General features: G+C 71.7%; 86 protein-coding genes and 4 pseudogenes (1 of these 90 cut by a window edge). 39 read left to right on the top strand and 51 right to left on the bottom strand.

Going from position 1 to position 94218, the window contains the following annotated elements; genetic code table 11:
- Positions 1-213 precede the first annotated feature (213 nt).
- Positions 214-795, top strand: coding sequence for a dihydrofolate reductase family protein (locus ACGFQ9_RS24625; protein WP_393576524.1), 582 nt, complete (start codon positions 214-216; stop codon positions 793-795).
- A 353-nt stretch (positions 796-1148) separates the two neighbouring features.
- Here the strand turns inward: ACGFQ9_RS24625 and ACGFQ9_RS24620 are convergent, their stop codons facing one another.
- Positions 1149-1739 (bottom strand): TetR/AcrR family transcriptional regulator, encoded by a 591-nt coding sequence (locus ACGFQ9_RS24620; RefSeq protein ID WP_393576522.1) that lies wholly within the window; start codon positions 1737-1739, stop codon positions 1149-1151.
- A gap of 120 nt (positions 1740-1859) precedes the next feature.
- Between ACGFQ9_RS24620 and ACGFQ9_RS24615 the strand changes: the two genes are divergently transcribed.
- Positions 1860-2786 carry an NmrA/HSCARG family protein gene (locus ACGFQ9_RS24615; RefSeq protein ID WP_393576520.1) on the top strand — a complete coding sequence of 309 codons (927 nt, stop codon included), beginning with the start codon at positions 1860-1862 and terminating at the stop codon, positions 2784-2786.
- Between the two features lie 67 nt (positions 2787-2853).
- Here ACGFQ9_RS24615 and ACGFQ9_RS24610 read toward each other — a convergent pair whose 3' ends face one another.
- Both ACGFQ9_RS24610 and ACGFQ9_RS24605 read right to left on the bottom strand, forming a co-directional pair.
- Positions 2854-4140 carry an MFS transporter gene (locus ACGFQ9_RS24610; RefSeq protein WP_393576519.1) on the bottom strand — a complete coding sequence of 429 codons (1287 nt, stop codon included), beginning with the start codon at positions 4138-4140 and terminating at the stop codon, positions 2854-2856.
- A complete protein-coding gene (locus tag ACGFQ9_RS24605) occupies positions 4137-4676 on the bottom strand; it encodes an ArsR/SmtB family transcription factor (RefSeq protein WP_393576518.1) in 540 nt (179 codons plus the stop codon). Before ACGFQ9_RS24605 ends, ACGFQ9_RS24610 begins: the two co-directional genes overlap by 4 nt.
- A 49-nt stretch (positions 4677-4725) precedes the next feature.
- On the opposite strand from ACGFQ9_RS24605, the gene ACGFQ9_RS24600 reads away from it, so the two are divergent.
- Positions 4726-4950, top strand: a complete 225-nt coding sequence (locus ACGFQ9_RS24600; RefSeq protein WP_393576551.1) for a recombinase family protein — start codon at positions 4726-4728, stop codon at positions 4948-4950.
- A gap of 185 nt (positions 4951-5135) precedes the next feature.
- Positions 5136-6452: a M1 family metallopeptidase gene (locus tag ACGFQ9_RS24595; protein ID WP_393576549.1), complete on the top strand. Its 1317-nt coding sequence runs from the start codon at positions 5136-5138 to the stop codon at positions 6450-6452.
- Positions 6453-6468: 16 nt separating this feature from the next.
- On the opposite strand, the gene ACGFQ9_RS24590 is transcribed toward ACGFQ9_RS24595, so the two are convergent.
- The 3 genes from ACGFQ9_RS24590 to ACGFQ9_RS24580 all read right to left on the bottom strand — a co-directional run bounded on the left by ACGFQ9_RS24590 (position 6469) and on the right by ACGFQ9_RS24580 (position 9503).
- Positions 6469-7161, bottom strand: a complete 693-nt coding sequence (locus tag ACGFQ9_RS24590) for an N-acetylmuramoyl-L-alanine amidase (protein ID WP_393576516.1) — start codon at positions 7159-7161, stop codon at positions 6469-6471.
- 403 nt (positions 7162-7564) lie between these two features.
- Positions 7565-8926, bottom strand: coding sequence for a lipase family protein (locus ACGFQ9_RS24585; protein WP_393576515.1), 1362 nt, complete (start codon positions 8924-8926; stop codon positions 7565-7567).
- A 253-nt stretch (positions 8927-9179) separates the two neighbouring features.
- Entirely contained in the window at positions 9180-9503 is a 324-nt protein-coding gene (locus ACGFQ9_RS24580) for a hypothetical protein (RefSeq protein WP_393576514.1), read from the bottom strand.
- Positions 9504-9896: 393 nt separating this feature from the next.
- On the opposite strand from ACGFQ9_RS24580, the gene ACGFQ9_RS24575 reads away from it, so the two are divergent.
- Positions 9897-10643 carry a helix-turn-helix domain-containing protein gene (locus ACGFQ9_RS24575; protein ID WP_393576513.1) on the top strand — a complete coding sequence of 249 codons (747 nt, stop codon included), beginning with the start codon at positions 9897-9899 and terminating at the stop codon, positions 10641-10643.
- Positions 10644-10861: 218 nt separating this feature from the next.
- On the opposite strand, the gene ACGFQ9_RS24570 is transcribed toward ACGFQ9_RS24575, so the two are convergent.
- Positions 10862-12634: a nucleobase:cation symporter-2 family protein gene (locus ACGFQ9_RS24570; protein ID WP_393576511.1), complete on the bottom strand. Its 1773-nt coding sequence runs from the start codon at positions 12632-12634 to the stop codon at positions 10862-10864.
- 494 nt (positions 12635-13128) lie between these two features.
- On the opposite strand from ACGFQ9_RS24570, the gene ACGFQ9_RS24565 reads away from it, so the two are divergent.
- Positions 13129-13845 carry a helix-turn-helix domain-containing protein gene (locus ACGFQ9_RS24565; RefSeq protein ID WP_393576510.1) on the top strand — a complete coding sequence of 239 codons (717 nt, stop codon included), beginning with the start codon at positions 13129-13131 and terminating at the stop codon, positions 13843-13845.
- Positions 13846-13858: 13 nt separating this feature from the next.
- Here the strand turns inward: ACGFQ9_RS24565 and ACGFQ9_RS24560 are convergent, their stop codons facing one another.
- Together ACGFQ9_RS24560 and ACGFQ9_RS24555 are read right to left on the bottom strand one after the other, a co-directional pair.
- A complete protein-coding gene (locus ACGFQ9_RS24560; RefSeq protein ID WP_393576509.1) occupies positions 13859-14098 on the bottom strand; it encodes a YdeI/OmpD-associated family protein in 240 nt (79 codons plus the stop codon).
- The gene (locus ACGFQ9_RS24555) at positions 14043-14762 is read right to left on the bottom strand and encodes a glyoxalase (RefSeq protein WP_393576508.1); all 720 of its coding nucleotides are present in this window, start codon (positions 14760-14762) and stop codon (positions 14043-14045) included. The genes ACGFQ9_RS24560 and ACGFQ9_RS24555 overlap by 56 nt, the downstream gene beginning before the upstream one ends.
- A 493-nt stretch (positions 14763-15255) precedes the next feature.
- Between ACGFQ9_RS24555 and ACGFQ9_RS24550 the strand changes: the two genes are divergently transcribed.
- A complete protein-coding gene (locus ACGFQ9_RS24550; RefSeq protein ID WP_393576506.1) occupies positions 15256-15603 on the top strand; it encodes a hypothetical protein in 348 nt (115 codons plus the stop codon).
- A 488-nt stretch (positions 15604-16091) separates the two neighbouring features.
- Here ACGFQ9_RS24550 and ACGFQ9_RS24545 read toward each other — a convergent pair whose 3' ends face one another.
- The gene (locus ACGFQ9_RS24545; protein WP_393576505.1) at positions 16092-16652 is read right to left on the bottom strand and encodes a DUF6817 domain-containing protein; all 561 of its coding nucleotides are present in this window, start codon (positions 16650-16652) and stop codon (positions 16092-16094) included.
- Between the two features lie 492 nt (positions 16653-17144).
- Between ACGFQ9_RS24545 and ACGFQ9_RS24540 the strand changes: the two genes are divergently transcribed.
- Genes ACGFQ9_RS24540 through ACGFQ9_RS24525 form a run of 4 tightly spaced genes read left to right on the top strand, consistent with a single transcriptional unit; the run spans position 17145 to position 20366 of the window.
- Positions 17145-18158: an SPFH domain-containing protein gene (locus tag ACGFQ9_RS24540; RefSeq protein WP_393576504.1), complete on the top strand. Its 1014-nt coding sequence runs from the start codon at positions 17145-17147 to the stop codon at positions 18156-18158.
- Positions 18155-19051, top strand: coding sequence for a hypothetical protein (locus ACGFQ9_RS24535; RefSeq protein ID WP_393576503.1), 897 nt, complete (start codon positions 18155-18157; stop codon positions 19049-19051). The genes ACGFQ9_RS24540 and ACGFQ9_RS24535 overlap by 4 nt, the downstream gene beginning before the upstream one ends.
- Before the next feature lie 58 nt (positions 19052-19109).
- Entirely contained in the window at positions 19110-19838 is a 729-nt protein-coding gene (locus tag ACGFQ9_RS24530; RefSeq protein WP_393576501.1) for a helix-turn-helix transcriptional regulator, read from the top strand.
- Between the two features lie 39 nt (positions 19839-19877).
- Complete coding sequence (locus ACGFQ9_RS24525; protein ID WP_393576499.1) at positions 19878-20366, top strand: nuclear transport factor 2 family protein; 489 nt, start codon at positions 19878-19880, stop codon at positions 20364-20366.
- 74 nt (positions 20367-20440) lie between these two features.
- Here the strand turns inward: ACGFQ9_RS24525 and ACGFQ9_RS24520 are convergent, their stop codons facing one another.
- Positions 20441-21040 (bottom strand): TetR/AcrR family transcriptional regulator, encoded by a 600-nt coding sequence (locus ACGFQ9_RS24520; RefSeq protein ID WP_393576498.1) that lies wholly within the window; start codon positions 21038-21040, stop codon positions 20441-20443.
- Between the two features lie 76 nt (positions 21041-21116).
- Between ACGFQ9_RS24520 and ACGFQ9_RS24515 the strand changes: the two are divergent.
- Positions 21117-21563, top strand: a pseudogene (locus tag ACGFQ9_RS24515) (VOC family protein); the annotation flags it as partial.
- 157 nt (positions 21564-21720) lie between these two features.
- On the opposite strand, the gene ACGFQ9_RS24510 reads toward ACGFQ9_RS24515, so the two are convergent.
- The 3 genes from ACGFQ9_RS24510 to ACGFQ9_RS24500 all read right to left on the bottom strand — a co-directional run bounded on the left by ACGFQ9_RS24510 (position 21721) and on the right by ACGFQ9_RS24500 (position 24575).
- Positions 21721-22203 carry a DedA family protein gene (locus ACGFQ9_RS24510; protein WP_393576497.1) on the bottom strand — a complete coding sequence of 161 codons (483 nt, stop codon included), beginning with the start codon at positions 22201-22203 and terminating at the stop codon, positions 21721-21723.
- A gap of 327 nt (positions 22204-22530) precedes the next feature.
- A complete protein-coding gene (locus ACGFQ9_RS24505) occupies positions 22531-23142 on the bottom strand; it encodes a hypothetical protein (protein WP_393576496.1) in 612 nt (203 codons plus the stop codon).
- Between the two features lie 191 nt (positions 23143-23333).
- A complete protein-coding gene (locus ACGFQ9_RS24500; protein WP_393576495.1) occupies positions 23334-24575 on the bottom strand; it encodes a hypothetical protein in 1242 nt (413 codons plus the stop codon).
- 124 nt (positions 24576-24699) lie between these two features.
- Here ACGFQ9_RS24500 and ACGFQ9_RS24495 point away from each other — a divergent pair.
- Positions 24700-25218, top strand: a pseudogene (locus ACGFQ9_RS24495) (hypothetical protein); the annotation flags it as partial.
- A 49-nt stretch (positions 25219-25267) separates the two neighbouring features.
- On the opposite strand, the pseudogene ACGFQ9_RS24490 reads toward ACGFQ9_RS24495, so the two are convergent.
- Positions 25268-25472, bottom strand: a pseudogene (locus ACGFQ9_RS24490) (transposase); the annotation flags it as partial.
- Positions 25473-25512: 40 nt separating this feature from the next.
- Positions 25513-25920, bottom strand: coding sequence for a DUF3224 domain-containing protein (locus ACGFQ9_RS24485; protein WP_393576494.1), 408 nt, complete (start codon positions 25918-25920; stop codon positions 25513-25515).
- Positions 25921-26285: 365 nt separating this feature from the next.
- Here ACGFQ9_RS24485 and ACGFQ9_RS24480 point away from each other — a divergent pair, with 365 nt between their 5' ends.
- The gene (locus ACGFQ9_RS24480; protein ID WP_393576492.1) at positions 26286-27128 is read left to right on the top strand and encodes an RICIN domain-containing protein; all 843 of its coding nucleotides are present in this window, start codon (positions 26286-26288) and stop codon (positions 27126-27128) included.
- Between the two features lie 63 nt (positions 27129-27191).
- On the opposite strand, the gene ACGFQ9_RS24475 is transcribed toward ACGFQ9_RS24480, so the two are convergent.
- Positions 27192-27800 (bottom strand): TetR/AcrR family transcriptional regulator, encoded by a 609-nt coding sequence (locus tag ACGFQ9_RS24475; protein ID WP_393576491.1) that lies wholly within the window; start codon positions 27798-27800, stop codon positions 27192-27194.
- A gap of 162 nt (positions 27801-27962) precedes the next feature.
- Between ACGFQ9_RS24475 and ACGFQ9_RS24470 the strand changes: the two genes are divergently transcribed.
- The 5 genes from ACGFQ9_RS24470 (at position 27963) to ACGFQ9_RS24450 (ending at position 31806) form a co-directional block, all read left to right on the top strand.
- On the top strand, positions 27963-28868 hold the full coding sequence (locus tag ACGFQ9_RS24470; RefSeq protein ID WP_393576490.1) for a phosphatase PAP2 family protein: 906 nt from the start codon (positions 27963-27965) through the stop codon (positions 28866-28868).
- Positions 28865-29788 carry a hypothetical protein gene (locus ACGFQ9_RS24465; protein WP_393576489.1) on the top strand — a complete coding sequence of 308 codons (924 nt, stop codon included), beginning with the start codon at positions 28865-28867 and terminating at the stop codon, positions 29786-29788. Before ACGFQ9_RS24470 ends, ACGFQ9_RS24465 begins: the two co-directional genes overlap by 4 nt.
- A gap of 253 nt (positions 29789-30041) precedes the next feature.
- The gene (locus ACGFQ9_RS24460) at positions 30042-30887 is read left to right on the top strand and encodes a hypothetical protein (RefSeq protein WP_393576487.1); all 846 of its coding nucleotides are present in this window, start codon (positions 30042-30044) and stop codon (positions 30885-30887) included.
- A 135-nt stretch (positions 30888-31022) separates the two neighbouring features.
- Complete coding sequence (locus tag ACGFQ9_RS24455) at positions 31023-31163, top strand: hypothetical protein (RefSeq protein WP_393576486.1); 141 nt, start codon at positions 31023-31025, stop codon at positions 31161-31163.
- Between the two features lie 112 nt (positions 31164-31275).
- Positions 31276-31806 (top strand): hypothetical protein, encoded by a 531-nt coding sequence (locus tag ACGFQ9_RS24450; RefSeq protein WP_393576484.1) that lies wholly within the window; start codon positions 31276-31278, stop codon positions 31804-31806.
- Positions 31807-31846: 40 nt separating this feature from the next.
- On the opposite strand, the gene ACGFQ9_RS24445 is transcribed toward ACGFQ9_RS24450, so the two are convergent.
- A complete protein-coding gene (locus tag ACGFQ9_RS24445; protein ID WP_393576483.1) occupies positions 31847-32233 on the bottom strand; it encodes a hypothetical protein in 387 nt (128 codons plus the stop codon).
- A 182-nt stretch (positions 32234-32415) separates the two neighbouring features.
- On the opposite strand from ACGFQ9_RS24445, the gene ACGFQ9_RS24440 reads away from it, so the two are divergent.
- Both ACGFQ9_RS24440 and ACGFQ9_RS24435 read left to right on the top strand, forming a co-directional pair.
- Positions 32416-33129, top strand: coding sequence for a class I SAM-dependent methyltransferase (locus ACGFQ9_RS24440; protein WP_393576482.1), 714 nt, complete (start codon positions 32416-32418; stop codon positions 33127-33129).
- A 160-nt stretch (positions 33130-33289) separates the two neighbouring features.
- Positions 33290-34093 (top strand): hypothetical protein, encoded by an 804-nt coding sequence (locus tag ACGFQ9_RS24435; protein ID WP_393576480.1) that lies wholly within the window; start codon positions 33290-33292, stop codon positions 34091-34093.
- Between the two features lie 100 nt (positions 34094-34193).
- Here ACGFQ9_RS24435 and ACGFQ9_RS24430 read toward each other — a convergent pair whose 3' ends face one another.
- Both ACGFQ9_RS24430 and ACGFQ9_RS24425 read right to left on the bottom strand, forming a co-directional pair.
- Positions 34194-35147 (bottom strand): hypothetical protein, encoded by a 954-nt coding sequence (locus tag ACGFQ9_RS24430; protein ID WP_393576479.1) that lies wholly within the window; start codon positions 35145-35147, stop codon positions 34194-34196.
- Complete coding sequence (locus tag ACGFQ9_RS24425) at positions 35144-35482, bottom strand: PadR family transcriptional regulator (RefSeq protein ID WP_393576478.1); 339 nt, start codon at positions 35480-35482, stop codon at positions 35144-35146. The genes ACGFQ9_RS24430 and ACGFQ9_RS24425 overlap by 4 nt, the downstream gene beginning before the upstream one ends.
- Before the next feature lie 119 nt (positions 35483-35601).
- On the opposite strand from ACGFQ9_RS24425, the gene ACGFQ9_RS24420 reads away from it, so the two are divergent.
- Positions 35602-35979: a hypothetical protein gene (locus ACGFQ9_RS24420; protein ID WP_393576476.1), complete on the top strand. Its 378-nt coding sequence runs from the start codon at positions 35602-35604 to the stop codon at positions 35977-35979.
- Positions 35980-36121: 142 nt separating this feature from the next.
- Here the strand turns inward: ACGFQ9_RS24420 and ACGFQ9_RS24415 are convergent, their stop codons facing one another.
- Both ACGFQ9_RS24415 and ACGFQ9_RS24410 read right to left on the bottom strand, forming a co-directional pair.
- Positions 36122-36730, bottom strand: a complete 609-nt coding sequence (locus ACGFQ9_RS24415) for an ester cyclase (protein WP_393576474.1) — start codon at positions 36728-36730, stop codon at positions 36122-36124.
- A 47-nt stretch (positions 36731-36777) separates the two neighbouring features.
- A complete protein-coding gene (locus ACGFQ9_RS24410; RefSeq protein ID WP_393576472.1) occupies positions 36778-37167 on the bottom strand; it encodes a DoxX family protein in 390 nt (129 codons plus the stop codon).
- A 101-nt stretch (positions 37168-37268) separates the two neighbouring features.
- On the opposite strand from ACGFQ9_RS24410, the gene ACGFQ9_RS24405 reads away from it, so the two are divergent.
- The 4 genes from ACGFQ9_RS24405 to ACGFQ9_RS24390 all read left to right on the top strand — a co-directional run bounded on the left by ACGFQ9_RS24405 (position 37269) and on the right by ACGFQ9_RS24390 (position 40414).
- Positions 37269-37748: a MarR family winged helix-turn-helix transcriptional regulator gene (locus tag ACGFQ9_RS24405; protein WP_393576471.1), complete on the top strand. Its 480-nt coding sequence runs from the start codon at positions 37269-37271 to the stop codon at positions 37746-37748.
- A gap of 132 nt (positions 37749-37880) precedes the next feature.
- On the top strand, positions 37881-38588 hold the full coding sequence (locus ACGFQ9_RS24400) for a hypothetical protein (RefSeq protein ID WP_393576470.1): 708 nt from the start codon (positions 37881-37883) through the stop codon (positions 38586-38588).
- Positions 38589-38696: 108 nt separating this feature from the next.
- Positions 38697-39383, top strand: coding sequence for a hemerythrin domain-containing protein (locus tag ACGFQ9_RS24395; protein WP_393576469.1), 687 nt, complete (start codon positions 38697-38699; stop codon positions 39381-39383).
- A gap of 104 nt (positions 39384-39487) precedes the next feature.
- Positions 39488-40414 carry a TIGR03619 family F420-dependent LLM class oxidoreductase gene (locus ACGFQ9_RS24390; protein ID WP_393576468.1) on the top strand — a complete coding sequence of 309 codons (927 nt, stop codon included), beginning with the start codon at positions 39488-39490 and terminating at the stop codon, positions 40412-40414.
- A gap of 26 nt (positions 40415-40440) precedes the next feature.
- Here the strand turns inward: ACGFQ9_RS24390 and ACGFQ9_RS24385 are convergent, their stop codons facing one another.
- The 5 genes from ACGFQ9_RS24385 to ACGFQ9_RS24365 form a co-directional block, all read right to left on the bottom strand.
- Positions 40441-43842, bottom strand: coding sequence for a BTAD domain-containing putative transcriptional regulator (locus ACGFQ9_RS24385; RefSeq protein WP_393576466.1), 3402 nt, complete (start codon positions 43840-43842; stop codon positions 40441-40443).
- Positions 43843-43937: 95 nt separating this feature from the next.
- Positions 43938-44939, bottom strand: a complete 1002-nt coding sequence (locus tag ACGFQ9_RS24380; protein WP_393576465.1) for a GNAT family N-acetyltransferase — start codon at positions 44937-44939, stop codon at positions 43938-43940.
- Positions 44936-46279, bottom strand: a complete 1344-nt coding sequence (locus ACGFQ9_RS24375) for an MFS transporter (RefSeq protein WP_393576547.1) — start codon at positions 46277-46279, stop codon at positions 44936-44938. The genes ACGFQ9_RS24380 and ACGFQ9_RS24375 overlap by 4 nt, the downstream gene beginning before the upstream one ends.
- Before the next feature lie 2 nt (positions 46280-46281).
- Positions 46282-47646 (bottom strand): acetyl-CoA carboxylase biotin carboxylase subunit family protein, encoded by a 1365-nt coding sequence (locus ACGFQ9_RS24370; RefSeq protein ID WP_393576463.1) that lies wholly within the window; start codon positions 47644-47646, stop codon positions 46282-46284.
- Positions 47647-47677: 31 nt separating this feature from the next.
- On the bottom strand, positions 47678-48964 hold the full coding sequence (locus ACGFQ9_RS24365; protein WP_393576461.1) for an ATP-grasp domain-containing protein: 1287 nt from the start codon (positions 48962-48964) through the stop codon (positions 47678-47680).
- Positions 48965-49183: 219 nt separating this feature from the next.
- Between ACGFQ9_RS24365 and ACGFQ9_RS24360 the strand changes: the two genes are divergently transcribed.
- Positions 49184-50623 carry a coproporphyrinogen-III oxidase family protein gene (locus ACGFQ9_RS24360; protein WP_393576459.1) on the top strand — a complete coding sequence of 480 codons (1440 nt, stop codon included), beginning with the start codon at positions 49184-49186 and terminating at the stop codon, positions 50621-50623.
- Positions 50620-51795, top strand: a complete 1176-nt coding sequence (locus ACGFQ9_RS24355; protein ID WP_393576458.1) for a DUF1152 domain-containing protein — start codon at positions 50620-50622, stop codon at positions 51793-51795. Before ACGFQ9_RS24360 ends, ACGFQ9_RS24355 begins: the two co-directional genes overlap by 4 nt.
- 120 nt (positions 51796-51915) lie before the next feature.
- Here the strand turns inward: ACGFQ9_RS24355 and ACGFQ9_RS24350 are convergent, their stop codons facing one another.
- The 4 genes from ACGFQ9_RS24350 to ACGFQ9_RS24335 form a co-directional block, all read right to left on the bottom strand.
- The gene (locus tag ACGFQ9_RS24350; RefSeq protein ID WP_393576457.1) at positions 51916-52218 is read right to left on the bottom strand and encodes a hypothetical protein; all 303 of its coding nucleotides are present in this window, start codon (positions 52216-52218) and stop codon (positions 51916-51918) included.
- Between the two features lie 142 nt (positions 52219-52360).
- Positions 52361-53194, bottom strand: a complete 834-nt coding sequence (locus ACGFQ9_RS24345) for an SDR family NAD(P)-dependent oxidoreductase (RefSeq protein WP_393576455.1) — start codon at positions 53192-53194, stop codon at positions 52361-52363.
- 431 nt (positions 53195-53625) lie between these two features.
- Positions 53626-54549, bottom strand: a complete 924-nt coding sequence (locus ACGFQ9_RS24340; protein WP_393576454.1) for a VOC family protein — start codon at positions 54547-54549, stop codon at positions 53626-53628.
- Positions 54550-54677: 128 nt separating this feature from the next.
- Entirely contained in the window at positions 54678-55931 is a 1254-nt protein-coding gene (locus ACGFQ9_RS24335; RefSeq protein ID WP_393576453.1) for an NAD(P)/FAD-dependent oxidoreductase, read from the bottom strand.
- Positions 55932-56549: 618 nt separating this feature from the next.
- On the opposite strand from ACGFQ9_RS24335, the gene ACGFQ9_RS24330 reads away from it, so the two are divergent.
- The 5 genes from ACGFQ9_RS24330 (at position 56550) to ACGFQ9_RS24310 (ending at position 60688) form a co-directional block, all read left to right on the top strand.
- Complete coding sequence (locus tag ACGFQ9_RS24330; protein ID WP_393576452.1) at positions 56550-57092, top strand: hypothetical protein; 543 nt, start codon at positions 56550-56552, stop codon at positions 57090-57092.
- The gene (locus ACGFQ9_RS24325) at positions 57089-57394 is read left to right on the top strand and encodes a hypothetical protein (protein ID WP_393576451.1); all 306 of its coding nucleotides are present in this window, start codon (positions 57089-57091) and stop codon (positions 57392-57394) included. Before ACGFQ9_RS24330 ends, ACGFQ9_RS24325 begins: the two co-directional genes overlap by 4 nt.
- A complete protein-coding gene (locus tag ACGFQ9_RS24320) occupies positions 57391-58899 on the top strand; it encodes a zeta toxin family protein (protein ID WP_393576449.1) in 1509 nt (502 codons plus the stop codon). Before ACGFQ9_RS24325 ends, ACGFQ9_RS24320 begins: the two co-directional genes overlap by 4 nt.
- A gap of 403 nt (positions 58900-59302) precedes the next feature.
- Complete coding sequence (locus ACGFQ9_RS24315) at positions 59303-60349, top strand: hypothetical protein (protein WP_393576448.1); 1047 nt, start codon at positions 59303-59305, stop codon at positions 60347-60349.
- Between the two features lie 108 nt (positions 60350-60457).
- On the top strand, positions 60458-60688 hold the full coding sequence (locus ACGFQ9_RS24310; RefSeq protein ID WP_393576447.1) for a hypothetical protein: 231 nt from the start codon (positions 60458-60460) through the stop codon (positions 60686-60688).
- Positions 60689-60754: 66 nt separating this feature from the next.
- Here ACGFQ9_RS24310 and ACGFQ9_RS24305 read toward each other — a convergent pair whose 3' ends face one another.
- A complete protein-coding gene (locus ACGFQ9_RS24305; protein WP_393576446.1) occupies positions 60755-61492 on the bottom strand; it encodes a recombinase family protein in 738 nt (245 codons plus the stop codon).
- Between the two features lie 239 nt (positions 61493-61731).
- Between ACGFQ9_RS24305 and ACGFQ9_RS24300 the strand changes: the two are divergent.
- Positions 61732-62154: pseudogene (locus tag ACGFQ9_RS24300) on the top strand (dienelactone hydrolase family protein); the annotation flags it as partial.
- A gap of 215 nt (positions 62155-62369) precedes the next feature.
- On the opposite strand, the gene ACGFQ9_RS24295 reads toward ACGFQ9_RS24300, so the two are convergent.
- From ACGFQ9_RS24295 to ACGFQ9_RS24240, 12 genes are all read right to left on the bottom strand, one after another.
- The gene (locus ACGFQ9_RS24295; protein ID WP_393576445.1) at positions 62370-63164 is read right to left on the bottom strand and encodes a Crp/Fnr family transcriptional regulator; all 795 of its coding nucleotides are present in this window, start codon (positions 63162-63164) and stop codon (positions 62370-62372) included.
- Entirely contained in the window at positions 63161-63436 is a 276-nt protein-coding gene (locus tag ACGFQ9_RS24290; protein ID WP_393576444.1) for a hypothetical protein, read from the bottom strand. The genes ACGFQ9_RS24295 and ACGFQ9_RS24290 overlap by 4 nt, the downstream gene beginning before the upstream one ends.
- Before the next feature lie 1210 nt (positions 63437-64646).
- Positions 64647-69455, bottom strand: a complete 4809-nt coding sequence (locus ACGFQ9_RS24285) for a hypothetical protein (RefSeq protein ID WP_393576546.1) — start codon at positions 69453-69455, stop codon at positions 64647-64649.
- An 82-nt stretch (positions 69456-69537) separates the two neighbouring features.
- Positions 69538-74238 carry a hypothetical protein gene (locus ACGFQ9_RS24280; RefSeq protein WP_393576443.1) on the bottom strand — a complete coding sequence of 1567 codons (4701 nt, stop codon included), beginning with the start codon at positions 74236-74238 and terminating at the stop codon, positions 69538-69540.
- A gap of 110 nt (positions 74239-74348) precedes the next feature.
- Complete coding sequence (locus tag ACGFQ9_RS24275; protein WP_393576442.1) at positions 74349-74861, bottom strand: hypothetical protein; 513 nt, start codon at positions 74859-74861, stop codon at positions 74349-74351.
- A gap of 19 nt (positions 74862-74880) precedes the next feature.
- The gene (locus ACGFQ9_RS24270) at positions 74881-76560 is read right to left on the bottom strand and encodes a type IV secretory system conjugative DNA transfer family protein (RefSeq protein WP_393576441.1); all 1680 of its coding nucleotides are present in this window, start codon (positions 76558-76560) and stop codon (positions 74881-74883) included.
- Positions 76560-78107: a type VI secretion protein gene (locus tag ACGFQ9_RS24265; RefSeq protein ID WP_393576439.1), complete on the bottom strand. Its 1548-nt coding sequence runs from the start codon at positions 78105-78107 to the stop codon at positions 76560-76562. The genes ACGFQ9_RS24270 and ACGFQ9_RS24265 overlap by 1 nt, the downstream gene beginning before the upstream one ends.
- Entirely contained in the window at positions 78107-79636 is a 1530-nt protein-coding gene (locus ACGFQ9_RS24260; protein WP_393576438.1) for an SCO6880 family protein, read from the bottom strand. The genes ACGFQ9_RS24265 and ACGFQ9_RS24260 overlap by 1 nt, the downstream gene beginning before the upstream one ends.
- Before the next feature lie 3 nt (positions 79637-79639).
- Positions 79640-81502 (bottom strand): hypothetical protein, encoded by a 1863-nt coding sequence (locus ACGFQ9_RS24255; protein WP_393576437.1) that lies wholly within the window; start codon positions 81500-81502, stop codon positions 79640-79642.
- A 34-nt stretch (positions 81503-81536) separates the two neighbouring features.
- Entirely contained in the window at positions 81537-82304 is a 768-nt protein-coding gene (locus ACGFQ9_RS24250) for a hypothetical protein (RefSeq protein WP_393576436.1), read from the bottom strand.
- A 5-nt stretch (positions 82305-82309) separates the two neighbouring features.
- Positions 82310-82636, bottom strand: coding sequence for a hypothetical protein (locus tag ACGFQ9_RS24245; protein ID WP_393576435.1), 327 nt, complete (start codon positions 82634-82636; stop codon positions 82310-82312).
- Positions 82633-83319 carry a hypothetical protein gene (locus ACGFQ9_RS24240; RefSeq protein WP_393576433.1) on the bottom strand — a complete coding sequence of 229 codons (687 nt, stop codon included), beginning with the start codon at positions 83317-83319 and terminating at the stop codon, positions 82633-82635. Before ACGFQ9_RS24240 ends, ACGFQ9_RS24245 begins: the two co-directional genes overlap by 4 nt.
- A 587-nt stretch (positions 83320-83906) precedes the next feature.
- On the opposite strand from ACGFQ9_RS24240, the gene ACGFQ9_RS24235 reads away from it, so the two are divergent.
- Both ACGFQ9_RS24235 and ACGFQ9_RS24230 read left to right on the top strand, forming a co-directional pair.
- Positions 83907-84986 carry a peptidoglycan DD-metalloendopeptidase family protein gene (locus ACGFQ9_RS24235; RefSeq protein ID WP_393576432.1) on the top strand — a complete coding sequence of 360 codons (1080 nt, stop codon included), beginning with the start codon at positions 83907-83909 and terminating at the stop codon, positions 84984-84986.
- A 29-nt stretch (positions 84987-85015) separates the two neighbouring features.
- Positions 85016-85705, top strand: coding sequence for a hypothetical protein (locus ACGFQ9_RS24230; RefSeq protein WP_393576430.1), 690 nt, complete (start codon positions 85016-85018; stop codon positions 85703-85705).
- On the opposite strand, the gene ACGFQ9_RS24225 is transcribed toward ACGFQ9_RS24230, so the two are convergent.
- Complete coding sequence (locus ACGFQ9_RS24225) at positions 85706-85915, bottom strand: hypothetical protein (RefSeq protein WP_393576429.1); 210 nt, start codon at positions 85913-85915, stop codon at positions 85706-85708. It lies immediately after the preceding gene.
- Between the two features lie 612 nt (positions 85916-86527).
- Between ACGFQ9_RS24225 and ACGFQ9_RS24220 the strand changes: the two genes are divergently transcribed.
- Positions 86528-87529 (top strand): DUF389 domain-containing protein, encoded by a 1002-nt coding sequence (locus ACGFQ9_RS24220; RefSeq protein ID WP_393576427.1) that lies wholly within the window; start codon positions 86528-86530, stop codon positions 87527-87529.
- A 428-nt stretch (positions 87530-87957) separates the two neighbouring features.
- Positions 87958-88629 (top strand): GNAT family N-acetyltransferase, encoded by a 672-nt coding sequence (locus ACGFQ9_RS24215; RefSeq protein WP_393576426.1) that lies wholly within the window; start codon positions 87958-87960, stop codon positions 88627-88629.
- A 95-nt stretch (positions 88630-88724) separates the two neighbouring features.
- Here ACGFQ9_RS24215 and ACGFQ9_RS24210 read toward each other — a convergent pair whose 3' ends face one another.
- Positions 88725-89381: an NADPH-dependent F420 reductase gene (locus ACGFQ9_RS24210; protein WP_393576424.1), complete on the bottom strand. Its 657-nt coding sequence runs from the start codon at positions 89379-89381 to the stop codon at positions 88725-88727.
- A 91-nt stretch (positions 89382-89472) separates the two neighbouring features.
- On the opposite strand from ACGFQ9_RS24210, the gene ACGFQ9_RS24205 reads away from it, so the two are divergent.
- Positions 89473-89865, top strand: a complete 393-nt coding sequence (locus ACGFQ9_RS24205) for a winged helix-turn-helix transcriptional regulator (RefSeq protein WP_393576423.1) — start codon at positions 89473-89475, stop codon at positions 89863-89865.
- 178 nt (positions 89866-90043) lie between these two features.
- Here the strand turns inward: ACGFQ9_RS24205 and ACGFQ9_RS24200 are convergent, their stop codons facing one another.
- The 5 genes from ACGFQ9_RS24200 to ACGFQ9_RS24180 form a co-directional block, all read right to left on the bottom strand.
- The gene (locus ACGFQ9_RS24200; protein ID WP_393576422.1) at positions 90044-90661 is read right to left on the bottom strand and encodes a hypothetical protein; all 618 of its coding nucleotides are present in this window, start codon (positions 90659-90661) and stop codon (positions 90044-90046) included.
- Positions 90658-90948 carry a hypothetical protein gene (locus ACGFQ9_RS24195; protein WP_393576421.1) on the bottom strand — a complete coding sequence of 97 codons (291 nt, stop codon included), beginning with the start codon at positions 90946-90948 and terminating at the stop codon, positions 90658-90660. Before ACGFQ9_RS24195 ends, ACGFQ9_RS24200 begins: the two co-directional genes overlap by 4 nt.
- Positions 90949-90971: 23 nt before the next feature.
- Positions 90972-91286: a hypothetical protein gene (locus tag ACGFQ9_RS24190; protein WP_393576419.1), complete on the bottom strand. Its 315-nt coding sequence runs from the start codon at positions 91284-91286 to the stop codon at positions 90972-90974.
- Complete coding sequence (locus tag ACGFQ9_RS24185) at positions 91286-91846, bottom strand: RNA polymerase sigma factor (RefSeq protein ID WP_393576418.1); 561 nt, start codon at positions 91844-91846, stop codon at positions 91286-91288. Before ACGFQ9_RS24185 ends, ACGFQ9_RS24190 begins: the two co-directional genes overlap by 1 nt.
- A gap of 169 nt (positions 91847-92015) precedes the next feature.
- Positions 92016-94218 carry the 3' portion of an MMPL family transporter gene (locus ACGFQ9_RS24180; RefSeq protein ID WP_393576416.1) on the bottom strand. It continues 17 nt past the right edge of the window, so 2203 of the gene's 2220 nt are visible here — the last part of the coding sequence; its start codon lies beyond the right edge, outside the window; it ends in the stop codon at positions 92016-92018.

Below are 94218 nucleotides of genomic sequence, written 5' to 3'. Positions count from 1 at the left end.
CCGGCATCTACGACCTGACGCTCCTCAACAAGGTACTCAAGGCCGCCGGCAAGCCCGAGGTCTCCGACGCCGGCCTCGGCGCCAAGTAAGTCCCCGCAACGAACTCCCAGGACGCCTCCCTGACGGCGTGGCCGCCGCGATGTTCCGACAGCGCCGGCGGCCACCCCAGGACGAGCGGCTAATTTGGGGCACCCCAAGGCAGAGGAGAGCCCCGTGGGCAAGGTGGTCCTGTACAGCTCGGTGTCAGTGGACGGCTTCATCGCGGACGAGAATGACCAGCCCGGACCTCTGTTCGACTGGTTGTCCAGCGGTGACGTCCCGTTGGACGAGAGCGGCGAGGTGAAGGTGTCGCAGACTTCCTACGACTACACCCGGCCGTACTGGGACCAGATCGGGGCGACGATCGTCGGCCGCCACGTCTTCGACATGACGGACGGCTGGGACGGGAAGCCTCCGGGCGGTATCGACCACGTGGTCGTCGTGACACACCGGCCGGAGCCCGAGGGCTGGGACCCCGGGGCGCCGTTTCACTTCGTCGACGGCATCGAGGCAGCCGTGGCCAAGGCACAGGAGCTTGCGGGTGACCGCATCGTCGAGGTCGCCGCCGGCGACGTCGGTGGCCAGGTGCTTGCCGCGGGCCTGATCGACGAGGTGCGCATGGACGTCGTACCCGTCGTGTTCGGGTCTGGCAAGCGCTACTTCGGGTCGGTCCACGCGCAGCACCAGTTGGAGGATCCTGACGTGGTGATTCAGGGCGACCGGGTGCTTCACCTGCGCTATCGGGTGCGCCGTTGACCGATCCGAGCGGTACACCCAGAGCTCGGAATTCTCCGATGAACGGCGGCCGGCCGCCATGCTTGCCCTTGCGGGCCGCAGTGTCGAGCCCTTCGAGCGCCGACTCCCGGATGTTCTCCCGCTCGGTCCCCGCCATCGCCGCGAAGAACGCGAACAGCGGCTTGCCGGGAACGGTGGGGTCGTAGATGCCGGGCAGGGGGCCCGGCGAGCATCTCCAGGACCAGGCCGTGGGCGGTGAGGTGGTCGGCGAGCGCGGTGAGCTCGGCGGCGTCGCGGCCGAGTCCGGGATCGGCAGGGCCCGGCAGGCCATGATTGATCTTGCTCGCGCAAAGGAATGTTTGTGAGAGACCGGGTCAGCGCGCGCGTACGCCGTCGATGGCGATCACAAGCAGGAGGTCGGCCTCGGCCGGGCCGTCGACGTCCTGCTCGGTGGCCTGTGCGATGGCGCCGACGAGTTTCAGCAGCTGGGTGATGGTGATCCCGGGGCGCACGGCGTCTGCTTCTCGGGCGCGCGCGAGGAGGGCGTCTCCGGCGCTGGTGATCATGTCGTGGCAGGTCTCCCCCAGTGCCGGGTCTGCCTCGCGCATCAGGGAGGCCCCCAGTCCACGGTTGGCCACGGCGTGTGCGCCGACGGCACGAAGCCAGGTGGACAGGGCCTGGCCCGGGTCGGGCTCGGCGAGCAGATCGCCGGCCTTCGCGCACAGGGCCTCCACCCGGTCCTTGAAAACCGCCTCCAGGAGCGCCTGCCGGGACGGGAAGTGACGGTGCAGGGTGGCAGAGCCGACTCCGGCGAGGCGCGCGACGCCCTCCAGGGAGGCGTCGGCGCCGTGCTCGGCGATCAAGGTTCCGGCGGCGGCCACGATCTTCTCGACGTTGCGGCGGGCGTCGGCGCGCATCGGGCGGCGCGGCGGGGTGGCGGCGTCCCTGGGCACGGGCACGGGCACGGGCACTCCTGACGGCTTGAAAAGTGGGGTGGTCCTCCATATCGTAGCGAACAAGAAACGGAGGGCCACCCCACTTATGGGATGGCTCTCCTTCCGCACGCACGCGATGGAGAAGACTTCGTGAAGCTGACGCAGAAGACCGTCGTGGTTGCGGGTGCGACCGGCCTGCAGGGCAGGGCCGTGACGCATCACCTGCTCCGGGACGGCTGGCAGGTGCGCGCACTGACGCGCGACCCGCACGGGGGCCAGGCCACAGCGCTGGCGCGGGCCGGAGCACAGGTGGTGCGGGCACAGATGGAGGACGTCGACTCCCTGACCGCCGCGGCCGAGGGTGCCTGGGGCCTGTTCAGCGTCCAGCCCACCGTCGGCTCGCCCGGCACCGCGCCGGACTTCAGCGCCGAGGACGAGGTGCGCTGGGGCGTGAACGTCGCCGAGGCCGCGCACGCCGCCGGCATCGGGCACTTCGTCTTCACTTCGGTCGCCGGAGCGGACCGGCACCTTGACGAGAAGCTGCCGGTGAACCTGGTCAGCAAGTGGCGGATCGAGCAGCACATCGCCGCGCTCGGCCTTCCCGCGACCATCCTCAGGCCGGTGTCGTTCATGGAGAACTTCACAGGCGGATACGCGCTGCGGAACGGGAACCTGTCCACCGGGCTCGCTCCGGAGATCCCGCAGCAGATCATGGCCGTCGACGATGTCGGCGCGGTGGCCGCCCTGGCGTTCTCCCGGCCGAAGGAATGGATCGGCCGGGAGGTCTCCCTGGCGGGGGACGAACTCACGCCGGTTCAGATCGCCGCGGCCATCGGGAAGGCGCTCGGCATACCGCTGCCCTACGTTCAGGTCCCGATCGATGCGATCCGGGCCCTGAGCGAAGACTTCGCCTATGCCAACGAGTGGCTCAACGCAGACGGCTATCGCGCAGACATTCCCGCCACCCGGAAGATCCACCCCGCCGCGATGGACTTCGGCCTCTGGCTGAAGCGAACCGGTGCGTCCCAGATCGCCGCTTTCCTGGACTCCACGCGCACCGCAGGGCAGGACGCGTGAGGTCGAAGATCCTCATCAAGGACGAGGACGTCGCCCGCCTCTCCCCGCTCAAGGACCTCGTGGAGCCCTAAATGGCACGCTCCTGAGCGGGATCCCGGGATTCCTCGTGCTCTGCAACATCGGCGGGGGCGGCGGCACGCAGCGCCGCCTCGACCCGGCGGTTGCTGGTCATGGTCGCGGTGACGGTGGTCATGGTGAGGAGGAGGCCGGCGGCGGTGTAGAGCGGGGTGCGTACGTCGTAGGTGGTGGCCAGCCAGCCGCCGAGGAAGGCGCCGAACGGGGCGGCGCACATGGCGAGCATGCGGGAGGTGGAGGCGACCCGGCCCATCAGGTGGGCGGGAACGATCGCCTGTCGGAGGGAGGGGCCGAGCACCATCGTGGCGCCCATGCCCGCTCCGCAGACGGCGAGTGCGAGGCCGGCGACGTACGGGTTGGGGGCGGCGGCGAGGCCCAGGATGGCGAGTCCCTCGACTGCGGCCGTGCAGGTCAGCGCGGTGCCGGTGCCGAGTCGTCGGCCGAGGAAGGAGGCGATGGCCGCGCCGAGCAGACCGCCGGTGGCCTCCGCCGTGAGGAGCAGGCCGAAGCCGAAGGTGTCGATGCCGAGACGATCGTGCGCGAAGAGGGCGAGTACGGTCTCCACAGCGAGGAAGGCGATGTTCCCGACCGCCGGACGCAGCGCGAGTCCGAGCAGCAACTGATCCCGGAATACGTACGAGGCGCCGGCCCGCGCCTGCCGCAGCAGCGGCTCACGGGCCTGCGGTACGGGCCGGGGTGCGGCAGGCAGCGACCGTACGAGCAGTGCGGAGAGCGCGAACGAGACCGCGTCGGCGAGCAGCGGAACCGTCCGCCCGAGCGCGAGCAGGGCACTGCCCGCGGGCGGCCCGGCGAAGCCGGACGCGGCGGTTTGGGTGCCGCGCAGGCGGGAGTTGGCGCGTTCCAGGAGCGCGGGGTCGCGGCCGAGCAGATCCGGTAGGTAGGCCGTGGCGGCCGTGTCGAAGAAGAGTCCACCGAGGCCGAGGAGGAAGGCGACGGCCGCGAGCAGTGGAATGCTCAGCACGTCGAGTGCGGCCGCTGCCGCCGGTATCGCGAGCAGCACCGCGCGCGCCGCGTCCGTGACCCACATCGTGCGCCGGCGGTCCCAGCGGTCCACAAGTGCACCGCCGAGCACCCCGAAGAGCAGCCACGGCAGGGTTCCGGCGGCCGTGACGACGGCGAGCGCCATCGGATCCCGCGTCAGCGTCAGCGCGAGCAGCGGCAGCGCGGCATGCGTCACCCCGTCACCGAGCGAGGACACCGTCTGCGCGGTCCACAGCCGTCCGAACCCGGTCGGCAGCTTCCGAACGTCCGAGGTCATTTGGCGTCCCCTCCGGCCTGCCGGCGCGGTGCCGGGTGGAACAGTGCGAAGACGAGTGACGCGTCCGGCAGCGACGGATCGGACAGCTCCCGGTACTCGTCCGCCAGTGCCTGCAGCCGCGCCCCAAGCTCCGCGAACTGCTCCTCGGTGAGCCGCAGATGCGCCATCCGCACGTGCCGCTCGGCGTCCACCGGCGCCGCCTCCAGGTCCGCCACCGCATGCCGCATCAGCACATCCGGGCCTCCCTCGCCCGGATCCGGCAGCACGATCGCCCGTGCGGCCATGGCGTAGTACCGCTCGGTGACCCCCCGGACCTTCCGCGTTCGTACCACCTTCACCAGGCCGGCCCGCTCCAGCAGCCGTACGTGGTAGCTGGAACTCCCCTTCGCAAGGCCCACTCGCTCGGCGATCTGCGTAATCGTCGCGGGCTCGAAGCGGAGCACGGCCATGATCCGGTGACGCGTGAGATTGGAAACGGCGCGTAGCTGCTCGTCAGTGGTGACGTGGAACGTCTCGGGAAGATCATCGGTAGGCATGCCCCCAATGGTCAACACTTCTTGACCATTAGGCAAGGGGTTTTCGCAGATCGGATACGCGCGCGTCTCCACCGACGGGCAGAAGCTCGAACGGCAGCTCTACGCCCTCACCGCCGCCGGGTGCCGCAAGATCTTCGGGAGACCCGACCCCCAGGGGTCTTGTCGCCTGGGACCTCAAGACCGTCGACCCGGCCGGGGACGTGCGGGCCGTGGCCGCCGGAGGGGCCATGCGGACGGCGTGGCGTGGTCGGGGCGCCCGGGGGCTGGGTCATGATCGGCTGCGTGAAGACTTCAGGACGTCTGACCGCCCTCGTGGTCGCGGGCCTGCTCGCCGGGCTTCCCGCGTGCTCGGAGTCCGACGGCCGGGGCGGTGGTGGGGCGGGTGCCCGTACCGGTGCGGACACGAGGGCGGGTGCCGGTCCCGGCGCGGACACCGCTCGGAAGGGGGCTCCCGGCACGGTGTTCCGGGGCGGGCGTCCTGCTGCGGCGGGCGCCGGTGACCCGTACTTCCCGGAGCTCGGCAACGGCGGCTACGACGTCACCCACTACTCCCTGACCCTGGCGTACGAGCCCGGCAGCGGCCGCCTCACGGGCACTGCGGAGATCACCGCGAAGGCCACGGAGGGGCTCAGCGCCTTCAACCTCGACCTCCTCGGCATGGAGGTGCTGAGGGCCACCGTCGACGGCCGCGACGCGCGGGTCCGGCGGGACGGGCAGGAGCTGACCCTGCAGCCGCGCGATCACATCGCGAAGGGCGCAGCCTTCCGCAGCGTCGTGCACTACGCGGGCACGCCGGAGTCGATCACCCATGACCACGGCTGGCGCGAAGGCTGGCTGCGGACGGACAACGGAGCGGTCGCGTTCGGCGAGCCGACGGGCTCGATGTCCTGGTTCCCCGGCAACCATCACCCCTCGGACAAGGCCTCGTACGACATTGCCGTCACGGTCCCCAAGGGAGTGCAGGCGATCTCCAACGGGCAGCTGCGCGCCCGGCGCACCAGTGGCGACCAGACCACCTTCCACTGGCACCAGGCCGAGCCCATGGCCAGCTATGTGGCGACCGTGGCCATCGGCAGCTACGACATCCGGACCTCCCGGACCCGGTCCGGCGTCCCGGTCGTGACAGCGATGGACACGACCGCGGGCGCGGACGAGGACGGAGCGGTCCTCGGCAGGTTCCCCGAGATCATGGAATGGGCCGAGGCAAGGTTCGGCCCCTACCCCTTCTCCTCCGCCGGACTGATCGTCGACCAGGCGGCCGACGTGCCCTACGCCCTGGAGACCCAGACCAGGCCGACCATTCCGGCCGGCGTCTTCCACACCACCAACGTGGTGCACGAACTGGCCCACCAGTGGTTCGGCAACTCCGTCACCCCGCGGACCTGGCGGGACATGTGGCTGAACGAGGGCTTCGCGACCTATGCGGAGTGGCTGTGGACCGAGGACCACGGCGGGGCCAGTGCCCAGGAGCACTTCGACCGCAACCACGCCAAGGCCGCGGACGACGACGAGTGGGACTTCCCGCCCGCCGAGCCGCCGAGCGCCTCGGACATCTCCCGCCAGCCGGTGTACGTGCGCGGCGCCATGGTGATCCACCGGATCCGCCAGACCGTGGGCGACGAGGCCTTCCGCTCGCTGGTGCGGGGCTGGCCCCTGCGGCACCGCCACGGCTACGCCTCCACGGCCGACTTCACCGCGTACGCGGAGGCGAAGGCCGGCCGGGACCTCGACTCGATCTGGGACTCCTGGCTCTACGGCGACGGCAAGCCCGCGTGACGGGGTCGACGCGGTGTCAGGTCCTGACGCGCCGGCGGGCGGTCTCGACGAGCTTCATGTACTTGTCCCAGTTCCACCTGTGCCCGGGGTCCTCGTGAGTGGACTCCGGGACCTCGACGTGGCCCAGGATGTGGTCCCGGTCGACCGGCACGTCGTACTTCGCGCAGATCGTGGCCGTGAGCACGGCGGATGCCTGGTACATCGCGTCGCTGTAGACCGCCTGGTCGACCCAGCCTTCGTGCTCGATACCGATACTCCGGTGGTTGTACCAGACGCTGTTGGAGTGCCAGGCGACGTCGCGCTCGCGCACGCACTGGGCAATTCGCGCGCCGGTTGAGCTGATCATGTAGTGCGCCGACACCCTCTCGGCGGGGTCCTTGAACGTCCTGAGCATCCTTGAAAAGTGGTCCGTTGTCAGGTGAATGATGACGTATTCGATGGGATACGCCTCGGGACGATCGGAGGACGAGTAGTTGGACTCGTCGGCTTCGATCCAGACAGCGGGGGCGTAGTCCACCGAGGTGTCCCGCCGCACGGCCGCAGGCGGCCCCGCGGCGGCGCGGGCCTTGCGCACGGGGCTCGGCAGCGCAGGCTTCACCTTCTCCTCGGGCCCCATCAGCTGAGGGAGCCCGGCAGTGGCCAGAGCCGCACCCGCCACGCCGGCGGCACCCCACAACAGTCGTCGACGGCTGAGCGGATTCTCTTCCATGACCACTCCTGATCAGGTGGAGGTCGAGCAGACAGAGGACAACGCGCCGCGCATCGTCACGTTGAGTGAGATGAGCGGCACGCCCTGTGATCTGATCCTCGACCAGCGCCCGCACCCCGGCAAGCCGGTCCCCCCACCAATCGGCGCACACCCTCCCCCTGACCAGGCCCGTCCCCGTCAGTAGACGCCACCCCTTCCACCGCCATACGGGGTCCGCCGTGCCGCCGCTGCAGGCCCTTCGCCCGGCGCCGTCGGCCGATACCCGCGCGCAGGCGCGCCCGTCAGTCAAATGGCGCAGTCAGTTCCGTTTCTCGGTCGCTTCGGTCGCTTCGGTCGCTTCGGCTGCTTCGCCTGCTTCGGCCGCCACTCAAGTCCCGGGCCGCACCGCCGCGGTCCGCAGCAGTCACCGAGCGGCGGTCGGCTTCTCCGGCTCCAGCGAGTTGCCCGCAGGAATCCTCCCGCAGTTGGTGGGGGCGGTCCTGCCCGCGAAGCGGTCGTCCAGCCAGGCCATCGCGCGCGGCGCCCAGTACGGCATGGCTCCGACGTGGCTGAGCAGGTTGTACTGCTCGTACTTGATCGAAGTGTTGCCGGTGGCGCAGTACTGCCGGGCCAATGCCCGTACGTCCCCGGCGACCATGACGCCGTCGCCCGTGCCGATGCCCCGCGGGTTGCCGAACGTTCCCTCGAGCAGGCCGGCGTTCCCCTGCCCGATGAACCCGGGGACGGTCGGGGTGGCGGCCTGGCCCAGGTTGATCTTGTTGACCGCCTCGACGAAGGACGGGATGGAGTTCGGGTCCTTGTACTCCGGTTTCACCATGTCCTTCCAGGTCATCCCCGGGTGGCGGCCCAGCGCGTCGACGATCGAGCCGCGCTCGAGGTCCTCGAAGAGCGCGCGGCCCTTCGCGCTGAGGTAGGGCGTGAGGTCGATGTCGTAGGAGCGGGCGACGCCGATGAGCGCCATCGGGATCACCCCGTTCCACACCAGGGCACCGTCGACATACCTGAGGTTGTGCGCAGGGGCGACGAGCAGCCCGCCCTCGGCGAAGCCGACCAGCTGCTTGTTCACCTCGGGTGCGTACGCGGGGGCCAGGGCCGAGGCCCAGTTGGTGGCGATGGCCCCGCCGGAGTAGCCGAACAGGCCGAACCTCGTACCGGCGTGCAGACCCGTCTCCTCGGCGCGGACGGCGGCCCGGATCGAGTCGAGAGTGTTCGTTCCGTACTCCGGACCGGCCGCGAAATCGGCGTTCTGGCCCTCGGTGTCCGGGATGACCAGGTCGTAGCCCTTGAGCAGCAACGGCGCGAGGATGAGGGATTCGGCGTTGGCGATGACGCCGCCGAGCGAGACGTCACCGGCGATGGCCCGGGAGGGGCCGTCCTCCGGGTCGAGGGAGTCGTAGAACGACTGGTACGACACGGCCTTGCTGCCATCGCCGTGGGGGCTGCGGACCACCGTGGTCACGTTGGCCGAGGGCCTGCCCTGGGCGTCGGTCGAGCGGTAGAGCAGCTGGACGGCCTTCACCGGTGTCGGGATACCGAAGACGTGGTAGTCCAGCGTGCGCCTCTGCAGAACGTCGCCCGGCCGGTACGACGCCAGCGGCTTGCTGCCGTCGTAGCGATAGAACGGATCGGACGCCGCGGCCGTCGGCCGGGCAACCGCGGCGGGTGCGGCCGACGCCGCCGACGCGGCCGACGCTGCCGACGCCGTGCCGACGGTGACGGCAGCCACGATGGCGGCGCACAACAAAGCAGTGGTTCTACGGTTCATGACTCCCCCGGTGTCTCGAGCAGGACATTTAACCCGGCGGTAACTTACTGGAGGTAACACCGTCGGGCATAGACGCGGCACGAGTGAATTCCGGGAAGCACCGGGCAGGGGCGGCAGACGTGGGTCCCGGGCCGGGCGGTGCGTCCGGCAGCGCCCTCCCCGCCCAGGGCGCATCGGTGGGAGCCGCCGTGCGTCCGGTCTGTCCGCGACCGGACGCACGGCGGTCAGCGCAGTGCGGAGCAGGAACCGCCGGTCAGCACTCGTAGGCGTAGTCGGCGCGGCCGTTCGCCCCGTCCCAGTGGATCGTCGCCGTGCGGCCCGCGTTGATCGGGATACAGGTGGGGTCCCACGCCCAGTCGACGGACACGGTGGCAGTGATGCGCCAGCCGCAGTCGTTCTTGATGTGGGCCCAGCCGTAGCCCTGGTCCTTGAGCGTGGCGCACCCGGACGCCGTGCCGGTCGGCGCCGACGCTGCTGCTGCGGGGGCGACGGCGAGCCCGCTCAGCAGGAGCGCGGTGCAGGCGGCCAGCGCCGCCTTGCGGTGCATGCGATGCGTCCGGTGTAACGGAGTGGTCATGGGCTTCTTCCCCTCGTCCGTCCTTCTTCGTCCAGGGCACGCGCTCCGGCCGGATCGGCATGGGACAGCCCCTGCTGTCTCTTGGCCTGTCCTCGCCTTCACCTGCGGCGCGCTGTCGCTCCAGACTGCCGGGGGGTCCGACCGCCCGTCTTGTACGAAGGCGCACCGCGTTCCCGGGCTTGCCGGTTCGGGGCGGGGCGTGCCGGTTCGGGGCGGGGCGTGTCAGTTCGGGTGGAGCGCGGCCCAGGCGGGGGGACGCTGATGACGGGTGCCGATGAGGTGGGAAGCCTTGAGCGTCCTGCTCCGGCCTGGTTGCGTGGCCGGGTGGTGAAGTACCGGGGGTACCGGACGCCGGGGGGTGGGCCCGCCCGGCTCAACGTGCCGGCCGCCACCGTGACCCTGATACTCGGTTGGGGTGAGCCGGTGCACCTTCGCGCGGCAGGGACCGGCGGGGAACCGGAAAGCGGTGTCTGGCGCTCGGTCCTGGTGGGCCTGCGGACCTCGGCGGTCTTGGGCGCCTACCCCGGGGCCGGACATGCCGTCGAGGTGGATTTCACACCGCTGGGCGCTTACGCGTGTCTCGGTATGCCTCTCGTCGGGCTCGCCGGAACACAGGTCGCGGCCGAGGATGTGCTGGGCGTCCGGTGGACGGCGGTGTTGACGGAGCGTTTGGCTCTCGCCCCTGACTGGGGCACCCGCTGGGCGATCCTGGACGAGGCACTCTGCCGGCGGCTGACGGCCGGTCCGGCACCGTCGCCGGTGGTCACAGAGGCATGGCACAGGCTGCGCGCATGTCACGGCGGGATGCCCCTGCGGGACCTGGTCGCGGCGACCGGCCGTGGCCGCAGGCGTCTGCAGGCGTTGTTCCGGGAGCAGATCGGGCTCCCGCCGCAGTCCGCGATCCGTGTGCTGCGCTTCCAGCGCGCACTGACCATGCCGCCGGGCTCCTTCCGCTCGCTGGGCGAACTCTCCGCGGCCTGCGGCTACTACGATCAGGCGCATCTCAACCGCGATGTCCGTGCTCTGGCGGGCCTCACTCCCACGGAACTGGGTGGGCTGTCGGAACGGGCCTTGCGCGAGGGAGCCGGTGTCGTGGACGGCCGCCTGACGGGCCTGCCCACCCGGAACAGGCCGCCGTGACCACCGGGGTACGAGCCCGGACCGGTGTCCGCGGCCGGGGTCAGACCCGAACGGGCCGCCGGCCGCCTCGCTTCACTCGCGGCCCACCCGCTCCCCGAAGACCCCGGCCGTTGCTCGAAGATGGCGATACGGGCAACGACGAGGACATCGCCCCGCCGTACGAGCGCATCCCTCCGCACAGTTGCTCCGCCGGGGTGCCGGGATGCCGGCGGTCGGGCTTACCAGCCGTCGTTCGGGGATGTCTGGTCGGGGTGGTCGGCGGGCTGGGCGTCGTGGACGCGGATGGCTTGGGCACGGGGGTGGTTGAGCCGGGAGTGCAGTGGGTGGAGCGGGCCGGGGAAGTCGATGGCTTCGGAGAAGGACTCGGAGGAGGACTCGGAGGAGGAGAAGTCCGCTGATAGTGCGGGGGTGTGTCCGGACGGCTGGTGCGGGGGTGTGGTGGGGAAGTCCGGAGGGGTCGTTGCGCGGGCGGACCAGTCCGCGGGCGGGCCCGGGTACGGCGTGGGTGCGGGCAGAAGCTGGGTGCCAAGCCCGTAGGCGTGCTCGGTCGGCGGGTGGAGGTGCCGGGTGGGGAAGGTGGGTGGACCTGTGGTGCCGGTGCCGTCGAGCGCGGGGGCCTGTTGGGCCGGGACGGGGTCCGGGTCGGCTTCGGTGCCGCGGCCCAGGTGGTTGAGGAGGTAGTTCAGCAGTACGGCGACCAGGCAGCCGGCGGTGATGCCCGATCCCAGGACGGTGGCGACCGGGCCGGGCAGGCCGTCGTAGAAGTCCGGGTTGACGACGGGGGCGAGGCCGAAGGCGAGGGTGACGGAGACGATCAGGCTGTTGTGGCCGGTGCCGAGGGCGGCCTTGGCCAGGGTGCGGATGCCCGCGACGGCGACGGAACCGAAGAAGACCACGCCGGCTCCGCCCAGGACGGGCGGCGGGACGAGCGCGACGAGGGAGCCGAGCACCGGTACGAGGCCCAGGAGGACCAGGATCGCACCGCACACGGTGACCACGTAGCGGCTGTGGATGCGGCTGAGGGCGACCAGGCCGACGTTCTGCGCGAAGACCGTGGGGGTGAACGCACCCAGCACGCCTCCGAGCACGGTGCCCAGGCCCTGGGCGCGCAGGCTCGCGGTGATGGTGGGGCCTTGCGTGGGACGGCCGGAGACCGCGCCGAGGGCGAAGAGCGAGGCGGTGGCTTCGGCCATCGAGACGATCATCAACACCACCCCGGTGGCGATGACCGTGGGCACGAACTGCGGGGTGCCGAAGGCGAACGGCTCGGGGAGGGCGAACACGGGCGCCTGTGTGAGGGGATCGAGATCGACCTTGCCCAGGGGTACGGCGATCAGGGTGCCGGCGAGCATGCCCAGGAGGACGGCGATGCGGCCGAGGAACCGGCCGGAGAACGCACGGTGGATGGCCAGGGTGATGGCGAGGGTGGCCGCGGCCAGGGCCAGGTTGGAGGGCGAGCCGAAGTCCGGTGCTCCGGTGTCGCCGCCACGGGCCCAGGTGCTGGCAACCGGCAGGAGCGAAAGCCCGACGAGGGTGATGACGGTGCCGCTGACCACGGGCGGGAAGAACCGGACGAGGCGGTTGAACGCGGGAGCCAGCAGGATGCAGACGGCTCCCGCGATCAGGGTGGCGCCGAAGATCTCGGGGAGGGCGTCCTCCCGTCCTCTGGCCGCGATGGTGGCCAGGGACGCGGAGACCACGGCGAAGGAGACGCCGTTGGTCAGGGGCAGCCGGGCACCGATGCCGAACAGGCCGAGGGTCTGGGCGATGGTGCCCAGACCGGCGACGAGGAGCGAGGCGGCGAGCAGCGCGGAGAGCTGGCCTGCCGTCAGGCCGAGGGCTCCGCCGATGATCAGTGGTGGTGCGGTCAGGCCGGCGTACATGCCGGCGACGTGCTGGAGCGCGGCGGGCAGCAGGCGGCGGGTGGGGAGGATCTCGTCGACCGGGTGCGTGGGCGCACCGGGCGTTCGGGAGGAGGCGCGGGGCGACAAGCTGAGTCCTTGGGACACCGCCCGCGGAACGCGGTTCCGGGGGCGTGCGGGTGGAAGGGTGGGCGGCCGCCGCCGTGGGACGGCCGGCGCCGGGCGTTGCAGGAGGTGCGGTGCTGCGCGAGGTGCGGTGCTGCAGGAGGTGCGGTGCTGCAGGGGTGGGCAGCACGGAGCCGCTGACTCTTTCGCATCACGGAAGAATTCTTCCGTTGTTAACGGGACGGGACTCTAGGTAGCGGTTCGGGCACTCGTCAACTCCCCCAAGCGGAAGGGGTGGTTCACGAAAAACTTTGGAGGAAATGCCAGACGGGCGCGCCCCGGATTCCACATCAGGAGACTCCTGAAACAGTGAATGCGCAGGTCGGAGGCGCGCCGTTTCCGACAAAATCGCCGGGCTTCGGTGGGGCGCGAGAGACCGTTCGAGCAGGGGAAAGTGCGTACGGACCGCGCGTTCCGGACCTTGGCGAACTCCCGGTGGATCTCTACGGTTTGCCGCTATGTCCTTCGCAGAGGATCCATCGGTCCTGCCCCCGTTCGAGCCGGCCCGTGCCAGAGCGGTCCGCGGCCGGCTCGGGGTGACAGTCGGTCAGGTCGCCTACGCCGTCATGGCCTATCAGGGCAGGCCCTTCCCCCCGGCACTGCTGGAAGCCTGGGAAGCCGGCACGGTCGTACCCGACGACAGCGAGGTCAAGGCGCTGGCCGCCGCGCTGTGGTGCTCCCCCGTCGATCTCGTCGGAGAACCCTCGACGCTCGCCCAGTGCCGCACCGTGGCCGGGCTGTCGATCAGCCGGACCGCTGCCGAACTGGGGATGACGCGGGACCGCTGGGAGGACGCCGAACGCCGCAACCGCTGGCGGGGCAACGCCGCCCAGACCGATGCCCTGCTCCGCGTGCTGCGCCCGCCACCGGCCTGCTTCGTGGCCGCCTGTGGCAGGTCCCGGCAGTTGAGGAACCTGCTCAGGGAGGCGGTGAACGGCTGGTGGCCCAATCACGTCACCGCGGTAGCGCGCATCGTGCCTGTCGAGGAGGCGGTGCTCCGTCATGCGCTGGAACAGCTGCACGTGTTCTACCAGCAGCTGGAGGGGGCGGTCGGCGCCTCGTCCTGGGCCGCCGCCGCGGCCGAGGCGCAGGCCTCGGACTTCCTCGAACGCATCGACCTGTATCTGTGGCAGCAACTGCGCGCCACGGGCAACCCGCCGCACGCGCGCGCGTAGGTGGCCACGGGGGTCAGCCCCGCAGCGTGGCGATGGCCTTCTCGACGCGCCGTCGGCGCGTCTCGGGCCTCTTCGTGCTCTCGATGGCGCGCACGTGCTCGTGCTTGCGGCTGCCGCTGCCGCTTCCGCTTCCGCTTCCGCTTCCCGCACCGGAACCATCGCCGTGTCCTGGACGGCTGTGAGGCAAGGGATCTCGGTTACCCTGCGTAGGGCTGGTCGCTTCCCGGGGCGCCGTGGCCGAGACTCCAGACATAGCCGTCCGGGTCGGTGAAGGCGTCGCCGGTGCCGCCGGTGCCGCCGGTGCCGCCGGTGCCGCCGAGGACGATGCGGTGCGAGCCGGTGCCGTCGGCGGGGACGCCGAGGTCCTTGGCCAGGGCACGGCGCTTGTACAGCGCCAGCTTGACGGGGCCGGGCCGGCCGGGGGCGGACTGCCCTGCCGCGAACTCGACGTACTTGCTGCCGAAGCTCTTGGCCACGGTCAGGCCCCGGCCTGCGTAGAACTGCCTGGTGGCCTTCACGGCCTCGACGCCGAGCAGCAGGACGACCTCGTCGATCTCGCGGGTGGCGGGGCCGGTGTCCTTCTTCGCCGAGGTCGCGATCTTCCAGATCGTCCCGTCCGGAGCCTGGACGACGCCGCCGTAACCCCACAGCGACTTCGAAGCGGCCTTCAGCACGGTGGCGCCGGCGTCCACAGCGGCGCCGACGAAGGCGTCGACGGTGGCCGGCCCGGACACCGTGAGCCCCAGGGTGAAGCCGCGGAATCCGGTGGAGTGCGCCTCGGACGCCCGCAGGCGTATGTACACCTCCACACCGAAGGCGGCGTAGAAGCGGCGAGCGGCATCGAGGTCGTCCACCTCAAGGGTGACGGACGCGAGGGACGTGCGGGCCGTGGTGGGAGTCGTGGTTGCCATGACCATCACGCTAGGGGCAGAGCGGCGGCCGGGGCTTCTCGATTCCTGACCGGTCCGGAGACGTGTGAGTGAGTTAGGCCGTAACGGGCATTCGCTTCGCCCGTACGGCCCCCGTCCACGGGTCTTGGGGCTCGGGCCGGGGAGGCGCTTGGCGTCGGCTGCGGCGAGCACCAGCGCCGCGGCGGTCCAGGACATCTCCGGCAGGGCATGCGCCGCCGCCTTTGATCCCGAGCACGGAAACGGCATCTCGGTGTCTGCGTGCGCTGCAGGAGGTCTTGATGTCGGCTATCTCAGTGGCGAGGGCGCGGAGGCAGGGAGGGGCGACGCGAAGTCGCGGGGCCGGCCGGTGTCCTGGGACACGACGGGCTCACCCTGAGTGCCTGTTTCTGGACCCTCGGACTCTGCGGGGTCGGTAGCCGTGCAAGCTGGCCGGGATTGGACTATGCCCCCTAAGCGAAGCCCCCGAGGATGGCCGGAAGTCTTCGAGCGGGGGGAACTGATGAGGCGTCCGACAACTGCTGTGGCCGCGGTCGGTCTGGCGCTGGCTCTGACGGCCTGCCAGTCGGGGGCCGCGTCCGGCAAGGTCCAGGGCACCGACGCCGAGTTGGCCTGTGCGGCCGTGAGCCGACTGCCGGAACGGATGCCGGGCACCGACGGCGGGCAGGCCTTCGACATCGTGGTGGCGCGCCTCGTCGGCGCCGAGGAACTGGCCAGGGCGGCTGCCCTGGCGGACGCCAAGTTCCAGCCGCTCGCCGACGCCCTGAAAGAGGCGCAGCAGCTGCTCAGCGTGACCTCCGACCTCCAGCAGGCCGAACCCGCAGTCAAGAAGGCCCGGACGTACTGTTGAGTGCCTGTTTCCGAGCCCTCGGACTCTGCGGGGTCGGTAGCCTGGTACCAAGTGAGTCGAGAGCCAAGTTGCTGCGGGGCAACTTGAGAACGGTCAAGGCTGAGTCGGTCCACCGACCGCGTTCGCCGACCTCCGGGTGAAGGTCTCCCCGAAGACCGCCCCGCGCGTCCCACACACTCCAGCAGTTCCGTTCGCCGAACGGTCACGGTGACCGTTCGGCGAACGCTTCCGCAAACTTCGCATTCCGGGCACTGGCTGGTCGACCTGCTGCTCTGGGGTTCAGAAACAGGCACTGAAGGCCGGGCTGACCACCGCCGACGGGCCCTTGGAGGGCGGGGCCATCGAGTTGCGAAGACCCGGACTGCTTACCGCTGTGAGCGTGCTGGTGTACGCAGACGTCAGCCGTGGGCCCGGTGCCGGCCGGCCCGTGGACGAGGAGGTTCCGGGCGGGCCACCGCGCATGCGGGCTGTTCGCGAGCCCGCACGGTTCAGCCGAGCACCGCGGTCACTTCTCGGCGGGTCGCCTCCGACAGGAGGGGGGCCCAGCGCGTGAAGAGCTCGAGCAGGTCCGCCCCGTTGCGCTCGCGGAAGGACGCGTTCACCTTGGCCAGGTCCAGTTCGTTGGCCACCGTGAGCTCGGCGAAGTCGCGGCGCTGCTGCAGGGACGGGGTGAACTCCTCACCGGTGAAGCGGTCCCGGAAGGTCACCGACGCCTCGTCCGGAGCGGCCAGGCTGGGGTAGGAGGCCTTGCGGTCGCAGCTGGCGTAGAAGTACACGAGCTCTTCCGCCTCCGCACCGATCGCCTCGGCGAGGCGGGCGCGCCCGGAGAGTTCCAGGAGGCTCAGAGGCAGCCCGTCCGTGCCGTAGAAGGCGTGGCACAGGGCCGCCGTCTGCAGGGCGGGACGGGCGCCCCACGCGGCGAGCAGCGCCTCGACACGCAGCAGGTGGGTCAGGAGCGTACCGCCGGAGTGCTTGGTGGTCTCGGCTCCCAACTCCTTGAGCAGGGCGATCGCCGGAGAGTCGGTGTGCTTGTCGTCGCTGTGCATCATGCGCACATCATGACGAGGTCCCCGCGCCGGCGTCCGCCGGGACCGGCATACGGACACGGGGGCCACCACGGGGACCACGTCTTGCGGACCAGGTCGCCGGGGCCCAGGTGTGCTGTCCGGGCGACATCCCGGCCGAGTGCGGGAGGCCCTCGTGCCCCACGGTCATGCCCCGCTGACCGAGACCGGCCGCTTGCGGCCAGCCCGCTGTGTCGTCGAGCGCGATCCGCCTACCGCAGGCCGGACCGCGACGACAGCGGCACTCCGGAACACGACGAAATCCACGAGGCGGTCCTCGAACGCTTCACCAGCACCGACCCCGCGGGCCCGGGCAACTGGCTCCCGGGGCCGCCGCCGCCTTCCTTGACCGCCGGCCTCGGCCCCTCGGACGCCCCGGGGCGGGCCCGGCCCGGACCCGCGCCTTTTCGTCCTCTTGACGATATCAATACTTCGCGGTTATCGTCATGGTGACGAAATCAAGGGGGTTCACTCACCATGGCCGACATCACCCGGCGCTTCGGCTGGCGTCATCTGCGATCCGCGCCCACCGCACACATCCGCCACCACAGGCGCGGCCGGCTCGTTCACGACGGCCGCGGGCTCAGCTTCTGGTACCGGTCGCTGTCGGCGGCGCTGTCCGAAGTACCCGTCGACGACCGAGAGCTGGCCATGGCCTTCCACGCCCGTACGGCCGACTTCCAGGACGTCACCGTGCAGGCCACCGTCACCTACCGGATCAGTGACCCGGCCGAGGCGGCGGACCGGCTCGACTTCTCCGTCGACCCGGACACCGGGAGCTGGCGCGGCGCGCCCTTGGAGCAGATCTCCACCCTCCTCACCGAGACCGCGCAGCAGCACACGCTCGACGTACTGGCCCGGACCCCGCTGGCCGTCGCCCTGGTCGACGGCGTCGCCTCCGTACGGCAGAGCGTCGCCGCCGGTCTTGCCGCCGAGCCCAGGCTCCCGGCCACCGGCATCGATGTGGTGGCCGTACGCGTCGTCGCGATCCGGCCCGAGGCCGAGGTGGAGCGCGCCCTGCGCACACCGGCCCGCGAGCAGATCCAGCAGGAGGCGGACCGGGCCACGTACGAACGGCGGGCCGTCGCCGTCGAGCGCGAGCGCGCGATCGCCGAGAACGAGCTGGCCAGTCAGATCGAACTGGCCCGGCGCGAAGAGCAGCTGGTCGAGCAGCGGGGCATCAACTCCCGTCGGGAGGCCGAGGAGAAGGCGGCGGCCGACAGCGTACGGACCGAGGCCGAGGCGGCCCGCAAGGTCGCTCTTGCGCGCGCGGACGCCGAGGCGGCGCGCGAGACCGGCGCGGCACGTGCCGAGGCCCAGGCCGCCTGGCTGCGGGTGCACGGCGAGACCGGCCCGGGCACGCTGTACGCCCTGGCGGCGACCCGGCTGGCGGAGAACCTGCCGCGGGTCGAGAGCATCACGCTCACTCCGGACGTCCTCACCGGCCTGCTCGCCAGGCTCGGGCGTCCGGATTCCGGGGCGGACGCGTGAGCCTGGCCCCGCGGGCAGTGCTCGTGCACCGCAGGACCGAGTACGAGGAACTGCTCGACCGGCACGGGACGCACGGGCAGGCCGCGTTCTTCCTTTCCAGCCGGGGCCGCTCGATCGACGAGGTGGTCGACCGTCACGACCGGACCCGGCAGGCGTTGCGGGAGGTGGCGGCGGCGGTACCGCTCACCTGGCGCAGCTCCCGGGTGGAGCGGGCGGACCTGGACCGCTTCCTGTTCGCGCCGGAGGACGTGGTGGTCGTGGTCGGGCAGGACGGTCTGGTCGCCAACACCGCGAAGTACCTCTCCGGGCAGCCGGTGGTCGGCATCGACACCGACCCGGGACGCAACCCCGGGGTCCTGGTCCGTCATCGCTGCGCCGACACGGCCGCCCTGCTGCGGGCCGCGAGCGCGGGGGGCCGGACGGAGGACCTGACCATGGTGGAGGCCGTCGCCGACGACACCCAGCGCCTGCTCGCACTGAACGAGATCTACCTGGGCCCACCCGGCCACCAGACGGCCCGCTACCGCCTGGGCCCCGACGACGAGAAGGGCCCGGGCGAGGCCCAGGCGTCCTCCGGGGTACTCGTCGGCACCGGCACCGGCTCCACCGGCTGGCTGCGCTCCCTGTGGCTGGAGCGCGGCAGTACGGCGGAGCTGCCCGCCCCGTGCGACCGCCGGCTCCTGTGGTTCGTGCGCGAGGCCTGGCCATCGCCCGCGACCGGAACCTCGAGGGTCTCCGGCCATCTGGAACAGGGGCAGGGACTGCGGCTGACCGTGGAGTCGGACCGGATCGTGGTCTTCGGCGACGGGATGGAGGGCGATTCCCTCCAGCTGTCCTGGGGCCAGAGCGTACGACTGGGCATCGCGGCGACATCACTGCGCCTGCTGACGTGAGCGCCTGCCCGGCCGCAGGGGGAGACCCGCGCCACGGACTGGGTTACGGTCGTTCCCCGTGAACCGAACCGATCGTCTGTACGCCCTGGTGGAAGAACTGCGCGCGGCCTCCCCCCGACCGCGCAGCGCACGCCGGCTGGCGGACCGGTTCGAGGTCAGCACCCGGACCATCGAGCGCGACCTCGCCGCCCTGCAGCAGGCCGGAGTCCCCCTCTACGCCGAGACCGGCCGCACCGGCGGCTACGTGCTCGCCAAGGACCGGACCCTCCCGCCGCTGACGATCACCTCGGCGGAGGCGACCGCGCTCGCGGTTGCCCTGCACGCCCTGGCCGGCACGCCGTTCGCCCGGGACGCCCGGTCCGCCCTGCAGAAGGTGCTCGCCGTCATGCCGCAGCGCGAACGGCACGGCGCGGGCGAACTGGCCGGCCGGGTCCGGCTCGCCGCGCCCGCCCGGCAGCCCGCCGGCATGCCCCACGCACTGCGCGAGGCGCTCTCGATGCGCCGGGTCCTGCGCCTGTCCTACGCCGACGCGCAAGGCGCCGCCACCGACCGCTGCGTGGAACCCCAGGGCTTCCTCGGCGGCGACCACTGGTACCTCATCGGCTGGTGCCGACTGCGCTCCGCGGTACGCGGCTTCCGGCTGGACCGCATCCGGTACGTCGAGGTGCTGGCCGATACGGTCCCGCCGCGCGTGCTGGACCTCGCCGAGCTCGACACACTGGGCTGGGAGTTCGTCGGCCTCGATGAACTCATAAACACCGACAGGGGGTTGTCGCCCGAGGCGTAGAGGCTGGTGCCCGACCCGACGACAGGAAGGCACTGCCCCATGTCCCGTATGACCACCACCACCGCCGATTCGACGGCCGCGCCTACCGGTACCGGTACCGGTACTGGTACCGGTACGTCGACCGGAACGGACCCGCTGACCCGCGCACAGGGCACCGCACTGCTGGACGGGTGGACACGGCTCTGGAACGGCGACCTCGCCCTCGCCCCGGACCTGATCGCGCCCGGCTTCCGGCTCCGGTTCGGCAACTCGGTTCCCGGCACCGGCCCCGACGCCACGCTCGACCGACCGGACCTGACCGCGTTCATCCGCGCCCACCGACAGGAACGCCCGGGGCTGACGTACGCGGTCGACGGCACGCCGGTGGTCGACCGTACCCGTGCGGAAGTGGCCGCCCGCTGGACCGCCACGTACACCGACGGCTCGGGCGGTCCCGTCACCAAGAGCGGCATCGACCTGCTGGCGATCGCGGACGGCCGCATCGCGGCTGTGTGGTCGCTCACCGGAGACCGCCGCTTCGCGCCGTGACGCACCGACCGCCCTGCCGGGCTGGCGGCCGGGTGGATGGGTGCGCGAGAGGCTAGGCCGGGGTGCGCGAGGAACTAGAGGGTGCGCAGCCCTGCCAGGAGCCTGTCGAGCGCCTGTTCCGCGGCCTGCGGGTCCCCGCCCCGCGCGATCCAGAGTGCGGTCTCGTTCATCGCTCCCGAGAGCATCCGGGCCAGCGGCTCCACCGGCTGATCGGCGATGATCCCGGCCGCGGAGAGCGCCGTCAGGGCCTCCGCGAGGTGCCTGGCGGAGGACTCCTCGTCCAGGGCCCGCCACTCGTCCCAGCCCAGCACGGCCGGCGCGTCGATCAGCAGGATCTGCCGCACTGCCGGGTCGGTCCCCGCGGCAAGGAAGGCCCGGCAGCCGGCCCGGAGCTGTTCCCAGAGGTCCTCGTACCGGTGGGCTGCGGTCGCGACCCGCTCACCCAGTTGCTGCTGGACCTCTGCGAGCACGGCCCGGAACAGCCCTGCCTTGCTGTCGAAATGGTGGTACGCGGCCCCCTTGGTGACCCCGGCGGCCCGCGCCACCTCGGAGAGCACGACATGGTGGTACCCGTCTGCGGCGAACTGCCGCTGCCCTTCGGCCAGCAGCGCCCGCCTCGTGGCCTCTCGTTGCTCCGCCCGCTTGAGCGCCATCGCGCGCACCGCCCTTTCCATTTCGCATACCCAAGGTATGCTAACTCTCCGGTTCGCATACCCCAGGTATGCGAAATGGATCGGAAGGGCCTCCGCCATGACGAACGAACGCACCACCGTGTCGACCACCAGGCTCGGCGGCTTCTACCCGGTGCTCGCCACCCGGGACGTGGCGGCCTCCCGCGATTTCTACACCCGCCATTTCGGGTTCGAAGTGACCTTCGCGGCGGACTGGTACGTCAGTCTGCGCCGCCCCGACGCCCCGCAGTACGAGCTGGCCCTGCTGGACCACACTCACCCGACCATCCCCGAGGGCCACCGGGTCGCATGCCGTGGCGGCTTGCTGCTGAACTTCGAGGTGGACGACGTGGACGCCGAGTACCAGCGGCTCGTGGTGGAGGCCGGACTGCCCCAGCTGCTGCCACTGCGCACGGAGGAGTTCGGCCAGCGCCACTTCATCCTCGCCGCCCCCGACGGCGTACTGATCGACGTCATCACCGTCGTCCCTCCCAGCGGGGAATACGCCGCCCGGTACGCCGATGCCTGCCCCCGGGGCACCGACGCCCCGGCCGACTCGATCAGGAAGCGAGCCGCTGCAGGCAGCCTTCCTGCCGTCGACGGGGCTTCCCGGTAGCCGCCCCGGTGCCCGCGCCGCACCCGCCCCGGCCATGATCCGCCGGACAGACCCTAGCGGGACTGGCTCATGTTTCCTCGGCCACGGTGTCGCCGGAGGACATGGCCGCCCTTCCCCTGCGGTACGCGACCACCCCGCACACTGCGAGGAGGAGGACGGCCACGGCGGCCAGCCCGAGGGCCGTCCGCTCCGCGAAGAGCCTTCCCAGTACTTCGAGCACGCCGAGCCCCGCGGTCGCGTAAATCAGCGCCCAGGCCGCTCCGCCCAGGAACAGGGCGGGGAGGTAGCGCTGCAATGGCATGCGCATGCTGCCCGCAAGGAAATTGGCGGCGGTCTGGAAACCGACGGTCAGGAAGGAGACGGCCACCACCGGCGCGCCCCACCGCTGGATCGCCCGCTCGGCGCGCAGGAATTTCGCCGAGGAGATCCGCCCGGCGAACTTGCTGCGCCGGGCGCCCGCGCCGGTGAGCCACCCGACGGCGAACGTCCCTCCGGCGCGGAGCAGGACGATGACATACAGGGCCCCGGCCGTGAGCGCGATCTTATCCACGACGCCTCGTCCCGAGCGCCGGGCCGGAACCCGGGACGCCCGTCACCCGCAGGGGCGTCCCGCCCCGGCGGGCACAAGCCCGGTCACCGTCTCTCATGTGCGCCCCGCTTCTGCCCGTTCCGTCCTATGGGTTCCCACCTCTGGTGCCAGAACCCGAACCTGTGCCCGCACGCCAGGTAAGGCCAGCCTAACCGAACGCGCATACGGGGTACAGGGCGCCGGACCGGGCGGGCCTATGGGGAGCCATCGGGCACCTGCGGCCGGGCCTGCGGCAACCGGACCCGGGAAGCCGGGTGGGCGTAGACGCCGGGCGCGAACCGGATGTCCCTACCAGTCGGTCAGGTCCACGAGGAAGTCGCAGTGCGGGTCGTCGGGGGACGGCTGATGGTACTGCTCCTCCTCGATGAGGGCCGGGAGGGAGGCGGTCAGTGCCGTGGGCGTTCCGGTGCAGCGGATGTCGACGCCGATGGTGCCGGGGTGGTCGGGGCGCTGCACGTACAGGCGCAACAGACCGTGCCCCAGCAGCAGGAAGCCGACGACGAGGGCGTTGCCCTCGTCGCCGGAGTCCGACAGGGCGCGCAGGACGGCGAGCGCCTGACCCTGCTCGGGTTCCGGGTCCGGGGTGATCTCCTCGGGACGGAGGCGGATGACGGTCATGCCCATGGCTTCCCCGATGTCGCTGCTGCTGTAGAGCTGGGTGCCGGCCAGGACGGTGCGCAGGATGCCGGGGATGCGGCAGGGGGCGACGGTGCCGTGGGGGATCTCGTACAGGAACGTGGCGCCGGCGTCGTCTTCCCCGGCCTGGATGGCGATCCTGGCGGCGCCCGGGGCGGGCAGGACTCCGCGCAGGCGGCAACCCTCGGCGATGGGCCCGTTGAGGTAGTAGAGGAGCAGACGGCTGACTGCAGCCTGCCGGTCCCGGTCTTCGCGATCGGTCACTGGTTCGTCCATGTGGGGCACTTGCTGTTCGGCTGGTTGCGGGAGAAGGATCGGAGATGCCCCGGACGTTCCGTTCCGTTCCGTTCCCTTCCCTGGTCCGGCCTCGCGTCCGCGCCGTAGGGCTCCGAACGGGGAACCGTGGCAAGCGGGGCCTCATGGCCACTGTCCCGCCGGCCCCGCGTGCCCGGCGGTCAGGGGACGAGGGTGAGGGCGAACCGGTCGAAGATGTCGTACACGTCGATCCAGCCGACCGCCCTGCTGCAGAGCGGATACCCTTCGGCGTGCGTGCAGCCGAACCCGACTGCGACCATCCCGTTCAGCTGCCGGGAGTTCGGGTCGTTGACGGTGATCACGGGGCCGCCGCTGTCGCCCTGCTGCGCGACCCATCCGCCGTTGTGCGGTACGCCGATGCTGCCGAAGACCGTGATGCCGTCGATGACCCAGGCGGCGTCGCCGGCCTGCTCGGTGCGGATGTTGCAGACGACCTTGGAGCCGTAGCCGAGCTGGCAGACGAAGTCGCCCACCGCGATGTTGCGCGTGCCGTTGAGGGAGCGGGTGTATCCCTGGGCATCGGTGCCGTCCCACGTGTAGCGGCTCGTGCGGGCCTCGATGAACGCCGAGTCGATGTCGGCCAGCTCGGCCCTGACCGGGCCGATGAACGTGCCGCCGGCCGTGGTGACGGCTTCGCCGACGTTGTAGCAGTGGCTGGACGTGACGAGCCAGTGGCGCTGGTCCACGCTGCTGATGGCCGGGATGCCGGTGGTGCAGGCCGCTCGCCCGCTCGCGCTCACGGGCCCGAGCGCGGCCCCGGCATAGAACGGCGAACTGTCGTCCCACCGGCTGGCCAGCGGCAGCATCGCGGGCGAGTGGCGGATGCGGACGGGCGTCGCCCCCGCTTCCGCGCGTTCCTGTGCGACGGCCGGGCGGGCGAGGTACTCCTGTGCGGATTTCGTGTCGTCCACGCCGAGCTCGATCGCGCTGCCGTCGACCGTGCTGTTCGCCCTCTCGATCTTGAACGGCAGGTCGCGGCGGTCGGCGAAGGCCTTGATCTCCTTCCTGAGCTGCTGCCGGGACTTCACGCCGCGGCGTACGTTCAGCAGATCCGTGTCGGCCTTCGGGCCGGCCCTGCGCACCGCGTCGAGGAAGGCCGCGCTCCGGCCGGGATCGGTGAGGTAGACGTTGACGGACCGGTAGTCCGCGGCCATCTCGACCTGGGTGTACACATCCGCCTGGCTACTCCGGCCCACCCGGGCCACGGCGTCGGCCAGCACCCGCAGCGGCTCCAGCACTTCCCCCTGACGCTCCGGCGTCATAGCCGCCACGACGTCGGCGGACAGCGGCTCGGGCGTCCTGGCCTCGGCGGACACCGCCATGAGCGGCAGGACGGCCAGCACTGCCGCGAGCGCGACCGGGCGCCACACAGCCTTCTTCATCGATCTCCCCTGGTTACCGTACGGATGCATCGATTACGGTGCGTGACGCTATGGAGTGCCGGGGTCCACAGCAAGGGGGCGCGGGGGGGCGGCGGAGCCATGTGAGGCCGCCGCAGGGCGGCGCATGGGGGTGCATACGGCGCGCAGGAGGGGCGCGCGTGCTCCTGACCACCTCGATCAAGATGCGGTGGCACGCGTGCTGCCGGAACCGGATGTGCGAGCCGTGCCGATCGGCGAAAAGCGTGCTGCGGCTGAGCATTCACCGCCGCAAGGGCGGCAAGTGCGTTCAGGACAACCTGATCGACTTGCACCTCGAGGGACCCCGGGCCGACGAGGGAGCCGCCCTGGTCGAGGGGCACTGCCCCCTTCGGCGCACGGGCCGGACAGGGCAAGTTCGAGAGCCGGGACCGGCGCGGCGGCGAAGGACCGGCTTCCGTCCATGCTCGCCTACCTGCCCCGGGTCCTGCAGACCCCGACGATCGGAGCGTTCTGGGAGGAGCTTGCCGAGCAGGCGCGGGACGAGAACTGGTCCCACGAGGAGTATCCGGCAGCCTTGCTGCAGCGGCAGGTCGCCGACCGGGAGTCCAAGGGCACCGTGATGCGGATCCGCACCACCCATTTCCCGCAGGTCAAAACGCTGGAGGACTTCAACCTCGGCGACGTCGTCGGCCGGCCCCAGCCGCAGGGCGTCCAACCGCCAGGACCAGGCGCCCGTCGGCGGCGCCGGGCTGCGGCAGCCCGGCCGGCACCTGCCGCAACCGCGGCACATCGGCGTTCCCCCTGTTCAAGGCTTCATGCATCGTGCCGTGCCCGCGCCGGTGCTCGGCCGTCAGCGTGAGATCCACCGGTGTGGTCACCGGCCCGTCCGCACAGCAACGCGTCGGTCAGCTCGAACAGATCAGACGAAGGCCATGTTCACGTCCCCGGAACCCGCCGATTAACCGAGCTGGTAGTCGAACCAGATGCGATGCGTGCCGTCAGCATCGACGGCCATCCCTCCGGCCCCGGAGATCCCTACCAGCTCGCCAATGCCGCTTGAAGGCACGATGGTGAAGAACTCCGCTGTACGGTCACTGCCGGAAGTTGTCGCCGAGTGCACGAAGTTGAAGGCCCCCTCCCGTCCCTGCAGCGAGCCTTCGAATGACTCCATGGCCACATAGGTGCCAACGCCGGTCGACTGGTCGAACGCGGCAGTGAACAGGGTCGCCGAGCGCCCCACGACCTCTCCCTCGAAGTGTTTCTCCATCGTCGCGACACCTACCGGCAGCCCAGTGGACACGGCAGGCTCGGGCTTCAGCTCAGTCGGGACGAACGCTTTGACGGTGAAAGTTGCCGTAGCTCTCATGCGCCGACCGTACCGGGGCGGTCTGACAGACGCGGCTGGACCATAGGCAACCCCGGCGCCGGGAGAGTCGCGGCGGGCAGACCGCACCCGCCGGGGCCGCGCCCCGGGCCGCCGGCTCCTCGCCGAGGGTGTGCCGGCTCCTCGCCGAGGGTGTGCCGGCCTGTGTCCACGGTCGGCTGGCCCGACACCGCATTCGGGCGCCGGGCGGGCGCCGCGGCCGCTGGGACGGCGAGATCCTCGGCCGCGCCCTCGGCCCCGGCGGGCTTCTGGGGTTCCTGCGGCGGGCCGGTGCTGGCACCGGCGGAGAGCGAGGCGACTTCCCGGCTTTGCCTCGCTAACATGCTTGCCCCAGGGGGGAGTTGAGGATGAGTGGAGAGCGTGAGACGCCGCAGCAGACCGATGGGGACGGGGGCTCGCGGGGTCGTCAGCCGAAGTGGGCCTGGTGGGTGATCGGCATCGTGGTTCCGGTGGTGGGGACCCTCGCCACGGTCTGGGTGACTGCGGTCAAGGCGGACAAGCCGTCGGCCGCACCGCCCGCCGCGACGGCCGGCCCGTCGGCAGTCAGCCCGTCGACAGCCACCCCGTCGGCGGGACCGACCGGTCCCTCCCCCGCCGAGGGACCGGGTGGAACCCCCGCGTCCCCGGGGCCCACGCCTTCCACCGCTCCCGGCGCACCGGGCGCGCCGCGCTCGCCCGCGCCCGCGCCCCGGCCGAGCGGAAGCGGGTACGGGCCGTCGGAAGCGCCCCGCACCACGCCCCCGCCTGCTGCTCCCGGCCCCCGGAAGCAGCCCGAACAGCGGGCGTTGCCGCTGCCCCCGGGAAACGCCGCCCTGTTCCGCAATGACGACAGCGGCAAGTGCCCGGATGCCGCGTGGAGCAAGGACGACGGCAGCACGGTCGTCCAGTGGGACTGCTATGGCGGGGCCACCCAGCAGTGGACGTTGAAGGAACGACAGATCGTCAACGCGGACAGCGGCAAATGCCTCGACGCCTCTTGGAGCGTGACCAACGGCACCCCCGTCGTCCAGTGGGACTGCTACGGCGGGGCCACCCAGCAGTGGACGGTGGTCCCGGTCAACGGCAGATGGGCGCTCGTGAACACGCACAGCAGCAAGTGCCTCGACGCCGGATGGAGCAAGGACAAGGGCGCCGTCCTCGTCCAGTGGGACTGCTACGGCGGCACCACTCAGACGTGGCACAACCCCTGAAACCGTTCTCCCGGGCCGCTCGCGCGAGGCGGCGGGTGGGCCGGTTCGGCTGTCCGCGGCGGGTCAGGGGTGGTGGGGTGGCGGAGGGGTCAGGCCCAGGGACGGGAGCAGGGCCGCGTCGACGAAGCGGACCAGGTAGTCGGCGTCGGCGTAGCGGCCTTCGAGGAGGGGGCGGATGCGCAGGACGCCCATCAGCTGGGCCGGCAGGAACTCCGTGGCGGGATGGTCCGCGCTGATCTCGCCCCGTTCCACCGCCCGCTCGATCATCGCGTCGTAGGCGGCCAGCTCCGGCTCCACGAGCGCTTCGCGCAGGGCCGACTGGAGTTCCTCGTCGCAGAGCACGGCGTGCCCCAGGGCTTGGGTGAGCCGGGTGTCGCGGCCCGAGGTGAAGGCGGCGATCCGGGCCGTTTCGCGCAGGTCGCCGGCCAGTGATCCGGTGTCCACCGCCGCCACGGCGCCCTGGCGGCTGGCGCGGAGCGCCGCGGCGACGAGTCGGGGCTTGGTCTGCCACTGGCGGTAGAGCGTGGACTTGCCGCAGCTCGCGCGGGCTGCGACGCGTTCCATCGTCAGCGCGTCGTAGCCGTGTTCGCGCAGCTCGTCCAGGACCGCCTGGAAGAACTCCTGCTCCCGCTCCGGTGTGATCTTGGAGCGTCGCCCGCTGGTCGACGTCATGGGGGTGCGGCTCTCCTCGGGATCCCTCTGCGACAGGTTCCGCACGCAGTCTAACCGGAACATCCGCGTATCGATACAGCCTCGTATCGATACGCTAGTGTACCGATACGCAAGTGTTTCGATTTTGTTCAACGGTTTGTGCAACAGGAAGAAGGGCCGGCCATGACCGCCCAGGGCATCGAGGCCGGGCCACCGGCCGGGCCGGGGGCGGCGCGCCGCCGCCTCATACGCGAGGCGGTGCTCGTCGCCGTGCTCTTCGCCGTCTACAAGGCGGGCCGGACTCTCTCGGCGGACCGCACGGACGATGCCTTCCGCAACGCCGAGTGGATCTGGGACGCCGAACGCGCCCTGCGCCTGCCCGGCGAGGGGTCCGTCCAGGGGCTGCTGCTGCACGGGGATTCGTTCGTGTACGCCGCGAACTGTTACTACGCGGCCGTCCACTTCCCCGCGACCGCGCTCTTCCTGGTCTGGCTCTACCTGCGCCGCCCCGCCCACTACCTGTGGACCCGCCGGGTGCTGACCCTCCTCACCGGCGCCGCCCTCGGCCTCCACCTCGCCCTCCCCCTCGCACCCCCGCGGATGCTCCGCGCGACCGGTCTGATCGACACCGCGCAGGTCTACGGGCCCTCCGTCTACGGGGCCTCCCCGGCCGCCGACACCACGGCCAACCAGTTCGCCGCGATGCCGTCGCTGCACTTCGGCTGGGCCTTGATGCTCGCCCTCGGGATGATCGCCGCGACCCGGTCCCGGTGGCGCGCCCTCTGGCTGCTGCACCCGCTGGTCACCCTGCTGGTGATCGTGGGCACCGCCAACCACTACTGGCTCGACGCGCTCGTGGCCACCCTGCTGCTCGGCGCGGCCCTGCTGTCGGTCCCCCGCCCTCGGCAGGCCGGCGGGGAACCCGTCGCGACCGGGGCCCATGCCGGGAGCAGGGCGCGGAGCCTGGCACCGGGCGCACCGGGTGTACCCGGCGTACCGGCAGTACTGGGAGTACCGGGTCCCCGCAACGCCCCCGCCGAGACCGTGGCAAGCGCCGCGGCAGGGGACGTGGCAGGAGGCGTACGGTGAACGCCACCGCCCTCGCCATCGGCCTGAGCCTGGCCTCCTCCCTGGCCTACGCCTCCGCGGCGGTCGCGCAGGAGCGGCTGGCCCGCACCTCCGTCGCGGGAACCACCCGTGCTCTGCTCGGCAACGGCGCCTGGTGGTGGTCGGCCTCGCTGAACGCCGCGGCCGCGCTGCTGCACGCCGCCGCGCTGCGCTACGGCCCGCTCACCCTGGTCCAGCCGCTGGGCGCGCTCACCCTGGTCGCCGCCGTGCCGCTCGGCGCACGGCGGGACGGCCGCCGGGTCACCGGAACCGAATGGCGCGGCACCCTGGCGACCGTCGGCGGGCTTTCCCTGCTGCTGCTCCCCGCATCCGGGCCCGCCCCCGAGGACACCCTCACCCTCACCGAGGCGCTCGCCGTCTCCGGGGCGACCACCGCCGTGATCCTCGTACTGACCGCCGCCAAGGCCTCGCGCTCCGGGCTGCGGCACGCCACCGCCTCCGGACTGGCCTCCGCCGTCGCGTCCGCCCTGACCCAGACCGTGGCCGTGGCCGCCGGGCGCGACGGACCGCTGCCCGCTCCCCGGGTCGTCGGGGTGGCGCTGCTCGTCGTCTTCTTCGCCGTGGCCGGCCTGCTGCTCTCGCAGCGCGCCTACCGGGGCGGACTCGGCGCGCCCCTCGCCGTGGTCAACCTGGCCAACCCGCTCGCCGCGGCCGCCGTCGGCATGGTCCTGCTCGGCGAACGGCTCCAGGGCGGGGCCACAGGTCTGCTGCTCTCCATGGCCGGCGCAACGGCGGCGGCCCGCGGGGTGCTGCTGCTGACCCGGGTCCGTACGACACCCGGCCCGGCGGCAGTCCCGGCAAGCGGCTCGGCAGCCGTCTCGGCCCCTGTCCCGGCAGTCGGCTCGGCAGCCGTCTCGGCAGTCGTGCCGCCGACGGCCTGACTTCGCCGCCCACGAGTGGAGCAATCGCCCGGTTCCGTTGCCCCACCGGCGACACTGGTGTGCCGCGTCCGGCGGGCTCGGGAGCGCCCCGCCGGCCGTCGTCCCGGCCCACAGCCTCATGCGCCTCAAGAGGCATGAGGCATGAGGCATGCCGCACGCCGTGGGGGCGCTGCGGTGTGGTGGTGCGGTGGCGAGCGGCGCGTCCCCCGATCAGACCTGGAGAGGAGGGCGGCACCGCCGCCATCTCACGCGTATGACACCCACCGAGCAACGCGCAGAGGGCGCGGGACCGTTCACCACCCGGCTCACCTGGCAGCCTCCCGGTGGCGGGACCGCCGTGTGGGAGTCGCGGCCCGCCCGCCGGCGCGGAGTCATCGCCATCCGCCCGCCCGGCGCTCCCACCAGCAGGCGCACCAGCGCCGACGCGGTCTCCCTGCGCCGGCTGCGCAGGCTCAACACCGTTGCCGCGACCGCCTTCGTCATCGGCGGAGCACTGTTCGCGGCCGGCGCCGCGGTCGCCCAGTTCGGCTCCGCCGACGCCATCACCTGCGCCTCGATCTACTTCGCCGGGGGTCTCTTCTTCAACACCGGCGGCTTCATCTCACTGCTCCAGGTCGTCAACAGTCCCCGCCACGTGCCCGGCGGCGAGGGCCGGCTGGTCACGCCCGGCTGGCGCTGGTGGAGCTACGAGCCGACCCGGGTGGACTGGCTGAGCACGTTCGTCCTCTTCGTCGGCACCCTGGTGTTCGCGGTCGATCTGCTGGACTCCTTCCTCCAGGGGCTGACCGTCCAGCAGGTCAACCGGCTGATCTGGGCGCCCGACGTGATCGGCTGCGCCCTCTTCCTGATCTCCGGCCACCTGGGGTTCGTCGAGATCTGCCACCGCCCGTGGCCCTGTCTGCGCTGCCGCAGCCTCGGCTGGTGGATCGTCGCCGTGAACCAGCTCGGCTCCGTCCTCTTCATGGTCTCGGCGCTCGCCGCGTACACCCGGCCCGCCACCGGCAGCCTGATCAACACCGACATCACCAACTGGGGCACCCTCCTCGGCGCCGCCTGTTTCTCCCTCGGCGGCCTCCTTCAGCTGTGCGAACGCCCCTGACCTGGTGTTCGGCCACCTCCTCGGGACCCGTCACCGCCGCACCGCCGCAACGGGTTCCGGGGCAGTCGCACTCAGTGACGTCTTCGTGATCATTTTCCGTACAACCCCTTGGCCCGGGCGCGGGTTGATCAGGGCATGGCCCCTTCCTCTCAAGTCCTCGCCGAACGGGACGCGTTCGCGATCCTCGGACCCGAACGCCTGACCATCCGGCGGGACCGGCGGTCCTCGGCGATCTCCCCCGCGGCTCCGGCCCGGATGACCGCGGCCCGGCAGTGACGACCGCCCACACCTGCGACGGCCGCGCACCCCCCGCCTTCCTTTCCTTGCGATCCCCTGCGCCCCGAATCAGCCATGCCCGTACTCAAGCACCCACATGGAGAGGATCCGAATGAGTCACTACCAGCCGTCTTCCGGCTACGGATATCCCCAGCAGCAGCCGCAGCAGCAGCCCGCCGGCATGCCCACGAGCAAGAAGATCGGCATCGGCTGCGGTGGCCTGCTGGGTCTGCTGGTCCTGCTCGCCGCGTGCGGCGCGATCGTCGGCGGGGACACGGACCCGAAGAAGGATCCAAAGCCGGTTGTTTCCGCCGGCGCCACCGCCACCACCACGGCGCCCACGCCGGCACCGAGCAGTACCCCTTCGCCCGAACAGACCCGGGAGAAGCGCTCGCAGTCGCCGGCGCCCCGTGTCTCCACGCAGGCACCCCGTCCGAAGGCGACACCGACCCCGACCCCGAGACCGACCCGCGAGAGCGGAACGAGCGGCGGCAGCGGGGGAAGCGGGGGCGGCAGCACCAGGATCGTGACCCCGGGTTCGTTCTGCTCTCCGGAAGGCGCAACCGGCCGTACGAAGGCCGGGACGCTGATGCGGTGCAAGAAGAAGGTGGGCGAAGACCAGGCCCGCTGGCGCGCGGCGTGACCGTGACGGTGGTCCGGGGTCAGGCTCCGGCCGGTCCCGGTCAGCCTCGTCGTCCGCCCTTCGCCACGGAGGCGATCAGGACAGAGAGGGTGTAGGTCACCACGAGGCTCGCCACCATGACCATGCCCACGCCCACGGCGAACAGGCCGCTGGCGTCGTCCGACCAGTCGTACCAGGCGGCGGCGGTCAGGCCTGCCGTCGTGCCGAGAACGGCCGCCGTCACATACCCTCGGGAGGCCGCCCAGCACACCGGTGCGAGCAGGGTCAGCACCAGCCCGATCACCTGCCAGGCCTCGTACGGGCCGGTCACCGAACCGTCGGGGTGCACGTCGCGGTGCTGGTCCCAGCCCAGCCAGGCGGCCCATGCGGCAACCGGTACGAGGAACAGCAGGACGGAGGCAGCGGTCTTCCCCGCTCTTGGGTGCATGTCCCAAGCGTCCCGCCCGGCCCCGGGCGCCGCGCAGCGCGCACGTACTCACCTTCCGCTGAGTAGTGCCCGCGGCGGCGGGGCGTTCGCCGTGGTGCTCGGTCAGCATGGTCGCGGAGGACCGGGCGTGGCGGGTGAGCGCGTCGGGCCCGGGACGGTTCGAGGCGGAGAGGGGCGTCAGCATGTCGGAGGACAGGCCGGACGTGCCGGCCGAGCTGGCCGAGGCACAGCGCGAGCACTGGCAGCGGACATACGGCGACCATCCCGGCATGTACGGCGCTGAGCCGTCCGGGGCGGCCGTCCACGCGGCCGGGGTGTTCCGGGCCGCCGGTGCGCACAAGGTGCTGGAGCTGGGCGCCGGGCACGGGCGCGACGCGCTGTACCTCGCCCGTGAGGGATTCTCCGTGCTGGCCACCGACTTCAGCCCGGCGGGGCTGGAGCAGCTGCGTGCGGCCGCCGCCGCGCAGGGCGTCGCCGAGCGGGTCACCACGGTGGTCCACGACGTGCGCGGGCCGCTTCCGCTGACGGATGCCTCGGTGGACGCGGTCTACGCGCACATGCTGCTGTGCATGGCGTTGTCCACCGAGGAGATCCACGCCCTGGTCGGAGAAGTCCACCGTGTTCTGAGGCCGGGCGGCACCTTCGTCTACACCGTCCGCCACACCGGCGACGCGCACTACCGGGTCGGCACCGGGCACGGGGACGACATCTGGGAGCACGGCGGGTTCGCCGTCCATTTCTTCGCCCGCGACCTGGTCGACGCCCTGGCCGGCGGCTGGCACCTCGCGGAGGTCCACGCCTTCGAGGAGGGCGGGCTCCCGCGCAGGCTGTGGCGGGTCACCCAGACCCTGCCGGGTGAGGCGGGTTCGGCGGGGGCGGGCGGCGTGCTCGGCTGATCGGCCGACGTGGCGCGTTGTCCTGCCGGGTGTCGCGGGCACCGGGGGTCCTGGTGCTGTGACCATGGAGTGTGGAGTGTGGAGTGTGGAGTGTGGAGTGTGGGGTGATGGGTGGTGCGTCGCCTCCGAGTGACGCTCGCCCGGACCCGCTGTAGGTGATGTGGTGGATTGGTTGGCCTCGCTGCCGACGGTCGTGCTGACCGTGGGCTGGCTCTGCCTCGCCCTGCTGGTCGCGGCCGTGGCGCGGGCCGGCGTCCGGGCACTCGTACCGGTCGAGGAGCAGGATCGGGTGCCGCAGATCGCGATGCCCCTGATGCCCACGCTCGGCGCCGCCTTCGCTATCTTCGCGGCACTCTCGCTGGCCAGCGAGGCCGGCTACCTGCGTGCGGCGGAAGGACTGGTGAGCGACGAAGCGGCTGCGGCCTCGCGCCTGGCGTGGTCGGCGACGAGTCCGCAGGTGCGGTCGGAGCCGATCCAGTCGGCGCTGCTGGACTATCTGCGGACCACACGCGCCGGTGAATGGGAGGCCGGGACGGCGGCGGCCGGTGACGACCGGGCCACCGCTCGCGCGATCGCGCGGCTGGAGCGGACCGTGCGTGCCGAGGCGGCCCGGCCCGAGCTGGGAGGCCCGGCGGGCACGGAGCTGTTGGTCTCCCTGGACGGCGTCACCACCAGTCGTCGCGCCCGCATCGCGGCTGCCTCTCGCGACGTTCCCGCGCTCTACGCCGTCACGCTGATGGTCGGCGGACTGGCCTTGCTCGTGAACGCCGGCGCGCTCACCTTCCGCAGCAGCCTGCGGACGTCACTGCTCGTCCTCGGCATCGCGAGTGTGGTCGGGCTGAGCCTGGCGTTGCTCTTCGCACTCACCGCGCCCTGGAGCGGACCGCTCACCGTGAGCGGTCATCCCCTCGACGTCATCGTCGGGGACCTGAAGTCCGGCTTCTTCCAGGGCGGGGGGTCCTGAAGCGCATCGCGGTGGCCGAGGCGGTTTCACCGCCGCCGAAGGCAGCGGGCGGGCGGCGCGCGGGCCCCGCGGTGCGGACCGTGGGGCCGGGGCGGCCGGCTCAGGTGGTGCGGCTCTGCCGGCGTTGGGCGGTGATGGCGAGGAGGGGGATCGGCACGACCAGGCAGAGGAGCACGGCCTGGGCCGGCAGGGAACCCACGAGGTACAACGGCTGGGTGACGATCGCTCCGGCGCGGACGATCGTGAACGCGGCCACGGGGACGAGCCACCGGTAGTCGCCGGTGGCCGCGGTCAGCACCCACGCGGCGGCGAGCATGGCGACCTCGATGACGAGCAGGCCCCGCTGGAACCACGGATCACCCGAGGTGATGTGCAGGGCTCCGGCCACGAACAGGGCACCCGCCAGCGGGACGAGCCAACCGTACGAGCGACGGCGCATCCCGCCCGGGCGGTAGGCCGCCGACACCGCGCAGGTGAGGCTCAGGACCCCCGAGAGTATGAGGTCGTGGGCTCGCAGCGGAGCGGCCAGGCCGTAGTAGCCGACGCCCACCACGCCCTCGTCACCGAAGAGCGTCGAGCCGGCGACCCCGGTTCCGACGCAGACCATCGCCAGCGAGGCCGGCAGAGCGATCCACGCCCGGCCGCGCAGCAGCGCGACCAGGCAGACCAGCGGGAGCAGGCCGTAGGGCAGGAGCCGCGTCCGGGTGTCGGCGCCCTGTGTCCACGGGAACCAGCCCACGCGGTCGAAGCCGGTGACGTGGCCGCCGGGTTCGATGCGCAGGGCCCAGTCCCACACGTCCTGCAGGTACGGCACCAGGGCCAGGGCGGCGAGGACGAGCGCGGCCAGGTGGAAGCCCTCCAGCCACCACGGCCGGCTCTTGTCCTCGCAGGCGGCGCGGGCGTGGGCCTGCACCCCTCCGCGCAGCAGGGCGACGACTTCCCGCGGCGGTGGCCAGGAGCGGCCCGGGTACGCCTCGGCCAGGCAGCCCAGGACCTCCTCCCCCTGCCGGGTGCGGTACTTCTTGGGATAGGCGGCGAGCAGGATACGGTTCATGCCCGGGCCGCCCTGAGGGAGGTACGGCCGATGACGACGGCCGCCGCCTTCTGCATGCGCAGGGCTTCCTGCCGGAGCGTGCTGTCACCGTCCTCGGTGAGCCGGTAGTAGCGCCGCGCCCGGCCGTCGACGATCTCCTCGTGATCGGCTGCGACCCACCCGGACCGTTCCATCCGGTCCAGCGCGCCGTAGAGGGTGCCGACGGCGATCGTGAGCCGTCCGTCCGTGACCTGCTCGGCGGCCTTGATGATGCCGTAGCCGTGCAACGGGCCCTCCTGGAGGGCCGCAAGGATGAAGTACTGCGATTCCGTCAGAGACGGTGATCGTTTCGTCATGATCGCGAGCATATATCGTTCACCGATATATGCGTCGAGCGGGTCGAGGTGGGATCGCTCGCCATGATGGGGAGGAAACTCCTGGAGACCTGAGGGCTCGGCCCCGTACGCTCGGGCGCATGCCCCGCTCTTCGAAGAAGCCCCGCCGGCTCGTTGCCGACGGCCGTGCCTACATGTGGACGGTTCGCCACGGCCACTGCGTGCTGGAGAACGGCGGCTGCCGCAAGACGCTCACCCTGCGCTCTCACCCGTCGGGCACCGGCGGCTTGCTGCGGCTCGTCTTCGACGAGGGCAGCGGCCGGTACGTCTCGGGCTTCACCACGGGGTCGGGGGAAGTGGGGGCCGTCGGCATCGGCGCCCTGAACCTGCACGAACCGGGCACGGTCCGGTTCCTGCTCGACACGGCGCTGGCCCGCGGATGGGAACCGGGAGAGAAGCGGGAAGTGAAGGTCGACGGCTGGACCTTCCTCGAGGCGGCGGTCGCCGCGCGGGGCTGACGCCGCACGGGCTGACGCCGTCGCCTCCTGCCCGGACATCCTTCCGGGCCGCGCGTGAGTCGCATCTTCCGACATCCGCAGGCATCCGCAGGCACCGCGCCGGTGCGTGGCCCGGCGGTTTCCGCGCCGGGCCACGCGCGGGTCAGGCGAGGCCGAGCTGCTTGTAGAAGGTGTTGTTGTCCCAGAACAGGAACTCCTCCTGCATCACGCCGTCCTTGTTCCAGATGCCGACCGTGACCATGTTGACAGAGAACTTCTTGCCGGTCGGCTGGATGAAGCCGCCCTTGCCGTCGGGCATGGGGCGGGTGAAGGTGCCCTGCATGACGCCGGTCACCGAGGTCAGGTTGCCCTTGGCGATGCGGTTCGGGTGTTCGGTGATGCGCGTGTCCGGCGCCCAGACGAACTGGCTCTTCATGTCGGCGATGTGCTGGTCGATGCCGTCGGTGTAGTGGCCGTCGGGCCAGTGGACGCGGATGTTCTTCGCGTGGCTCTCATCGATCCGGTGCCACTGCTGACCGGAGTAGACGTTGAAGTCCAGGTCGTCGAAGGCCTCGAGGTTCTTGCGCTCCTCGTGGGTCAGGTTGGCCGGCCAGGACGACTCGGCCTGCGAGGTGGAGGCCGGGTCTCCGATCGGTTCCGGGTCGCTCGCGGCCGAGGCCGCCAGGCCGGTTCCGGTGGCTACCGCGGTGAGGACGAGGGCGCCCAGGGCGGCGGCGCCCGCACCCTTGAGGATGTTGCGGCGGTTGATCATGTCGAACTCCTTGTCTTGCAAGATCACGCTGGGGGGAGGGGTGGGGCTCAGAAGGCGTAGGGGCCGAAGCGGCCCCAGGCCACGACGGCGGCCAGGACGAGCAGGACCAGGGCGACCGGAAGGGCTGTCGCCTCCTTGCGGCGCAGGTGCAGCACGGTGGCGCCCAGCATGGTCGCCACGAGTCCGAGGGCGGCCCAGGCCGCCAGGGCCGGCGCGACGCCGAGCGCGGCCGGGACGACCAGCCCCACGGCACCGAGCACCTCGAGGGCGCCGACCGCCTTGACGGCCCCTGGGGAGAAGTCCGCGGTCCAGGCCATTCCAGAGGCGGCCAGCTTTTCTCGCGGCTGGCTGATCTTCATCAACCCGGCTGCCAGAAACACGAGCGCGAGGACACCGGCAATGACCCACAGGGCGGCGTTCATCAGGGGACTTCCCATCCGTTGACTTGAACCTTCAAGTTCGAAGCTAGCGCGCTCAACTTGAAGCGTCAAGCGTGGAGGGTTGAAATTGACTTGAAGGATCAAGCTAGAATGCGGTCATGGATGCGCATGAACCCCGCTGGCTGAATGCCGAGGAGAGGCAGACCTGGCTCTCCTTGGCCGCCATGGTGATCAACCTGTCGAACGCGCTGGACACCCAGTTGCAGCGCGACGCCCAGATCAGCCACTTCGAGTACCAGGTCCTGGCCACCCTGTCCGAGGCCGCCGAACGCACCATGCGGATGAGCGAGCTGGCGGTCCTCACGAACGGCTCGCTCTCCCGCCTGTCCCACGTGGCCAAGCGCCTGGAGAAGCAGGGCTGGGTGCGCCGGACCCCCGACCCGGACAACGGCCGCTACACCTTGGCCGTCCTCACCGAAGCCGGCTGGGAGAAGGTCGTCGCCACCGCCCCGGGCCACGTCGAGGAGGTCCGCCGCCTCGTCTTCGACCCGCTCACCCAGGCCCAGCAGCGCACCCTGCGCACCATCGGCCACCGCGTCAACCAGGCCATCGCCCCCACCGACAGCTGCCCCGAGTGACGGTGAACCCTGACGAACCCTTTCTCCGGTACGACTGTTCCACCGTGCGGGTGGATCACCCGCCCGACCGTCACCGTCCGCACACGACCCCTCGGTAAACAGGGGGTGCCATTCGCCCCCCACCGTTGACTGATGGGTCGTCATACCATGTTGAAGGTCGCCCTCCGGGTCCTCGCCGCTGCCCTCATGCTGTCCGCCGCCGTCACGCCGTCCGCCACGGCAGCGCCTGCGGCCGAAGACGAGACCACCGCCCCCTGCGGCCCGGTCATCGACTACCGGGCCGGGGACTGGTGGCGCACCACCACCCTGCCGCAGATCGCCCCCACCGTCGCGGACACCGCGATCAGCGAGCGATGGCAGTGGCGCGAGGACGTCAACACCCTGTGGCGCGGCGACACCAGGGAAACCGTGGACGAGATCTTCCGGACCGGTTTCACCCCGCGCGGGGACCAGGTCACCCCCCTGGCGGAGTACATCGTCAAGGGGGGAGGGCAGCAGAGTGCCCACCTCAGCACCAGCTGTGACCAGTCGGTGGCCAAGAGGTTCGCCACGTACGGCGCGACGCAGACCGGCTGGGTGTACGAGATCTACGCGCCCGGCGGGATCGACGTCAACGCGACGGCGCGGGTGAACAACTACCAGTCGCCGTACCTGTGGAACAAGGAGATCGACTTTCCTGGCGGGGTCAAGGGCCAGTTCATCAAGGGCGCCTGCAAGTACCGCCTGACCGGCACCGACCCCGTCACCAACGAGAAGACCTGGGTGAACCTGGGCTGCAAGGACAACCTCGGCTTCGCGCCGTACAAGACCCAGCCCACCCTTCACGCCCTCGCGCGCTGAGCCGGACCGCCACCGGCCGTCGTACGGACCGTCCCGGGGCAGTCCGTACGACGGCCGGGGCAAGCCGGGTGCAAGTGCCCTGCAACCGGGGCGCCGAAGACTGGGGTCATGACTTCGAGCAGCACTTCCGACCCCACCGTCCACCCCTACACCCGCGAGATGGCGATGATCCACCAGGTGTTCCGCCGTGAGTCTCGCCTGCTGGCCGAACTCGTCCAGGACGTGCCTCCCACCGACACCGCGCGCGCCCGGATCCTCGCCGAGCACTGGCGGCTGTACGCCGTGGGCCTGCACGCCCACCACACCGGCGAGGACGAGGTGCTCTGGCCGGTGCTGCTGCCCCACCTGGACCTCGATGCCGAGCAGGTCCTGGCGATGGAGGCGCAGCACCGCGAGCTCACCGAGGGGATCGCCGAGGTCCAGGGGCTCATGGACCGGTGGCAGGCGCGGGCCCTGGCCGAGGACCGCGACGAGCTCGCCGAGGCGCTGCGCAGGCACCACCGGCAGCTGTGCGCGCACCTCGACGAGGAGGAGCGGGAGGTCATGCCGCTGGTCGCGCTGCACGTGACAGAGAAGCAGTGGCACGCGGTGGGTGAGCGGGGCCTCGCCGAGACGCCCCGGAACCGGCTGATGATCGCTCTGGGCGCCATCCTGGAGGACAGCTCTCCCGAGGAGCGCCGGGAGTTCATGGCGCGGCTGCCCCTCCCGGCCCGGGTGATGTGGAGGCTTCTCGGGCAGCGGCAGTACCGGCGTGAGACCGACCGGATCCGCGCCGGCCGGCGCACGGCCGTCTGACCTGCCGTCTGACCTGCCGTCAGACCTGCAGTCAGACCTGCTGTCTGACCCACCGTCTCTCCCAACGGCTTCCCGCCCCGTAACCGATCGAGGAACTCTCACCGATGCGCATCGGATTCTCCGTCCCCCAGTTCGGCCCGTTCGCCGATCCCGGCCTCACCGCCGGAATGTGTACGGCGCTGGAGGCCCTGGGCTGTCACAGCCTCTGGGTGGCCGACCGGCTCCTGGCCCCGCTCTCCTCCCCCGACGGCTATCCCGGCGGGAAGGAGATGCCCGCCCGGTACGCCACCCACCTCGACCCGCTGCTCACTCTGGGCGTGGCGGCCATGGCGACCGAACGGGTACGTCTGGGCAGCAGCACGCTCAACGCCCTGTGGCAGCCTCCCCTCGTGCTCGCCCGGGCGCTGACGACCCTCGACCTGATCAGCCGCGGACGTCTGGACGTGGGGATCGGGCTGGGCTGGATGCGAGAGGAGTACGAGGCCGCCGGGGTGCCCTGGCAGGGGCGCGGCGCGCGGCTGGAAGAGACCCTGGACGTCCTCGATGCCGTGTGGCGGTCCGACACGGTCGTCCACACCGGTCCGCTGTGGACGATCCCCGAGTCGACCGTCCTGCCCAAACCCCTCCAGGTTCCGAGGCCGCCGATCCTGCTGGGGGGCTTCACCCCGCCCGCTCTCGAGCGGGTAGGCAGGCGCGCGGACGGCTGGCTCGCGGCCTCGATGCCGCTCCCGTTCTTCGGCGGTCTGTGGGCGGTCGCCGTCGAGGCCGCCGAACGGGCGGGCCGGGACCCGGCGGGGCTGCGCCGGGTGTTCCGGGTGAACCCCGAGGTCACCGCGGCGGAGGCGGCCCCCGCGGAGAGCCACCACCGCGGGACCGTGCGCCAGATATGCGACCACCTCAGGACGATGTGCGAGGCGGAGACCGACGAGGTGCTGGTGGACCTCCAGTTGACGACGGACTCGCCCGAGGAGTTCCTCGACCTGGCGGCGGCGTTCACGGCCGAACTGGCCGGGGGTTCCCCGGCCGCGTAGGGCCACCCCTGCACTGAGGGGTGGCCCTACGCGGGCGCCGGCGGAAGTCCGGCCAGGGCCGTCCGGGCGGCGTCCGCCCAGAGGGGCGAGTCCCACGCGGCCGCCACTCGCTCGGCTTCCAGGTAGTGGCGCCGGGCCTCCTCGGGGCGGTCCAGGAAACCGGCGAGTTCGCCCAGGGTCTGCGCGACGGGCCGGAAGACCAGGCTGAGGCTGCTCGCGCCGCCCGCTAGCCCCCGCAGGGGCAGCAGGTCCTCGTACACCTCGGCGGCCGCCGCCGTGTCGCGGAAGGCGATGGCGGCCACGCCGCGCAGCCCGGCCAGGATGGGGTAGGCGAAGTCGCGCCGGAGCGGTACGCGTTGGCCGAAGACCTCCCGGGCCTCTTCGGGGCGGCCGCCGGCCAGCAGCGCGAGCGCGGCGAGGGCTTCGTTGTGCGGCTTGTACTGCTCCCACACCGCGAGCAGTACGGGCAGCATCTCGGCGAGCCGGCCCTGCTGCAGGCGGATGCACCCGACGCTCAGGGCGGCCAGCCCGCTGAGGTCCACCGCCCCCCGTGCGCGCAGCTCCGCCACCGCCGTCACCAGGCCCTGCTCCGCCTCCTCGAAACGCCCCTGTGCCATGGCGAGCATGGGTCGGCGCAGCCTGGCCACCGCGAACGCGCCCTGGAGCTCGTACCGGCGGGCGATCTCGTCCGCTCGCACGAGGCAGCGCTCCATCTCCGCCGGGTCGTTGCCGGCGGCCGCGATCCGGGCGGCGATGTAGGCGCTCATCCAGGAGTACTCGGGGTTGTCCTGGGCGTCTGCCACCTCGGCGAGTTCCCGGTGGAGCTCCTGGTAGGCGGCGGGTTCGAGTTCCCCGTCCACCTTGCGCAGCAGCGACGTGAGGGTCAGCCCGCGCAGCCGGGGCTCGCCCGTGGTCCGGGCGAGTTCCACGGCGCGGCGCGCCACGGCCACGGCGCGGGGATCGGTGTCGTCGAGCGCGTCGGCCAGCTGGTCGAGGAGCAGGCAGCGCTGCCGGTCGTCCGGCCCAGGGTCCTCCAGCAGCTCCCCGAGTTCCCCGACGGCCTCCGGGTCGGACGCCGCGTACGGTCGGACCCGCCAGGGCGTGGGCTCGGTCCAGGTCGTGTACGCGGCGGTCAGCAGGTCGGCCCGGCCCTCCGCGCGGGCCACCCGCACGGCCTGCTCCTGTGCCTCGCGGGCGGGGACCACGGCCCCCATCCGGATCCGGCAGTCCACCAGCTGGCCCAGCAGCATCACGCGCAGCAGAGCGGCGTCCTGGTCGGCGAAGGCGGCCGGATGGTCGGAGAGGAGGCCGAGGGCCGCGCTCAGCAGGGCTTCGGCGTTCTGCGGGGCGTAGCGGCGTACGGCCTGCTCGCACGCCAGCCTGGCGTGGTGGACCGCGGGCACGGCGTCGGCGGTCACCACCGCGGCCGCCCGCAGGAGGTGGTGGGCCGTGGCCGCGACGTCGTCCGAGCCGAGGGCGATCAGACCCCTGCCAAGCCGGGAGTGCATCCGGGCCAGCCGCAGGCGGGTGAGGTCGCCCTCCAGGGCGTCCCGGACGAGGGCGTGGGTGAAGCGGACGGTGCCCGGACGCGGCTCGGTGAGCAGTCCGGCGGCGACCCCCGCTTCCAGGGCGTCGAGGAGCTGTTCGGCATCGCTGTCCGCGGCGTGGACGAGGAGGGCCACCGGAGCCTCGCGTCCGGCGACGGCCGCCAGCCGCAGTCCGGCCGTGACGGTCGGCGCGAGCAGGGCCAGCCGGCGCCGCAGCACGTCTCGGACCCCCTGCGGGACGCGGGCCAGCGCCTGCTGTTCTCCCTCACCGGCCAGCAGGAGCGAACTCTCGCGCAGGTAGAAGGGGTTGCCTCCGGCCCGTTCGGCCAGGGCCGCCGCGGCCCGATCGCTCATGCCGGTCGCGCCGCGCCGCAGCAGTTCCTTCGCCTGGGCGTCGGACAGCCCGCCGAGCGCCAGCCGCAGGGGTGAGCGGGCGGCCAGGCGCGCCAGTGCCCCGGTCAGGTCGCCCTCGCCGGTGCGGTACGAGCCCACCAGGAGCAGCGGTACGTCGCGCAGCTGCTCGGCGCAGAGCAGGAACAGCTCGATGCTCTCCTGGTCGGCCCGGTGCAGGTCGTCGAGCACGATCGCCAGCGGCTGCCGCAGGGCCGTGTCACGGAGCCAGCCGAGCAGCGCCCTGTGCAGGCGGAAGCGCCGGGCCGGGCTGCCGTCCGGCTGCCCGGAGTCCCGCTCCGTGCCGGGGGCCAGGAGCGGAGCGAGCTCATCGGTGTGGGGGCCCGGTGGCGCGGCCTCCGCCAGACCCGGCAGCATGTCGAACCAGGCCCGGCCGGGCGGGGCGCCGTCGGTCTCCGGGCACTGCCCGGAGCCGACCAGCCAGTCCTGCTGCGGCAGTTGGCGGACGGCGGCCTCCAGGAGACTCGATTTGCCGATGCCGGCCTCGCCGGAGACCAGGACCACCTGCACCGACCCGCCGCGTGCCCGGTCCGCGGTGGCGGCGAGACCGGCCAGCTCCTTGTCGCGGCCCAGGAGCCGGTCCGCCGTGAGCACTGTCGGCACCGTCGGCGTTCCCCGTGTGACGGCCGCGACCGGGCCCGGTACCGCGGGCGCGGCGGCGGCCGCCGTGGCGCGCACGGTGACTGCGGTGGGTGTCCCGGTCGCCTGCCGGAGCACGTCCAGGTGCTGGTGCAGCAGGGCCTCCTCCAGCTCCAGCAGGGCGGGCCCGGGCTCGACGCCGAGTTCCTCGCCGAGGACGTGCCGGGCCCGCCGGAGTGCGGCCAGGGCGTCCCCCTGCCGGTCGCGGGCCCACAGCGAGAGGGACAGCAGCCGCCAGCCCTCCTCGTGCAGGGGCTGTTCGCGGGTCAGCGCGGTCGCGTCGGCGAGGGCCCGGTCGGCCTGCCCGGAGCCCAGCCGTGCCGCGGCGAGCCGCTCGCGGGCGGTGCGGTGCACCTCTTCCAGGCGAGCGCGTTCACCGGCGGTCCAGGGCTCGTCCGAGAACTCCGCGTACGGCGGCCCGCCCCAGGAGGCCAGCGCCCCGGCCAGGCCCTCGGCGGCGGCGTGGGCGGGCAGCCCCGCCGCCGAGCAGGCCGCCACCCGGGCCTCGAACGCCCAGGCGTCCACCGCTTCCTGCTCCAGGGCGAGGGCGTAGCCGTAGGGCGCGCTGACCAGCAGCCGTGCGGGTGTCCGGGGGGCGCGTCCCGGTTCGAGGACGCGCCGCAGACGCGCGACGTAGGCGTGGAGCGATGCCTGCGCGCTCGACGGGACGCGCCTCGGCCACAGCCTCTCGATGATCCGCTCCGTGGGCACGACCGCCCCGCGGGCGAGCAGCAGTTGGACGAGGACCATCCGCGCGAGCCGGCCGCCCGCGTCGACCGGGCGGCCGTCGACCTCGACCCGGAACGGGCCGAGCACCTTCAATGTGACCATGACAAGAACATCGTAAGCGGCGCACCGTGGGCCGCTGAGCCGGCGAACCGGCGAGTCGGTGACTCGGTGAGTCGGTGAGTCGGTGAGTCGGCGTCTCAGCGGTCGACCAGGGCGTAGAGGCCGGATATCGCGGCGCCGCGCCGTCGTTTGGCCTCGATCGCCGTCATGCCCGCGTGCAGGGCGGTCGTGCCGTGGACGTAGGCGTCTTCGATGGGCAGGTAGTACATGAGGTTGAAGTACAGGCCGGGCGCCGGATGCCGGCGGTCGGTGGCGACCGCGCGGATCCATGTCGTGGTGCCGTAGTGGTAGTAGAGGCAGAAGCCGATCATGCGCCCACCGTCGTGGGCGGCCACCACGCGGGCCTCGCCGCCCATCGCCCGCGCCTGCCGTTTCAGCAGGGCGGTCATCGCGTCGATGCCGTCCCGGTCGTGCCCGTGGTGCTGCTGGTGTCCGGCGAGCAGGAGACCGGCCTCCTCGTGGCAGTCGGCGAGGGGCCGGTGGCGTACGTCGAGCCCGGCGGCCGCGAAGTCGCGGCGTTCGCGGCGTATGCCGACCCGGCGCCGCGAGGGCAGGGAGGCGATGTAGTCGTCGATGCCCGCGCCGGGGAGCGGGATGAGGGCGTCGTCCTGCAGGTGGAGGGGGTGTCGGGGGTACAGGGGGGCGAGTCGGTCGGCGGCCTCGGCGGTGAGGTAGGGCCACCAGTGGGTGGTGTCGTTGCGGTCGGCGAACCGGCGTGCGGCGTCGCGGAGGAGGGCGAGGCAGGCGTCGCGCCGCGCGGGGTCGAGGCCGGGGGCGGTGAGCGGGGTGTTGTGGTAGCCGCGCCGCGCCCCGGCGATCACCCGGGGCCGCAGGGGCGGGGGCAGTACGGTGCCGGGCTCGTAGGAGTCGTTCGGTTCCTCCCGCACCAGATGGAGGGGCGTGGCGGCGAGCAGGTCGCCGGTGTGGTCGCGTACGAGCGCGTACGCGCGGGTGGCGGTGGGGTCTTCCTCCTCGCCGGCGAGCCACTGATGGCTGAGGTAGAAGCCGGCCGGCCGGGCGAGCCACTCCCACTCGGCGGCGGGGACGGTGTGGATGGATTCGGCGATGCTCGTGATCAACGGCGTTTCCTTCGGCGGGGGCTGCCGGCCTGCTTCAGGGCGGGGGCGGCGGCCATGGCGATCAGACAGGCCGCGGCTTCCACGCCCCACGGCAGGAGGGGCCCGGCTTCCAGGAGCAGGGTGAACAGGGCGGGGGCGGCGACCATGCCGATCGCCCAGGAGAACTGGTACAGGCCCTGGGTGAACCCTCCGGCGGCCTCGGGTGTCAGACTCACGGACAGTTCGCTGAGCGCCGGGCCGAGGAGGATCTCCGCCACGCTGAACAGCACGATCGCCAGGACGAGGGCGGCCCAGGCGGTGGCGGCGAGACGGGGCTGCGCGGGCAGCGCGAACGCCGCCATTCCCGCGGCCATGACCAGGTATCCGACGGCCACGGCGCGGTGGGGCAGCTTCGGCGCCAGGTGCGCGGTGACGGCCGTGGAGCATGCGGAGACGATGACGGTGTTGACGACGAACAGCACGCTCGCCGCCGAATCGGGCAGGCCCAGGGTGCGGACGGCGTAGAGGGCGACCAGGACGGCGAGGATGGCCTGGGCGAGGACGTAGGGGATGTTCACGGCGACGAGAAGGAGGTAGCGGCGCGTGTGGTGCGGCGGGGTCGCCCGGTCCAGCCGGTTCGGCTGGTTCACCTCGTTCACCTCGTGCGGCTCGTGCGGCTCGTTCCGCTCGTTCGCCTCGTTCGGCGGGCCGTCCGGCAGGGGGCTTTCGGGCGGTGGCGGGGTGGTGGTGAGGGCGGCGAAGCAGGCGGCGGCCAGCAGGTAGGTGACGGCGTCGACGGCGATCAGCCACCGCAGCGAACCCGTCCCGAACACGGCCAGGGCCCCTGCCGCTGCGGCGGCCCCCGCGGCGAGTCCGATGTTGCGCAGCGAGCCGGTGAAGGCGAACCACGACCGGCGCTCCCCGGGTTCGGTGACGTGTGTGATCAGGGTGCGCTGCGCGGTGAAGTACATGTTGATCCCGGCCTGCACCAGCAGGTACACGCCGGCGACGTGCCACAGCTCGCCCGCGCACAGGAAGAGGGTGAACCCGGCGGCGGAGAGGATGTTCGCCCAGACCACGACGAGTTTGGGACCGGCGCTGTCCATGAGGCGGCCGGCGAGGAAGGTGACCGGCAGGGCGATGGCCTGTCCCACGGTCATCGCCACGCCCACCTGCGCCGGCGGGAGAGCGTGTACGTCGGTGAAGTACAGGAGCCCCAGGGGCAGGAGCATGCCGTTGCCGACGGAGTCGATCAGGTTGCCGGTGATGAACAGGCCGTGGCCGCGCAGCGCGGGCAGGCCGAGGCGGTCCGCCGTACGGAGCCGGGGACGGGGGCGGGGGCGGCGCGTGTCCGTGGTCATGGTCACGGGCCCAGCAGGGAACGGATCTTGCCCAGGACACCGGCCGCGGGGAAGCCGGTCGCCTCGTGCAGTTCCGTCAGGGCCCTCACGGTCTTGGCTTCCTCGCCCTCGGCGAGGGTGAACACGACGATGTCGCCGTGGGAGGTGCCGTCGATGACCAGCTCGTGCGCGGTGACCACCGTGACGCGTTCCCGGAGCCCGGCGACCACCGCCGGGGGGATGCGGCCCTCGGCGAGGAACTCGATCGCCCAGCCGGTGCGTCGTACCGTGCCGCCGCCGGGCACGAGAAGGGCGGGAAGGCCGCGGGCCATGCGGGTGAGGGCGGTGAAGGTGTTGGTGCCCGACGCGGCGCACGACAGGGTGGTGGCGCCGCCGATGCGGGGGTTGACCTCCAGGACCACGAACCGGCCACCGGTGTGGACCATGTCCACGTTGACCGACCCGTACACGCCCAGGTCCCCGCACAGCCTGACCAGGGTGCGGGCCACTTCGGCGAACGCGGCGTCCGCCGGCTCCCGGGGCCCGCACCAGCGCAGGTCGGCGAAGGTGAACACCGGCTCCGCCCCGGCCCGTCCGGTCCAGCACAGCGGCAGGACGCGGTAGGAGCCGGGCCGCCCCACGATGTCCACGCTGCAGAGGTCGCCTTCGACGACCTCCTCCACCACGGTGGAGACCTCCGGCGGGGACGCCAGGAAGGCGTCGAGGTCGGCGCGGGAGTGCAGGGTACGGATGCCCATGCTGGTCGAGTCCCACACGGGCTTCGACATCAGCGGATAGCCGATCCGTTCGGCCTGGACGCGCAGCGCGTCCCGGTAGCCGGGCGCGGGCAGGCCCCGTCCCGCCAGCAGGTCGGAGTCGGCACGGAACCCGTCCGGCACGTCCAGCCCGGCCCGCCGGCAGAGCTGCTTGGTCTCCCACTTGTCCACGAGCAGCACGGTCGCGGCGAGCGGTGTCATGACCGTCGGGATGCCGGCGGCGTCCAGGAAGGCCTTGGCCGCGGCATCGCGCAGCGCGTTCTCGCAGGGCAGCGAGATCGATACCGCCGCGTCCGCGCCCCAGGCGGCGACCGCATCGGCGAGTCCGCGCGGTGTCACCCCCCGGTCGAGCCTCTCCCGGTACCCGGGGAAGTCGCCGTCTCCGGCGGTGCCGCTGGTGTGGAACAGCCCGGCCTCGATCCCGTCGGCCGCGAGCCCGCGTACGGCCTGCTGGATGTAGGGATCGGCGCGCTGGATGGCCGCCGACCGCAGGAACGCCATCCGCTGTGTCTTCCGCACCTTCGGCAGGCCCGGCACCTCTGGCATCTTCAGCACCTCCGGCACGTCTGGCATCTCCAGCAACTCCGGCACCTCCGGCACCTCGTTCCGCACGTTCCCCGTCTCCCGTACGTTCCGCACCTGTTCAGCTCACTTCCACTCGGGACCGGGCTGCCACCCGGTCCGCCAGGCCGCGTGCCCGGTCGGCCGTTTCCGCGCGGGCCACCACGTGTCCGATCCGGCAGGCCGAATCCGCCGGTTCCGGTACGGAATCCCCGGGCCGGAGGTGCAACTCGCTGTGCGTGCCGGGCGTTTCCGGGATGGACACCTGCCGGAGCACCCCGCCGCGCGCGGGCAGCAGGAACCGGATCGCCGCCGCGCCCGTCACGGAGGGGACGGTGTCGGGGACCCGGCCGAGCACGGCCTGGAGGTAGGCCACGGCCTCGCTGACACCCGTGGCGGCCTCGACGACCTCGCACAGGTTGTCCCCCGGCAGGCGGGCGCCGGTCTCGATCACGTACGGGGTCTCCGTGCCGGGCGGGATCTTCACCTCGGTGTGGGCGATCCCATGGCGCACACCGACGGCGAGCGCTGCCCGCGCCGCGGTGTGCTGCACCTTCCTGGCGAGCGACGGAGGCAGGCCGGAGGGGCAGCTGTGTCCGGTCTCGATCCGGTACCGGCCCTCGGTGGTGTCCTTCCTGACGACCGGCAAGGGGTAGGCCACCCCGTCCGCGATCACCGTGTCGCAGGAGTACTCCTCTCCGGGGATGTACTCCTGCACCAGGGCCCGGGTGTCGAGCTTGAGGCCGTGCGGCTGGGCGTACGCGTACTGCCGGGCCGCGGCGACGGCGGAGGCGAGCTGGTCCGGTACGCCGTCCTCCGCGGCATGGACTCCGCCACCGGCGTCCACCACGGACACCCCCCATGAGCCGCCCTGCTCCGCGGGCTTCACCACCAGGGTCCGGCCCAGCCCGGCCGACCGCACCGCCCGGTGCGCCTCGGCCGCGTCGCGCACGACCGTCCAGCGGGGCGCGGGGATCCCGGCCGCGGCGAACGCCTCACCCATCAGGACCTTGTTCCTGGCGGCCCGCGCGAGCCGGGGATCGTTGCCGGGGAGACCGACCCGATCGGCGAGCAGCGCGGCGAGCGGGGTGAACAGCTCGAAGCAGGCGGCGACACCCGCGATGGCGTGCTGCCGGCAGAAGGTCTCCATGTCCGCCAGCGCCCGCGGGGTGTCCGTGAGGTCCGTCGCGCACACCCCCGCGAGGGCTGAGCGCAGCCGGTCCGGGTAGCCGTCGTGGACGTCCTGGTGCGTGGCCGCGTACACGCGCAGCCCCAGCCGGTCCGCGGCTTCGAGGAGGAAACGCCCGGCGTTCCCCATGGGCTCGATCACCAGTATTCCCGGCCCGTGCGGGCTCGCACCGATTGTCATTCGATCAGGAAAGCCGCGGAACGAGCGCAGCGACTATCGGCCTGACCAACGAAAATGACCCGCCCCGCAGCACCGGGCTTTGGAGCAAGGTCCAGCCAACTGACCAGTAGCAGCAGGGCATTTGGTGTGCACAGCCCATGGAACCGCACGAGCGGCCCGTGGTCGGATCGCCTGGCCGGGAAGTACGCAATCGCTGACCCGAAACGGGGAACGAGCATCGTGACCAGCCTGCGCCAGCAGCTCTCCGACCACATCGACCAGGGCGTCATCCCGCCCTACCAGTACTCCTACCCGCCGCGCTCCACGTACCGCCCCCTCCCCGAAGGCAAGTGGAGCATCCCCGAGGTGTGGTCGACGGACCTCGCCAACCACCAGGTCCCCGAACTCAACCTCTACCTGCACGTCCCCTTCTGCGACCGCAAATGCGGCTTCTGCAACCTCTACACCGTCATCAGCACCGACGAGGACGTCTTCGACGCCTACACCGACGCGTTGTGTACCCAGATCCGGGACCATGCCGAGATCATCCAGGCCCGGCGCCTGCGCACCGTCTACATCGGCGGCGGCACCCCCGCCCTGCTCAAGCCCCGCCACTTCGAGCAGATCTTCGCCACCATCGGCGGCATCTACCCCAACTGGCGGTCCACCGCCGAGGAAGTGGCCGTAGAAGCCACCCCGTCCTCCATCGCCGACGCGCCCGACGAGTTCAAGGCCCTCATCGACATGGGCCTGACCCGCGCCAACGTCGGCATCCAGTCGCTCGTCCCCCGCGAGATCCGCGCGGCCGGCCGGGGCGGCGAGGACGAGGACGTCATCCGCCGCGCCATCCGCACCGCGCACGAACTCGGCCTGCCGGACCTGTCCACCGACCTGATCATGGGCTTCGCCGGACAGACCCCCGAGACCTGGCGCCACAGCGTGGACGAGCTGGCCGCACTGCGGCCCACCACGATCAGCACCTACTTCCTCACCGTGCGGCCGGACGCCTGGTTCTCCAAGACCGGCGCCTACCAGTACATGTGGCAGCCGGAGCTGTACGACCGATACGACTACGCCCGCCAGGTCTTCCTCGACCACGGCTACGTCCAGGAGGGCTCCGTCCGCTACAAGAAGCCCGGCCGCGGCGGCTACGCCCAGAAGGTCCTCACCTTCCACGGCGTCCCCCTGCTCGGTCTCGGCGTCGGCGCCCGCTCCTACACCAGCGTGCTCGACTACATGACCGGCAGCGTGAAGCCCTCGACGGCCGAGGTGGCCGACTACATCAGGAAGGCCGGGAACCACGAGATCGTCCCCGTCACCGGCATCGAGCTGACCGGCGAGGAGCTCGTCCGCAAGCGCCTCGTCCTCGACACCTTCGACCTCGACCTCACCGAACTCGACCGCTTCGGCTACCAGAAGCACGCCGCGGAGTTCGAGGCCGTCCTCGACGCGGCCGAGGCCAACGGGCTCCTCCACCGCATCGGCCGCCGCGTCCAGCTCACCCCCAAGGGCTTCAAGTACCGGGACGTCCTCTCCTGGATGTTCTACTCCGAGCACGTCAAGGGCCTCGACCGCGAGTACTACGAGAACCTGCACGCGGCGAACGCGCGCGCCAGGAAGAACATGGGAGCCACCCCCGTGCGCATCACCGGCGTCGACCTGCGCGAGGGGGCGGCGTGACCGACCTGTACGTCGCGGCGGGCGGCGGAGGGGACCCCATCGGCACCCTCATCGCCGCCCGCACCATCACCGTCGACCCGGACCCACCGCTGATCGCCACCTACGCGTGGGAACGGCCGGAGGTCGACCCCACGCCGAGGCCCCTGGGGGAAGGAGACTTCGCCGGGCTCGTCCGCGGGGTGGGTGGGGTCACTGGGGCTGGTGGGGCCAGTAGGGCCAGTAGGGCCAGTAGGGTCGGTACGGCTGGTGCGGCTGGTCGGGATGACGGGGCCGGTGAGGCTCGGAGGTCCGGTGGGGCCGACGCCGCGGCGGTGTTCACGCCCGCCACCCGTGCCCGTCCCCCGGCCGGATCCACCATGCCCGGACTCGCCAGGGACATGCCCGTACGGCTGCTGCTGCTCGACCCCGCCCAGGGGCTCTCGGCCCTGGCCCGGCGGATCGCATCCATGGCCGGAGCGGCGGGCGGCCGGATCCGCATCGTCGACATCGGCGGCGACATCCTCACCCACGGCAACGAGCCCACCCTGTGCAGCCCGTTCGGGGACGCCCTCACCCTCGCGGCCTGCCACCTCACCGGCATCCCCACGACCGTCTACGTCGCGGGCCCCGGCCTCGACGGAGAGATCCCCGAACACCTCCTCCTCGAACGCCTCACCGGCTGCCACCCCCTCACGCCCGGCGTGGACGCGGTCACGGCGGCCGCCCGCGCGCTGGCCTGGCACCCCTCCGAGGCCTCCGCGCTGTGGGCCGGGGCCATCCACGGCGCCCGCGGCACCGTCCGCGCCGTCAACCACACCGTCCGCCTCACCGAGGCCTCCCCACGCCTGTACCACCTGCCGGCCGAGGCGGCGATCGGCCACAACCCGGTCGCGCAAGCCCTCCTCGAGGAGCGCCCGGCAACCCTGGAGGCGGCGGCCGACCTCTCTCACCGGCTCACCGGCATTCACGGGCTGGCGCACGAACGCAGCCGGGCACCCCGGCACGAACCGCCCGCCGGCGGTACCGCCTTCCTCGACCGGGACGGGGTCATGAAGACCCTCCGCGAAGCGGCCGGCGGGGCCGACCACGCCACCTTCCGGTACGCCGCCCGCACTCTCGGCCTCATCTGGACGGACATCCCGGCCCTGCGGGACGTCCTCGGCACCGGCGCCCCCCTGCTCCGGCTCACCTGAACCACACGCCTGCGGGGCGATCGGTCAGACCCGGCAGGCCGAAGCAGGAATCCGCGAACGGCCCGGGGGCCCGCCGATGTCTCGGCAGGCCCCCGGGCCCCGGTCCCCGTGGTGCGCAGGTCAGTTACGCCCCTGCGTGTCCTGGGCGACGATGAAGTAGATGCCGCAGTCGCCCCCGAACGCCCAGCGTCCGCGACCCACCCAAGCGCCGTAGATCGTCTTGCCGTTGCTGCAGTCGGTGACGGCGCGGGCCTGGCCGCTCCTGACGGTGCAGGTCGCCGTCCACTTGTTGACCTTCTGATTCCAGTTCGTGCAGCTGTAGTTGCCGGCCGCCGAGGCGGGCGAGGCGACGGCGAGGCCGCCGAAGAGGAGCGAGGCGGTTGCGGTGGCGACTGCGGCACGGCGCAGGACTGTGAGCTTCAAGACGGTCTTCCCCGAAAAATGCCCTGTCGGGCGATGGAACAATGGTCATGAACGCCCATAAAAGGCGTTCAAGATCATCATATCCCAGGGCCCGCACCCGAGCGGCCCGCCCGGAGTACCGCGAGAGCAGGGAGCCCGGTGGTCACAAGGAGTCCACGAGACCGCCGTCGATGACGAAGTCGGCACCCGTGATGTTCGCCGCGCCGGGACCGGCGAGGAACAGCACGAGCTCGGCGACCTCCGACGGGCTGGTGAACCGGCCGGTCGCCGCCTGGGCCGCGGCGGCGCGGGCCACGTCGCCGGGATCGACGCCGCGGGACTGCCCGACCGTGGCGGCGACGCCGCCGGCTCCACGCCACAGCGCCGTCTCCACCGGGCCCGGACCGATCGTGTTCACCCGCACGCCGCGCGGCCCCACCTCCTTGGACAGGGCCTTGCAGAAGTTGGTCAGCGCGGCCTTGGCGGCGCCGTAGTCGATGACCAGCGGGTCCGGCAGGCGCGCGTTGACGGAGGAGACGGTGACGACGCGTCCGGCGCCGGAGGCGAGCAGGTGCGGCAGGGCCGCCCGGGTGGCGCGGACGGCGGACATGAGGTTGACGGTCAGGGTCCAGTCCCAGTCCTCGTCCGTCACGCTCAGGAAGCCGTCCACCCGCGGCCGTACCGCCCCGACGTTGTTCACGAGGACGTCGAGGCCGCCGTGGCGCGTGGCGGCCTCGGCGACCAGGGCGGCCGGACCGTCCGGCGTCGCGAGGTCGACCTCCACGACGGTGAGGTCCGCGCCCTGTCGCACGTACGTGTCGAGGGCCTCGGTGCGTTCCCGCGATCCGGCGACGACGCGGCAACCCGCGGCGAGGAACGCCTCGGTGATGGCGAGCCCGATACCGCGCCCGGCCCCGGTGACCACCACGGTCTGTCCGGCCAGGCCCCGGCCGACGTCGGGGGCGCCGGCTCGCGGCGGGGCGGGAGGGGTGGTCATCGCCCGGCCTCCGCGGTCCGCGTCCAGGGCTGCCGCCACCCGAGCGTGGTGTCCGCCACCTCGCGCCGACCGCCGACGACGGTGAGCGGGTGCGGGCCCCTCGGGGCTGCGGCGCGTACCGGCGGCGGCGCCGGAGCCGAAGCCGCTGCGCGGCCGGAATCCGCGGGCGGGAGAAGGAAGGTTGAGGTGATCACGGCTGATACCCCTCCACAGGGACACAGGCGGGCACTATGACCCAGTATGTCCACACCCAGTGGAGACCCTGGCGGACACGCACCAGGAAGATGCCCCCTGGTGCACGGTCGGACGCAGAGCGACACCGGCCTGGCCGGGGTCGGTGCTCACCCGCTCGGCGGGCGAGCCGGGTACCGGTCCCCCCGTTGTCGGCCGGCCCGGTTGCCTCGGGAACCTGGTGCCCGCACCTGCCGCGCTCAGGCCTCCCGGAAGATCAGAGCTGCGCCGAGTGCCGCTTCGGACGGGACGAAGGGTTCGCCTCGGGTCGTCTCGCGTACGGGCAGTCCGTTCTCGGCGAGTAGGGCGCGTACCCGAGCGATGTCGCGTACGGCGACCGTGCAGGCGACGAGCGCCGGGAGCGCGGGCGGATCCTCACCGGGCAGCAGGTCCGGGAGGTCTGCCCCGGTCAGGAGGGTGACCGGCCCCTCCGCAGGGATCTGGCGGCCCAGAAACCGCTCGTACCGCTCGCGGAACAGGGGAAGTTGTCCGTCGGGTACGCACAGCACCGCCTCGACGAGCTCCTGCGCCCCATTGGGGTGGTCGAGGTGACGGGTGTGCTGGAATTCCGGGTCCAAGTCGGCGACGACGCCGACCCGGCCTTCCGGCGTTCCGTCGATCTCCAGGTAGCGGACGGGTTCCGTGCGCACGCCGTCGGGGGTCTCCACCGGTCGGCCGACGGTGTTCACCCCGCCGTGTCCGACGCCGAGAGCGGTCAGACTGTTCGCCGCGCCGTCGATGTCCGGCGAGGAGAACATCACTATGTGGAGCCCTTCGAAGCGATCAAGCCGGCCGCGGAGCCGGTTACTGGCCGCGTCGATCCGCGACAGGACCAGAGGGAGCGCCTCCGGAGGCACCTGGAGCGGAACGATCCGCGCTTCGGACGGCAGGCCCGCCGTGTTCCCGGGCTTCACCGGAGTCACCAACTCCACGAAGCTCCGGGAGAAGTCGGCGTGGGTGTTCGCCGCCCCGAAGGGCTCCGGGGCGGCACCCTCACGGGGGGCCAGCGCCGGCACACTGGGTGGCGGGACGTGAAATCCGAGCCGCCGGTAGAGGGTCATGGCCCGTGCGATGTCACTGACGACGTGTCCGACGTGATGTAACCGCGCGATGTCGTGAGGCATGACCTCACCGTACGTCCAGCGCCGAATCACCGGCATCCCGCTCCGGCTCGGTCACACCGACCTCGATGCGGTTCCCGTCGAGGCCGTTGACGATGCGCAGACAGGCCGTGGTGCCGCCGGTCGGGCGGTCAGGCGTGGTGGTGGAGGTCGGTGAGGAGTTCGCGGGCGGCTCGGGTGCCGGAGGCGAGGGCGCCCTGGAGGGAGCCCGTGGCGCGGTGGTCGCCGCAGACGTAGCGGGCCGGTGCGAAGCGGGTGGTCCGGGAGAGCTGAAGGGGCGGGAGCATGGCCGGGAGGGCGTCGTGGACGGTGACGCGGTGGACGGGTTCCCAGGCCTGGGTGTCCGTGCCGTACACCTCGCCGAGGGCGGCGCGTACGGCCGCTTCCCGGGCAGGGTCCGGGGAGCCGAGGACGGAGGTCGAGACCAGGGCCCGTCCGTCCCCGGAGTAGCCGGGGTGGACCTCGGTGAGCACGCAGGTGTTCAGGAACCTGCGCCGGGCGTCGACCACCAGGGTGGGTTCGGGCAGAGGTGAGCGCTCCGCCGCGTGGTAGAGGGTCGTGACCGTCCGGGCGCCGGGTACCTCGAGGCCGGGGAGCAGGCGGGCGGCGGCCTGCCGGCCGGTGGCGATGACGACCGTGCGGGCGGTCAGTTCGCCGCCGTCGGCGAGGGTGACGCCGTCGGCGGTCAGGCCGGCGACCGGTGCCCCGGTGCGCAGGACCCCCGGAGGGAGCCGGGAGGCGAGCTGGGCGGGTACGGCGCCGATCCCTTCGGCCGGCAGGCACGCGGTGCCGCGGAGCAGGGACCGCCACACGAGGTGGAAGAAGCGGGCGGAGGTGTCCAGTCGGTCTTCGAGGAAGACTCCGGACAGGAAGGGCCGGAAGAAGGTCTCCACGAAGCCGGGCGTGAAGCCGGCGCCGGTCAGGGCCGTGAGTGTGGTGGTGTCCGGCCGGGCCTTCAGGCGGGTGGCGGGGGGCAGCATGTCGCGCGTGGAGAGCAGGGCCAGGGCCGCGAGGTCGCGGCCCGAGGCCAGCCGGCCCGGCAGCAGGTCGCGGCTGTGGCGGAGGGAACGCGTGGGGTCGCTGAATCTGCGCAGCCCGCTGCTGCCGGTGTGCACCAGCACGCCCGGTGTGAAGCGCCTCAGGCGGAGGGCGCGGAGGTCGAGGCGGTGTTTGACCTGGGGGTAGGAGGTGTTGAGTACCTGGAACCCGCGGTCGGCGGTGAAGCCGCGGACCCGGTCGGTCCGCATCCGCCCGCCGGCGGTGTCATCGGCCTCCAGCAGGCTGACCCGCAGCCCCGCCGTGACCAGGTCCGTGGCGCAGGCCAGTCCGGCGGCGCCCGCCCCGACGACCACCACGTCCGCTTCCGGGCGTTCTGCCTTCCGCATCCCGCCAGCGTATGCGGGGGCGGGTTCGGCGCCGGGCGCGGCGCGCGCAGCCGGCACGGGTTGGGTTCCGGACACCGGACACCGGACACCGTGGGCGGTGTTTCGTCACGCGCTCCGGGCATCATTCCCACCGGTGACCGAACCCGCCGCTCCCGGAGGGTGAAGAGCGCTCCGGCGCCGTTTCCGGGTGGGTGCCCCGGGGTGTTGTCGAGGGCGTGAGTACCGTGACCAATGCACCCTCGCCGGCGATACTGACCCCATCGACCGCTCGCGTGCCGTTCGGCGGCGCGGAGGGCAGCGGCCCCCGGGCCTTTCGCTGACCTGCCGCTCAGGCCTGTCGGCTCTCGTGCAGTGCATCGGCCGAGGCGCGGGCGGCCCGCCGGGCCTCGGCGACGGCCGCCGCGTGCTGCTGCTCGTAGTGAGCGGTGAGCGCTTCCATCTCCTTCCGGCCGGTGCCGCACATTATCCGAGGCGAGACGCGGCGTACCACCGCCCCTCGCCTGACCGCATGCAGAATTCCGGCCAGATTCTCGGGAGTTCTAGACGGGGCGGCTCCCGTCCGGCACGCTCGGTTCATCCAGAACCTGCAGAACCTGGCAAGAATTCACCGGGGGCTTCGTGAAGATCACCATCGAAGGGGCCTCGCCGGAGTTCGAGCGGAAGCTCCTGGCCCTGTACGCGGACCACCGCCACGAGCTGACCCTGTCCGTCGGGACCGAGTGGGACGTCGAGCGGGCCGTGCTGTACCTCACCGACCTGCCGGCCAACGCGCGGCGGTTCGCCGAGCTCGTCGTGGAGGCCGGCGGCACCAAGGACGCCGCCGAACTGCGCGCCGAGTTCAACGACCAGCTGCGCGGCCCGACCATCGCCCTGTCCCGCGCGGTGCCCCGCGGCGTGCGCATGGGCTGGTGGCCTGAGGGCACCACGGCACCCATCGCGCCTCAGTACGACCCCGACCACCCCAGCTGGCAGAAGGCCATCGCCTACCGGATGAACAACGAGAACCTGCCCGTCTTCCGTACCGCCTTTGAGCAGCTGGCACACGGCGCCGCGCGCGGTTCCCTGACGGCCGACGCCTCCGGCGGGCGGACCGTGCCCCGCCCGCACCGGGATCCTGCGGGCGAGGGCGAGATTTCACCTACCAAGGAGGAACACCGATGACCGACAACGGCATCTCCGTCACGCACCAACTGGAGCCGCACGACTGGTCGAACGAGGAGACGGCGGCCTATGAGGCCGCCATCGAAGCGGTGAACGGCGCCGTCGGCGCCTACAGCGCCCTGATCGCCGCGGAGAAGGGCAAGACCGACCCTGACCAGGGTGTGATCCAGCGCGCCCGCGCTGCACGGGCCCAGTTGGCCCGGGAACGTGAGGGCCTGCGCCCGGACGACCGCGAGCAGATCGCCGCGGCCCGTCGGCACTACGCCCAGGTGGCCCACGACGTCCGGGGAGACATCGCGTGATCGACCCCACCGAGGTCGAGCGGTACCGGTTGACCCCAGCGGAGAACCGGCAGATCTTCCACGAGGAGATCGTCCCGGAGCTGCTGGAACGGCGTGTGCCCCAGGAGAAGCCCACCGTGGTCTTCCTGGTCGGGCAGCCCGGCTCCGGCAAGAGCCGGGTGACCAGGATGGTGGCCAACGTTCTCGATCAGCAAGGTGGCTTCGTCGACGTCGACAGCGACCTTTACAAGCCCTACCACCCTGCCTACGACGCCCTGATGGCGCAGGACGACACCCTCATGGCTGCCTACACCCGGGCCGACGGCCGCGCGTGGATGGCGCAGGCCGAGGAATACGTCCGTGCCCACAAGCTGCACGCGGTCGTTCAGGAGACCTCCCAGGACGCGTCGGCCGTGGAGAGCAAGATGCTGGCGTACCGGCGGGCAGGCGCGCGCGTGGAGGCGTTGTTCATGGGCGTTCCGCAGGCCATGAGCAACCAGGGCATCATCAGCCGGTACTTCGAGCAGGTGGCCGACCGGGGTCAGGGACGGCTCACCGTGCAGGCGAACGCCGACGAGTCCTACCGCGGCATCCTCGAGTTGGCCGAGGGCATCGACGACGGCGTGCTGGCCGATCTGGTGAGCGTCTACCGGCGCGGCGAGAGCAAGCCGAGGTACAGCAACACCGTGGCCGGCGACGACTGGAACGGCCCTCTGTCGCTGCGGCAGGCCCTCGAAACCGAGCGGAACCGGCCCTGGACGGCCGCCGAGAGCGAAGCCTTCGTCGCCACGCAGCAGCAGCTCCGCGAAGCGATCAGCGGCCTTGGACCCGAATGGCCTATGCGGCTCACCCGGATCGAACAGCAGGCCGCGCCCCTGCTGACGCCGTCCGCCGCGCAACAACTCCCTCCGCCCCAACCCGGTGAAGTCGCTGCAACCAACGCGACGGCAGCCGCCTTCCCCTCAGAGTCGTCAGGGCCTCCGGCACCTGGCGTCCCGCCTGACGACCTCGTCTCCACTGCGGGGGAACGGTCTCGCCAGGCAGCAGCCGGAAACGATGCCAACCGCGCCGCGGCTCCGGCCGCGTATGCCACGGTCGCAGCTGCGCGCCAGGCCGGCGAGGAGGTCGCCCGGTCCTTCCAGGCCTGGGTACAGAGCGACATGGGCCGGGAGCTGGCCGCCTCCCCCCACCCGCGGATCAGCGCCCTGCGCGAGGCGTGGCGGCAGCTGCCCCCGCACGACCTGCCGCACGGCCCCGGCTCGGCCGCGGCTCCGTACCGGGCCGTGGCCGAGCGGGCCCACGCCGCGGTCACCGCCGCCGTGGCGGAGAACCGCTTCGCTCCAGGAGACGTAAAGGCCCTGCTGGCTGTGGCCCTGGCAGCCGGTGCCCATTCCGCGCGGCTGACGGCAACCCAGCCGGGTGCAGCCGCAGCCGGCCGACAAGCCGCGCAGCGGGTGGCGGCGCCGGCACCGCGCGCCGTGACGCCTCCGCCGGACGCCCCCCGCTCCCCCGGTCTGGGGGCGTAGCCTCCGCCAGCCCTCTTCCGCTGCCTCGGCCTCCTCCATTCGAGGCAGCGGAAGGCGCTGCTGCCCACAGGGGTCGTTGAGGGCGCCCTGGCAAAGACGCTGTCCGGTGGTGACGGACGTGCGATGCTGCCGCAAGATCATCGGTTTGGCGGGCGCGGGATGTGGAGTGGACATGCAACGGGTTCAGCGACGGTTAGCACTGGTGGCGCTGCTCGCCGTCTTCTGTGCGGCGGGGTGCGCGTCGGAGGATGGACAGCGAGCTGACGATGCCGTTCCATCCGCTCAGCCTTCACCTGCGGTGTCGGCCTCGGCAAGTACTGCCCGGCCTCATGACCCGCCTTCCTGGTTCGACTCCCGGAAGGCGGTCGAGCTGCCGCCTGAGGCCACCAAGGACAGGGTCAACATGCTGGGCAACGTCCTGCGCCCGCTCCCCGTCGCGCTCTACCGGACCACGGCTCTGGTCGCGTCGGTTGACCGCCTCCAGGCGGTCGACCTGACGACGGGCCGGCTCCGCGAGACGGTCCTCCCCCACGGCACTCCCCGGAACAGCGACAGCATCCCGGACACGACCGCACCCTTGGTCGTCTCGAACGCCGGCGCGGCCGAGGCGGTCGTCCCGTTCCTGATCGTCGAGGGCGGGTCCGGCACGCAGGTCCCGGCGGGGATGCTGGAGGTCGTCGGCGTCGCTGCCGAAAGCGGCCGCGCCGGCTGGCGGATGACTGTCCGTCTGCCGGACTGGGTCAGCTCCTCCTCCAGCCGGGTGGAGGTCTCCGCGGTCGGCGCGCACGCCGGCGTCGCGGTGATCCATGTGCACAACCGGCACCACTCCGTCTCGTACGGCATCGACCTCACCACCCACCAGCTGCGGTGGACGCTGCCGGACATCGCCATCGGAGCTGTGGCCGCGGGCACGGCCGTGGGCCTGGCCCCGGCCGGGAACGACACGCAGATCATCGCCGGATGGGATGTCGGCCGCGGCACCGAGCGATGGCGCGGCGAACCCAGTACCCGTGTCTCCGTGGAGCCGGCCGGCCCTTCCCTGGTCCGGGTCCGGGGCTACCTCGGGCTCACCCGCTTCGACGACCTCCTTGTCGGCGACTCGGGGCAGATCCGGCAGAGCATCGCCGCGCAGATGCGGGGGATGAGCTGCAAGCACGACGCCGCAGCAACCCTGGTCTGTATGGACGGCTTCTCGGTGGCTGCCCTGGATGCGGCCTCCGGCAGCCAGATCTGGGACCTGCGAGAGGGAGACGGCCGCATCGTCCCCATGGTCACCACGGCCTGGCACGGCCGTGTGTACGGAAGGACAGCCAAGCAGGGGGTGACGCTGGATGCGCTGACCGGGAAGGACATGCCCACCCGGCCGGAGGCCGCGCCGGTCGCGGTCAACGAGTACTTCGGCCTGGTCCTCGTCGACGGCCGGCTCCAGGCCTACCCGACCGGCGGCTGAGGTCTGCCCAGGTACCGATGGACCTGGCACTCGGGCGACGCTGGGTATGCGCTGGTGACCCTCGACCCGGGCAACGACTGCGCGGATGCCACTCGGGACAATCAGCTGGTGAACACTCCACCCCAGCGCAGCGTCGGACGCGGCGTCAGCACCCTCATTCCACAGAACGCAACGGACCAGGCGGTGGCCGCCCTCACCGGGCTGGAGACAGTGCCCGTGCACGTCGGGCTCCTCCAGGCAGCAGCGCTGCTGCTGGAGGACGCCGCACGGGGTACGGAGGACGAGGCCAGGAAGGCCGTCATGATCAGGACCGTGGAGATGCTGCGGTCCTCCATGTAGAGCGCGAACACGGCTGCGCCCCGGATCCCACTTCAACGGGCCGGGGCGCTCCTGGCGGACGGTGGCCTACTCGGCGGCGTCCAGCGGCACGGCGTACTGCCCAGGCCACTCTCCTCCCGGACCGTCGGTCTCCACCAACTCCACCTCCGGCACCACCGGGGCGGCGGCCCCCGCAGCCGTCCGGGCCTCGGCCTTGATACGGAAGACGGTGGCCCGGCCGATGCCGTGTTTCGCCGCTGTCTTGTTGGCGCTCAGGCCCGCATCGAGGTCGGCGAGGACGGCGGCGCGGTCGACTTCCCGCGGCCGGCCCCAGGTCTTGCCGCGGGTCTCCCTGCTGGCCCGTGCCGAGGCCCGCCGTTCACGCTGGTAGATGAGCTCCACCTCGGCAAGGAAGGACAGGGTGGCCAGCGCCATCTGGGTCTGGGTGCCTGAGGTCCGGCTGTCGAAAGGCAGGGCGCCGGCGAGCACCACGAGGTGCACTCCGTCGGCGAGGAGCTTCCGCGCTACCTCGCCCATCTTGTGGGCGGTGCGGCCAAGGCGGTCGAGGGAGTCCAGCGCCAGGATGTCCCCGGGGCGCAGCCGGGACAGGACGTCGGCCAGGCCCTCCCGTTCGAAGTCAGTGCCCGTTCTCTTGTCGACGTACAGGTTCTCCGCGGTGACGCCGAACGCGGACAGACGGTCGATCTGCCGGGTGAGGTCTTGGGCCTGGGTGGAGACGCGGGCATACCCGTAGAGGTAGGCGGGGGCGCCTGAGAGGACGTCGGCGGCCTGGTCCAGTGTGCTGTTGGTCGCGGGTGTCGTCATGGCCCTGAGGGTCTCATAAGTTCAGATGTGACAGCTAGCGCGACGGAGGGTTCGAGTCGCCCCAGAAATCACCACAAACCGGCGCATATTGACGGGTCGTGAGACCAGGTCTCGTAACTATGGATATGAGACCGCGCGGCTCGCCGACAAACCGGCCCGTCGCTGGCTTCCCCGGGTGGGCCGTTCGGCTCCGGCGGCGCGATCAGCGAGGCCAGGGCGGCGGGGTCCGCCCGTTCTCGCTGCGCACCGAACCGCGGACCGAGCCCGACCGGATCGCCGCCTTCGGCTACGGCACCGGGGGCGCCGTCGGGCTGGAACTCGGGCGCGGCGGCGTAAACCTGCGCGCGATCGGGACATTCAACGCACTGGCCACGGGCCAGCCGGGCGAGGCGGCGCGCATTCGCTGCCCGGTGTGGGCCGGGGTCGGGCCGGAAGACCCGATCATGCCGCCCGCGCAATGGAACGCGTTCACCGCCGAGATGCAGGCCGCGGGCGTCGACTGGCGTCTCACGGTCTACGGCGGCGCCCTGCACGCCTTCCATCACCCGCCGGTCGGCCACCCCACCGTCGGCTACCACCGACAGCACGCACAGCGAGCCTGGCGCGACGTCGTCGACCTGCTCGCCGAGTGCCTGCCCGTGACGGAGGCTCTGGGGACATGACCCAGGCAGACGGCCCTGTCCTCCCGAAGGTCCGACGAAGTGACAAGTAGCTCAGAGCGACTGGCCAGCATCTTCGGCCTGGAGGGTGGCGAAGTCGGCGTGGGCCGCTTCGACGGCTTCGGGGTACGCCTGGCGCTTCTCGTGCTCGGCGAGCGCCCGGTAGATTCTGGCCCGCTGTGCCCCCGGGCGTTGCCGGGGGCACAGGAACCGGGATATCAGGACTCGGAGCAGGCGATAGACCGCAGAAGTGCGATATCCATGATCTCGTAGTACCGGTTCGACCGGGTTCCGGGCTTATGCGCTGTCAGAGCACCCTGGTCACGCAATGACGCGAGCGCCTTCTCAACCGTGGTGCGACCAAGGCCGAGGGCCTCGGCAATGTCGGCCTGGCTCGGGCCTTGAACGGTCAGCGCCCCACTGGGAATCAGGTGCATGCCGTTCCGGGTCCATCGGACACGGTTGGGGACCGACGGTAGGGGCCGGCGGTACTGCACCAGGTAGTCGAGCAGTCTGGCGACCCTGATGACCGGGTCGGCCTTGGAAGCGGCGTAGACAGACTCAACGGTCTCCGACCGTTCGTTGGTCAGCTGGGCAAGGAGGAGTACCAGGACCGAGTCCTGTTCCAGGAGCTGGCCAAGGGTCCGGGTCGTCAGGCTCAGAACGCAGCCCTGCGTCAGGAAGGTGATTCGGGGCCCGACTCCCCGTGCCGTGCCGCTGGTCCCCCTCTTCAGCATCACTCGGCCGAGGTCGCCGAAGAGGGCTCCCTTCGTCCAGAGACGCTCGGTCCCGTGGGGGGTCGTCTCCTTGACGACTCCCATGGCGACGATGTGGATCCACTCCGGGCCGTACGCGAACACCGTCCCCTTCTCGGGCGCATCCAGCCGTGCAGCTTGGAGCAGCGACTCCACCACCGGCGTGGGGAGCCCGAGAGACTTGAGGTAGATGCCCGCGGCCCGGTAAGGCCAGCTATGCACAGTGCGGCCTTCCGGGTACTCGACCAACTCGGTCACAGAGCACCGCCTCCGGCACCCGCGGAGGATCCGGCCGTGGCCGGCCCCGGGGGATTGGGGTGAGCCGGGGCAACCACCTGGGCAGGCTGCTGTGCCGGGGGCGCCTCGACCAGGATCCTTACGACGGGAACGAGCGCTCCCACCAGGACGGCCAGGGAGCCGATGACGACCGCGATGCGGCCGGCGGTCTTGTTGAGATGGCGGATGGCGAAGCACGCCGCGCCGATCACGATCGCGACGATGACCACCGCCGCGAGAATGCCTTCTGACAAAGGAAACCCCTGCGGGTATGGCGGTCGAGCTGCACTTGCCCGGGGGGAGGCACAGCCCGACCGCGATCTTTGGAATGGTCTCTTGCTGGCGTTACCGGCCGGTAGGAATGCGAACCCTGGCGAGGGGACGCACCGACGCTGGAAACAGATTACGACACACGGGTGACGTAACCCCAACCAAACTCCGGCGGGAGGGAATTGACTCACCAAAACCCACCCAGCAAGGCGAGGTTCGATTTTCAACTAAAGCCGGAACTCTGCCCGTTGACGCCGACGGACGCACGAACGGCGGCCCGCTCCCTGAGGGGTGCGGGCCGCCGTGACGGTGCTCTGTGAGCATGAGGCCGCCCGGGGGAGCCACCCCCGAGACAGACCTCGGAACGCTGAGCGAGACCATTCCAAAGCCCTGTCAGCTGTGATGTAAGTGCACACCATGTCCGCAGCGCAAAAAGCCTTCCCAGAGGGAAAGTGCGCGCCGCGTACGGCAGAACCCCTACGAGCGAGGATTATGCAGCGCAATCAACGGTCAGGCAGCCGGAATCGAGCGCGTAAATGGGCGATAAATAAGATCCACACTCAACCAGCTGGGCACCGCTCAGGAACGCCGGGCGTGTGGCAGAACCCCTACGAGCGAGGATTGTGCAAGTCAATCAACGGTCAGGCAGCCGGAATCGGGCGCGTAAATGGGCGATAAATAAGATCCACATCAGCCAGCTGGGGACCGATCAGGAACACCGGCCACCTCCTGATCGGTGAACCCCGGGGGCCGGGCAGACTTCCGCCATGAGCAGCATGCGCCGCCCGTTGGGCACAGGTCCGTCGATGAGCACCAGGAGCACGGCGGCTCCGTCCTCAAGCACTCGGCGGCTCGCCGCGGAGCGGATCGAGCCCGAGCACCAAGTCGTCGACCAGACCATCGTGCAGGGAAGCCGGCGGGTTCTTGGGTCGGGCGGCTCCGCGGTTCAGGAGGGGCCCGTAGGGGAGTAGTCGGCGGGGGAGTAGTCCGCAGCCCCGCGAACGGCGTCAGCCCCGGGGGATGGGTGGGCGGTGTCCCCCGGCGCGTACGGCGGCCCGCCACGCCGATGTCTGTTCGCGTCGGGGGATACCGACCGGAGCGGGGGGCTACATCGAAGCCCCGAGGTGCCGTCACGACGGCGCCCCGGGGCAGGCCGGTGGTGCCGGGACGCGGTACTCCGGCACCACCAGTGATCTACACCGAGGCCCGGGGGGCGCGGGCGGGGGCAGAGGGAGCGGCGGCGCGCGGCGCCGGCATGGCCTGTGCCGGTGCCGAGGTCGCGGTGCCGGGAGGCAGGGTCACTGCGAGGCGGGCGGCGTGATTCTCCGCCGCCTGCGCCAGGACCTGCAGGGCCTGGATCTGCGCCGGGGCGTGGCGGGCGGACGCTACCGCGAGGTTGACCAGGGCCTGTGCTCGCTCTGCCACGTTGCCGTACGAGCCGACGGCCGGGCCGGATGCGGCCTCCCCCGCAGGCGGCAGGCTTCGCCACGCGTCTCGGAAGGCCGCCACCCGCGGGTGAGGGGAGTCGGCGACCTCCTGCCCCATGGGGCTCTGAATCCACTGCTGGAACCGCGCGGTGACTTCCTGGGCGGCCCGTAGGGCGTCGTCGCGGGTGGCGTATGCCTGTGGGGTGGGCCGCTGGACGAGTCGCTGCATGGGCGGCGCTTCTGCGGCCGGTGCGGCGGCGGGCGGCGCTTTCGGCGTTGCCGCCGCCGTTGCCACGGTGCTGTAGGTGATGGTGGCGTCGGAGAGCTTCAGCAGGGCGTCGGCGGTGGGCAGTGCGGGATTGAGACGCTTGGCCAGTGCTGCGGCCCCGGCCGAGATCGCCTCGCAGGCGCGGATCGAGGCGGTCCTCCAGAAGCCCTGGAAGCGGGCGTCTGCATGGAACCTGTCCCAGGCAGGGCCAGCCTTCTCCTTCATCACCTCCCAGACGTTGCGCAGGGCACCGCCGATGGTCTTGATCTTCTGCCACTCCGGATGGTCCTGGAGGGTCGGCGAGTGGGACTCGGCTGCCGTCGCGGCCGCCTCCACGGCCTGCGCGGCGTCGGCCACGGCCGCGGGTGAGGCCGGGGAAGGCGCCGGTGCGGCGGGCGGAGCGGACGGTGTCGCCGAGCCGGGAGGCGCTGCGGCGGCGTCCGGCTCGTACGGGGCGGCGGCCGCTGTGCCGGCCTGCCGCAGGACCTCCACGTCATCGGCTACGGCCGCGCGCACTTCGGCGGCGGGTGTGTCGAAGACGTATTCGTCCCAGGCGGCCATAGCCTCCTCGAACTCGGCCCAGTAGGCATCAACGGGATCGGGCGATCGATCGGTCCGCTTGGGCGACACCGGGGGATCGGCCGCAATGATCTGTTGAGCCACGGCCACCGGGTCGAAGGCCGCGCCTTCGCCTGCGTCGCCCGCTGGCCAAAGGGGCATTCCTGGCCGCGCCGGTTTCCGGGTGGGGGAGTTCGGCTGCTCTGTCGGTGTGGCCATCGCGGGTACCTCCGGGGTCAGGGGTGCTGGAGCAGCTGCTTCCGCGGCTGCGTCGGGGCGCGGGACAGACGGTTCGGTCTGGGGCGGTGCTACAGGCCGTTCTCCGCGGGGCGCGGGTCCGCGCACCGGCTCCGGCGCCGAGTCCGGCATTGGCTGGGCGCTGGCGTCAGCTGCGGATTCGGCCGGCATGGCGAGCACAGCCTCCTGTTGCGGCTCCTCGGGGTCAGAGCCAGGTGCGGGAGCGTCCTCCCGCACCTGTGTGTCGGCTGGGGCCGCTGTCTCCACCGGCTCTGCGGCATCCGGCTCCGCCTTCGCTTCGGTGGGCGCTGGTGCGGCCGGCGGGTCGTCGCCCGCGTTCTTCTGCGCGGTCCCGGGTTCGGTGCCGAACAGGTCGAGCTGCTGCTCGGTGTCTGGTGCGGGCGTGTCCTCGGCCGACGGGGCCGGAGCGTCGCCGTTTCCAGCCGACGTGGAGGACGCGGCGCCTGCCACAGGGGTCTCCGAAGACGATGCGGGCTGCTCGGGCTCCGGAGCGGCTGCAGTGTCGGCTGTGGCCGACGCGGTGGCGGGCTGTTCCTCCTCTACGGTCATCTGGCCCTCCGGAACTCCCTCGGAATCCGGCGCAGGCTCGGGTCCGGGGTCTTCTTGCGGGTCCGGGGCCGGGATGCGCCCGGGCGGGGTCAGCCCAAACTCGCTGAACAGGTCACCCGTTCCGTACCCGTCGCCGTCCGGCTCCGTGGCCTGCTCCGCAGTCTCCTCGTCTCTGTCGTCAGCGGGTCCCGGTGATGTTTGTGGGGCGCTGTGCCCAGTCGCGGCTTGGTCGCCGAAGCGGTCGACTGGTCCGCCCGCCATGGCTTCGGGTGCTGGCGCGGGGGTGGGGACCGTAGGCAGTTGGGGGGCGGGGGTGGTCTGGTCGTACGCGGCGAGGGCGGCCGCGGCCTGGTCCACCTTGGCCTGGTGGGGTGCGCGCTGCTCGGCGCGCTCCTGGATGGCCTTCTGCCGGCTGTCCGGGGTGCGGTACTTCTCCGGATCGAGCATGGACTCGGTGAGCTCGGGCTGCTTGTCCAGCTCGGTGATGGCCCCGACGACGGCGTCCAGCAGCTCGACGCGGCGCCGGGCATGCTCGATGGCCGGGCCGTAGTCGACCGCGGCCTGCTGCGCGGCATACATGGTGACGGCGGCTTCCAGGACCGGCAGGCGCTCGTGGTCCACGAGCTGTTGGTCTTCGGCCTTCTCCAGTGCGGTTGCCAGTCGGCCGATGATGGTGCCGCCGAACCGCGGGTTGGCCAGGTCGCCGACGGAGCAGACGGATTCGCTGCGCTGCAGGTTGGGGAAGCCGACGTGGGCGCGGATCTCCGCACCGCCGTCGAGGATCTCTGGCCGCACCGCGAAGTCGAGTCCGCCGAAGGAGCCGATCGTCGTCCACGGCCCCATCCCGAGGGTGCTGTGGCTGCGCAGGACGTCGGTGACGGCCTGCCTGAGCACCGGGCCGGCCTCGCCGCGCTGATCGAGGTCGCGGCCGCCGACCCGCATGCGGAAGGCGTCGCCGCGGATGGTGGCGGTGATCTTCGGGAGGGCGGCATCCCGGGCAGCGACGGCGCGCTGGGTGCTGGCGAGTTCGGCCTGGGTGGTAAGCAGCAGTTCGGCCAGGCGGATGCGGTCGGCGGCCGCGTTGCGCCGGTCGCCCTCCAGGCCCCGAAGGTGGAGCTTGGCCTCCTCGAACTGCTTCATGAACGGGTTGTCGGCGATCTCGGCGGCCATCGTGGCGTAGTCCCAGTCGCTCGCGCCGATCTCCTCGACGGTGTCGTTGTCGTCGTCGCCGACGCCGGGCGGGCGCTGGATGTCGCGCAGGCCTTCGGCCTTGGAGGTGAGCAGTCCGACCTGCCAGGCGTCCATGCTGCCTTTGGTGGCCAGGAAGTAGATGCTGACTTCGTCGTGCTGGTTGCCGGGGCGGATGACGCGGGCATTGCGCTGCATCATCATGGCCGGCGTCCAGTCCTGGTCCAGGTGCATCAGGGCGTAGCCACGGTTCTGCCCGTTGAAGCCGGTGCCGAGGACTTCGGTGGAGCCCATGAGGACCGCGATGCCGCCGTTGTTGGCGGCATCGGTCATCGCGGCCTTCTGCTCCGGGGTGTGGTGGTCCTGCGCGAACTGGACCAGCTCGCGGGGGACGCCGCGAGCGGCGAGCAGGTCGCGAAGCTCGGCGTAGAGCTTGAAGTTGCCCTTGTTCTTGCCGCCGGGGGTGCCGCTGTTGCAGAAGACGAAGAACAGCCCGCCGGGGACGGGGTGCGGGGTGTCATCTCGGCTGGAGACGGCGTAGGAGTGGTCCTTGTGGGCGTGGTAGCCGGCCGCGATGATGTCGGCCGCCGTGACCAGTTTGTTTGCCGCTGGTGCGTTGGTGTCCCACAACCGGGGGTCCAGCGCGACCGCGCGGCCCTCGGTGGTGACGGCCAGCATGTTGTCCTCGTCGCGGGTGACGTCGCCGGCGTGGATCGCCTCGCCCCGGACGACCAGGGACAGGAGCCGGGAGCGCTGGTCGGCGGTCGGTTCGATCAGCACCAGTTCGGGAGCGCCGCCGGCCAGCTTGGGCCGTTGGATCCCCACGTCGTCGCCGGTCTTGGTGTCGGCGGCCAGCCCCCACATCGTCTTCATCGTGTACTTCGCGAGGAACCGGGAGAAGCGCTCCACGAAGATCAGGCCGCTGCCGTCCGGCGCCATCTCGACGCGCTGGACCTTCTGTCCGAAGGTCTCTGCCCACAGGTCCGGGCCGTGGACGCCGAACTCGTCCAGGAGCCACGGACAGGCCAGTTCGAGGACCGAGTACTGCTCGAAGATGCTGTTCTCGATCGGTGTGCCGGTGCCGAGGGTGACGGTGGGGCGGCCGCCGTCCAGCTCCGCCATCCGGTGATGCCAGTTGAGTTTCTGGTGGAGGTCCACCCCGCGGACGCTTGCGGTCTCCCCGCCGGCTTCCTTCGACCGGTACCCGATGGCAGTGGAGCGGTGCGCCTCGTCGATGAGGCCGTAGTCGAAACCGAGGTCGTTCCAGTACACCTCGCCCGGTGTGCGCATCGGCGCGTCGGCGCGCCGGATGCGGGCCTCCACGGTGGCCAGGCGCTGTTCGATCTTCATCAGCGCGAAGGCGTTGTGCGGAACCCCCCGCTCGCGCTCCAGCTGCTCCTTGAGCGACTCCAGCTCACGGAAGAGGTAGAGCTCCTGCTCCTCGGGGCTCATCCGGATCGACTGGAACGCCGGCTCGGTGAAGATGACCAGGTCGGGGGTGTTCGCGCGCAGCCACTCCAAGACCGGGCGACGGTTCTCGCCTTCAAGGTCCTGGGAGGTGATCAGGCGGATGTCGGCGTTGGGGTAGAGCAGCTGTGCTTCGTCGAGCCACTGCCGGGCCAGGCCCTGCTGGACGACCGCGAAGGGCTTGCTGATCTGCCCGGAGGCTTTGAGGGCCTGGGAGCCCATCACCATGGTGGTGGTCTTGCCCAAGCCCATCTCGTGTGCGAGGACCACGCCCCGCTCGAACTGCATCCTGGCGGCTCCCGAGAGCTGCCAGGGGTGCGGGGTCCGCTCGGTGGTGAACCCGTCCAGGGTCGGGGCGAGGCCGTCGTAGTTACGGACGACGTGCCCGTTCATCTGCCGGTTGTAGGCGTCGGTGAGCAGCGTGGCCCGGGCGGTGGTGACGGTGCAGTATTCCTCGAACGCCGACCGCATCGCGTCGGCCTTGTAGCGCATCGCGCGGGTGGCGTCCTCGTCCACCCCTGCGCCGTCCAGGGTGTTGACCACCATGGAGGCCCGCCCGAGCAAGGCCTTGGCGATGTGCAGCGCCGGGCGGCGCTCGGTGCCCTTGATCGCGTTGACCGCGTCGGGCACCTTGCCCGCGGCCAGGGACCAGCCGTACCGCTCGTTGTGGCTGACCTGGAGTGTCGGGTCGCCGAGGTACTCCCGCAGGAACTCCTGCACCATCGGAGCGGGGACCCAGTGTGCGCCGAGTTGGACGGTGAACTGACCCAGGCGCTTGGGCGGCGGCTGCACCGCCTCCAGCGCGGCGACGTTCACCGCGTACGTCGGGTCGGTGGCCGCGGCCTCGCGCCTGCTCCAGCTTCTGCCGTACCGGCCCGGACAGGTAGGCACCGGCGTGCTCCGGCTTCCTGGTGACCGGGTTGTCGAAGACCTCGGTGCCCAGGCGGCGGCGGGCCTCTTCGGGCGTGGTGCCGAGCAGTGAGGCGATCAGCGGCAGGTCCACGCCGCCGGTGGCGCCCATCACCGCCGTCAGCGCCGTCTTCGGGTCGTCGGTGGGCTGCAGGTCGCCGCGGCGGACCCCCGGTCGGCGGATGAGGACCTCGGAGGGCACCGGCCGGTCGTTGGCCCGGTCCCAGTGCTCCAGCCCCAGTACGGCGGCAGCGTTCGGGTCCTGGCGGAACCAGCCCCAGCCCGTGGGCAGCCGCTCCTCGGCCTCCAGGACGACACCCGTGTCGCGGGCGGCGGCCGCGGCCTCGTCGCCGGGCAGTGCCATCCGGGTCTGCCGGGGCCGCGACAGCGGCCCGTACTTCTCGGTGTAGGCGGTGTGCAGCCGGGAGAGCCGGCTGCGGACCTCGCTCGCGCGGGCCGGTTCGCTTCCGGTGCGGTCCTGCTCCTGCAGTTCGAGCGCGACGTCGCGCATCGACAGCAGCATCCGCAGCTGCTCGGTGCCCGCGGCGCCGTCCGCGGTGATGACCCGGACCGGGTCCGCGCCGTTGACGTGCTGCCAGATCCGCGCCTGGTCGTCGGTGTAGAGGCGGCCGGTGAAGTCCCTGGCATGCTTGTCGCGGGCGGTCTGCAGCACCAGCGGCGCACGGTCAGGCCCGTCCTCGTGGGGGATATAGCCCAGGCCAGCGGCGACCGCTGCGGCGGCGGTGGTCTCCATCCGCTCCCGCAGCAGCCCCGGGGCTGCGTCCGGGTCGCCCTGGACCGTCACCCTCGGCCCGAAGGGGCCCATCTCGGACGTCAGGCGTCCGAGCACGTTCTCAGGATGCTCGGTGAAGTAGGCGTTCACGTGGAGGGTGTTGCCGCCCAGTTCCCGCTCCGGCGCCTGGATCCACCCCTGGTCGCCCGGCTCCTCGTCCTCGGCTCGGCGGCGGAAGACCAGCACGTCGGCGACGACGTTGGTATCGGCGGTCTCCCCGAAGGTGTCGCGGGGCAGCCGGTAGGCGGCCGCAAGGTCGGCCCAGCGGGCCATGGCCTGGCGGCCCGCGGTGTCCTCACCGTCCAGCGTCCACCGGGACGTGATCACGGCCATGTAGCCGCCCGGCCGTAGCAGCGCGAGCTGCTTGATGATGAACCCGTTGTGCAGGGTCTGCCCGTCCGCGCCGAAGCGGCGTTCGCCAAACGGGGTGTGGTGCGAGAACGGCACGTTTCCGACGGCCAGGTCGAACGTCCCGGTGGGCGCGTCGGTGTCGGCGAAGGACTCGGGCAGAACGTTGGCGTGCGGGTAGATCCGGGCCGCGATCGCCGCACTGGTGGGGTCCAGCTCGACGCCGGTCAGCCGTGCGGCCTGCGGGGCCACGCCGAAGAACGCGCCCGAGCCGCACCCGGCCTCCAGGACCTCCCCGCCGTCGAATCCGTACGCGGCCAGGCCCTGCCACATCGCCTCGGCGACGCCTTGCGGGGTGTAGTGGGCCGACAACACCGCCCGGGACGCCGCCCGCCATTCGAAGGGGTCCAGCAGATCCCGCAGCTCGCCGCGCACCGGGGAGTACGACTCCCAGAGGGCATGATCCGCCTTGAAGCGGCCCTCCCGCTCCCCTCCGGGCAGGTAGACCGGCTCCTCGGGGTCCGGCTCGTCCAGGAACACGGTCGGGACCGAGCCCCAGCCCGACCAGCGGGCCAGGACTCGCTTCTCTTCAAGGGTGGCGCCGCGGCGGTCACCTTCCAGAGTGCGCAGCACCTTGACGGCTTCGAGGTTCGCCTCGGCGCGGGCCTGCGGGCCGCGCGGCAGGTCGGCCGGGTCGGGGCGGAACCTCGCTACAGGTTCTCCAGCTCCCTGCGGATCGCCGCCAGTTCCGCCGCTTCCGGACTCACCGGCGCCGTCTGATCGGCGGTGTCCTCCGGCGGCGGCAGCATCTCGCGCAGCACCTGCTCCCGCGCCGTCGCCGCGATTTGCCGCATCTGGCCGACCCTGGCCTGGTAGTCCGTCTCCGGCGCCAGGCTCTCCTCCAGGTCCTCCTCCGCCGCGGCGATCGCCTCGCTCATCTGCGCCGCCAGCGTCCGGAAGAACCGGTCCGGGTCTTGCATCTGTGCCAGCTCCCGGGGCCGGAACTCCTCCCAGTGTCGGCGCAGCAGCGTCTGGTACTGGCTCGTCGTCATCCGCCTCGTCTCCCTCCTGCTCGCTGACGGTACCGCCCAGCGCGGCCCTCTGCGCCGCAAGCCGGGACTGGTCCACTCCCCGCCGCTCGACATCGCCGCCGGCCTCTCGCACCTGCTCGATCACCGCGTTGATGCCGATGAGCGCGGCGCCCATCGCCGGGATGCGCCGCTTGGCCGCCTCCCTCTCCTGCTTGGGCAGTTCCGCGTTCAGGGACTGCTCGCGCAGATCCTCCGTGGTCCGCTCCGCGATCCGCGCCAGCTCCCCCAGCAGCCCCTCCTCGAAGCTGTACGGGTAGGCGCGCATCACCTGGCCCGTGAGCGGGTTCCTCACCTTCGTCTGCGTCGGCAGCCGGGACGTGAGAATCTCCAGCACCCGGTCGACCTCGCGGGAGAGTTCCGTCGGCCTGCGCCGAAGCCAGGACACCAGCGGGTCGTGCGAGCTGATCGGCAGCGTCACCTGCCGCTCGCGCCCCCAGGTGCGCCGCGGCAGCGTCTCCGGGTCCTGGTCGTAGCGGTGCACCAGGGCGGCCATCGCCGCCGGCCCGGAGTCGAAGTCGCCGATGCTGCTGCGCTCGTCGTAGGTAGCCATGGCCCGGAACTTCCGCCCCTGGCGCACCAGGTAGCCGTAGGTTCGCTCCGAGCCGTCAATCCGAATCTGGCGGCGGCTGCCGAGCTCCGAACCCAGGGCCGCGCGGGCGGCCTCCGGGTGCTGCTCCAGGCCCCGCCGGTCCCACTCACCTTCCACGGCCCGCAGGCGCTCGGCCCGGGCCTCCTTGACCGCTTCGCTGTGGGAGTAGGCGGACTGCTCCTTGCTGGCCCCCACGAGCGACCCCAGGTCGGTGCTCTCGGCTGCCAGGTCCTCCAGCGTCATCTCGCCCACTGGCGTCCGTTCGCCGTAGGACCGAGCCCGCCGCAGGATCCGTTCCTCCTTGAGGGCCTGGCGGCGGTCGGTGACCTGGTCGTGCAGCTCGTGGGCGCGCGGCAGATGCGTCCACGCGGACCCGATCCGCTCGTAGGCGCTCTCCAGCGCCGCATCGTCCAGGTCCGCCACCGCCGGACCGGCCAGGATGCTCCGCGCTGTGCGGACGTGCTGCTCGGCAGTCACCTCCTTGTTGCGGCGCTCCAGCGTCTTGTAACTCTCCTCGGAGGAGTGGAACGGCGACGTGTAGAGCGTGTTCTGTAACCACGCGCGCTCGGCGGCAAGGTCCTCTTCGCTCAGCTCGGTGACCGCCGCCGCCGTCGCCACCCGGTCCATCAGCCGCTGGCCACGCTCCTGCCGCAGCGCCTGATACCGCCGTTCCACCGTGGTGGTGTACTGCCGCGTCCGCTCCGTCTTGGCGGCTTCCTCTGCCGCCACCAGGTCCTCGTACGAGAGGCCGGTGAAGTCTTCCGGCTCCGGCTCCGGCTCCGGCGCGGCGGCAGGTGCTGCGGCCGGAGACGCAGCCTGCTGTGCCGGGACGGCCGCGGCGGGCGCCGGTGAGGCGGTCAGGTCATCCGGCGTCTGGCCCGGCCCCAGCACCACGATGTTGCGGTCCTGCCGGGAGAACGCCGTCAGCACCGCGGCGAGGTTGCGGTCGCGGGTGCCAGGGTTCCATTTTCGGCCCGTCGCCCACGCCTGCCGTTGCCCGGACCAGTACAGATTCCCGGCCTTCACCGCCCGCCGGTCGGCGTCGTTGTCCTTGTCGGTGCCGTACACCGCGGCGACGCCGTCTTCCTCCCACCGCACCCACACCCGGTCACGGACGCCCGGGTCGGCCACCGCCCGGTGATGACGCGCGGCCAGCACCGCGAACGACGTCAGCCGCCCGTCCCCGAACCCGTCACTCACCAGCCGCGTGTCACCGGCCCGGCCTACCAGGGCGTCGCTGTACCCACGGCGGGCAGCGGAGGCGATCTCGGCGCCGTCCGGGCCGAACACGGTGACCGCGCTGCCCTTGATGAGGGCGTGGTAGCCCTCCACCCCCTCCACCTGTTGAGCCCCCTCGGGAAGGGGCAGGGGACCAGACGGCGCGGCTGGGTCTTCCTCGGGCGCGGAGAGCTGCTCCAACGGTCTCCCTCTCTCCTTCGGACAGCGGTGATCTACAAGGGTGCGTTGAGCTCTGCTTCGCGGCGGCTGAGCTCGGCAGCAGCCGGGTGGCCGGCTGGGGCGCTCGCCGCATCAGAGACCTTCACGTACAGGTCGAAGGCTTCGTCCGCGCCGGGGGGTGCGGGGACGCGGGGCGGCGGGTCCTGATGGGTGCCGGTCGCGCAGGCGGGCAGCTTCAGGCGGGGGGTGAAGGCGTGCAGGGTGCTGATCCAGTCGGCCTCGGCCAGTTCGCGGGCCGGCTCGGCTTCACCCGCGTACGTGCGCATCCACCCGGCGTAGAGGGCGGTGAGGTGCTCCACGACCGCGGGGTGGCGGTACCAGCAGTGGGTGATCGTGTTGTGGAGTTCGAAGGTGGTGCGGAGCCACTCCACCCAGCCGGCGAGCTCCGTCAGCCGGATCCGCCGTTCTGTGGGTTCCATGGCGGCCCACACCCACCGCTGCGGTTCGGGTTTCTCGGGGGCGCCGGGCGGCAGGGGCCAGAGGTCTGCGGGGTTCAGGTCGGTCACGTACGCCTCCGGGGGGCGGTCAGGGGAGGGTCTTCGTCCCGGCGTCGGCCAGGAGCTTCTTGAGGTCCTTCTCGCGGAAGGTCAGGCGCATCCGGACCTTGATCGGGGGGAGGTTGGTGTACTGGGCGATCGCGGTGAAGTCGGGGAGTTGCTGGAGGGAGTGGACGGGGGCGAGGTCGGTCTCGGTGGCCGAGGTGTTGGTGGAGTGCTCGCCCCGGGAGCGGCCGTGGCTGGTCTTCATGACCTCGGTGCGGCCGTAGAGGCCGGAGAAGTAGCGGAGGGTCTCCAGGTCGCCGCAGCCGGGCAGCAGCATGCGCAGGCCGCTCGCGGACAGGACTGTGTTGGCCTTCTGGGTGCCGAGGGATTCGCGGAGCTGGGAGAGGTCGTGCCAGACCGTCAGCAGGGTGATGCCCATGCCGCGGCCGGTGGTGAGGATGTTGGGCAGGCGCGGGTAGCGGAGCATGTTGCCGGCCTCGTCGACGAGGATGCCGACGCTGGGGTCGATCGGCTTGCCGGTGGTGTTGTAGCGGGCTTCGGCCGCGTGGATGGCGCCGGCGATGAGGGAGCTGATGAGCGGGGCGAAGCGGTCGGCGTCGGCCTCGGAGGCGATGATGCAGATGGTGCCGTGTTCGTCGAGCCACTGCTCGAAGGTGAAGTCGGAGCGGGCGCAGGTCTCGCGGACTTCCTCGTCGGCGAAGACCCGGGCCAGGACGTTCAGGCTGAACTGGATGGAGCCGACTCCGTCCTCGTGCAGGCGCAGCCAGGGTGAGGCGTAGTCGTCGGCGACCTCCTCGAAGCCGTGGGTGAGGAGTACGGCGCGGACGTGGTCGACGGCGTCCTTGCCGAGCGAGATCCAGCGGCGCATGTCGGCGATGCCGCCGCCGGAGAGGTGGGCGGCGAGCAGGATGCCCTTGAGGACGCTCTTGGCCTGGTCGACCCAGGGTGCGGCCCGTTTGTCGGCGCTGGAGGAGGATGCCTCGGCCAGCCAGGCGGCCATCCGGTCGGCGGCCTTGGCGTCGGTGCAGTACTCGACCGGGGACCAGTGGTCGGTGGCGCGTCCGGGCACGCCGGCGGGGGCGATGACCCAGACGGGGCCGATGGCTTCGCGGCGGGCGCGGATGATGTCGAGGTCGGCGGCCTTGGTGGTGGTCACCACCAGCGGGCCGGCCCATTCGGCGGCGTTGGGCAGGACCAGGCCGGTGGTCTTGGAGGAGCCGGGGACGCCGAAGACGGTGGCGGAGATGTTGGGCTGGGCGGCCACGATCTTCTTGGTCCGCAGTCCTCGCCCGGCGGTGATGCGGTTGGTCCGCTTCGTGGGGTCGGTGTGCGCGGACATCCGCCGTTCGATCTTCCCGCCGCCCCACTGGGCTCCGCCGGACCGCCCGCTGGAGGACAGCACGGAGGCGGCCTTGACGATGACGGCGCCCAGGGCGAGGACCAGCAGCACCGTGAGGGTGTAGAAGAGCCAGGCGGGCGGGGCCGGCTGGTAGACGGAGTCCGGGCCCTTGGCCAGGGCGAGGATGACGGTGGCGGGCACGCTGTCGGTGCTGCGGGCCCAGCCGCCGCCGGACAGCAGGGAGGCGAATGGCCCGGCAAGGTGGACGGCGCCGCCGACGACAAGGACCAGGCCGAAGCCGTAGGCGGCGAGGATGGTGTTGTCGTCAAGGCCGGCGGTGGAGGGCCCGGTGCGGCCGGACATCAGACCACCATCCGTTCGTCGGTCTCGAACAGTGCCTGTTCGGTGTGGGAGAGCATCAGCTGGACGGCGTGGCTGCCGCCGCCGCGGCCGACCTTCCACAGCGCCCGGCCGCGCTGGCCGGCGCCCCAGCTCGCGATCAGGTCGCATTCGGCGTCGGTCAGGCCGATGGCCTCGCGGGTGATGCGCAGGGGTGCGGTGTCCTGGGCGAGCTGGATGCGGGTCTCGCAGGAGGCGATCAGGTCCTTGGCGATGGCGACCGCCTCGGAGCCGGAGGCGCCGACGCTCTCGAAGTCGGACAGGCGGTGGGTGGCCAGGACCTGGATGGTGCCGGTGGCCCGGGAGAGCCGCAGGTCGGCGTCGATCTTGCGGACCATGGCGGCGCCGCCGCTGCGCATCTGCCGCCACAGCTCGTCCCGGACCACGACCCAGGGCCGCTCGCCGGGCCGGTCGATGGCGCTCTGCGCCCAGGAGGAGACGCAGCTGAGGACCATGGCGACGGTGGCGTCGCCGTACTGTTCCAGGGCGCTGATGTCGACGGACTGGATGGGGGCGTCCCAGTCCAGGCCGATGGAGGTCTCCTCGTCGAACAGGCCGCCCAGCGATCCGGTGATCATGCCGCCGAGGGCCGAGCGGAGGGAGGCCATCTGCTCGCGGGCCAGCTGGATGTCCTCGCCGCGGACCCGGAGTTCGCGGGCCATGGCGGTGGTGGGGTCGCGCAGGACCTCGTACACGGCCGGGAGGGTCGGCGTGCTGAGCACGGTCTGGCCGTGCAGTTCGCCGGTCACCTCGCGGACGGCGATGTCGAGACCTTCTTCCTCCTGCGGGGTGAGGTCGCGGCGCAGCTGGAGCTCCAGGAGGGCCTTCAGGAGGGTCAGGCGGCGGCGGTGGATCTCCTTCAGCCGGCCCTTGAGGACCTCGGGGTCGGTGACCTTGTGGAGGTCCAGGCCGAGCGGGCCGGCGTCGAGGGGGTTGAGCCGGCCGGGCAGGCCGGGGCCGAGGCGGACCGGCTCGACGCCGAGGTGCTCGCACAGCGCCTGGTACTCGCCCTTCACGTCGCCGGCGATCAGCGTGCGGTGCCCGAGCGCCATCATCCGGAAGGCGAGCGCCTTGATGTGCGCGGACTTACCGGAGCCGGGAATGCCGGTGATCATGACGTTGGGGTTGGTGGCCAGGCCCTCGCGGACCCAGGCGGCCGGGTGCGCGGAGAACGCCTGCATGGTGAGCGTGTTGTAGCCGATGTAGACGCCGATGGGCGGCAGGGAGGCCGCGTGCAGGAACGGGTAGACGCCCGAGGCCCGCTCGGTGTCGGCGCGGAAGACGTCCACGTTGGCCAGCGAGGCAGCGCGGCCAGCGAAGGGCTGGTTCCATCCCTTCTTCGGAGCCACCCGCATCGCTGTCGACGGGTCCTCCAGCAGCCGGGAGCGGCGCAGCTCCCTGGCGGAGAGCTGCCGGGCCTCCGGCACCTGCCCGCTCGCCTCTATGAACTCCGACAGCGCCACCGACTTCAGGCCGGTGTCTGACTTCCTGCGATTGCCGAACAGACCCATCAGATCCCCACCCGCCGCTCCGGCAGCCCCTGGCCAAGAGGCAGCGCCGAAATCGCGAACGCCGCGTCCTGGGCGCCCCAGACCCGGCGCACCTCCAGGTTGGCGGCGGAGGCGTCCGCCTGGAGCTCGGCGCAGGCGGTCTCCAACTCTTCCCGGTCGGTGACGGTGACCGCGACCAGCGCGGTGAACCGCAGCACGCCGTGACCCGAAGCGCGGGCCGCGTCCTGGGCGGCGGCCGTGGCCGCCTCGCGCCGCTCGTCCTCGGACTCCGCCCGGCCGGTCTTGGCCCGCAGGGCCCGGGCGGTCTGCCGCTTGGTCTTCTCCCGCGCCAGCTCGGAGCGGGCCCGGCCGGGGCCGATCGGCTCGTAGACCAGACTCAGGGTCCGCCGCGCGTTGGACTTGGGCCGCAGCAGCGGCTGCAGGAACGTGGCGTACACGTCGCTGCGCGGGAAGGACCTCACCTGGTAGCTGACCGTCCAGGCACCGTCGTGCCGGTAGACACCCCAGCCGGCCTCCGTGGCCGCCGGGCCCGCCAGTTCCGGGTCCACCCCGCGGGCGGCCCCCTGCCAGGTGGGGTCTTCGGCCTGTGCGGCGCGCGTGCTCAGGGCCTGGTGAGCCTCGGGGTCGTAGGCGGTACGGATGACCTGGGCCATGGCACGGGGGTCGAGCCACTCGACGATCTGGAGGCCTGCGCTGCTCACCGCGCCGTGCATGGCGTTGATCTCGCGGACCAGGACCGCGGCCGCGCCGATCTGTCCGCCGCCGGCGCCCTTGACCGCGAGCCGGGCCCGGGAGGCCGACAGCGTCACCGACAGGTAGGTCTCCCGGACGGTGGCGGCCGGACCGGCTCCCTCCATCAGCTCCTCGAGCGCCTGGACCGCGGCCTCGGGAGCGTCCGCCGAGGTGTGGCGGGCGGTCCAGGAACGCAGGGCGGCGCCGTCATCGGGCAGGGACCGCTGGTGGACGGAGATCCGGACGATCGCCCCGTCCTCGGTGCAGTGGCTGCGCAGGAACGCCGCCCAGCCGGCCACGCGCGCGTTCTGCCGCTCGGTGTCGATGAGCGCGAGCCCGGGATAGGTGACTTTGCACGTCGCGGTGTAGGTGTTGTCGACCGGGTTGTGCATGATCGCGAGAGTGCCGCCCAGTCCGTCCGGCGCCTCCAGCAGCCGGAGCCGGGCCAGGGTGCCGGGCAGGTCCATCGGCTGGGTGTCGTCGGCGCCCCGCCGGGGGGCGAACAGCCCGGAGAAGAAGACGTTCTTGTTCGTTGCCACGGCGATCTGGTGCCTTACTGCGAGGACGATCCATACGTCGGCGGTCAGCCCCAGCACCCGCCCGTAGGCGAGGAGCAGGAGCAGACCGGCCAGCGGGAGCGCGACGGCCGCGCTCGCCCAGGACCGGGTGTAAATGGGGATGAGCGCGATGACGGCTCCGGCGGCCACGAGCGCGAAGCCGAGGCCGGAGAGGTTGCCCATGAAGCCCATGCGCTCGGACTGCCAGCCGCTGTAGACCGACGGTTCGGTGTACGACATCGGTCAGCCTCCGTTCTTGCCGGGGCGGGGCGGGAGTCCGTTGGGCGTGCTGCTGACGACCTCGCCCTTGATGACCTTGGGCTGGCTCGGCAGCTGCGCGGGGGGACTCTGCTCGATCGCAGGTTGCGCCGGTGCCGCTTGAATCGCCGGAGTGGCGGGCGTGCGGGGGCCGCCCTGCTGCGAGGGGATGTCCTTGGGAGGCTGCTGCGGTGCTTCGGTGTCCTGCCCGCCTTCGGGGTTCCGGGAGCGCAGGTTCACGTGCCCGGCGCCCGAGGCGGGTGCGCCCAGGCCGGCGTGCGCGGCCATGTTGGCCATGGCACCCTCCGTCATGTTCTTGCCTGCGGCCGCGATCTGCAGGCCCGCGGCCACCGCCGCGCCGACTCCGGCGCCCTTGCCCGCGGTCTTGGCGGCGCCCGATGCCTTGCCGCCGGCCTTGGACCAGAAGCCGCCGCCACCGCCGCCGCCCGGGCTGTCGGACTCCAGGGCCTTGGTGTAGTCGCTGCCGCCGCCGACGGTGCCCGCGCCTGACGGCGCCGCCGGGCTGCCGCCGAACTTGGAGGAGAGCGAGGAGCCCACGCCGTCCAGGAGTCCGGATCCGACGGAGTTGCCGTCGCCGGCCGAGGTGAAGGTCATGAAGCGTGCCAGGACCGGCCAGCTGACGCCCGCGAGGATGAAGATCATGAGGCCGACCAGGACGTTCTTCACGCCCTTGGCGTCCGTCATGATGAGGAAGCCCACGCTGAAGCAGAGGACGATGACGGGCTTGACCAGGATGATGGTGATCAGGGCGTTTCGGGCCTTGGGCCACCAGTCACGGGTGGCGTCGGCCATCTGACCGGCCAGCACGATCGGCATGCTGACGACGAGCAGCAGGATGGCGGCCTGCCGGACGAGCATCTCGATGTAGAGGGCGCCCACGGCCAGCAGGCACAGGACGCTCATGACGATCACGAAGCCGATGATCTCCGTGGAGACGGCTGTTCCGTGGATCAGGGGCTCAACGGACCCGCCTCCGACGAGCCCGCCGAACATGGTGCCGAGCTTCTCCTTCATGGCCGCTTCGGCGCTCTCCTCGCCGGTGCCGCCGATCGTGAACTTGATCAGCTCTTCCGACAGGGTGTCGGACCAGCTCAGGGCGCTCTGGGTGGCCGCGAGGTAGACGGCCAGGATCGCCGCCCACTTGGCCAGCCCGATGATGGCGGTCGCGGCAGGTCCACCGCTCTGTGAGACCCCGACCTTGCCGAACTGCAGGAGCAGGAGAAAGGCGGCGACGAGTGCGGAGATCCCCCAGGTGATGCCCAGGGCCTTCCCGATGCCCGTGTCGGCCAGCTTGACGGTGGAGATGTCGTTGAAGCCTTCAGCGAACTGGTTCAGCAACCAGATCACCGAGGAGCCGAGCATGCCCGCGGCCTCTTCCAGGGCATCGGCCGCCATCTTCGAGATCTGCCCCTCAGCCCACTTCACGGCCGGCGACGTCGCGAGTTTGCCTGCATCCAAATGGCAGGACTGGAAGGGCTTGCGGTTCTTCTCGACGCACTCGGTGAGGAACGCATTGAGCTTGTCATAGTCCGGGTCGCCCTTGTTCTCCGCGCGCCACCTCCTGAGGCGATCCATGTCCGCCGCGTGCTGGCCCTCCGGGGTCAGTGCATCATCCTCAAGGCAGGGCGAGTGGGCGGGCTTCTCCTCGCAGCCCGTCGGCTCGCGGCACTGCTTGCGGGCCTCCTCGTTCGTGTCCTCCAAGTTGCAGTACTCGCCGGTGACCTTGTGGATGCCGACCCGAAAATGGCGCAACTCCTCCGGGTAGGGGTCTGGTGGCTTCGCTCCGGCGAGCGCTATGGAGGTGCTCGACGTGATCAGGATCAACATCGCGCCGACCACAGCTCCGAGCCTGGCAAGGAACCTAGCCACTGACCCGCCTCCAGCCGTCGTAGAAGGCGTACTTGCTGTCGGGGTAGTAGCTGTTCGGGACGAAGTTGATCTTCGGGTGCTTGGACTCGTCCGAGACCTTCCAGTCACCGTCCTCCCACTTCAGGACCAGACTGGTGAACTGATCCTTCAGCGGGTCATCGTCGACGCCCGTGTTCCGGTTGACGGCGTACCGGTCGTAGACCAGCCAGATCTTCACGACGTCACCACTCTTGTCCAGGCTGCGTGCCAGAGATGCGGTGACGGTGGTGGTGAAGGTGAGCCCGTCCGGGCCGGCGCCGGACGGTGGCAGCCCGGCGGCCTCGCGGATCTTTCGGACCTCGGAGACTCCACGGTCGATCAGCTCGGGCGAGGCTTTGGAGGTGATGGCCTTCCACTGCTGCTCGGCCTGCACATCGTCGATGAAGGCCAAGTCCTGCCAGTAGCCGATACCGGCGGAAAGCGCGCCAAAGCCGGAATGTTCGTAGCCCCTGCCGATGCCCTTGTCGTGGACCGTGGGCTTCAGCGGCTTTACCGGCGGGACACTCGCCGGGGTGTACTCCTTGGTACCGGTCGGCGGCGTTGCGCCGGAGCCGGACGCCTGCGCCTGCCGCCCGGTCGCTGCGGGCCTGGCATCCGTACCGGTCTTGCCTCCCGTAAGAGTGGCGAGTCCGATGCCCCCGGCCACCACGGCCGCGGCTGCCCCGACCGCGATGCCGATCAGTCTCAGGCGGGCCCTGCGCGCCTTGCTCTGAAAGTCCATGCGCGTCAGCCCGTCTTCGTCAGGCCGTAGAAGAGCATGACGAGCGAGGCGGTTACACCGATGCCGCCGCCACTGATCAGGCTCCAGAGAATGGCCTGCTTGCCACGCGCGGCAAGACCGGCACGCTCGGTGTTGTGGCCGATGGCCACGCAGGCCCAGCCGGTCAGGCCGCCCAGGGTGGCCAGCGACAGACCGATGCCGGCCGTCCAACCCAAGATCGATCCGGTCGCTCCGCTGACCTCGGTGGGCACGGTCGGCGTGAAGGTCGGTACAGCGGGAGCCGGTTCGGCGGCGAGGACGAACGTGTTGGCGGCTTCGAGCAGGGCACTCATGCGGGCACCTCTTCTTCTGCAGGGGCGGGTCGGAGGGATAGGGCGACAGGGGCCACCGGAGGCGCCGGCCCCCGGGCCGGGGCGGGGACCGCCGCTGCGGGCAGCGGCTCGCCCCAGGTGTGGCGGGCGGAGGCGAGCACGGCACGGGCGATCTCCTCGCCTGCCTCACGGGTCTTGCGTGCGGTGATCCGGTGACCGTCCGCGAGACCGTGCGTGTGGATGCGGTCGTCGAAGGGCACGTGCACCACGGCCGAGACCTGCGGCTGGAGCATGGCGGCCGCAGCGCGGACCACCGCCGGGGGCCGGCCGCCCCCGAGCTGCACCAGGGCCACGACCATGCGCCGCAGGGGCAGCCCCTCGGCCACGATCGCCCGAATGGCCCGCTGCAGGGCGGCGACACCCGAGCCGGTTGCCGGTGCTGCCAGCACTGGCACTGACATCGGCAGGGAGCACCACTCCGCCGTGAGGGCAGGTGTGCCGAATGCCCGGGCGGCGACGAGGTCGTGCGTGATCGGGTGCGCGGTGTCGGCTACGACGACCTGCCACCCGCCGGCCGCAGCGAGTTGGTGCCACGCGCCCGGCGCGGTGGGCAGGGGCAGGGGTGGCGCGCTCCATTCCTGGTGATCGGTCAGGACGTGCCAGGGCCTGCCCGGCCCGGAGCAGTGCGAGGCTGCAGCACGCACCTGGGCGGGCGTGATCGGGCGGTCAGGCGGTACCGACGCCAGTCCGGCGCCCGGCTCGCTCACCCAGGTAGGCCAGTGAGAGGTCAGCCGGGGGCCGGTGTCGAGGAGTACGGTCTCGGCCGCCGGCGCTAGGGCGGAGGCGAAGAGACCGGCAACTGTGGACCTCCCCGTTCCCCCCGTGGCGCCCAGAACCGGAACAATCAGCCGAGTTCCGTCCGGGAACGCAAAGGAACCCTGTGCTTTTCTCGCCAACGCTCCCCCGTGCATTGCAAAAGTAATCAGATCAGCTCGGTACGACGAGCTGGGCCCCGGCAGTCTAATCGTGATCACCGACAACGCCAGTGGTGCCATTGTTGCTGCTGAAGTGTCAATTCCCCTACAACAAAAGCCAGTTGTCCAGGATAGGGGGGTTTGGGTCATTACTTGCCGCCTTGATCGCTTCCGAAAGGGCGACCGGGCACCCTTTCGCCTGACCCCTTTGGGGTCGGAAACGAGATGTGGCAGGGTGAGCGCGGGGATGACAGCGCAATGTAGATACTTTTCAGCCGCTGTCTTGAAAGCGACGTAAAGCCAAAACGGGGGAGTGCTTGAACGTCAAGCGGGGGTTGTTACTCCTTGCCGTACTGATCGCAGGAAGTCCTCTGGCTCTGGGGCTCGGACTGATCCTTCTCATCGGCGCGAGCGAGGACGACAAGTCCGATCCGGGGTTCGATGACCGCTACGACCTCGTGGCCGGAACGCTCCGGGTCGGCCCCGGCTACGTGCCCGCCAAGTACGCGGGCCTGATCCAGAAGGCGGCCGCGGCCTGCGACCAGGGCCTGTCGGCGGGTGTCCTGGCCGCCCAGATCGAGGCCGAATCGAGCTTCAACCCGAACGCGATCTCGTACGAGGACCCGATCACCAAGACCCGCCCGATCGCTTACGGCATCAGCCAGTTCATACCCTCGACCTGGAGGGTCGAGGGCCTGGACGGCGACGGGGACGGCGACAAGGACGTCATGGATCCGGCCGACGCCATCCCGTCCCAGGGCAACATGATGTGCAAGCTGCTCAGGACGGCGAAAAAGTACCCCCACTACAACGGCAGCCCGATCGAGCTCGCGCTCGCCGGCTACAACTCCGGGTGGGGGTGGGTCGACTACTACAAGGGTGTACCCCCGCCGAGATTCGCGCAGGGCCAGACATACAACTACGTGAAGTCCATCATGAAGGGCGTCGCCCGGCTCACCGCGCCGGACACCTCCGGCCAGCCGCCGATGTACGGGCAGTGGTCCAAGCCGGTCAACGCGCGCATCGGCACCGGCTACCGGGTGCCCGGCGGAATGTGGTCCAGCGGTTATCACACGGGGATCGACTTCCCCGTCGGCACCGGCACGCCGGTGCACGCGATCGGGCCGGCGGTGGTGGTCTCGGCGGGATCGGCCGGCGCGTACGGCAACGAGGTGGTCCTCCGTCACGCCGACGGGATGTACAGCCAGTACGCCCACCTGAGCCGCCTGGACGTCCGCGCCGGACAGCAGGTCCAGGGCGGACAGGCCATCGGCCTGTCGGGCAACACCGGCAACTCCAGCGGCCCCCACCTCCACATGGAGGTACGCACCGGCCCCGCCTACGGGTCGGACGTCAGCCCCGTGACCTACATGCGGTCCAAGGGCATCCAGATCTGACCGTCCCGGCTCATCCGCAGGAGCACCGCATGTCCCATACTTCCCTGGCCGACGACACCGAACTGCTGCCGTGGGGCGAGGTCACGGCCGCGTTCTGGCAGCATCCGGCCGAACCGGCCCCGACGCCGCCCGGGACCCCCGAACCCAGCCAGGAGCCCGGGACCCTGACGACGGCCGAACCCTCCCTTGCCGCACCCAAGGCTCCCGAAAGTCCCGTCGCCGAGGTCGAGTCCGACTTCCCGGACGTGCAAGGAGACGAGAGTGAGGCGGTGCCGCAGGAGTACAGCGGCCGGATCGCCGGCATCACCGAGGTCATGGCCTCGCCCGACGACCGCGACCGCCTGGCCTGGGCGGCGGCGGAGGCCGAGCAGCTGGACCGGGAGCTGGCGGAGCGCTTCGGCGAGGCGCACGCCCACACGATCAATCTCCGTGAGCTGCGCGGCTGGCTCGCTCTCGTCTCCGGGCAGCCGGCCACGGCTGCCCGGTGGTACCTGCACACCACCGGGCTCCACTCTGCCGCGTACGGGCCGACACACCCGTTGACGCACTCTTCGGCCATGCGGGCCCTGCACAGCTGGCGTCAGATCAGGGATGACGAACAGGTACTCGGCCTCGCCTCGGAACTGGAAGTCATGCTGGGGAAGGTGACCGGTGAGGACAGTCGGCCCGTGGAGTTCGTGCGCACCCGCGCCGCCCGTCGGCGAGCCGAGCGGGGCTGATCAAGGGCGCGGCGTCGTGCGGGGCGCCAGAGGCTCGGGCGCCGTGGGTCCCTGCCGGTAGGACGAGGGGGCGAAGTCGCCGGCGGTCGCGGACGGTGCCGGTCGGCTGCCCGCAACGGTGACCCGTTCCTCGGCCTCGCGCGCGTGCCTGAGGGGAGCCACGATCCTCATCTCCTCGCGCAGGGCGCTCTCCTGGTACATCTCCGTCACGGTCTGGCGGTGACGGATGGCCACCATCCGCCGGGCAGCCGCGCTGCCTCGCGCCGCCTGTGCCTCATCTGCGATACCGGCGTCCAGGCGAGCGGCCAGCACGGCGATCCGGTCCGGCAGCGCGGAGTCTGGCCTTCTGCGACGCCGGGCTGCTCGACGCGCTCGACGGCTGGTGCCGCGACGGCCGTACGCTCCGCCACGCGCCACCTCCCGGGCCGTGGCCCGCCTGCTGTGCCTCGACCGGGTGATGAGGGACGCCGGCTCCTCGGCACCGCCCGGTTCCGCCACACCTCCGCCCGCACGGCCGGCCGGGACGGGCGTTGCCGGATCCGGAGGCCTTGGGTCGCAGCGGTACGGGTGAACCGGGTGCGGGTGGGAAACGGGACCTTGGCGTCGATCGCCATACAGGTATGACGGTGCATCAGAACATGCCGCGACAGGCCTCCCGCTCCCTCCCCACAGCGCGCGTCCGGCGACCGTGCGGTCGTGGGGATCGGGCGGGACGGGGCGTGCCGGGGTGTGCCGCCGCGTGGTGCCGTGTGCCGGGTGCGACGTCGGGGTCCGGTCGTGTTCCTGCCGGGCCCGGCGCGTTCCGGTCCGGATACTGGGGACATGCCAGGCCAACTCCGCGACAGAGTCCTGCCGGACCGTCAGCGCCGTTCCCTGGAGGACCTCCAGGAGGATCTCGATCTTTCGTCGGGGGACACCCAGGCGAAGCAGTCGGCCTTCTGGACCATGCTCACGCTGTCGTCGGTCATCGCCGCGGGCGGGATCCTGACGGACTCCACGGCCACCGTCATCGGTGCGATGATCATCGCACCGCTGTCCACCCCGATCATGGGCATCGCCCTCGGAGCCGTACAGCGCCGCCGCACCACCGCCGTGGCCTTCGTGGCCGGGGGGTGTCTGCTGGTGGTCGTGATCGGCGCGGTGGCCTCCCTGGTCGTACCGCCCTCCTACGATCTGCTGAGCAACAGTCAGATCTCGGGCCGTACGTCCCCGGGGCTGCTGGACCTGATCGCCGCTCTGGCCACGGGCTTCGCCGGCGCCGTGGCTCTGGCCCGCAAGGACGTCGCGGCCGTGCTGCCCGGTGTGGCGATCGCGATCTCGCTCGTACCGCCCCTCGTGGTCACGGGCGTCTGCGCCGGGCAGACGGCGTGGTGGCTCGCGCTGGGCGCGCTGGTGCTCTTCGTTTCCAACCTCCTCGCCCTCGTCTTCGCGGGCATGGTCGTCTTCGCCGCCCTCGGTTACACCCGCACGCCGGCACGGCACGGCGGGCGGGCCACGCGCCGCGCCTACGTGATGGTGGGGCTGCTCTTCGCGGCCGTCCTGCTCCCGCTCGCCGTCAACACGGTGACCACCGTGCTGCTCAACGTCTGGACGTACCGGGCCAAGAGCGCCGCGGAGCGATGGCTCTCGCAGAGCCCCGGGGCGGCGGTCACCAGCGTCGACGCGCAGTCCAAGACCCTGTACGTCCATGTCCGCTCCCCCGGTGACCTGCCCCCGGTCAGCGATCTGCTGAGCGACCTCGAAGGGCAGCTCCCGGCGGGCATCTCCGTGGTGGTCGACACCACCCTGGGGCAGCAGATCACCGCCGGTAAGGTCGGGGGATGACCTGCCCCGGCGCCGGTGTTCGGCGCACGTGTCCGGCCAGGGCACCAAGTCCGGGACACGGTGCCTGGACGGCCTTGAGCCGGGCGTGACCGGTGGTGGCGATCGATACCGGGTTCCAGCGGGGTCCACTCAGGACGCCGGTCGCGCGTCACGCGTGCGGCTACCGCCTGCACCGCCTCTCACTCCCGCTTACTCCCGCTGGTTCGACCCGCGATGGGGTCCGGGGCGCCCCGGCGGCGCCTGTTGAAGCGACCCGCCGCGTCTCTCACAACCCGGCCTGCGGAGACCGGAGTGATCGCCGTGCTGCTTGTCCCCCGTTGCGAGCGACTCACCGTCACCAGACAGGGCCGGTGTCCTCCGCGATCCGACGCACCCGCTGATGTAATAATCATTCAGTGCATTGACCTGTTACCTGCGAAGGGGGAGTCTTGCCTTTCTCGCACACGGCCGAGGCCGTACGGGCATGGGTTCACGGATGGTCCGCTTCGCGCGGTGCCGCCGAACCAGTGCCCTCCGCCTGGGGTTTCACCGTCGACGTGGGCCTGTCCGGGCACGTCATGCGTCACGTCCTGCACTCTGCCGACGAAGCGGTCGTCCGCAAGATCACCGAGCATGTCACGGCACCCGGCGTCTGGCTGAAGGCCTTCGTTCCACCGGAAACGCTCGAACCCTGGCTCGCACCCGGCTGGCAGCTCGCCGGCGGAGCCGGCTACCTGATGTCCGCCTCGCTGCGCGTCGTCACCCCCACCCGGGTCCTGGGCCCCGTCCCTGAGGGCTACCGGATGGACGTCTGGACGCGTGATGGCGTCACCCGTGCTCTGGTGCGCACCGCCGACGGCGCTTTCGCCGCGCGCGGCCAGATCGCCGTCACAGGCCACACCGCCGTCGTCGACCAGGTGGAGACGGACCCGGCCCACCAGCGCCGCGGTCTGGGACGCATGGTGATGGACAGGCTCAGCGAGGCCGCCACGGAGCAGGGCGCCACGGCAGGCGTGCTGGGCGCGACGCCAGAGGGTCGGGCCCTGTACGAGTCGACAGGATGGCGCGTACTGGCCCCGCTGACCGGCGCCGTGCGGGGGTCCGGCCCCGTGGACACCTGACGGAACCGCAGAAGTCGTAAGCCGGTTCACCCGGGGCCGCGCGGCACGGGCGGCCGGCCGGCCCGGCCGGCCGGCCCAACGGGTCTTCACACGGCTCACGCTCCACCTGTGACCGGGTCCGGGAAGGCGTTGCGCGGGGTGCCACCGGACCACCAGACCCCGATGGCGAACGCGGCAGCGGCTTCCAGGTATGCCGCGCGGGCCAGCCCGCCCGCCGGCAGGGGCACGCAGCCCATCGACGCGATGATCGCGGCGATCCGCTCCGCGGACCCGGCGTCGTCCGTGCAGAACGGCACGGCCGGCGGGCCCGACGCGAGCCCCTCGAACGTCTCCCTGGACTGCGTCCATACGCTTTCGTGCGCCAGGTTGAAGGCCTTGACCACGTGTGCGTCCGGCGCGGCGTCCGCGATCAGCCGGGCCACGGAGACGCCACCCGCTGTCGTCAGCAGCACGCCGTCCTCGGCCGGCACCAGCGCGTTCGTGCAGTCGACGACCGTCCGGCCGGCGAGAACTCCCGCGTGCTCCGCGGCCAGCCGGGGCGCCACGTCCGCGGGCACCGCCAGCAGGACCACGTCCCCGTACTCCGCTGCCTGCACCGAAGTACCCTGCCCGGCCGCCCCGGTACGCCCGGCCACGTCAGCGGCCCTGGCCGTGTCCCTGCCGCCCACGAACACCTCGTGGCCCGCCCGTACCCAGGCGCCTCCCAGCACCGCCGCCATCGAGCCCGTACCGATGATCCCGATCCGTGCCATGTCTTTCCTCCCCGTTCCGTCGGTGGTGACAGGAACGTACGGGGTCCGATGCACACCAGCCGGTGTCCGACCGCCCGTGGAGGATGGGCAGATGGAGAAGCAGCCGCTCGACCTCCCCGAGGTCGCGTACACGTCCGACTGCCGCGCGCGGGTGGCCTTCGAGGTGCTCGCCAACCGGTGGGATCCGGTGGTGCTGTTCACGCTCGGCGAGACCGGGCCCATGAGGCCGCGGGCCCTCATCACCCGAATCGGTGGCATCAGCCCGAAGGTGCTCAACGACGCCCTGCGCCGACTGGAGTACAACGGCCTGGTCGAACGGCGCCCCTACGCCGAGGCACCGCCCCGCGTCGACTACGCCCTGACCGACGCGGGCCAGGCCCTGCTCGGCCCGATGGGCGCGATGGGCGCCTGGGCCGCCCGGTACACGGACGACGTACTCGCGGCCCAGGACCGCTTCGAGACCCGCACCGGGTCAGCACCCTGACCGTGCGTACCTGTTGGCGGGTGATAGTGCGGGTCCGGCTGGAGTTCGGCCCGGATTCGGGCGACACGGCGGCCGCCCAGGCCCTCAGCGACGAGCACTTCCCCGAAGTGCGTGCCGCTGCCCGAGTCGATCGCCTCGCAAGCGCAAGCAGTTCCGCCTGTGCAGGTCCGGTCGGCGGTCAGTGGTTGTGGTTGTGGTCGGCGGGGGTGGTGAGGGGGCGTTTGTAGTAGCGCCAGGGGAACCAGCCCGCGCCTACGGGGGTCCAGCCCTCCGCTTCCATCCGGCGGTGGCGGCCGCCGGAGGCCAGGGTCACCCGGCAGTGCTCCCACGGGTGGTCGGAGGCCTCCACCTCGTGGAACAGCGCGCCGTAGCCGACCAGGTGCCAGCCCTCGCGTCCGGCTTCCGCCAGGGCGGCCATCTCGTTGAAGGCGGACAGTGGACTGAGGATGCGGCGCTCGGCGGTGCCCGGTCCGCCGGCGGGCGGGCGGGAGGCCGAGGCGTCCGCCGCCTTGCCCGCGAAGCGCTGTTGGGCGGCCTGGCGGCTCACTCCCAGGACGCGGCCGACACTGTCCCAGCTGTGTCCGGCCGCCCTGGCGCCCTGGACGGCCTCGCGGAGCAGCCGGCTCGCCTCCTCGGCGCCGACCCGCGAGGCAGCCACCAGGCGCAGGTATCCGTCGGGGTCGTGTTCCAGGGATGCGGCCAGGTCCTCACGGGCGCCGAGCACCGCGGCCGCGATTCCGTCCCGGACGCGGGCGGTTTCCTCGGGGCCGAGGAGCGGCTCGCGCTCACCGTTCACCGGCGTGCGCCCGCGAGGGGCTCCAGCGCGTCGAGCACCTCCGCGTCGCGGCGCGCCCGGTCTGCGGCCTTACTGGCGGCGGCCGTACGGGCGGCGTGTGCGCCGATGGCGGCGATGAGTGCGAGTTCCGCCACCATCAGCACCGCCCAGGCGGCCGTGCCGAGCCGGTCGGCGAACATCGCGGTGAGCGCGGGCAGGATCGCCGCCACGGGGAGCAGGGCGGTGAACGAATCGGTGGTGGAGGAGGCGCCCTCGTGCGGCGTCTTCTTCGAGTTCAAGATCGACATGCGTCAAGGAAACCTTGACGTGATCATCTTGTCAAGATCTCCTTGACGCCCGCCCGGTGGTGCTCCTGCGGGGCCGCGGTGGTCAGTTGGCACGTGCCGTTCTCGCAGGAACGCTGCAGGCGGCCCCTGGAGAGGGTCTGCAGCAGACCGATCGTCCAGCACATGGGGCATCCGCGCAGCGCCAGTACGCCGACCGGCAACAGCAGCAGAGCGACCGGTCCGACGAGCGGGATCAGCGCCACCGAGCCGATGATCCCGCCGAAGCCCAGCACGCCTCGTACGAGGTGGCGGGGCAGGGAGGAACTCGAGAAGTCGGCCCCTTTGCCGTTGGTTCGCATCAGGATTCCCTCCGGTCTCCGAGTGGGGCCGGGCCGGCCAGTGCGGTGCGGAGCTCCGTGCGGGCCCGGTGCAGACGGGACTTCATCGCGGCCGTGGAGAGGCCCAGCGCGTCGGCCGTCATCCGCCCGCTGTATCCCTGGATGTCCCGCATGACGAGCACGCGGCGCTGGTCCTCGGGGAGGGCGGCGACGGCCGCGGCCACCCGGCCCGCTTCCAGACGCTGCAGCACCTCCTCCTCGGCCGAGCCCACGGCGGCGTCGTACTGCGCGGGCACGGGGTCGTGGAGCACCGTCCGCGCACGCCGGAGGCACTCGTTGCGGACGATGCGGAACATCCACGACGCCAGGGCACCGGACGCCCGCAGCATCCCGATCTTGCGGTACAGGACGATCAGCGCTTCCTGTGCCGCGTCCTCCGCGTCCTGCGGAGTGGCGCAGAGGAAGCGGGCGAAGCGCTGCACGTTCGGGTGGGCGCCGGTCACCAGAGCGGTGAGCGAATCGACGTCACCGCGCTGCGCGGCGACGACGAGCTGTTCCCCGGGCCAGGTCACCTCAGCCACGCGTCCGGCCCCGCCTCCGCAGTACGGCGACACTGCAGGCGCACAGCAGCACGGCCCCGACGGCGACCGCGATTCCGACGATCACGATGTTCTCCCTTCTCCGTACCGGCCCTTGCCGGTACGGAGATAAGAGGCACGGGTCACCGGAAAGGATTCACATCCGTGAGGATCACATCCCGGGGGTGTCCGGGATGGGCATCGGGCTCGGGCTCGGGCTCGGGCTCGGGCTCGGGTTCGGGGCCTTTGGTGAGGTGCTCTCCCTCAGTCCTATGCGGTCGTGCAGGCGGCGCAGGGGGGCCGGGGCCCACCAGTTCGCGGGGCCGGCCAGTCGCATCAGGGCCGGTACGAGTACGCCCCTGACCAGGGTCGCGTCCACCAGTACGGCCAGGGCCATGCCGATGCCGAGCTGCTTGAGGAAGACCACCTGGCCGGTCGCGTAGGTGGCGAAGGAGACCGCCAGGATCAGTGCCGCCGCGGTCACCAGCGGGGCGCTGCGGGCGATTCCGAGCGGTACCGAGCCGAGGGCGTCGCCGGAGCGGTCGTACTCCTCCTTGATCCGGGCGAGGAGGAAGACCTCGTAGTCCATGGAGAGGCCGTAGGCGATGCAGAACATCAGGATGGGGATGCTGGGCTCGATCACTCCGGTGGGGGTGAAGCCCAGCGGACCGGAGAGCCATCCTTCCTGGAAGACCAGGACCAGGGCGCCGAACATCACCGAGAGGCTCAGGACGTTGAGCACGGTCGCCTTGAGCGGGGCGATCACGCTGCCGGTCATCAGGAAGAGGAGGGCGAAGGTCACCGTCACGATCAGGGCCGCCACCAGGGGCAGCCGTCCGGTGACGCCGTCGCGGTAGTCGGTGAGTTCGGCGGGGTAGCCGCCGACCCGGACCTCGAACGGCGCGGCCGTCGCGCGGATCTCGCGCACCAGGCCGGTGGGATCGTTCTCCAGGCGGTCGGAGGTGGGGTGGACGGCCAGGCGCCGGCCTTCGCCGGCGGTGAAGCCGTCCGCCGGTCCGGGGCCGGTCCGCTGTCCGGCCCGGTAGGAGCCTGCCGCGGAGTCCACCCGGGCGACGCCCTCGATGCGGGAGAGTTCGGCCGCGTACGGGCCCACCGCCGCGGGGGTCGGCGCCGTGGCGACCACCTGCACGGCGTCCGCCTCCTCCACGGTGAACCCGGCGCGTATCGCGTCGTGCGTCTGGCGGGCCGGGGCGGAAGCCGGCAGCACCCGGTCGTCCGGCAGCCCGAACCGTACGCCCAGGAAGGGCGATCCCAGGAGGAGCAGGACGGCCAGTGCGGCGCCGCCGAAGGCCAGCGGGCGGCGCATCACCCGGGTCGCGGCGGTGAACCAGAATCCGTTCGCCGGGTCGGGTGCCGGTCCCGGGCGCTGCACCCGGTGGCCGAGGAGGGCGAGCGCGGCGGGCAGCAGCACCGTCGCGCCGACCACCGCGGCGAGGACCACCGCGACGCCGGCGTAGGCGAAGGAGCGGAGGAAGGGGAACGGGAAGACCAGGAGCACGGAGAGGGAGGCGGCCACCGTGCCGCCGCTGAAGAGGACGCCGCGACCCGCGCCGCGCACCGTACGGGTGATCGCCCGCGGGACGCCGTCGCCGTGCCGGAGTTCCTCGCGGTAGCGGAAGACGACGAACAGTCCGTAGTCGACGCCGAGTCCGATGCCCATCACCAGCGCGATGTTGGAGGCGAAGGTGGACACGTCGGTGAACGCGACCACGGCGCGCAGCAGGGCGAGTGAGCCGAGTACGGCGAAGAGGCCGGTGCCGAGGGTGACCAGTGCGGCCGGGATCCGCCGGTAGACCAGCCAGAGCAGGAGGAAGACCAGGGGGAGGATGACGAGTTCGGCGCGCAGGAAGTCCTGCCGGGCCTGTTCCATGGTCTGCCGGAAGACCTCGTCGCCGCCGCCGACCTGGACGGTGACGGTGTCGGTGGTCCGCGTGAACTCCGGGGCGAGGCCGGGGAGTACCTCGCGCCTCACCTGGTTGGCGTCACCGGGCAGCCAGGCCAGCACCAGTGCCTGCCGGCCGTCGCGGCTGCGCAGGGTGTCCGGGCTGCCGGTGCTCCAGTACGACCAGGCCCGGCCGACGCCGGGGTGGGCGGCCAGCTCCCGGTCGAGCGCCCGGCCCGCCTCGGCCACGGCGGCGTCGTCGACCGTTCCCTGCCGGGCCGTGACCAGCAGGGCCAGGTTGGGGCTGCCCGTGCGGTAGTCCCGGGCCAGGGTGTCGCGTACGCGCATGGACTCCGAGCCGGGGGCCTCGAAGCGGCTGAGCGAGAGCGCGTTGAGCGTGCCGGCGGCGACCACGCCGGCGAGCAGGGTCACGGCGATACCGATCGCGACGATCCACCTGGCCCTCTCCACG

Source organism: Streptomyces sp. NPDC048603 (assembly GCF_043199475.1).
GTDB lineage: Bacteria > Actinomycetota > Actinomycetes > Streptomycetales > Streptomycetaceae > Streptomyces.
This window is presented reverse-complemented; position numbering and strand designations above follow the sequence as displayed.

What these genes read in the sequence shown, in the direction of transcription:
- ACGFQ9_RS24610 (WP_393576519.1), bottom strand. Translation starts at nt 4,140, where the DNA reads ATGACCTCGGACGTTCGGAAGCTGCCGACCGGGTTCGGACGGCTGTGG.
- ACGFQ9_RS24605 (WP_393576518.1), bottom strand. Translation starts at nt 4,676, where the DNA reads ATGCCTACCGATGATCTTCCCGAGACGTTCCACGTCACCACTGACGAG.
- ACGFQ9_RS24590 (WP_393576516.1), bottom strand. Translation starts at nt 7,161, where the DNA reads ATGGAAGAGAATCCGCTCAGCCGTCGACGACTGTTGTGGGGTGCCGCC.
- ACGFQ9_RS24585 (WP_393576515.1), bottom strand. Translation starts at nt 8,926, where the DNA reads ATGAACCGTAGAACCACTGCTTTGTTGTGCGCCGCCATCGTGGCTGCC.
- ACGFQ9_RS24580 (WP_393576514.1), bottom strand. Translation starts at nt 9,503, where the DNA reads ATGACCACTCCGTTACACCGGACGCATCGCATGCACCGCAAGGCGGCG.
- ACGFQ9_RS24565 (WP_393576510.1), top strand. Translation starts at nt 13,129, where the DNA reads ATGTCCTTCGCAGAGGATCCATCGGTCCTGCCCCCGTTCGAGCCGGCC.
- ACGFQ9_RS24560 (WP_393576509.1), bottom strand. Translation starts at nt 14,098, where the DNA reads ATGTCTGGAGTCTCGGCCACGGCGCCCCGGGAAGCGACCAGCCCTACG.
- ACGFQ9_RS24555 (WP_393576508.1), bottom strand. Translation starts at nt 14,762, where the DNA reads ATGGTCATGGCAACCACGACTCCCACCACGGCCCGCACGTCCCTCGCG.
- ACGFQ9_RS24550 (WP_393576506.1), top strand. Translation starts at nt 15,256, where the DNA reads ATGAGGCGTCCGACAACTGCTGTGGCCGCGGTCGGTCTGGCGCTGGCT.
- ACGFQ9_RS24545 (WP_393576505.1), bottom strand. Translation starts at nt 16,652, where the DNA reads ATGATGCACAGCGACGACAAGCACACCGACTCTCCGGCGATCGCCCTG.
- ACGFQ9_RS24540 (WP_393576504.1), top strand. Translation starts at nt 17,145, where the DNA reads ATGGCCGACATCACCCGGCGCTTCGGCTGGCGTCATCTGCGATCCGCG.
- ACGFQ9_RS24525 (WP_393576499.1), top strand. Translation starts at nt 19,878, where the DNA reads ATGTCCCGTATGACCACCACCACCGCCGATTCGACGGCCGCGCCTACC.
- ACGFQ9_RS24520 (WP_393576498.1), bottom strand. Translation starts at nt 21,040, where the DNA reads ATGGAAAGGGCGGTGCGCGCGATGGCGCTCAAGCGGGCGGAGCAACGA.
- ACGFQ9_RS24500 (WP_393576495.1), bottom strand. Translation starts at nt 24,575, where the DNA reads ATGAAGAAGGCTGTGTGGCGCCCGGTCGCGCTCGCGGCAGTGCTGGCC.
- ACGFQ9_RS24485 (WP_393576494.1), bottom strand. Translation starts at nt 25,920, where the DNA reads ATGAGAGCTACGGCAACTTTCACCGTCAAAGCGTTCGTCCCGACTGAG.
- ACGFQ9_RS24480 (WP_393576492.1), top strand. Translation starts at nt 26,286, where the DNA reads ATGAGTGGAGAGCGTGAGACGCCGCAGCAGACCGATGGGGACGGGGGC.
- ACGFQ9_RS24475 (WP_393576491.1), bottom strand. Translation starts at nt 27,800, where the DNA reads ATGACGTCGACCAGCGGGCGACGCTCCAAGATCACACCGGAGCGGGAG.
- ACGFQ9_RS24470 (WP_393576490.1), top strand. Translation starts at nt 27,963, where the DNA reads ATGACCGCCCAGGGCATCGAGGCCGGGCCACCGGCCGGGCCGGGGGCG.
- ACGFQ9_RS24460 (WP_393576487.1), top strand. Translation starts at nt 30,042, where the DNA reads ATGACACCCACCGAGCAACGCGCAGAGGGCGCGGGACCGTTCACCACC.
- ACGFQ9_RS24455 (WP_393576486.1), top strand. Translation starts at nt 31,023, where the DNA reads ATGGCCCCTTCCTCTCAAGTCCTCGCCGAACGGGACGCGTTCGCGATC.
- ACGFQ9_RS24450 (WP_393576484.1), top strand. Translation starts at nt 31,276, where the DNA reads ATGAGTCACTACCAGCCGTCTTCCGGCTACGGATATCCCCAGCAGCAG.
- ACGFQ9_RS24445 (WP_393576483.1), bottom strand. Translation starts at nt 32,233, where the DNA reads ATGCACCCAAGAGCGGGGAAGACCGCTGCCTCCGTCCTGCTGTTCCTC.
- ACGFQ9_RS24440 (WP_393576482.1), top strand. Translation starts at nt 32,416, where the DNA reads ATGTCGGAGGACAGGCCGGACGTGCCGGCCGAGCTGGCCGAGGCACAG.
- ACGFQ9_RS24430 (WP_393576479.1), bottom strand. Translation starts at nt 35,147, where the DNA reads ATGAACCGTATCCTGCTCGCCGCCTATCCCAAGAAGTACCGCACCCGG.
- ACGFQ9_RS24425 (WP_393576478.1), bottom strand. Translation starts at nt 35,482, where the DNA reads ATGACGAAACGATCACCGTCTCTGACGGAATCGCAGTACTTCATCCTT.
- ACGFQ9_RS24420 (WP_393576476.1), top strand. Translation starts at nt 35,602, where the DNA reads ATGCCCCGCTCTTCGAAGAAGCCCCGCCGGCTCGTTGCCGACGGCCGT.
- ACGFQ9_RS24415 (WP_393576474.1), bottom strand. Translation starts at nt 36,730, where the DNA reads ATGATCAACCGCCGCAACATCCTCAAGGGTGCGGGCGCCGCCGCCCTG.
- ACGFQ9_RS24410 (WP_393576472.1), bottom strand. Translation starts at nt 37,167, where the DNA reads ATGGGAAGTCCCCTGATGAACGCCGCCCTGTGGGTCATTGCCGGTGTC.
- ACGFQ9_RS24405 (WP_393576471.1), top strand. Translation starts at nt 37,269, where the DNA reads ATGGATGCGCATGAACCCCGCTGGCTGAATGCCGAGGAGAGGCAGACC.
- ACGFQ9_RS24400 (WP_393576470.1), top strand. Translation starts at nt 37,881, where the DNA reads ATGGGTCGTCATACCATGTTGAAGGTCGCCCTCCGGGTCCTCGCCGCT.
- ACGFQ9_RS24395 (WP_393576469.1), top strand. Translation starts at nt 38,697, where the DNA reads ATGACTTCGAGCAGCACTTCCGACCCCACCGTCCACCCCTACACCCGC.
- ACGFQ9_RS24390 (WP_393576468.1), top strand. Translation starts at nt 39,488, where the DNA reads ATGCGCATCGGATTCTCCGTCCCCCAGTTCGGCCCGTTCGCCGATCCC.
- ACGFQ9_RS24385 (WP_393576466.1), bottom strand. Translation starts at nt 43,842, where the DNA reads ATGGTCACATTGAAGGTGCTCGGCCCGTTCCGGGTCGAGGTCGACGGC.
- ACGFQ9_RS24375 (WP_393576547.1), bottom strand. Translation starts at nt 46,279, where the DNA reads ATGACCACGGACACGCGCCGCCCCCGCCCCCGTCCCCGGCTCCGTACG.
- ACGFQ9_RS24365 (WP_393576461.1), bottom strand. Translation starts at nt 48,964, where the DNA reads ATGACAATCGGTGCGAGCCCGCACGGGCCGGGAATACTGGTGATCGAG.
- ACGFQ9_RS24345 (WP_393576455.1), bottom strand. Translation starts at nt 53,194, where the DNA reads ATGACCACCCCTCCCGCCCCGCCGCGAGCCGGCGCCCCCGACGTCGGC.
- ACGFQ9_RS24340 (WP_393576454.1), bottom strand. Translation starts at nt 54,549, where the DNA reads ATGCCTCACGACATCGCGCGGTTACATCACGTCGGACACGTCGTCAGT.
- ACGFQ9_RS24335 (WP_393576453.1), bottom strand. Translation starts at nt 55,931, where the DNA reads ATGCGGAAGGCAGAACGCCCGGAAGCGGACGTGGTGGTCGTCGGGGCG.
- ACGFQ9_RS24325 (WP_393576451.1), top strand. Translation starts at nt 57,089, where the DNA reads ATGACCGACAACGGCATCTCCGTCACGCACCAACTGGAGCCGCACGAC.
- ACGFQ9_RS24315 (WP_393576448.1), top strand. Translation starts at nt 59,303, where the DNA reads ATGCTGGGCAACGTCCTGCGCCCGCTCCCCGTCGCGCTCTACCGGACC.
- ACGFQ9_RS24305 (WP_393576446.1), bottom strand. Translation starts at nt 61,492, where the DNA reads ATGACGACACCCGCGACCAACAGCACACTGGACCAGGCCGCCGACGTC.
- ACGFQ9_RS24285 (WP_393576546.1), bottom strand. Translation starts at nt 69,455, where the DNA reads ATGCAGTTCGAGCGGGGCGTGGTCCTCGCACACGAGATGGGCTTGGGC.
- ACGFQ9_RS24270 (WP_393576441.1), bottom strand. Translation starts at nt 76,560, where the DNA reads ATGTCCGGCCGCACCGGGCCCTCCACCGCCGGCCTTGACGACAACACC.
- ACGFQ9_RS24265 (WP_393576439.1), bottom strand. Translation starts at nt 78,107, where the DNA reads ATGGGTCTGTTCGGCAATCGCAGGAAGTCAGACACCGGCCTGAAGTCG.
- ACGFQ9_RS24260 (WP_393576438.1), bottom strand. Translation starts at nt 79,636, where the DNA reads ATGTCGTACACCGAACCGTCGGTCTACAGCGGCTGGCAGTCCGAGCGC.
- ACGFQ9_RS24255 (WP_393576437.1), bottom strand. Translation starts at nt 81,502, where the DNA reads ATGTTGATCCTGATCACGTCGAGCACCTCCATAGCGCTCGCCGGAGCG.
- ACGFQ9_RS24250 (WP_393576436.1), bottom strand. Translation starts at nt 82,304, where the DNA reads ATGGACTTTCAGAGCAAGGCGCGCAGGGCCCGCCTGAGACTGATCGGC.
- ACGFQ9_RS24245 (WP_393576435.1), bottom strand. Translation starts at nt 82,636, where the DNA reads ATGAGTGCCCTGCTCGAAGCCGCCAACACGTTCGTCCTCGCCGCCGAA.
- ACGFQ9_RS24230 (WP_393576430.1), top strand. Translation starts at nt 85,016, where the DNA reads ATGTCCCATACTTCCCTGGCCGACGACACCGAACTGCTGCCGTGGGGC.
- ACGFQ9_RS24220 (WP_393576427.1), top strand. Translation starts at nt 86,528, where the DNA reads ATGCCAGGCCAACTCCGCGACAGAGTCCTGCCGGACCGTCAGCGCCGT.
- ACGFQ9_RS24210 (WP_393576424.1), bottom strand. Translation starts at nt 89,381, where the DNA reads ATGGCACGGATCGGGATCATCGGTACGGGCTCGATGGCGGCGGTGCTG.
- ACGFQ9_RS24205 (WP_393576423.1), top strand. Translation starts at nt 89,473, where the DNA reads ATGGAGAAGCAGCCGCTCGACCTCCCCGAGGTCGCGTACACGTCCGAC.
- ACGFQ9_RS24195 (WP_393576421.1), bottom strand. Translation starts at nt 90,948, where the DNA reads ATGTCGATCTTGAACTCGAAGAAGACGCCGCACGAGGGCGCCTCCTCC.
- ACGFQ9_RS24190 (WP_393576419.1), bottom strand. Translation starts at nt 91,286, where the DNA reads ATGCGAACCAACGGCAAAGGGGCCGACTTCTCGAGTTCCTCCCTGCCC.